Origin of the sequence: Micromonospora sp. WMMD734, from assembly GCF_049178975.1 — a bacterium.
Classification (GTDB): Bacteria; Actinomycetota; Actinomycetes; order Mycobacteriales; family Micromonosporaceae; genus Micromonospora; species Micromonospora wenchangensis.
On sequence record NZ_JBMHMK010000001.1, the window covers coordinates 6,042,501 to 6,157,843 of the forward strand.

General features: G+C 71.9%; 92 protein-coding genes, 3 tRNA genes, 2 rRNA genes, 1 other RNA gene and 3 pseudogenes (1 of these 101 only partly in view). 53 read left to right on the forward strand and 48 right to left on the reverse strand.

From position 1 onward, the window contains the following. The first annotated feature begins 157 nt into the window (after positions 1-157). The 3 genes from ACN267_RS26205 (at position 158) to ACN267_RS26215 (ending at position 4,492) form a co-directional block, all read left to right on the forward strand. Positions 158-3,268 (forward strand): 23S ribosomal RNA (locus ACN267_RS26205). A 104-nt stretch (positions 3,269-3,372) separates the two neighbouring features. Continuing rightward, positions 3,373-3,489: ribosomal RNA gene (rrf, locus tag ACN267_RS26210) — 5S ribosomal RNA — on the forward strand. A 376-nt stretch (positions 3,490-3,865) separates the two neighbouring features. Beyond that, complete coding sequence (locus ACN267_RS26215; protein ID WP_204957356.1) at positions 3,866-4,492, forward strand: NADPH-dependent F420 reductase; 627 nt, start codon at positions 3,866-3,868, stop codon at positions 4,490-4,492. A gap of 229 nt (positions 4,493-4,721) precedes the next feature. On the opposite strand, the gene ACN267_RS26220 is transcribed toward ACN267_RS26215, so the two are convergent. From ACN267_RS26220 to ACN267_RS26230, 3 genes are all read right to left on the reverse strand, one after another. Beyond that, positions 4,722-6,542: a VanW family protein gene (locus ACN267_RS26220; RefSeq protein ID WP_421489879.1), complete on the reverse strand. Its 1,821-nt coding sequence runs from the start codon at positions 6,540-6,542 to the stop codon at positions 4,722-4,724. 277 nt (positions 6,543-6,819) lie between these two features. After that, complete coding sequence (locus ACN267_RS26225; RefSeq protein ID WP_421489880.1) at positions 6,820-9,336, reverse strand: fibronectin type III domain-containing protein; 2,517 nt, start codon at positions 9,334-9,336, stop codon at positions 6,820-6,822. A gap of 12 nt (positions 9,337-9,348) precedes the next feature. Next, positions 9,349-10,647, reverse strand: a complete 1,299-nt coding sequence (locus ACN267_RS26230) for a polysaccharide biosynthesis protein (RefSeq protein ID WP_421489881.1) — start codon at positions 10,645-10,647, stop codon at positions 9,349-9,351. 199 nt (positions 10,648-10,846) lie between these two features. Here ACN267_RS26230 and ACN267_RS26235 point away from each other — a divergent pair, with 199 nt between their 5' ends. Both ACN267_RS26235 and ACN267_RS26240 read left to right on the forward strand, forming a co-directional pair. After that, complete coding sequence (locus ACN267_RS26235; protein ID WP_421489882.1) at positions 10,847-12,349, forward strand: hypothetical protein; 1,503 nt, start codon at positions 10,847-10,849, stop codon at positions 12,347-12,349. Positions 12,350-12,476: 127 nt separating this feature from the next. Continuing rightward, the gene (locus ACN267_RS26240) at positions 12,477-12,671 is read left to right on the forward strand and encodes a hypothetical protein (protein WP_204957361.1); all 195 of its coding nucleotides are present in this window, start codon (positions 12,477-12,479) and stop codon (positions 12,669-12,671) included. Between the two features lie 131 nt (positions 12,672-12,802). Here the strand turns inward: ACN267_RS26240 and ACN267_RS26245 are convergent. Then, positions 12,803-13,948: pseudogene (locus tag ACN267_RS26245) on the reverse strand (glycosyltransferase family 4 protein); the annotation flags it as partial. Between the two features lie 184 nt (positions 13,949-14,132). Between ACN267_RS26245 and ACN267_RS26250 the strand changes: the two are divergent. Further along, positions 14,133-18,353 carry an alpha-(1->3)-arabinofuranosyltransferase domain-containing protein gene (locus ACN267_RS26250; protein ID WP_421489883.1) on the forward strand — a complete coding sequence of 1,407 codons (4,221 nt, stop codon included), beginning with the start codon at positions 14,133-14,135 and terminating at the stop codon, positions 18,351-18,353. Here ACN267_RS26250 and ACN267_RS26255 read toward each other — a convergent pair. Beyond that, entirely contained in the window at positions 18,248-19,465 is a 1,218-nt protein-coding gene (locus ACN267_RS26255) for an acyltransferase family protein (RefSeq protein ID WP_281902161.1), read from the reverse strand. The two genes, ACN267_RS26250 and ACN267_RS26255, sit on opposite strands and share 106 nt — an antisense overlap. Positions 19,466-19,578: 113 nt before the next feature. Here ACN267_RS26255 and ACN267_RS26260 point away from each other — a divergent pair, with 113 nt between their 5' ends. From ACN267_RS26260 to ACN267_RS26270, 3 genes are all read left to right on the forward strand, one after another. Beyond that, the gene (locus ACN267_RS26260; RefSeq protein WP_421489884.1) at positions 19,579-20,760 is read left to right on the forward strand and encodes a DUF3068 domain-containing protein; all 1,182 of its coding nucleotides are present in this window, start codon (positions 19,579-19,581) and stop codon (positions 20,758-20,760) included. Between the two features lie 362 nt (positions 20,761-21,122). Then, complete coding sequence (locus ACN267_RS26265; protein WP_421489885.1) at positions 21,123-21,737, forward strand: DUF6230 family protein; 615 nt, start codon at positions 21,123-21,125, stop codon at positions 21,735-21,737. A gap of 101 nt (positions 21,738-21,838) precedes the next feature. Next, positions 21,839-23,338 (forward strand): DUF6114 domain-containing protein, encoded by a 1,500-nt coding sequence (locus ACN267_RS26270; RefSeq protein WP_421489886.1) that lies wholly within the window; start codon positions 21,839-21,841, stop codon positions 23,336-23,338. Positions 23,339-23,424: 86 nt separating this feature from the next. Here ACN267_RS26270 and ACN267_RS26275 read toward each other — a convergent pair whose 3' ends face one another. The 4 genes from ACN267_RS26275 to ACN267_RS26290 form a co-directional block, all read right to left on the reverse strand. Next, a complete protein-coding gene (locus ACN267_RS26275) occupies positions 23,425-25,095 on the reverse strand; it encodes a DUF885 domain-containing protein (RefSeq protein WP_204957368.1) in 1,671 nt (556 codons plus the stop codon). 107 nt (positions 25,096-25,202) lie between these two features. Next, positions 25,203-26,279, reverse strand: a complete 1,077-nt coding sequence (locus ACN267_RS26280; RefSeq protein WP_281902170.1) for a PHP domain-containing protein — start codon at positions 26,277-26,279, stop codon at positions 25,203-25,205. Between the two features lie 76 nt (positions 26,280-26,355). After that, on the reverse strand, positions 26,356-29,301 hold the full coding sequence (locus tag ACN267_RS26285) for a glycosyl hydrolase (RefSeq protein ID WP_421489887.1): 2,946 nt from the start codon (positions 29,299-29,301) through the stop codon (positions 26,356-26,358). Between the two features lie 162 nt (positions 29,302-29,463). Then, entirely contained in the window at positions 29,464-30,234 is a 771-nt protein-coding gene (locus ACN267_RS26290; protein ID WP_421489888.1) for a M23 family metallopeptidase, read from the reverse strand. 144 nt (positions 30,235-30,378) lie between these two features. On the opposite strand from ACN267_RS26290, the gene ACN267_RS26295 reads away from it, so the two are divergent. The 4 genes from ACN267_RS26295 to ACN267_RS26310 all read left to right on the forward strand — a co-directional run bounded on the left by ACN267_RS26295 (position 30,379) and on the right by ACN267_RS26310 (position 32,361). Continuing rightward, a complete protein-coding gene (locus ACN267_RS26295; protein WP_281902177.1) occupies positions 30,379-30,741 on the forward strand; it encodes a hypothetical protein in 363 nt (120 codons plus the stop codon). Positions 30,742-30,814: 73 nt separating this feature from the next. After that, positions 30,815-30,982, forward strand: coding sequence for a hypothetical protein (locus tag ACN267_RS26300; RefSeq protein ID WP_204926980.1), 168 nt, complete (start codon positions 30,815-30,817; stop codon positions 30,980-30,982). 112 nt (positions 30,983-31,094) lie between these two features. Further along, positions 31,095-31,628, forward strand: coding sequence for a tRNA adenosine deaminase-associated protein (locus ACN267_RS26305; protein WP_204957373.1), 534 nt, complete (start codon positions 31,095-31,097; stop codon positions 31,626-31,628). 220 nt (positions 31,629-31,848) lie between these two features. Next, on the forward strand, positions 31,849-32,361 hold the full coding sequence (locus tag ACN267_RS26310) for a nucleoside deaminase (RefSeq protein WP_204958137.1): 513 nt from the start codon (positions 31,849-31,851) through the stop codon (positions 32,359-32,361). 108 nt (positions 32,362-32,469) lie between these two features. On the opposite strand, the gene deoD is transcribed toward ACN267_RS26310, so the two are convergent. After that, positions 32,470-33,180 carry a purine-nucleoside phosphorylase gene (deoD, locus tag ACN267_RS26315; RefSeq protein WP_421489889.1) on the reverse strand — a complete coding sequence of 237 codons (711 nt, stop codon included), beginning with the start codon at positions 33,178-33,180 and terminating at the stop codon, positions 32,470-32,472. Positions 33,181-33,255: 75 nt separating this feature from the next. On the opposite strand from deoD, the gene ACN267_RS26320 reads away from it, so the two are divergent. Continuing rightward, positions 33,256-33,342 (forward strand) — tRNA-Ser (locus ACN267_RS26320). A gap of 98 nt (positions 33,343-33,440) precedes the next feature. On the opposite strand, the gene ACN267_RS26325 is transcribed toward ACN267_RS26320, so the two are convergent. The 7 genes and pseudogenes from ACN267_RS26325 to ACN267_RS26355 all read right to left on the reverse strand — a co-directional run. Further along, positions 33,441-36,017: a hypothetical protein gene (locus ACN267_RS26325; protein WP_421489890.1), complete on the reverse strand. Its 2,577-nt coding sequence runs from the start codon at positions 36,015-36,017 to the stop codon at positions 33,441-33,443. A 90-nt stretch (positions 36,018-36,107) separates the two neighbouring features. Further along, positions 36,108-36,602, reverse strand: coding sequence for a hypothetical protein (locus ACN267_RS26330; RefSeq protein ID WP_372445959.1), 495 nt, complete (start codon positions 36,600-36,602; stop codon positions 36,108-36,110). Between the two features lie 32 nt (positions 36,603-36,634). After that, entirely contained in the window at positions 36,635-37,249 is a 615-nt protein-coding gene (locus ACN267_RS26335; RefSeq protein ID WP_421489891.1) for a hypothetical protein, read from the reverse strand. Positions 37,250-37,388: 139 nt separating this feature from the next. Further along, a complete protein-coding gene (locus ACN267_RS26340; RefSeq protein WP_088646531.1) occupies positions 37,389-37,595 on the reverse strand; it encodes a helix-turn-helix transcriptional regulator in 207 nt (68 codons plus the stop codon). A gap of 59 nt (positions 37,596-37,654) precedes the next feature. Continuing rightward, positions 37,655-38,350: an alpha/beta hydrolase gene (locus ACN267_RS26345; RefSeq protein ID WP_421489892.1), complete on the reverse strand. Its 696-nt coding sequence runs from the start codon at positions 38,348-38,350 to the stop codon at positions 37,655-37,657. A 171-nt stretch (positions 38,351-38,521) separates the two neighbouring features. Next, entirely contained in the window at positions 38,522-39,757 is a 1,236-nt protein-coding gene (locus ACN267_RS26350; RefSeq protein ID WP_421490504.1) for an ATP-dependent nuclease, read from the reverse strand. Between the two features lie 114 nt (positions 39,758-39,871). Next, positions 39,872-40,072, reverse strand: a pseudogene (locus tag ACN267_RS26355) (AAA family ATPase); the annotation flags it as partial. A gap of 687 nt (positions 40,073-40,759) precedes the next feature. On the opposite strand from ACN267_RS26355, the pseudogene ACN267_RS26360 reads away from it, so the two are divergent. Beyond that, positions 40,760-41,134: pseudogene (locus tag ACN267_RS26360) on the forward strand (tyrosine-type recombinase/integrase); the annotation flags it as partial. Between the two features lie 77 nt (positions 41,135-41,211). Here ACN267_RS26360 and ACN267_RS26365 read toward each other — a convergent pair. Further along, positions 41,212-41,296, reverse strand: a tRNA-Ser gene (locus ACN267_RS26365). 82 nt (positions 41,297-41,378) lie between these two features. On the opposite strand from ACN267_RS26365, the gene ffs reads away from it, so the two are divergent. From ffs to recR, 4 genes are all read left to right on the forward strand, one after another. Continuing rightward, an RNA gene (ffs, locus tag ACN267_RS26370) (signal recognition particle sRNA small type) lies at positions 41,379-41,468 on the forward strand. 107 nt (positions 41,469-41,575) lie between these two features. Then, entirely contained in the window at positions 41,576-44,377 is a 2,802-nt protein-coding gene (locus tag ACN267_RS26375; protein ID WP_421489893.1) for a DNA polymerase III subunit gamma and tau, read from the forward strand. Positions 44,378-44,487: 110 nt separating this feature from the next. Continuing rightward, on the forward strand, positions 44,488-44,796 hold the full coding sequence (locus tag ACN267_RS26380) for a YbaB/EbfC family nucleoid-associated protein (RefSeq protein ID WP_239484943.1): 309 nt from the start codon (positions 44,488-44,490) through the stop codon (positions 44,794-44,796). 7 nt (positions 44,797-44,803) lie between these two features. Continuing rightward, a complete protein-coding gene (gene recR, locus ACN267_RS26385) occupies positions 44,804-45,397 on the forward strand; it encodes a recombination mediator RecR (RefSeq protein ID WP_088647762.1) in 594 nt (197 codons plus the stop codon). 67 nt (positions 45,398-45,464) lie between these two features. Here recR and ACN267_RS26390 read toward each other — a convergent pair whose 3' ends face one another. Continuing rightward, the gene (locus ACN267_RS26390; protein ID WP_421489894.1) at positions 45,465-46,049 is read right to left on the reverse strand and encodes a hypothetical protein; all 585 of its coding nucleotides are present in this window, start codon (positions 46,047-46,049) and stop codon (positions 45,465-45,467) included. A gap of 770 nt (positions 46,050-46,819) precedes the next feature. Between ACN267_RS26390 and ACN267_RS26395 the strand changes: the two genes are divergently transcribed. From ACN267_RS26395 to ACN267_RS26415, 5 genes are all read left to right on the forward strand, one after another. Continuing rightward, positions 46,820-48,499, forward strand: a complete 1,680-nt coding sequence (locus tag ACN267_RS26395; RefSeq protein ID WP_204957383.1) for an ABC transporter substrate-binding protein — start codon at positions 46,820-46,822, stop codon at positions 48,497-48,499. Between the two features lie 99 nt (positions 48,500-48,598). Next, complete coding sequence (locus tag ACN267_RS26400) at positions 48,599-49,606, forward strand: ABC transporter permease (RefSeq protein ID WP_088643793.1); 1,008 nt, start codon at positions 48,599-48,601, stop codon at positions 49,604-49,606. Continuing rightward, a complete protein-coding gene (locus tag ACN267_RS26405; protein WP_281902199.1) occupies positions 49,603-50,685 on the forward strand; it encodes an ABC transporter permease in 1,083 nt (360 codons plus the stop codon). Before ACN267_RS26400 ends, ACN267_RS26405 begins: the two co-directional genes overlap by 4 nt. Positions 50,686-50,794: 109 nt before the next feature. After that, complete coding sequence (locus ACN267_RS26410; RefSeq protein WP_204957384.1) at positions 50,795-51,781, forward strand: ABC transporter ATP-binding protein; 987 nt, start codon at positions 50,795-50,797, stop codon at positions 51,779-51,781. Between the two features lie 92 nt (positions 51,782-51,873). After that, positions 51,874-52,950: an ABC transporter ATP-binding protein gene (locus ACN267_RS26415; protein WP_421490505.1), complete on the forward strand. Its 1,077-nt coding sequence runs from the start codon at positions 51,874-51,876 to the stop codon at positions 52,948-52,950. Between the two features lie 55 nt (positions 52,951-53,005). On the opposite strand, the gene ACN267_RS26420 is transcribed toward ACN267_RS26415, so the two are convergent. Together ACN267_RS26420 and ACN267_RS26425 are read right to left on the reverse strand one after the other, a co-directional pair. Next, entirely contained in the window at positions 53,006-53,443 is a 438-nt protein-coding gene (locus ACN267_RS26420) for a hypothetical protein (RefSeq protein WP_421489895.1), read from the reverse strand. Then, a complete protein-coding gene (locus ACN267_RS26425; RefSeq protein WP_204957386.1) occupies positions 53,425-54,084 on the reverse strand; it encodes an HNH endonuclease family protein in 660 nt (219 codons plus the stop codon). The genes ACN267_RS26420 and ACN267_RS26425 overlap by 19 nt, the downstream gene beginning before the upstream one ends. 108 nt (positions 54,085-54,192) lie before the next feature. Here ACN267_RS26425 and ACN267_RS26430 point away from each other — a divergent pair, with 108 nt between their 5' ends. Then, positions 54,193-55,656: an MFS transporter gene (locus ACN267_RS26430; RefSeq protein WP_421489896.1), complete on the forward strand. Its 1,464-nt coding sequence runs from the start codon at positions 54,193-54,195 to the stop codon at positions 55,654-55,656. Positions 55,657-55,846: 190 nt separating this feature from the next. On the opposite strand, the gene leuA is transcribed toward ACN267_RS26430, so the two are convergent. The 3 genes from leuA to ACN267_RS26445 all read right to left on the reverse strand — a co-directional run bounded on the left by leuA (position 55,847) and on the right by ACN267_RS26445 (position 59,263). Further along, positions 55,847-57,601 (reverse strand): 2-isopropylmalate synthase, encoded by a 1,755-nt coding sequence (gene leuA / locus ACN267_RS26435; RefSeq protein ID WP_421489897.1) that lies wholly within the window; start codon positions 57,599-57,601, stop codon positions 55,847-55,849. A 309-nt stretch (positions 57,602-57,910) separates the two neighbouring features. Next, positions 57,911-58,441, reverse strand: coding sequence for a nitroreductase family protein (locus ACN267_RS26440; RefSeq protein ID WP_204957391.1), 531 nt, complete (start codon positions 58,439-58,441; stop codon positions 57,911-57,913). Between the two features lie 84 nt (positions 58,442-58,525). Further along, positions 58,526-59,263: a hypothetical protein gene (locus tag ACN267_RS26445; protein WP_421489898.1), complete on the reverse strand. Its 738-nt coding sequence runs from the start codon at positions 59,261-59,263 to the stop codon at positions 58,526-58,528. A 422-nt stretch (positions 59,264-59,685) separates the two neighbouring features. Here ACN267_RS26445 and ACN267_RS26450 point away from each other — a divergent pair, with 422 nt between their 5' ends. Together ACN267_RS26450 and ACN267_RS26455 are read left to right on the forward strand one after the other, a co-directional pair. After that, positions 59,686-60,951, forward strand: coding sequence for an aspartate kinase (locus ACN267_RS26450; protein ID WP_204957392.1), 1,266 nt, complete (start codon positions 59,686-59,688; stop codon positions 60,949-60,951). 5 nt (positions 60,952-60,956) lie between these two features. Further along, positions 60,957-62,015 (forward strand): aspartate-semialdehyde dehydrogenase, encoded by a 1,059-nt coding sequence (locus ACN267_RS26455; protein ID WP_204957393.1) that lies wholly within the window; start codon positions 60,957-60,959, stop codon positions 62,013-62,015. A 209-nt stretch (positions 62,016-62,224) separates the two neighbouring features. On the opposite strand, the gene ACN267_RS26460 is transcribed toward ACN267_RS26455, so the two are convergent. Next, positions 62,225-63,646, reverse strand: a complete 1,422-nt coding sequence (locus tag ACN267_RS26460; RefSeq protein WP_421489899.1) for a diguanylate cyclase — start codon at positions 63,644-63,646, stop codon at positions 62,225-62,227. Between the two features lie 174 nt (positions 63,647-63,820). Here ACN267_RS26460 and ACN267_RS26465 point away from each other — a divergent pair, with 174 nt between their 5' ends. The 3 genes from ACN267_RS26465 (at position 63,821) to ACN267_RS26475 (ending at position 65,780) form a co-directional block, all read left to right on the forward strand. After that, positions 63,821-64,504 (forward strand): histone deacetylase, encoded by a 684-nt coding sequence (locus ACN267_RS26465; protein WP_281902217.1) that lies wholly within the window; start codon positions 63,821-63,823, stop codon positions 64,502-64,504. A 142-nt stretch (positions 64,505-64,646) separates the two neighbouring features. After that, positions 64,647-65,105, forward strand: coding sequence for a lamin tail domain-containing protein (locus ACN267_RS26470; protein ID WP_281902219.1), 459 nt, complete (start codon positions 64,647-64,649; stop codon positions 65,103-65,105). Positions 65,106-65,303: 198 nt separating this feature from the next. Next, positions 65,304-65,780, forward strand: a complete 477-nt coding sequence (locus ACN267_RS26475; RefSeq protein WP_421489900.1) for a hypothetical protein — start codon at positions 65,304-65,306, stop codon at positions 65,778-65,780. A 76-nt stretch (positions 65,781-65,856) separates the two neighbouring features. Here ACN267_RS26475 and ACN267_RS26480 read toward each other — a convergent pair whose 3' ends face one another. The 3 genes from ACN267_RS26480 to ACN267_RS26490 form a co-directional block, all read right to left on the reverse strand. After that, a complete protein-coding gene (locus ACN267_RS26480) occupies positions 65,857-67,761 on the reverse strand; it encodes a hypothetical protein (protein WP_421489901.1) in 1,905 nt (634 codons plus the stop codon). Positions 67,762-67,874: 113 nt separating this feature from the next. After that, positions 67,875-68,981, reverse strand: a complete 1,107-nt coding sequence (locus ACN267_RS26485) for a calcium:proton antiporter (protein ID WP_421489902.1) — start codon at positions 68,979-68,981, stop codon at positions 67,875-67,877. 60 nt (positions 68,982-69,041) lie between these two features. Beyond that, complete coding sequence (locus ACN267_RS26490; protein WP_421489903.1) at positions 69,042-69,722, reverse strand: M23 family metallopeptidase; 681 nt, start codon at positions 69,720-69,722, stop codon at positions 69,042-69,044. A gap of 293 nt (positions 69,723-70,015) precedes the next feature. Between ACN267_RS26490 and ACN267_RS26495 the strand changes: the two genes are divergently transcribed. After that, positions 70,016-71,203 (forward strand): hypothetical protein, encoded by a 1,188-nt coding sequence (locus ACN267_RS26495; protein ID WP_421489904.1) that lies wholly within the window; start codon positions 70,016-70,018, stop codon positions 71,201-71,203. 100 nt (positions 71,204-71,303) lie between these two features. On the opposite strand, the gene ACN267_RS26500 is transcribed toward ACN267_RS26495, so the two are convergent. Further along, on the reverse strand, positions 71,304-72,035 hold the full coding sequence (locus ACN267_RS26500) for an SDR family NAD(P)-dependent oxidoreductase (protein ID WP_421489905.1): 732 nt from the start codon (positions 72,033-72,035) through the stop codon (positions 71,304-71,306). A gap of 69 nt (positions 72,036-72,104) precedes the next feature. Between ACN267_RS26500 and ACN267_RS26505 the strand changes: the two genes are divergently transcribed. Then, entirely contained in the window at positions 72,105-72,932 is an 828-nt protein-coding gene (locus ACN267_RS26505; RefSeq protein WP_421489906.1) for a LysR family transcriptional regulator, read from the forward strand. 215 nt (positions 72,933-73,147) lie between these two features. Here ACN267_RS26505 and ACN267_RS26510 read toward each other — a convergent pair whose 3' ends face one another. The 3 genes from ACN267_RS26510 to ACN267_RS26520 are packed head-to-tail and all read right to left on the reverse strand — an operon-like array spanning position 73,148 to position 74,744. Continuing rightward, positions 73,148-73,387, reverse strand: coding sequence for a hypothetical protein (locus tag ACN267_RS26510; protein ID WP_421489907.1), 240 nt, complete (start codon positions 73,385-73,387; stop codon positions 73,148-73,150). 3 nt (positions 73,388-73,390) lie between these two features. After that, complete coding sequence (locus ACN267_RS26515; RefSeq protein WP_421489908.1) at positions 73,391-74,593, reverse strand: helix-turn-helix domain-containing protein; 1,203 nt, start codon at positions 74,591-74,593, stop codon at positions 73,391-73,393. After that, positions 74,580-74,744: a hypothetical protein gene (locus ACN267_RS26520; protein WP_421489909.1), complete on the reverse strand. Its 165-nt coding sequence runs from the start codon at positions 74,742-74,744 to the stop codon at positions 74,580-74,582. The genes ACN267_RS26515 and ACN267_RS26520 overlap by 14 nt, the downstream gene beginning before the upstream one ends. A gap of 194 nt (positions 74,745-74,938) precedes the next feature. Here ACN267_RS26520 and ACN267_RS26525 point away from each other — a divergent pair, with 194 nt between their 5' ends. The 3 genes from ACN267_RS26525 to ACN267_RS26535 all read left to right on the forward strand — a co-directional run bounded on the left by ACN267_RS26525 (position 74,939) and on the right by ACN267_RS26535 (position 78,103). Then, positions 74,939-76,018 (forward strand): helix-turn-helix domain-containing protein, encoded by a 1,080-nt coding sequence (locus ACN267_RS26525; RefSeq protein ID WP_421489910.1) that lies wholly within the window; start codon positions 74,939-74,941, stop codon positions 76,016-76,018. A 225-nt stretch (positions 76,019-76,243) separates the two neighbouring features. Beyond that, positions 76,244-76,981, forward strand: coding sequence for a hypothetical protein (locus tag ACN267_RS26530; protein ID WP_421489911.1), 738 nt, complete (start codon positions 76,244-76,246; stop codon positions 76,979-76,981). A 750-nt stretch (positions 76,982-77,731) separates the two neighbouring features. After that, complete coding sequence (locus ACN267_RS26535) at positions 77,732-78,103, forward strand: hypothetical protein (RefSeq protein ID WP_421489912.1); 372 nt, start codon at positions 77,732-77,734, stop codon at positions 78,101-78,103. Between the two features lie 776 nt (positions 78,104-78,879). Here the strand turns inward: ACN267_RS26535 and ACN267_RS26540 are convergent. Further along, positions 78,880-79,182 carry a DUF7677 family protein gene (locus ACN267_RS26540; RefSeq protein ID WP_421489913.1) on the reverse strand — a complete coding sequence of 101 codons (303 nt, stop codon included), beginning with the start codon at positions 79,180-79,182 and terminating at the stop codon, positions 78,880-78,882. Between the two features lie 622 nt (positions 79,183-79,804). On the opposite strand from ACN267_RS26540, the gene ACN267_RS26545 reads away from it, so the two are divergent. The 4 genes from ACN267_RS26545 to ACN267_RS26560 all read left to right on the forward strand — a co-directional run bounded on the left by ACN267_RS26545 (position 79,805) and on the right by ACN267_RS26560 (position 83,747). Then, entirely contained in the window at positions 79,805-80,191 is a 387-nt protein-coding gene (locus ACN267_RS26545; protein ID WP_421489914.1) for a hypothetical protein, read from the forward strand. A gap of 585 nt (positions 80,192-80,776) precedes the next feature. Then, positions 80,777-82,336, forward strand: a complete 1,560-nt coding sequence (locus tag ACN267_RS26550; RefSeq protein WP_421489915.1) for a replication initiator — start codon at positions 80,777-80,779, stop codon at positions 82,334-82,336. Continuing rightward, entirely contained in the window at positions 82,333-82,530 is a 198-nt protein-coding gene (locus tag ACN267_RS26555) for an excisionase family DNA-binding protein (RefSeq protein ID WP_189048713.1), read from the forward strand. Before ACN267_RS26550 ends, ACN267_RS26555 begins: the two co-directional genes overlap by 4 nt. Beyond that, positions 82,530-83,747, forward strand: a complete 1,218-nt coding sequence (locus ACN267_RS26560) for a tyrosine-type recombinase/integrase (protein WP_421489916.1) — start codon at positions 82,530-82,532, stop codon at positions 83,745-83,747. Before ACN267_RS26555 ends, ACN267_RS26560 begins: the two co-directional genes overlap by 1 nt. 78 nt (positions 83,748-83,825) lie before the next feature. Here the strand turns inward: ACN267_RS26560 and ACN267_RS26565 are convergent. After that, positions 83,826-83,899: transfer RNA gene (locus tag ACN267_RS26565), tRNA-Pro, on the reverse strand. 259 nt (positions 83,900-84,158) lie between these two features. Next, positions 84,159-85,052 carry a metallophosphoesterase gene (locus tag ACN267_RS26570; protein WP_421489917.1) on the reverse strand — a complete coding sequence of 298 codons (894 nt, stop codon included), beginning with the start codon at positions 85,050-85,052 and terminating at the stop codon, positions 84,159-84,161. A 25-nt stretch (positions 85,053-85,077) separates the two neighbouring features. Between ACN267_RS26570 and ACN267_RS26575 the strand changes: the two genes are divergently transcribed. Both ACN267_RS26575 and ACN267_RS26580 read left to right on the forward strand, forming a co-directional pair. Continuing rightward, positions 85,078-85,533, forward strand: a complete 456-nt coding sequence (locus ACN267_RS26575; protein WP_088643824.1) for a GatB/YqeY domain-containing protein — start codon at positions 85,078-85,080, stop codon at positions 85,531-85,533. A gap of 196 nt (positions 85,534-85,729) precedes the next feature. Beyond that, on the forward strand, positions 85,730-86,173 hold the full coding sequence (locus ACN267_RS26580; protein ID WP_421490506.1) for a peptidoglycan-binding domain-containing protein: 444 nt from the start codon (positions 85,730-85,732) through the stop codon (positions 86,171-86,173). A 79-nt stretch (positions 86,174-86,252) separates the two neighbouring features. Here the strand turns inward: ACN267_RS26580 and ACN267_RS26585 are convergent, their stop codons facing one another. Beyond that, positions 86,253-88,697: a penicillin-binding protein gene (locus tag ACN267_RS26585; protein ID WP_421489918.1), complete on the reverse strand. Its 2,445-nt coding sequence runs from the start codon at positions 88,695-88,697 to the stop codon at positions 86,253-86,255. A 402-nt stretch (positions 88,698-89,099) separates the two neighbouring features. On the opposite strand from ACN267_RS26585, the gene ACN267_RS26590 reads away from it, so the two are divergent. Beyond that, positions 89,100-89,420, forward strand: a complete 321-nt coding sequence (locus ACN267_RS26590) for a WhiB family transcriptional regulator (RefSeq protein ID WP_145922143.1) — start codon at positions 89,100-89,102, stop codon at positions 89,418-89,420. Between the two features lie 70 nt (positions 89,421-89,490). Here the strand turns inward: ACN267_RS26590 and ACN267_RS26595 are convergent, their stop codons facing one another. Genes ACN267_RS26595 through ACN267_RS26605 form a run of 3 tightly spaced genes read right to left on the reverse strand, consistent with a single transcriptional unit; the run spans position 89,491 to position 92,303 of the window. Then, a complete protein-coding gene (locus ACN267_RS26595) occupies positions 89,491-90,639 on the reverse strand; it encodes an ArsA family ATPase (RefSeq protein WP_421489919.1) in 1,149 nt (382 codons plus the stop codon). Between the two features lie 54 nt (positions 90,640-90,693). Then, complete coding sequence (locus ACN267_RS26600; protein WP_204957415.1) at positions 90,694-91,671, reverse strand: ArsA family ATPase; 978 nt, start codon at positions 91,669-91,671, stop codon at positions 90,694-90,696. 26 nt (positions 91,672-91,697) lie between these two features. Continuing rightward, positions 91,698-92,303: a hypothetical protein gene (locus tag ACN267_RS26605; RefSeq protein ID WP_204957416.1), complete on the reverse strand. Its 606-nt coding sequence runs from the start codon at positions 92,301-92,303 to the stop codon at positions 91,698-91,700. Positions 92,304-92,630: 327 nt separating this feature from the next. Between ACN267_RS26605 and ACN267_RS26610 the strand changes: the two genes are divergently transcribed. The 7 genes from ACN267_RS26610 to ACN267_RS26640 all read left to right on the forward strand — a co-directional run bounded on the left by ACN267_RS26610 (position 92,631) and on the right by ACN267_RS26640 (position 100,565). Next, positions 92,631-93,116, forward strand: coding sequence for a hypothetical protein (locus tag ACN267_RS26610; protein WP_204957417.1), 486 nt, complete (start codon positions 92,631-92,633; stop codon positions 93,114-93,116). A gap of 45 nt (positions 93,117-93,161) precedes the next feature. After that, positions 93,162-93,317, forward strand: a complete 156-nt coding sequence (locus tag ACN267_RS26615; protein WP_088643831.1) for a DUF4177 domain-containing protein — start codon at positions 93,162-93,164, stop codon at positions 93,315-93,317. A gap of 10 nt (positions 93,318-93,327) precedes the next feature. Further along, a complete protein-coding gene (locus tag ACN267_RS26620; RefSeq protein WP_204957418.1) occupies positions 93,328-93,789 on the forward strand; it encodes a RidA family protein in 462 nt (153 codons plus the stop codon). A gap of 123 nt (positions 93,790-93,912) precedes the next feature. Next, a complete protein-coding gene (locus ACN267_RS26625; protein ID WP_421489920.1) occupies positions 93,913-94,713 on the forward strand; it encodes an MBL fold metallo-hydrolase in 801 nt (266 codons plus the stop codon). Then, complete coding sequence (locus tag ACN267_RS26630) at positions 94,710-98,285, forward strand: adenylate/guanylate cyclase domain-containing protein (RefSeq protein ID WP_204957420.1); 3,576 nt, start codon at positions 94,710-94,712, stop codon at positions 98,283-98,285. The genes ACN267_RS26625 and ACN267_RS26630 overlap by 4 nt, the downstream gene beginning before the upstream one ends. 174 nt (positions 98,286-98,459) lie before the next feature. Continuing rightward, a complete protein-coding gene (locus ACN267_RS26635) occupies positions 98,460-98,978 on the forward strand; it encodes a hypothetical protein (RefSeq protein WP_204957421.1) in 519 nt (172 codons plus the stop codon). A 30-nt stretch (positions 98,979-99,008) separates the two neighbouring features. Beyond that, positions 99,009-100,565, forward strand: a complete 1,557-nt coding sequence (locus tag ACN267_RS26640) for a serine/threonine-protein kinase (protein ID WP_421489921.1) — start codon at positions 99,009-99,011, stop codon at positions 100,563-100,565. On the opposite strand, the gene ACN267_RS26645 is transcribed toward ACN267_RS26640, so the two are convergent. Further along, a complete protein-coding gene (locus tag ACN267_RS26645) occupies positions 100,552-100,878 on the reverse strand; it encodes a hypothetical protein (protein ID WP_204957423.1) in 327 nt (108 codons plus the stop codon). The genes ACN267_RS26640 and ACN267_RS26645 overlap by 14 nt on opposite strands. A 185-nt stretch (positions 100,879-101,063) precedes the next feature. Between ACN267_RS26645 and ACN267_RS26650 the strand changes: the two genes are divergently transcribed. Together ACN267_RS26650 and ACN267_RS26655 are read left to right on the forward strand one after the other, a co-directional pair. Further along, positions 101,064-102,005, forward strand: coding sequence for a transporter substrate-binding domain-containing protein (locus ACN267_RS26650; RefSeq protein ID WP_204957424.1), 942 nt, complete (start codon positions 101,064-101,066; stop codon positions 102,003-102,005). After that, positions 102,002-103,042 (forward strand): hypothetical protein, encoded by a 1,041-nt coding sequence (locus tag ACN267_RS26655; RefSeq protein WP_204957425.1) that lies wholly within the window; start codon positions 102,002-102,004, stop codon positions 103,040-103,042. The genes ACN267_RS26650 and ACN267_RS26655 overlap by 4 nt, the downstream gene beginning before the upstream one ends. A gap of 8 nt (positions 103,043-103,050) precedes the next feature. Here the strand turns inward: ACN267_RS26655 and ACN267_RS26660 are convergent, their stop codons facing one another. The 8 genes from ACN267_RS26660 to ACN267_RS26695 all read right to left on the reverse strand — a co-directional run bounded on the left by ACN267_RS26660 (position 103,051) and on the right by ACN267_RS26695 (position 113,468). Beyond that, positions 103,051-104,214, reverse strand: coding sequence for an acyl-CoA dehydrogenase family protein (locus ACN267_RS26660; RefSeq protein WP_421489922.1), 1,164 nt, complete (start codon positions 104,212-104,214; stop codon positions 103,051-103,053). Beyond that, the gene (locus tag ACN267_RS26665) at positions 104,211-106,190 is read right to left on the reverse strand and encodes a biotin carboxylase N-terminal domain-containing protein (protein ID WP_421489923.1); all 1,980 of its coding nucleotides are present in this window, start codon (positions 106,188-106,190) and stop codon (positions 104,211-104,213) included. Before ACN267_RS26665 ends, ACN267_RS26660 begins: the two co-directional genes overlap by 4 nt. 23 nt (positions 106,191-106,213) lie before the next feature. Further along, positions 106,214-107,815 (reverse strand): acyl-CoA carboxylase subunit beta, encoded by a 1,602-nt coding sequence (locus ACN267_RS26670; RefSeq protein ID WP_421489924.1) that lies wholly within the window; start codon positions 107,813-107,815, stop codon positions 106,214-106,216. A 118-nt stretch (positions 107,816-107,933) separates the two neighbouring features. Then, positions 107,934-109,130 carry an acyl-CoA dehydrogenase family protein gene (locus ACN267_RS26675; RefSeq protein ID WP_421489925.1) on the reverse strand — a complete coding sequence of 399 codons (1,197 nt, stop codon included), beginning with the start codon at positions 109,128-109,130 and terminating at the stop codon, positions 107,934-107,936. Further along, the gene (locus tag ACN267_RS26680) at positions 109,127-110,764 is read right to left on the reverse strand and encodes an acyclic terpene utilization AtuA family protein (RefSeq protein WP_421490507.1); all 1,638 of its coding nucleotides are present in this window, start codon (positions 110,762-110,764) and stop codon (positions 109,127-109,129) included. Before ACN267_RS26680 ends, ACN267_RS26675 begins: the two co-directional genes overlap by 4 nt. A 372-nt stretch (positions 110,765-111,136) precedes the next feature. Continuing rightward, positions 111,137-111,769 (reverse strand): TetR/AcrR family transcriptional regulator, encoded by a 633-nt coding sequence (locus ACN267_RS26685; RefSeq protein WP_204957430.1) that lies wholly within the window; start codon positions 111,767-111,769, stop codon positions 111,137-111,139. Positions 111,770-111,887: 118 nt separating this feature from the next. Then, positions 111,888-112,631: a metallophosphoesterase family protein gene (locus tag ACN267_RS26690; RefSeq protein ID WP_421489926.1), complete on the reverse strand. Its 744-nt coding sequence runs from the start codon at positions 112,629-112,631 to the stop codon at positions 111,888-111,890. Positions 112,632-112,790: 159 nt separating this feature from the next. Beyond that, complete coding sequence (locus tag ACN267_RS26695; RefSeq protein WP_067306583.1) at positions 112,791-113,468, reverse strand: Crp/Fnr family transcriptional regulator; 678 nt, start codon at positions 113,466-113,468, stop codon at positions 112,791-112,793. 220 nt (positions 113,469-113,688) lie between these two features. Here ACN267_RS26695 and ACN267_RS26700 point away from each other — a divergent pair, with 220 nt between their 5' ends. Then, positions 113,689-114,354 (forward strand): adenosylcobinamide amidohydrolase, encoded by a 666-nt coding sequence (locus ACN267_RS26700; RefSeq protein WP_421489927.1) that lies wholly within the window; start codon positions 113,689-113,691, stop codon positions 114,352-114,354. 57 nt (positions 114,355-114,411) lie between these two features. After that, positions 114,412-115,343 carry the 5' portion of a CapA family protein gene (locus ACN267_RS26705; protein ID WP_421489928.1) on the forward strand. The gene runs 238 nt beyond the window's last position, so only the first 932 of its 1,170 coding nucleotides appear in the window; it begins with the start codon at positions 114,412-114,414; its stop codon lies beyond the right edge, outside the window.

Genomic DNA, 115,343 nt, shown 5'->3' on the forward strand with positions numbered 1-115,343 from the left:
TTTTTTCGGAGCCTTTGGATGAGCGAAAAGCTTGTTGAAGGTGCCAGGCACGGCCTGGTTTCTCATACCGCCGGTGTTGGCCGGGTTTGGTGGGAAGCTGTGGGGTTGTGGGTTGGTTGTTTGTTGAGAATTGCACAGTGGACGCGAGCATCTTTGTGGTCAAGTTGTCAAGGGCGAACGGTGGATGCCTTGGCACCAGGAGCCGATGAAGGACGTGGGAGGCCGCGATAGGCCTGGGGGAGCTGTCAACCGAGCTGTGATCCCAGGGTGTCCGAATGGGGAAACCTGGCACCAGTCATGTGGTGTCACCCACATCTGAACACATAGGGTGTGTGGGGGGAACGCGGGGAAGTGAAACATCTCAGTACCCGTAGGAAGAGAAAACAAATAGTGATTCCGTGAGTAGTGGCGAGCGAAAGCGGATTGAGGCTAAACCGGTTGCGTGTGATACCTGTCAGGGGTTGCGTGGTCGGGGTTGTGGGACCCTGCTGAACAGGCTGACACTTGTTCGAGGAGTTATAAAGTCAGTGGCTAGCCGAATGGTGTGGAAAAGCCAACCGTAGTCGGTGAGAGTCCGGTAGGTGAAAGTTGCTGATCTTCTGTGGGTGTTCCCGAGTAGCGGCGGACTCCTGAAATCTGCCGTGAATCTGCCAGGACCACCTGGTAAGCCTAAATACTTCCTGGTGACCGATAGCGGACGAGTACCGTGAGGGAATGGTGAAAAGTACCCCGGGAGGGGAGTGAAATAGTACCTGAAACCGTTCGCCTACAATCCGTCGGAGCCTTGCGGGGTGACGGCGTGCCTTTTGAAGAATGAGCCTGCGAGTTAGTGGCATGTGGCGAGGTTAACCCGTGTGGGGGAGCCGTAGCGAAAGCGAGTCTGAAGAGGGCGTTGTAGTCGCATGTTCTAGACCCGAAGCGGAGTGATCTAGCCATGGGCAGGCTGAAGCGCGGGTAAGACCGTGTGGAGGGCCGAACCCACCAACGTTGAAAAGTTGGGGGATGACCTGTGGTTAGGGGTGAAAGGCCAATCAAACTCCGTGATAGCTGGTTCTCCCCGAAATGCATTTAGGTGCAGCGTCGTGTGTTTCTTGCCGGAGGTAGAGCACTGGATGGTCTAGGGGGCCTACAAGCTTACCGAAATCAGCCAAACTCCGAATGCCGGTAAGTGAGAGCGCGGCAGTGAGACTGCGGGGGATAAGCTTCGTAGTCGAGAGGGAAACAGCCCAGATCACCAGCTAAGGCCCCTAAGCGTGTGCTAAGTGGAAAAGGATGTGGGGTCGCATAGACAACCAGGAGGTTGGCTTAGAAGCAGCCACCCTTTAAAGAGTGCGTAATAGCTCACTGGTCAAGTGGTTCCGCGCCGACAATGTAGCGGGGCTCAAGCACACCGCCGAAGCTGTGGCATTCACATGATACTTCGCATCTCCTTGATGGGGTGTGCAGGTGTGTGGATGGGTAGGGGAGCGTCGTGCCGGGGGTGAAGCAGCGGGGTGACCTAGTTGTGGACGCGGCACGAGTGAGAATGCAGGCATGAGTAGCGAAAGAAGGGTGAGAAACCCTTCCGCCGGATGACCAAGGGTTCCAGGGCCAGGCTAATCCGCCCTGGGTGAGTCGGGACCTAAGGCGAGGCCGAGAGGCGTAGTCGATGGACAACGGGTTGATATTCCCGTACCCGCGAAGGAGCGCCCGTGATGAACCTCGTTGTGCTAACCACCCGAGCTCTGGGAGGTCTTCGGACCGAACGGAGGGAGCGTGGGAACCTGGCGGGTAGTAGTCAAGCGATGGGGTGACGCAGGAAGGTAGCTGAGCCCGGCCGGTGGTTGTGCCGGGGTAAGCGTGTAGGCCGTGCCGTAGGCAAATCCGCGGTGCATTGAGGCTGAGACGTGATGCCGAGCCGATTCAGGTGAAGTCAGTGATCCTATGCTGCCGAGAAAAGCCTCTAGCGAGTTCTGAGCGGCCCGTACCCCAAACCGACACAGGTGGTCAGGTAGAGAATACCGAGGCGATCGGGCGAACTGTGGTTAAGGAACTCGGCAAATTGCCCCCGTAACTTAGGGAGAAGGGGGGCCGGAGACGTGAAGCCCCGTGCGGGTGGAGCGTTGTATGGCCGCAGAGAGCAGGGGGAAGCGACTGTTTACTAAAAACACAGGTCCATGCGAAGAAGTAATTCGATGTATATGGACTGACGCCTGCCCGGTGCTGGAACGTTAAGGGGACCTGTTAGCTCTTTCGGGGGCGAAGCGGAGAACTTAAGCGCCAGTAAACGGCGGTGGTAACTATAACCATCCTAAGGTAGCGAAATTCCTTGTCGGGTAAGTTCCGACCTGCACGAATGGCGTAACGACTTCCCCACTGTCTCAACCACAGGCCCGGCGAAATTGCAGTACGAGTAAAGATGCTCGTTACGCGCGGCAGGACGGAAAGACCCCGGGACCTTTACTATAGCTTGACATTGGTATCTGAATGGGCTTGTGTAGGATAGGTGGGAGCCGGTGAAACCTGTACGCCAGTATGGGTGGAGGCAATCTTGAAATACCACTCTGGTTGATTCGGGTATCTAACTTCGGACCGTTATCCGGTTCAGGGACAGTGTCTGGTGGGTAGTTTAACTGGGGCGGTTGCCTCCTAAAGGGTAACGGAGGCGCCCAAAGGTTCCCTCAGCCTGGTTGGCAATCAGGTGTTGAGTGCAAGTGCACAAGGGGGCTTGACTGTGAGACTGACAGGTCGAGCAGGGACGAAAGTCGGGACTAGTGATCCGGCACTTGCGTGTGGAAGCGGTGTCGCTCAACGGATAAAAGGTACCCCGGGGATAACAGGCTGATCTTCCCCAAGAGTCCATATCGACGGGATGGTTTGGCACCTCGATGTCGGCTCGTCGCATCCTGGGGCTGTAGCAGGTCCCAAGGGTTGGGCTGTTCGCCCATTAAAGCGGTACGCGAGCTGGGTTTAGAACGTCGTGAGACAGTTCGGTCCCTATCCGCCGTGCGCGTAGGATACTTGAGAAGGGCTGTCCCTAGTACGAGAGGACCGGGACGGACGAACCTCTGGTGTGCCAGTTGTCCCGCCAGGGGCACGGCTGGTTAGCTACGTTCGGAAGGGATAACCGCTGAAAGCATCTAAGCGGGAAGCCTGCTTCAAGATGAGGTATCCCACCCCACTTTGTGGGGGTAAGGCCCCCAGCTAGACGACTGGGTTGATAGGCCGGAAATGTAAGCTCGGTAACGGGTTGAGTTGACCGGTACTAATAGGCCGAGGACTTGATAACAAGGCTGCTACGCGTCCACTGTGCAACTCTGAACAAACACCGAACAACCCCCCACGGGTGAAGGTTTTCGTGGGTGTGTGTGTTGTTTGATATGTTCATAGTGTTACGGCGGTCATGGCGGAGGGGAAACGCCCGGTTACATTCCGAACCCGGAAGCTAAGCCCTCCAGCGCCGATGGTACTGCACTCGGGAGGGTGTGGGAGAGTAGGACACCGCCGGACAATCTTTCGGTCGAGGCCGGCCCCGTGAACGGGGCCGGCCTCGACTGCTGCCTGCACCCATTCGCCCGCGACCTGCCCGGGGGAACAGTCCCCTGGGGCTGCGTCCAGGCCCTGAGCTGCGGTGTCCGCCAGGCGTAGGACCGACGCCAGGGGCGGGGCGGGTACCGGCAGGGGCTGCCGACGTTCGGTGAATCGGCCCGGATGACGCCCGTGACCTCGTACCGTCGATTCGGGACCTGGCTCCCGGGCCCGCGCCCGGGTCCGCGACGACGTGACGTGGTGCACGCCCCGACCGCAATCGGAGCGGACCTGTCGGGGTACCTGCTGACCGTAGGACCGGAACTGACCGTCGGGACCGGCGGAGGCAGGAGTGGTCATGAAGATCGGAATCATTGGTTCGGGGCACATCGGTGGCACCCTCACCCGGCGGCTGAGCGCCCTGGGGCACGACGTGACGGTTGCCAACTCGCGTGGCCCGGAGAGTCTCACCGAACTGGCCCGGGAGAGCGGCGCGACGGCCGGCACCGTGGAGCAGGCCGTCCAGGACGCCGAGCTGGTCGTGGTGGCGATCCCGCTGTTCGCGGTGCCCACGCTGCCGGTGCAGCCGTTCGACGGCAAGATCGTGGTCGACGCCAACAACTACTACCCGCAGCGTGACGGCGACATCGCCGAACTGCTCGACCGCAGCCTCAGCTCCAGCCGGTGGACGGCCGACCATCTCAAGGGCGCCCGGGTGGTGAAGACGTTCAACAACATCCAGGCGGCGCATCTGATGGACCACGGCAAGCCGGCCGACGCCGGTGACCGGATCGCGCTGCCGGTGGCCGGGGACGACAACGACGCCAAGCAGCTCGTGATGCAGCTCGTCGACGCGCTCGGCTTCGACCCGGTCGACGCGGGCACCCTCGACGAGAGCTGGCGACAGCAGCCCGACACCCCCGTGTACGGCACCGACCGGGACGCCGAGGGCGTCCGGCAGGGCCTCGCCGAAGCCCGCCCCTGACCTGCCACGTCGGCGGGTCACGGCCGGGTGGCACCGCCACCCACCACCGCAGCGACTCCCTCCGCCGGGAGGCACCGGATGCCGGGCCGGCCCGGATATCCGGCAGGCACCGCGTACCCGGGGACACACCGCGTACCCGGGAGACACCGAGCCCCGCCGGCTGATCAGCCGGCGGGGCTCGGTCGTGTCCGGGGTGGTACCCCCGGCCCGGAGCGGGTCGGGGCGCGGGTCAGGGTTTGGGACCGCAGACGAAGTTGGGTTCGGGGTCGTAGGTCCAGCTGAACTTCTCCCGCTTGACGACCTTGCCATCCTTCTTGATCACGCGGAAGGCGTCCTGGGTGAAGCCGGTGCTGCCGGCGGCGGCGATGCAACTCGGGCCGGGCTCCAGGTAGACCGTCCTCGGCGAGGTGATGTTGCGGCGCGGGCCGTACTCCGTCTTCACGCTGTCGTAGATCTTGGTGCTCCACATCGACACGGTGATCGTGTCCGAGGTGTACGCGGTGTCGATCAGGACCCCGTACGGCGTGTTGTTGCGGAACTTGAAGTCCAGGTCCGGCCAGAAGATCGTCGACTCGATCACCGCCGGGTAGCGGCTGAAGTAGAACGAGTGCGGCTTGTGCTCGACGTCCTCCAAGCCGGCGTAGTAACTGGCGTTGAAGAGCGTGGTGGTGAACTGGGAGACGCCGCCACCCACCCCGGGAACCAGCTTGCCGCCGAGGATCACCGGAGCGTCCTTGTAGCCCTGGTCGTAGCCCCGCTCGCCGGTGTGGCCGTTGAGCGAGAACGTCTCCCCGGGCTTGACGATGGTGCCGTCCACGTCCTTCGCCGCCTGGATGATGTTCTGGCTGCGCGGCGAGGAGAGCCCACCGGGGAACTTCGTGGAGAAGGTGGAGACCCGCTCCTTGATGCCCAGTTCGGCCAGCTTCGCCTCGGTCAGCTCCGGCTCGGCCTCCTTGAGCTGCCCGGTGACCGTCCGGCCGTCCGGCTTCGGCAGCACCGCCAGCAGGTCCTGGCTCAGCGCCGCCGCATCGAGCTGCTGGCCGGCCCGGCCCGACACCACCTTCGGCTTGCCGCCCGAGATGGTCAACCCGGCGTCCTTGGGCGTCGACTCGATCGCGGTCAGCTTGCTGCCCAGGGCCGACCGGAGCCGCTTCACGTCGACCTTCGGCGTCAGCTTTCCCTCGTCGTCGGCCGAGAAGCGCAACGACCGGGCGATCGCCGCCGGCGGCACGCTGACCGAGCCCTTGGCGGAGGTGATCGTCACCGGTGCGGCGACCGCCGGCTTCGCCAGCTCGGCGATCATCCGGTCCACCTCCTCCCGGGTGGTCACCGGGTTCTTCTCCACCACCGGCACCGTCACCGGCTGGCCGGCCAGCCAGCCCGCGCGGACCACCCGGGCGGACTGCTCCGGGTCCAGGGTCAGGCTCGGCTTGGGGTAGACCGGCTTCGGCGTGGTGCCGGTGAAGATGATCGCCGGCATGGTCATGTCCCGACCCTGCTCGCCGAGGACCTGCCGCAACGCCGCGTCCAGCTTGGTGGCGTCGACGGTCACCACCGGGTCGACCGAACGGGAACCGAACAGCCGGTCCACCGGGTGCGCCTGCGCGTCGGTGGCGGCGGCGACGGTGGCGTCCACGTCCACCGTCAGGCCGACGTCGGCGGGTTTGATCTCCGCCCGGTTCTCGCCCACCACCACGGTCAACGGCGCGTCGAGCGTCGCGGCCCGCTTCTGCAACTCGGCCCGCAGCTCCCGGGCCGCGTCGGCCCGGCTGCGGCCACCCAGCTCGGTGCCGAGCACGCTGGTGCCGCGTGGGACGTCCCCGGCGTACGCCCAGGCGCCCGCGCCGACCACCCCGGCCAGCACCGCGGCGGTCACCCCGGCGGCGAGCAGCACCCGGCCGCGCCGCCACCACGGCCCCGGTCCGGAACCGGGACCTGCGGGCACACCGGGCGGTGGGGGATCGTCCTCGGACGGCCAGCTCACCGCGGTGACCTGCACCGTGGGGCGGTCGTCGGAGACCGGTTTGTCGCCGTACAGGGTCACAGCCACCTCGATCGGACGTACCACGTGGGGGGTTGCGGGCCCCCAGGGACACCTACGGTAGCCAACCGCACGGCCAGCCGACAGCGTGCGTCCGGCCATCCTCACCGCCGCGTGTCGCGGCCGGTCACACGGTGTATGAGCGTTCGTGGCACGGTGTCCGGATGAGCGCCAGGTGGCCGCCGTACGGGGGCGGACGAATCGACCGTGGTGCGGTGTTCCGCCGGGACCCGCAGTGGTCGGCGGCACAGTCGCCCGCCACCCGGGTCGCGCCACCGGCCGGTGCTCAGCGGATGCGGACGCCGACGGCCGGGGTCGGTGGCCCGTCGTCCCGCCCGTCGGTCACGGCGACCCGGAACCGGTAGTCGTGCCCCCGGGTCAGCAGCACCGCCGTGTGCCGGGCTTCCCGCACCGGGTACGGGTCGGCCCGCCACGGCTCCCCGGCGGTGACGTCGCGCCACTGCACCCGGTAGGCCAACCCCGGCCCGGCAGGTTGCCAGGTCAGTCGGGCCTCACCGGCGTCGACGGCGGTCACGACGAGACCGGTGGGGGTGGGCAACCGCAGGGTGGCCCGTACCGGCACGCTGCGTGGGCCCGGGCCGGCCTGGTTCGTCGCGGCCACCGTGAACTCGTACTCGTGGCCGTTGCGCAGCCCCGCCACGACGGCCCGGGTGCCCCGGGTGGGGATCTCGTCGACGGTGAAGTCGCGTTCCCCGGCGGTGACGTCCCGCCGGTGGACCCGGTGCCAGCCGTCCGGCACCGGCGAGAGCCAGGTCAGCTCGACGCTGCCGACACCGGCCTTGGCGCGCAGCTGCCGGGGGGCGTCGGCGGGTGCGGTGAACCGGGCGCGGGCCCGCACCGGCGTGGACCGGGTCCCCTCGCCGCCGCCGTTCACCGCGCTGACCGTGAACTCGTACTCGTGGCCGTGTTCCAGGTGCCGGGCGAGGTGCCCGGCGGTGGTCTCCAGCGCGGGCGGGCCGTACTCCCGGGTGCCGGCGGTCAGGTCCCGCCGGTACACCCGGTAGGAGACGCCCGGCCCGAGGGTGCGCCAAGCCAGCCGGACGGTGCCGTCGGGCTGCCCGGCGGCGACCAGGCCCGACGGTGGCGCGGGTGGGGTGACCAGGGCGGTGACCCGGACCGGGGTCGAGGGTGGGCTGTCGCCGCCACCGCCGACCGCGACCACGGTGAACTCGTAGCGGTGCGCGTGCCGCAGGAACGCGACGGTGGCGGTGGTGCCGGTGAAGGTGCCGACCGCGTCGTGTTCCCCGGTGTCCAGGTCGTGCCGGTACACCCGGTAGAGCTGGACGAAGGGCACCGGTTGCCAGCTCAACGCGACGTCACCGGCCCGGCCCGGCACCGCCCGCAGGCCGCCCGGCGGTGGCGGGGGCGGCACCGTGGCGGTGACCCGGCCGGGCGGTGAGGGCGGGCCCTCGCCGCGCCGGCCCACGGCGCTCACCCGGAACTCGTAGTCGTGCCCGTTGACCAGGAAGTCGGCCGCGAAGCGGGGCTCGTCGACCGGTTCGCCGATCCGGACGAAGTGGGTCTGACCGGCGGTGACGTCCCGCCGGTGCACCTGGTAGCGCAGTTTGTCGTCGATGGGTACCGGCGGCCAGGCCAGCTCGGCGGTGCCGGCGCCGCCCGGACGGGCGGTCACCGCCGCCGGTGGCGGGGGCAGCTCGGCCAGGTCGGGGCGGCGGCGGGGCCACGGCACCTCGACGAAACGGGGCCGGTAGAGGCCCGCGTCAGCGTAGGTGACCGCGTCGTCGACGTCGTTGACGTTGTAGGAGAAGAGCAGCCGGCCGGGACGGGCCAGCTCCGGGTGCAGGTCGACGTCGTAGACCAGGTGGCCGGCCGCCGTCTCACCGGCCCGGTGCAGGTAGTCCGGGCCGGTGAACGGGCCGGTCGGTGCGTCGGCCGAGTAGGCCACCAGGTCGCCGCTGAACACCAGGTTGTTCTCCTGGGTGACCAGCACGTACCGGCCGTCGACCCGCTGCACCCCGTAGGCGGTGCCGACGCCGCTGAGCAGCCGGGTCGAGGCGCGGTCGTCGGCGGACCAGCCGTTGCCGGTCCAGAACTCCCACCGGCCGGTCAGGTCGTCGCCGGCCACCCGGGCCAGGTGGGCGAACTTCGCCCCGCCGGCCGCCTCGGTGCCGTACACGTAGGTGTGGTCGCCGTCGCGGAGCAGCTCGGAGCCCCAGGAGACCCGGGCGGCCAGGGGCAGCGGGCGGACCCCGGTGGGGGTGAGCGCGGGCAGCGCGAACGTGGCCAGGGCGGTGCCGAGCAGGGTGTGGTCCAGCGGGCTGACACCGGTACGCCGGTAGCGGTGGACCAGCACCTGGAGGGTGTCGCCGGAGACGGTGGCGTCGCCGATCCAGGAGAACTCGCCGGGTGCCGTCGCGGGGATCAGGTCGCGCGGGTCGTCGGCGGTGCCGCCGTGCAGGGTCGCGGTGAGCTGGTCGCCCTGCTGGACGACCGCCGAGTTGTGCACGAACGGCGCGGTGCGGGGGCGGGAGCCGTCGGGGTGCACCGGGCCGAGGAAGGTGTCGGAGAACAGCCAGAGCAGCCGGCCGTCGGGCAGCCGTACCGAGGCCGTCCGGTCGGCGCCGTTCCACCGGCCGGAGGTGTCGCCGTAGTCGTCGAAGGCGGCGGTGAGCAGGGCGGCGGCCGTCCCGTCGTCGGGCCGGGCCGGGTGCGGCGTCGCGGCGGGTACGGCGGCGAGCACCCCGACCAGCCAGACGGCGAGCAGCCAGCGGGTCGGCCGGCGGACACCGGCACCGCCCCGGCCCACGTCGACCACCGCCACCAGAACCCCCGTCTACCGGTCACCGACCCGTAGGGTGTCATGATCGACGGCGGGGGCGGTAGTCGTCGGCCGGGTGGACGTGGACGGTGCTGCCGGGGCGCGGTGGAGCGTCAGTACGCCGGTGACGGCGGCGGTGACCGCCGCGGTGGCCAGGGCGGCACCGGCGATCCCGGTGACGGTGTGCGGCACCACCGTGGCGGTCGCGGCCAGGAAACCCGCCGTGGAGATCCACAGTGGTGCCGAGGGCCACCGGGCCGCCGCGGCGACCCGGGCGTTGATCAGCACGAAGACCAGCGCGTACAGCGCCCCGGTGGCGGCGAACAGCGGTGCCAGACCGCCGTGGCGGGTGTACTCCGGGCCGCCGGCCAACCCGAAGGCCAGGCCACCGGCCAGGGTCGCGGCGAGCACCAGTGCCGCGCCGGCCGCCCCGACCAGCAGCAGCGCGGCCCGCAGGGTGCCCCGGTCGCCCCGGGCCAGCCGGGGCAGCGCGATCACCGTCACCACCTGGGGGGCCCACAACGCGCCCTTGGTGAGCACCGTGCCGACCGCGTACGTGCCGGAGGCGTCCGGGGGCAGGAACCGGCGGGCCAGCAGCAGGTCGGCGTACGACACGACGAGCATTGCCAGGGTGGCCCCGCTGGCGGTGAGCACCGTCCGGGTGGCCAGGGTCGGGGCGACCGGGTCCAGGCCCGCCCCCCGGTTGAGCCGGACCAGCAGTGCCAGCACCAGCACAGAGGTGACCGCCCCGGCCAGCAGCGCGCCGGTCAACCCGCCACCGGACGCCAGCCCGGCGATCATGCCGCCGTAGCGGCCGGCGGCGAGCAACGCCATCCCGCCGGCCAGCCGCAGGAAACGCTGGTCGCCCTGGAGTTCACCGAGCCACCGGCCGGCGGCCACCACCGCCACGGTCAGCACCCCGAGCAGCAGCACCGCCGGGCCGGTCAACCGCAGCCCGACGGCGGCGACCGGCAACGTCACGGCCAGCAGCGCGGTGGTCACCGCCACGGTCAGCAGGGTGGGGCGGGCGGTGCCGGCCCGACCGTGCCTGGCCCGGTGCACGGCCACCGCGATCTGCAGGCCGGTGCCGGCCACGCCGCCGATCGCGCCGAGCGCCAGCAGGGTGGCCAGCGCGCTCAGCTCGGCCGGTGCGAGGTGCCGGGCACCGAGGACCGGCACCACGTAGGCGAGCCCGTTGACGAAGACCCCGGCCAGGGTGACGGCCACCCCGGCGACGCCGATCCCGGCCGCCCGGCCCCCGGTGCCGTCGGTCGGCCCGCCCCCGGGTCGCCGGTGCTCCGCTGCTGTGCCCATCACCGCTCCGTGTCGCCGGCTCCGCCGGTGCTCCGCTGCCCCGCCCGTGATCGCCCGGGTCGGCGGCTCCGCCCGTCGCCAGCAGCGCAAGTACAGTGTCGCCACGCCGGCGTCGATCGCCGGGTCAGCCTAGTGAGGAGGTCAACCCCTGCGGGAGAGGCCGATCCTCGTCGTCACCGGGCTGGCCGTCACCGCACTGGTGCTGGCCCCGCTGGCCGCCCCCGGGTACGTGCTCGGCTACGACATGGTCTTCGTGCCCCGGCAGCCGTGGCGGGCCGAACTGGTCGCGCCGGTCGACTCGCTGCCCCGGGCGGTCCCGCTGGACGCGCTGGTCTCGCTGGCCAGCCAGGCGGTGCCGGGGTGGCTGCTGCAACGGCTGGTGCTGGCCGGGGTGCTGCTGCTCGCCGCGACCGGGGCCGGTCGGCTGGTGCCCGCCCGGCGGCCGGTGGTCCGGGTGGTCGCCGCGGTCGGCTACGCGTGGACGCCGTACCTGGCGGAGCGGCTGTTGATCGGGCACTGGGGGTTGCTGCTGGCGTACGGGGCGCTGCCCTGGCTGGTCGACGCCGCGATCCGGGTGCACCGGCCGGGCGGGTTGCGCCGGTTGGTGCTGGCCGCGTTGCCGGCCGTGGTCACCCCGACGGGTGGCCTGGTCGCCCTGGTCACGGTCGCCGTGCTGGTCGCCCGACGGGGTGCCGGCCGGACGACCGCGCTGGCCGTCGGCGCGCTGCTGCTGCTGAACCTGCCGTGGCTGGTGGTCGCCGGGTTCAGTGCGGCGGACGCCCGGTCCGACCCGGCCGGGGTGGCCGCGTTCGCGGCGCGGGCGGAGAACTGGAGCGGGGTGGTCGGTGCGCTGGCCGGCACCGGCGGGATCTGGAACGGGCAGACCGTCCCGGCGAGCCGCGCGTCGCCGTTGACGCCGGTGGCGACGGTGGTCCTGCTGGTGCTGGCGGGGTACGGCCTGCGGGAGTTGCGCCGGAGGTGGCCGGCCGGGGCGGCGGACCGGCTCGTCGGGTTGGCGGTGGCCGGTTTCCTGGCCGCCCTGGCCGGGGCGCTGCCGGGCGGGTCGGCCGGGCTGGGGTGGCTGGTGGCGACGGTGCCCGGGGCCGGGGTGCTGCGCGACGGGCAGAAGCTCCTGGTCCCGTACGCGCTGCTGCTGGCGCTGGCCGCCGCGCTGGGGGCGGAGCGGCTGGCCGATCGGGTCGCCGCCCGGGGTGCGCCGGGCGGTGCCGGTGCGGTGCTCGTCGCCGTGCTGCTGCTGCCCGTGGTGGTGCTGCCCGACCTGGCGTTCGGTGCGGCGGGCCGGCTGCGTCCGGTGGCGTACCCGGCGGACTGGGACGCGGTGGCCCGGCGGCTGGACGGCCGGTCGGGGGAGGTGCTGTCGCTGCCGTTCGGGGCCTACCGGGCGTACCCGTGGAACGACGGTCGGACGGTGCTGGACCCGCTGCCCCGCTACGTCGACGCCGACGTGCTGGTGGACGACACGCTGTGGGTGGGGTCGACGGCGGTGCGGGGGGAGAACCCGCGGGCCGCCGAGGTGGGCCGGGTGCTCGCCGCCGGTGGCCCGGTCGCCGCGACCGGGGTGCGGTGGGTGGTGGTGCAGCGGACCGTCGGTGGCCGGGTGGACCCGGCGACGCTGGCCGGGTTGCGCGAGGTGTACGCCGGGCCCGACCTGACCCTGTACGAGAATCCCGCCGGCCGGTGACCGGCCGGTCGCCGCCTGTTTCCCCTGCCTGCCGGGCCGGTGGTTGATCGTCCGCGCGGCCCTCCCGGCGTTGGCTACTTGGTGGTAACGTGCCGCGCACGCAGCTCACGAGGAGGAATACAGCACCATGCGCAGTGCTCTCTCGTTGGTTCTGGTCGCGGTGGCCGCGATCGCTCTGGGTGCCTTCGGCACGGTGGCGTTGGCCACCAGCCTGACCGGCACGTCGGCGGCCGAGGCGGCGAAGGCCGAGCAGGCCGCCCGCACCGAGTCCGGCGGCGGCAACGGTGGTGCCAACCGGCCGCTGGTCTACGGCACCAGGTAGGACCGTTCCACCTGCCCGGCCGGTGACCCCGCCGGCACCGTCGACCCTGACTGTTCTGTCTGCTCCGACCGTTGCGCCGGTGTGTCCGCCGGCCCCGACCGCTCGACCGGCGTGCCCGCCGGACCGTTCGCGGCTCTCGTCACGAGGGCCGCGAATTTTTCGCCCGAGACCGGCCAGGTGAACCGGGCGGCATGGGCGCGGGCCGCCGCGCCCATGGTGGCCCGGTGGTCGTCGTCGGTCAACAGCCGGCGCACCTTGGCCACGAAGTCGTCGACGTCCTCGGCGAGCAGGCCGGTCTCACCGTCCACCAGGGATTCCTCGACCCCACCGGCGCCCCGGAACGCGACCGTCGGGGTGCCGACCGCGCCGGCCTCGACGATGGTGAGCCCCCAGCCCTCCTTGAGCGACGGGGTCAGCGCCACCCAGGCCGAGGCGAGCAGCTGCCGCTTGTCGGCGTCGGAGACGAAGCCGGTGAACCGGACCCGGTCGGTGAGGCCCAGCTCGGCGGTGGTGTGCCGCAGCTGCGCCTCCCACCAGCCCTGCCCGGCCACGGTCAGGGTCAGGCCGGGCAGTTCGTCGCCGAGCGCGGCGAGGGTCCACAGCGCCACCTCGACCTGCTTGTGCGGGACCAGCCGGCCGAGCACCACCAGCGACGGCTCCGCCGAGCGGGGCACCGGGCCGACTCTCATGTCCGGGGTGCCGTTGTGCACGATGTCGACCCGGGCCGGGTCGATGCCGAGGGTGGCCAGTTCGTCGCGGGTGGCGGCGGAGACGGTGACGTACCGGCAGCGACGGTAGACCCGGGGGGCGAGCCAGGACTCCACCCACCAGCCGAACCGGGCCAGCCCGGGGCCGAGCACCACCGGCCACTGCTCGCGGTGCACGTGGTGCACCAGCGCGATGACCGGTCGGCGGGCGTAGAGGGCGGACAGGAACGGCAGCCCGTTGCCGACGTCGACGATCAGGTCGGGTCGGCCGCCCCGGCGGCGGCTCAGCGGGCCGAAGCCGAGCGCCCCGGCCAGGTACGCCAGCGCCGCCCGGAGGTAGACGGTGTGCCGGCCACCGCGCCGCAGCACGCGTACGCCGTCGGGGGTGGTCTCCTCGTCGGGACCGGCGGGGTGGGTGGCGCAGAACAGGGTGGCCCGGTGGCCGCGGCGGACCAGTTCGCCGGCGATCCGCTCGACGTAGACCTCCGATCCGCCGCCCTCCGGATTGCGGGTGTCCCGCCAGTTGAGGAACAGAATGTGCCTGGTGGTGGCGGCAGCGGGTGCGTCCAACACTCAACTCCTACTGCCGAGTAGTCTTCGCGGTCGCGTCACACTATGGGCTGCGTCACGCACGTCGCAATGCCCGATCGGAGGCGAGATGCAGCAGTCGCCGGGCCGTCCGGGGGCGGCCGAGGGGCCGGACGACACATCGAGCACGGTGTGGCGTGTGCGCTTGGTGGCGGTGTGTCTGGCTTTGTCGGCACTGGCGTTCCTCCAGGACCCCGGGCTGATCGCCATCGACACCAAGGTCGACCTGGCCATCGATCCGGCCGGATGGCTGACCCGGGCCCTGCACGTCTGGGACCCGGACGGCACCTTCGGGCAGTTGCAGAATCAGGCGTACGGCTACCTGTGGCCGATGGGACCGTTCTTCCTGCTCGGCAAGCTGCTCGCCGTACCGGCGTGGGTGGTGCAGCGGTTGTGGTGGGCGCTGTTGCTGACGGTGGCCTGCGTCGGCGTGGTCCGGCTCGCCGAGCGGCTGCACGTCGGCACCCCGTGGGCGCGGCTGCTCGCCGGTGCCGCCTTCGCGCTCTCCCCCCGGCTGCTCACCGAACTCGGCCCGATCTCGGTGGAAGCGTGGCCCAGCGCGCTCGCCCCGTGGGTGCTCGTCCCGCTGGTCGGCCTGGTCGACGGGGTGCCGCTGCGGCGGGCGGTCACCCGGTCGGCCCTGGTGGTGGCCTGTGCCGGTGGGGTCAACGCGACAGCCGTACTGGCCGTGGTGCCGCTGGCCGCGCTCTGGCTGCTCGGCCTGCACCCGTTCCGGCTGCGGGTGAAGGCGCTGGCCGCCTGGGGGCTCGCGGTGGGTGCGGCGACCGCCTGGTGGCTGGTGCCGCTGCTGCTGCTCGGCCGGTACAGCCCGCCGTTCCTCGACTACATCGAGACCGCGCCGGTGACCACCACCCCCACCGACACCACCACCGTGCTGCGCGGCGCCTCGCACTGGCACGCCTACCTCACCGGCGCGTACGGGCCGCCGTGGACGGCGGGTTGGCGGCTCGCCACCGAACGTCCCCTGGTGGTCGCCACCCTGGTGGTCGCCGGGCTGGGCATCGCCGGGCTGGCCCGCCGGGGCATGCCGTACCGGCGGTTCCTGGTCACCGGGCTGCTGGTCGGGCTGGCCCTGGTCGGGCTCGGGCACCTCGGCCAGCTCGACGGGTTCGGCGCGCAGACCCAGCGCACCTTCCTCGACGCGGCCGGCGCGCCGCTGCGCAACGTGCACAAGTTCGACGTGGTGCTCCGGCTGCCGCTCATCCTAGGCCTGGCCCACCTGGTCGGGCTGGTGCTGCGGGCCGCCCGCACCGGCGACCGGCCCGAACTGGCCGCTCTGCTGCCCCGGGCGCTGCAACCGGTCCGGCTGCGTGCCGGCCTGGTCACCGGCACCGCCCTGGTCGCGGTCGCCGCGGTGGCCACGCCCGCGCTCGGCGGCGGGTTGGCCGCCCAGGGCAGCTTCGCCGGGGTACCCGGCTACTGGCGGGAGGCGTCGGACTGGCTGGACCGGGCCGTCGGCGACGACCGGGTGCTGGTGGTGCCCGCCGCCCGGTTCCCCCGCTACCTGTGGGGCAGCCCCAGCGACGAGATCACCCAGCCGTTGTCCGACCGGCCGTGGGCGGTGCGCAGCTCGGTGCCGCTCACCCCGCCCGGCACCATCCGGCTGCTGGACACCGTCGAGTCGGCGCTGGCCGACGGGGAGGGTTCCGCCGGCCTCGCCGACCTGCTCGCCCGTTCCGGGGTGAAGTACCTGCTGCTGCGCTCCGACCTCGACTACGGCCGCAGCGATGCCGTCCGGCCGGTGGTGGTCCGGCAGGCGCTGCTGCGCTCCGCCGGCATCGAGCCGGTGCGCGGGTTCGGCCCCGAGGTCGGCGGGGGCCGGCTGCCCGGCAACGTCGTCGACCGGGGACTGGACGTCGCGGTCCGGGCCCTGGAGGTGTACGAGGTCCGCCGCGACGTCGACCGGGTCGTCGCGTACGACGCCGCCGACCTGACCACGGTCGTCGGCGGCCCCGAGTCGCTGCTGCCGCTGGCCGCCGCCGGCCGGCTCTCCGCCGCGCCCACCGTGCTCGCCGGGGACCGCCCGGCCGGGCTGGACGCGTCGTCGGTGACGCTCACCGACGGGTTGCGCCGCCGGGAGGTGGCCTTCGGGCAGCAGCACGACAACGCCTCGGCCACCCTCACCGCCCGGGACCGCCCCCAGCTCGACGCCCCGGCCCGGGACTACCTGCCGGAGTGGGCCGACGGGGAGTCCACCGTGGTGCGTTACCTCGGCATCGGCGGGGTGACCGCGTCCAGTTCCTGGTCGCAGGCGCAGCCGCTGGGCGGGGGACGCCCCGAACACCAGCCGTACGCGGCAGTCGACGGCGACCTGAGCACGTCCTGGCGGTCCGCCCCGGGAACCAGCGCGCCGGGGCAGTGGTTCGAGGTGGAACTGGACCGGCCGCAGGTCGTGCGGCAGGTGCGGATCACCTTCGACACCGGGGCGGACTCGCTGCCCACCAGGATCACCGTGACCGCAGGTCGGCAGCAGAGCACCGTGCAGACCGCCGGACAGACCGTCGAGGTGCTCCTGCCCGACGGCTACCCCACCCGGTTCGTCCGGGTCACCGTCGAGCAGGTCTTCGACGTGCGGGCCGGCTTCGGCGGGGTGGGCATCGCCGAACTCGTCATCCCCGGTGTCGAGGCCGCCCGGACCCTGGTCGTGCCGGACCCGCCGGCCACCGACCGGCCGGCCACGATGGTGTTCGTCGCAGCCCCGGCCATCCCGGCGTGCGTCTTCGACGAGGGCCGGCCGATCTGCGCCGGGGCGATGGCCCGCGCCTCCGAGGACAGCGACCGGATCGACCGCACCGTACGGTTGCCGGTCGGCGCGGACCACCGGGTCGCGCTGTGGGCCCGGCCCCGGCCCGGCGGGGCGCTCAACGCGCTGCTCGATCCCGGTGGGGCGGCGGCGGTCACCACCGGGGTCACCCCGACCGTGGCCGCCTCGACCGTCGGCGTGTCCCACCCGAGCGCCCGCCCCGGCGCGGTGGTCGACGGGAACCCCGCGACCATCTGGTACGCCGCCGACGCCGACCGGCAACCGTGGCTGCGGTTGACCTGGCCGAAGGCGCGTACGGTCAGCGGGTTGCGGATCACCCTGCCGCCCGGTGCGGCGGCGGCCCGCCCCTGGCGGGTCACCGTGCTCGGCGACGAGGGGATGCGCGGCGGGGTGCTCGACGAGGGCGGCACGCTGCTGTTCGACAGGCCGATGCGCAGCGACGACCTGACCGTGCTGATCGCCGACGTGGTGCCGACGGCGTCGTACGACCCGTACCGGCGGGTGACGCAGGACCTGCCGGTGGGGGTGGGTGAGCTGACCGTGCTACCGGACGGCCCGGCCACCACGGTGGACCCCGCGAAGCGGGTGACCCTGCCCTGCGGCACCGGCCCGACGGTGACCGTGGCCGGTGGGCAGCGCCGGACCGCGCTGGTGGCCAGCCGACGGGACCTGCTGGAACTACGCGAGGTGCCGGCGGTGCTCTGCGGTCCGGCCGCGAGGACGCCGCTGCGGCTGGCCGCCGGGGAGAACCGGGTGGTGGCGGCGGGGACCCGGCTGACCGTACCGACCCGGCTCGCCCTCACCCCGACGGGCGGGGCCCCGACCCCGGCGGTGCCGGCCGGTGGCACCGCGGCCGGCACCGGTACGAGCGACGCGACCGGCGGACCCCGACCACCCGGGGCGACCCGGACGGTGCTGCGGGTCGACGAGTGGACGGCCTCCCGTCGGGTGCTGCGCCTGGAGAGCTATCCCGGCCAGCGGGTGCTGGCGTTGCGGGAGAACGCCAACGCCGGTTGGGTCGCCACCGCAGGCGGCCGGACGCTCACCCCGTTCGTGGTGGACGGCTGGCAGCAGGGCTGGCTCGTCCCGGCCGACGTGGCCGGTACGGTGACGCTCCGGTTCGCCCCCGACCGGGGGTACGTGCTGGCGCTCGGGGCCGGGGCGGTGCTGCTGGCCGGGGTCGCCCTGCTGGCGGTGCTGCCGTCACGGCGTACCCCGGGGGCGGTGGTGCTGCGGCGGCGGCGCGGGCGGGTGCTCGCCGCGCTCGTCGGCGGCGGGGCGTTGCTGTCGTTCGGCGGGCCGGCGGCGGTCGGGGTGGCGCTGACGGTGGTGGCCGTGGTGCTGGCCGGGCGGGCGTTGGAACCGCACCTGCACCCGCCGGACCGGCGCGGTATGCACCGGCTGCGCCGGGCCATCGTGCGCTGGCTGCCGGTGGCGTGTTTCGCGGTGGCCGGCTGGTGGGCGGCGACCCGGGGCGGGCACACCGCCTGGCTGCCTCAGTTGGCCGCGGTCGCCACCGCCACCCTGCTCTGGCTGTCGCTGGTGCTGCGCCGACGTGGCCACCGGCCACCCCAGCGCTGGAAGGGGCGCTCCACCGCGTAGTAGCTGACCGCCGCGAGGACCAGCCCACCGGCCACGGTGAGGGCGAACGTGCCGAGCGGGTCACCGGTGAACTCCGGCCGGCCGTCGAGCAGGTAGATCCCCTCCAGCACGAACGGGTGCCAGAGGAACAGCCCGTAGGACACCCGGCCCAGCCACCGGCCGACGATGCTGTCGAAGACGCCCTTGGTGCGGGTCTGCGGCCCGAACGCCACCGGCACGATCAGCAGCACCGCGACCACCAGGTAGAGCACGAGCTTGGTGGCGAACTGGCCGGCGGTCGGCTCGGCCAGGTCCCGGGGGCCGGTGACCGGGGTGGTGGCGACGGCCAGCGCGCCCAGGGCGATCGTCCAGCAGGCCAGCGGGGCCCGCCCCAGGTCGTCCAGGAAGCGCCAGCGCCCGCCCCGGCCGGTGCGCAGCGCGACCTGCGCGCCGGCCAGGGCCATCCCGGCACCGAACCAGCCGGCGTACGAGGGCAGCCACATGGTGTGCAGGCCGAGGCTGAGCAGGCCCGACCCCATCAACGCCACCCAGCCGCCGGTGACCACCGTCGCGGCCACCGCGATCCGCAGCACCCCGTCCGGGTGGGCCGACGTCGGTGTGCCCGGTGTCCGTCGCCGGCCGAGCAGGAGGACCGCCAGCACCGGCAGCAGCAGGTAGAACGTGACCTCGGTGGCCAGGCTCCAGGTCTGGCTGAGCCCGTGCCGCAGCTGCCCGTGCTGGTAGATCTGGGTCAGCGTGAGGTGCCGCAGCCAGTCACCTGTCGACGCCTGCCGGTTCTGTGGCAGCGCCAGCAGGCAGACCACCACCGCCACCCAGTAGGCGGGCAGGATGCGGGTGGCCCGTCGCCACAGGTAGCGGCCGGTGCCCGGGGGCCGCTGGCCGGTTGCCCGCGCGTGCGCGTACGGCCGGAACAGCAGGAACCCGGAGAGGACGAAGAAGACCGCGACGCCCACGTCCAGTCGGGACAGCCAGGCCCCGACGGTGGTGTCGCCGGTGTTACGCCCGGTGGCGAAGCCGACATGGTGCCCCACCACGGCGAGTGCCCCGATCACCCGGACGGCGTCGAGGGCGGGCAGCCGTCGCAGGACCTGATCGGGAAGCGGGGCAGACATCAACCGTCCAGAGGGTCGCGGGGCTATGTGACTCGGGAGTAACCTGCGGCCAAGTTTTACATCCTCGATCTTCCGCCGGTAACCGGCTGACCGTCTTTGTTAGGGGAGGACCAGTGAAGACTCGCCTGGGTGCCGCGTTGTTCGGCATCGGCGTGCTGTCGCTCGCGGTCGCCGCGGGAACGGCGTACTACGTGGCGCCGTCGGTGACGAAGCTGCCGTACGACCTGACGTTCTGCGACGCGGACGGCAAGCCGGACGGGTGCCTGCGGGCGAGCGTCGCGATCGCCGACGACGCCACCTACATGCAGGTGCTCGACGGGAAGCCGACGATCCAGACCGGGCAGCTCAAGGCCACCACCGAGGTGGTGCCGCAGGCGGCGACGACCGAGAAGGAGATGACCGGCGACCTGCGGGGCGAGGCGGTCGTCTGGGACGTCTACGGCACCGTCGTGCGGACCGACAACGGCTCCGACGTCAGCAAGTACGCGGCCGAGTTCGCCCTGGACCGGGTCAGTGCCGCCGCCCGGGACTGGGACAAGCAATACCTGGACACCGACGGTCCGGGTGGCACCGACGACTCGGTGACCTTCGCCGGGCAGACCTACAAGTTCCCGTTCCGCGCCGAACGCCGGGACCACACCTTCTTCGACCGGGACCTGCGCCGGGGGCTGCCGATCGCGTTCGACGGCACCGAGCAGATCAACGGCACCGAGGCGTACCGGTACGTGCAGCGGATTCCGGAGACCGACCTGGTCACCCCGGAGGGTTCGCTGACCGCGTTGGCCGGTGCGCTGGCCCCGGGGGCGACCACCGGCAAGGTCACCTACAGCAACACCCGGACGATCTGGATCGAGCCGGTCAGCGGCAACTTCGTCAAGGTACGCGAGCAGCAGCGGAAGAACTTCGTGCCGAACCAGGGCAGCCCGGTGACCCTGCTCGACGCGGACTTCGTCTATGACGAGGCGACCATCGCCAACAGCGTGAAGTCGGCGGGCGTCACCCGGGACAAGCTCCAGCTGATCGGCCGTACCCTGCCGATCGGGCTGGCCGTCTTCGGTGGCCTGGTGCTGCTGCTGGGGCTCTGGTTGGTCGTCGCCGGGCGGCGTGCGACGACGGCCGGCGGCCCGGATTCGGCAGGCGTCGCCCCGGCGGCCGACGTGCCGACCCGCGGCGGGAAGGCCGAGCCGGCCACGGTCGGTGGGCCGGCCGCCGGGCGGCCGGGCGGTCCGCTGACCGACGAGATCCCACCCGCGTCGACCAACTGGCGGACCGGCGACGGTTCCGGTACGCGCTGACTCCACAGCGGTGTGCGGAGGGCGGGTCGGGTTTCCCGGCCCGCCCTCCGCGTCTGTCCGGTAACCGTCCGCATCCGTTGCACAATCGTAACCTGTCGATGGTTTGTCAGCTCAGCGTGAGGATCGACGCCGGATTTGGCGGTATCTATCCGGTCGGCGACGGGGAGTGGGTTGCACCCAGCGTGAACATGGCGACCGGTCCCGGCGATCGACGGTTACCGGTCGGTAGGTGGGGTCTTGTGAGCCACGCCTCAGCGGGTGCACCATCAGGCGCACATTCGTTACCCGTCGGTAACAGATCTTCCGGCCCGGTCGGCGGCCCGACCGGCTTCCACGACCGGCACCAGCCTGAGGAGGAATCCGTGCAGAATCGGACCGACGAGCCGGGGCGTACCCGGTGGCGGCGCTTCGCCGCGATGATGGTGCCCGCGACGGCCGCCGTGGGCGCCATCCTGTTCGGCATGCAGAGCGGGGCCATCGCCTCCGACATCACCGTCTCCGGGCAGACCTTCAAGATCGGCGCCGAACGCCTGGAGGGCGACGGCTTCACCCAGTACGGCGGCATCGTCAAGGAGAAGAGCGGCAAGGTCCACCCGGTCGCCCTCTCCGAGATCAGCAGCGCGCAGCTCTACAAGCTCTGCCAGTCCGTCCGCGCCGACCTGCCCGGCCTGCCGGTGGTGCTGACCATCAACGCCGGTGACGACAAGCCGGCCACCGCCAAGAACATGATGATCGCGATGGACAGCCTGGGCGGCAACGCCACCTTCACCAACATCCGCATCGGCCGGGACGCCACCGACCTCAACGCGTCGGCGCAGGCCGGCTCGTTCGGCCAGGACGCCCAGCACGTCACCATCACCGACCTGCGGCAGGTGTCCCGCTACACCACGGCGGCCACGTTCAACCTGACCGGCCTGCGGCTCAAGGTGAACGTCGGCGACGCCGCCAAGGGCAAGGAGTGCTTCGCGGACGAGTGAGCCGCGCCCGACGACGCCGGGCCGGACCCCTCTCGTCACCCCCGCCGGACGGCAGGGGCCCGGCCCACCCGACCCCGAACCCATCCGCCCAGGAGGAGCACGTGACAAGCGCGCAACCGCCGTACGCCCCGGCCGGCCCCGGTCGCGGGTGGCGGAGCTTCCGCCGGTGGCGACGCAGCCGGCCGTTCTGGGGTGGCCTGCTCACCGTGCTCGCCGGGGTGGAGATGTTCGCCTCCACCAGGATGACCCTCAACGGGCTGAGCTTCTCCTCCGGCGCGACCGGGCTCTACTCGCTGCTCATCCCGATCATCCTGGTCACCTGTGGGCTGCTGCTCTGGTTCAGCCCCGGCCAGCGGCTGTTCTACTCGATCGTCGCGGCGGTCACCACGGTCTACTCCCTGATGGGCCTCAACCTCGGCGGGTTCTTCCTCGGTCTGCTGCTCGGCCTCGTCGGCAGTGCCCTCGGCTTCGCCTGGACCCCGGTCCGCCCCGCCCCACCGCCCGCCACCGACCCCGCCGCGCCGACCACCGCCGCACCCCACCCGGACGCCGACCCCGAGGCGGACGCCGCCCCCGGCGTCGACGGCGGGTTCGACGCCGACGGCCGGCTCGGCTTCTTCGGCGGCTCCGGAACTGACGCCACCACAGCACGCGATCCGGCACAGGACCCCGCAGGCGGGCGGGACCCGCGCCACCTCGGGGTCGCGCTGCTGGTCCTCGGCCTCGCCGCCGGTGCCCTGGTGGCCGCCGCCCCGGGGCCGGTACGGGCCGCCGCGCCGCAGTCGGCACCGACCACCTGCGCACGGCCGATCCCCACCGGGACCGCCGCCCCGCGTCCCACGGCGAGCCGGACCGCGACCCCGACGGCCACCCCCGGCGCGGCCAGCCCGTCCCCGTCCCCGTCCTCGTCCCCGTCCCCGGACGGCAACCTGCTCACCGACCTGCTGCACGGCATCGGTGACCTGTTCACCGGCGGTGGGAGGACCGATCCGACCGCCACCCCGTCGGCCGGCCGCACCCCGCCGCCTGGGGCCGGGACGACCCCGAAGGCCACCCCCACCACCCGACCGAAGCCCAGCGCGACCCGCCCCCCGACCCGCTGCACCCCCGGGAAACCCGGCGGCCCCGGCACCGTACGGCCGGGACGGCCGCTGCCGAGGATCGCCCCCGAGCCGGGGCAGCCGAGGGTGGCCCGGCAGCCGTCCAAGCTGACCGGCACCCGGGTCACCATGACCGGGCTGCGGTTCGAGGGCATCGTCGAGCTGCCCACCGCCGACGGCACGCTGACGGCGTTGAAGTTCAGCATGAGCCGGGCGGTCACCGCCGACTTCAGCCTGGTCGCGGACGGCCCGGCGGGCCGCCACCAGCGGTACGTCACCGACGAGCTGACGGTGCGGGGCGACGTCGCGTTCTACGCCACCCGGTTCGTCGGCAAGCTGCTCGGCATCACCATCACGCTGACCCCCGACCTGCCGTTCCCCGACGGCATCCCGGTCACCTCGCCGATCCCGATCACCTTCACCGACCCGGCGATCGACCTGGCGTTCGTCGACTCCGACACGCTGACCGCCCGACCGGCACTGGCGTTGAGCCTCTCCTGACCCTGCTCCCACCCCCACGGTGTGTCGGGGGCGGGCATCCGCCCGCCCCCGACACACCCGTAACGCCCGCCGACCGGCGGTGCGGTTCAGAGCCGGGCCAGGGCCCGGCGCAGCGGGTCGAGCCCGAGCGCACCCAGGTCGAGCGCCTGCCGGTGGAACTCCTTCAGGTCGAAGTCGGCACCCTTGCGGGCCATCGCCTCCTCCCGGGCCTGGAGCCAGATCCGCTCGCCCACCTTGTACGACGGCGCCTGCCCCGGCCAGCCCAGGTAGCGGTTCAGTTCGAAGCGCAGGTTCTCCTCCGGCACCCGGCAGTGCGCCCGCATGAACTCCCAGCCCAGCTCCGGCGTCCACCGCTCACCCGGGTGGAAGCCGAACGGGTTGTCCCGGGGGATCTCCAGCTCCAGGTGCATGCCGATGTCGACGATCACCCGGGCCGCCCGGAACGCCTGCCCGTCGAGCATGCCGAGCTTGTCGCCCGGGTCCTCCAGGTAGCCCAGCTCGTCCATCAGCCGTTCGGAGTAGAGCGCCCAGCCCTCGCCGTGGCCGGAGACCCAGCACAGCAGCCGCTGCCAGCGGTTGAGCAGCTCCGCCCGGACGGCGGTCTGCGCGACCTGGAGGTGGTGGCCGGGAACGCCCTCGTGGTAGACCGTGGTCACCTCGCGCCAGGTGGAGAAGTCGGTGACCCCCTGCGGCACCGCCCACCACATCCGCCCCGGCCGGGAGAAGTCCTCACTCGGCCCGGTGTAGTAGATCGCCCCGTCGCTGGTCGGGGCGAGACAGCACTCGATCCGCCGGACCTGCTCGGGGATGTCGAAGTGGGTGCCGTGCAGTTCGCTGATCGCCTTGTCGGCAAGCGCCTGCATCCAGTCCCGGAACGCCTCCTTGCCCTGGATGGTGCGGGCCGGGTCGGCGTCCAGCACGGCCACCGCCTCGTCGATGGTGGCACCCGGGCCGGCGATCCGGCCGGACACGATCCGCATCTCGGCCTCCAACCGGGCCAGTTCCGCGAACCCCCAGGCGTACGTCTCGTCGAGGTCGATCTTCGCGCCGAGGAAGTACTGCGAGGCCAGCTCGTACCGTTCCCGGCCGGCGGCCTGCTTGTCCCGCCCCAGCGGAACCAGCTCGGTACGCAGGAACTGGCCGAACTCGGCGGTCGCCGCGGTCGCCGCCGCCGCACCCCGGCGCAGCTCGGCACCGAGCGTGCCGTCGGCGTCCAGCCGCTGCACCAGCCCGTGGAAGAAGTTGTCGCCGTGCGGGTCCGTCCAGGTGTCGCACTGCTTGGCCACCTCGGTGAGCTGCACCTTGGAGCTGACCCGACCGGCGGCGGCGGCCTCACGCAGCGTGGTCTTGTAGCCCTCCAGGGTGGCGGCGAACCGGTTGAGCCGGGCGGCGACGGCGGCCCGGCCCTGTTCCCCCTCGGTGGGCATCAGGTCGAAGACCATCCGGATCTCGTGCAGGCCGCTGGCGATGACGTTCACCTCGCTGGTGATCTCGCCCGCGTCGTGCCGGGCCAGTTCCAGCCCCAGGCGCTCCTGCATCGCCTCCTTGGCCGTCCGCTCCGCCTCGGACTCCGGCTCGGTCACGTCCAGGTCGGCGAGGGCGCGCCGGGTCAGTTCGGCCCGTGCCTCGTAACCGGCGGGCGAGAGGTCGTCGAGCTGGTCGTCGTAGCCGGCGATGCCGACGTAGGTGGCGCCGGTCGGGCTCAGCTGCGCCCAGTCGGCCACGTACCGGTTCGCGAGGTCATCGATTCGTCCCACGCTGCGACCCTACGTGACCGTCGCGAACGGCGTGATCGGCACATCGGAGCCGTCGTTGCGGCATCCCCTGCGCTTCCGGTACCGCAACATCGCCCCAAAGGAGTGGATCATCCCGAGGCGCGGGTGTGGGTCCAGTCGAGGAGCCGGTCGGCCGGCCAGGTGTTGACCACCCGGTCGGCGGGCACGCCGCACAGGGCTGCCCGGACGCAGCCGAACCGCTGCCAGTCGAGCTGCCCGGGGGCGTGCGCGTCGGTGTCGATGGCGAACCGGCAGCCGGCCTCCAGGGCGCGGCGGATCAGCCGCTTCGGCGGGTCCTGCCGCTCCGGCCGGGAGTTGATCTCCACGGCCACGTCGTGCTCGGCGCAGGCAGCGAAGACCGCGTCCGCGTCGAAGTCGCTCTCGGCCCGGGTCCGCGCCCGGTGCCCCTTGTCACCCGGGCCGGTCACCCCGGCGGGCCGGGACGACACCATCCGCCCGGTGCAGTGGCCGAGGATGTCCAGGTGCGGGTTGGCGATCGCGGTGAGCATCCGGCGGGTCATCCGGGCCCGCTCGTCACGCAGCCCGCTGTGTACCGAGCCGACCACCACGTCGAGCCGGGCCAGCAACTCCTCGTCCTGGTCGAGGGTGCCGTCGGCGAGGATGTCCACCTCGATCCCGGTGAGGATGCGGAACCCCTCGGGCAGCGCCGCGTTGACCGCCGCCACGTGGTCGAGCTGCCGGCGCAGCCGGTCGGCGGTGAGGCCCCGGGCCACCGTCAGCCGGGGCGAGTGGTCGGTCAGCACCACGTACTCGTGGCCGAGTTCGACCGCGGCGAGCGCCATCTCCTCGATCGGAGACCCGCCGTCGGACCAGTCCGAGTGGGTGTGGCAGTCGCCGCGCAGCGCGGCCCGCAGCGCGCCGGCCGCCTCGTCGAGGTCGACGCCCTCGGTGGCGACCAGCCGGCGCAGGTAGACCGGTTCCTCGCCGGCCAACGACTCGGTGACGCAGCGGGCGGTGACGTCGCCGACCCCGGGCAGGTCGGTGAGCGTGCCGGCCCGCGCCCGCTCGGCCAGCTCCGCCGCCGGCAACGCGGCCAGGGCGGTCGCCGCCGAGCGGAACGCGCGTACCCGGTAGGTGGCCTCGTTGGCCCGCTCCAGCAGGAACGCGATCCGGCGCAGGTCGGCGACGGGGTCTCTGGCGCTCATGGATGGCAACCTACGCGCCCGCGCCGCCGGTCGGGGGACGACCGGCGGCGCGGGGTGTGGACAACGGGGAGGCGGATCAGGAGTACGGCAGCTTCACCACCGACTGGTTGCCGGTGCCGAGGGTGGACGGGTTGACGCCGATCGCCGACCAGACCTCCACCCTGACCGTGCCGCCGGACAGGTTGCCCAGCGTGCCGGTGGCCGAGTGCAGGCCGGCGTTCTGCGTGTAGTGCTCGTAGCCGGGCACCGGGTCGGTGGCGAAGTACCGGTAGGTCTCCACCCGGTCGAAGGTGCCGTCCCCGGTCAGGTCGTAGGAGACCCGGGCCTGCACCCCGTTGCCCACCGACTGGCCGGCGTCGAGGAACAGGTCGAACCCGGTCTGGCCCCCGGTGTAGGCGAGATTGAGCCGGGTCGCGGTGAACACCACCGGGTTGCTGGGGGTGCCGTCGTGGTTCGCGCCTCCGCTGCCGGGGACGGTGGTCGTCGTCGCGCTGCCGGCGGAACCGAGCCCGCCACCGGGCAGCAGGAACCGGGTGGGCGAGCCGGCCGGCGGGGTGGTCGGCGGCGGGGTCGGGCTGGTCGGGGTCGGCGACGGCCCGGTCGGGGTGGGCGTCGGGCTGGGCGACGTCGTCGGGGAGGTGGTCGGCGTCGGGCTCGGGTTGGTGCCGCCGGCCGCGTTGCCACCACTCCAGGTGTACGCCCCGGTCGTGGCGGTCTTCCCGGCGGCCACGGTGAGACTGGTGCCGTCGGAGAAGCGAACGGTCAGCGGCGCGGCGGTGATGTTGCTGGCCACGTAGGTGCGTGCGCCGTTGCGGCTGAACACGGCGGCCAGCGGGTGGCTGGCGGTGACCGTGGTGTCGACCTGGCCGAGCGCGGCGAGGTTGCGGACCCAGTGGAAGGTGTGCGCCCGGCTCTCGCCCTCCTCCGGGGTGTAGCCGGGGTTGGCGCGCAGCTTGGCCAGCGCCGCGTCCGGGTCACCGAGGGCGAGGAACTGCCAGAGGATGTCCTGCCACACGGTGGGTTCGCCGCCGTTGTTGCGGACCAGTTCGGCGTAGTTGGCCTTGTTGTACGCCGGCCGGTAGCCGAGGTAGAGGTGCCCACCGGTGACCGGGAGCATGTTGATGCCCTGGATCATCTCCGGCTCGGCGCTGAACCAGGTCGCGTACGCCCCACCGTCGCCCCAGACCATGCCGACGGTGGAGTGCCCGAACGCCGCCGGGTAGTTCTCGTCGTCGACGTCGAACCAGTATTCCTGGATCGCGGCGGCCTGGGTGGTGTAGATGAACACGCCCGCGTCCCGTACGGCGGTGTCGCCGGTGGCCTGACCCCACTGGATCAGCGCGTTGGCGAAGTTCATCCCCTCGGACGAGGACTCCTGGTTGTTGCCGGCGTTGAACGAGCCGTGCCCGGAGGCCCAGTCGTGCCCGGCGTAGATGTCGTAGTCCCGCAGGTAGGGGAAGCGGGTGTCGGAGCGCTGGTAGTTGTTGGCGTCCCGGATGAGCAGGTCGACCATGCCGCCGTACTGGCTCTGCGCGGCCCACGCCGGGTCGAACTTGGCGAGCGTCGCCGCCGCCGCGATGAAGTAGCCGTAGTGGAAGTGGTGGTCGTTGAGTTCCTGGTCGGACCCGTACGACGCGGGGTAGCCGATCAGGGTGCCCCAGTTGCGGTCGTAGTAGAAGATCTTCGCGGTCTTGCCCGGGGCGGCGGTGAACCAGTCGGTCAGGGTGCTGCGGATAGCGTTCAGCGCCGCGTTGCGGGTCTCGGTGTCGCCGACCTGGTCGGCGATCTCGGCGATCCGGGCGGCCCGGCCGAGGCCCTTGCCGGTCCAGTAGGTGTCGGTGCCGCGCTGGTCCATCGGGTTGCCCCGGACGGCGGCGAGCTGCTCCTTCAGTTGGGCCAGGTCGGTGCCGGAGCCGGTGGCCACGGCGGGCACCTCGGGCAGCACCCCGTGGAACTTCATCGCGGTGCGGAAGGAGGCCACCCCGGTCAGCACCTTCATCCGGCCGCGCGCCGACGGGTAGGTCTGGGTGAGCGGGGTGCTGCCGGTGAGCGCCTTCCACTGGTGCGGATAGAGGCTCACCACGGTCTGGGTGGTGGTGCCCTCCCGGGCCGTGGTGGTGAACGAGTACGTGGTGGTCACGGTGCTGGTCGCCGGGTCGTAGGTGTAGCCGACCCGGGTGCCGGTGACGTGCGCGTGTGCGTACCGGCCGTAGCTCGTGGCGAGTGCGGCGCGGGCGGTGGCGTCGGCGGTGGGCGGCAGCAGGGCGATCGAGAAGTAACCCTTGCCGGCCAGGCCGGAGGTGATCCGTCCGTTGGTGACGGACCAGGTCGCGCCGGTCGGGGCGTACCCGACGTAGTCGTGGCCCCGGACGGTGAAGCCGATGGTGCTCCCGCTGTTGGACCAGACGGTGGCGGTGCCGCCGGTCGGGTTGATCTGGGCGTCGCCGCCGCTGGCCTGGAAGTAGGCGAACGGCAGCCCGTGGCCGATGGTGGCGCGTAGGGTCCGTGACCCGTCACTCCAGTACGGGGTGACCGTCCAGTCCGTCCAGTCGTCGACCTTGACCACCGGTGCGCCGAGCGCGGCCACGCCGACCCGGATGTCCTCGGTGTAGGTGTACTTGAACTCGCCCACCCCGGTCGCGGTGCCGCTGACGGTGGCGGCCGACGGTGCCGAGAAGCCGAGCCCGTCGCTGAACGGCTGGTAGGACACCGGGTGGGCGTGCAGCGGTTCGCTGTAGGAGCAGTTCGTCTTCTTCCACAGCAGCGACGACCACCAGTCGTTGGTGGGCACCGGCCCGGCGGGGGCGTTGGCGGTGGCGTACTGGCGGGGGTTGGTGGACAGGGCGCCGCAGCCGGCGGGGAGCGGGCCGACCGGGTCGGTGGTGTAGCTGCCGGCGCCGACGGTGGCCGCCTCGGCGGGGGTGCCGGCGGTGGTGAGGGTGAGACCGCCAACGAGGACGGTCAGGGCGGTGGTGGCGGCCAGCACCCAGGGGGTGCGGCGGCGGGGGACGGGAGGTGTCATCGTGCCTCCTCCGCGCGCGGGGCGGGTCGGCCGGCAGCGCGAGGTTCGTCGGAATTCGGGGGCTTGGTCGGTCGAGAGAGCGCTCTCTCTAGCGGGACGTTAACCGACGGGTAACACCCACGTCAATGCGTACGGTCGAGGTGCGCCGCCGCCGACCCCCGGTCAGCCTGCGCCGGAGGAGCCGCGCGGCGCGCGCGGGCAGCCGTGCTCACGCTCCCAGGCGGTCACCGCCGACACCGGCGACCGGTTGCCCTTCTTCCGCCAGGAGTCCAGGTACTTCGCCGGCCACACCACACCCCGGCGGATCCACCAGTCGTCGTGCCCGGTGCACTTCGGCGACAACCCGAAGTGCAGGTGACAGACGTTGTTCGCGTTCCCCGTCCGGCCCACCTCGCCGAGCTGCTGCCCGGAACGCACCCGGACCCCGGCCTCGATCCCCGGGGCGACCGCACTCAGGTGCGACCCGTAGTACCGCACCCCGTCGTCGCCCAGCAACGACACCGACAGACCACCGTTGTACGGCCCCAACGGCCCGTTCTTGCGGAAGCGGTCCACCCGGCTCACCTCCAGCACCGTCCCGTCGGTCACCGCCACCACCGGCTCACCGCAGTCGGCGAAGATGTCGGTGCCCGGGTAACCCGAGTGCGTCGGGTGGTAGGCGACGTTGCCCGCCCGTACCGGGAAGACCCGGCGCAGGGCCGCCGCATCCGGTGTGGCCGACGGCGTCCCGCTCGGAGCCGGGGTGCCCGACGGGCTGCCCGCCGGGGCCGTCGGGGTCGCCGGCTGGTCGCCCGTCGCCACCGTCGACGGGCCGTCCCAGACCGGGCCCGCGACCGGCTCGTCCGTCCCGCAGCCGGCCAGCACCGCCACCACGAGCAGCAGGACGGGGTACGCCGGACGGGTACGCCGTAGGTCGGGCCGCAACAGGGACATTCGGACATCCTGACAGACGGCTACCGTGGAGGTCGCACCGACAGCGGCACCCGGCCGACGACGGCTCCCGCGACGACCCGTCGACCCGTCACCGGCCGGCGGCGGCGTGCCGGGTTCCGTCCGGCCGGAGGGGGAACAGTGACCATGACCGACCACCAGCCCGGACGCGTCCCGTACGCCGCCTCGGGGCTCTTCCCCGCCGGTCCGCCCCGCCGGCCGACCTGGCGGGAACCACACCCCGTCACCGGCGCGGCGGTGGCCGCGGGTGGCACCCTCGCCGCCGCCTGGCTGGTGCTCTTCGGCCTGCTCGGCCGCGACGTCGCAAGTTACGCCTGGTGGACGGTGATCGCCGGAGCGCTCGCCTGGCTCGCCGCGTTCGCCCTGGTCCGCTTCGGCGACCGGGGGGTCGGCACAGGTGTGGCCATCGTCACCGCCGGTGGCTGGAGCATCGCGTTCGCGGTGGTCGTGGTGCGGTGGGCGGTCAGCGCGGACTGGCCGATGTGGTGACCCTGTGTCATCGCGCGGCTTCGTTTGCCGCACCATCTTGACGTACCCGCTGTGACTGAGGACGCTCTTCGGTATGGCCTGGAACACCCCGCGGCTCGACTCCGAGCGGAGCCGCCGCCGCCTCCAGATTCTCGCCGAGCTGGCGGGCGCCCGCTCCGTACGCCAGCGGGAACGGCCGCAGCGGGAACGCACCGAACGGCTGCGCCAGCTCATCGCGACCCGTCGCCGCGTCGCCGGCTGACGAACTTTCCCCGGATTGCCGGCCCTTCGGGGCGTTGAGCGGTCGGCTGCCGACCCGACCGGTTAACGTGCACGCGTAACGAGTCGGCTGTGCCGAGGTCTTTGGGGGAACCATGTCGTACTTCGCTGCCGCCGTGGTGCGCGACGGGGGCGGCTGGAACGCCGCCGAGGTGAACCTGCGCGGGGCCACCGACATCGACGAGGTCGCCGACCGGCTGCGCGACGTCGAACCCGACGCCGACGTGTCGTTGCTCTTCGTCGAGGCCGACGACGCCTACCTGGTGGTGCTGCGCCTCGACGAGGGGGAGGACCTGCGGGTCTTCGGCTCCGACTCGGGCTACGCCGAGGAGTCCCGGCTCGGTGCGCTGCTCGTCGGCGACCTCAAGACGTCGGTCACCGGCCTCGACGACGTCGACGAACCGCCGTCGGCCACCGCCGGTGGCGGCGACGAGGACAGCGAACAGCCGGCCGTCGACCCGGAAGCCGACCCGGTGGGCGATGCCGACATCCTCGCCGACCTGGGCATCTCCGCCCAACGCCTGCTCAAGCTCTGCGCCCACGAGGGCATGCTCCCCGCCGACGTGACCGCCGAGGTGTGCCAGGTGCTCGGCTGCGCCGACGAGGTCGAGGAGCTGCGTGAGGTCTGACCCTCCCCACCCCGACGACGCCACCGCAGGGTCGGCCGGGGCCGGAGGTGGCCCGGCGTGGCCGGGTGCGGCCGGGCCGGTCGGCGCGACCGATCCCGCCCCGGATGCCGTACGGCCGGGGCAGCCGACGCCCGGCGCGGGCGGACGGGCCGGTCCCGGGGCGACCGAGCGGCCGGCCGGGCCGGAATCCGTCGGCCGCCGGCAGCGGCACGAACGGTGGATGCGCCGAGCGCTGGAGATCGCCGTCACCGGCCCCGACCTGCCCGCCGACACCTCCGCCGGACCCGGGCAACCCGACGGGCCGGGTGGAGCGGGCGGGCCCGGTGGGATGGTCGAGGGTGCCGGGGTGCTGGGGGACGTGCCGGTGGGGGCGGTGGTCTACGGCCCGGACGGCACCGAACTGGCCGTCGGCCGCAACGAACGGGAGCTGACCGGGGACCCGACCGCACACGCCGAGGTGCTGGCGCTGCGCCGGGCCGCCGCGCGGTTGGGCCGGTGGCGGCTCGACGACTGCACGCTGGTGGTCACCCTGGAACCGTGCACGATGTGCGCGGGCGCGCTGGTGCTGTCCCGGATCTCGACGGTCGTCTTCGGTGCCTGGGAACCCAAGACCGGCGCCGCCGGCTCACTGTGGGACGTCCTGCGCGACCGCCGGCTCAACCACCGCCCCGAGGTCTACCCAGGCGTCCTGGAGGCCGAGAACGCGGCGGTCCTGCGCGCCTTCTTCCGCTGACCCGGGCCGGGCCGACGGGCCGGGTCGGGGGCGACGGGGTCGATGTTGCGGTGACCCGGGGCGTGGAGACCGCAACATCGGCCCCCTTGCGAGCCGTCGGGGCGGCGGTCAGGAGGCGGCGACGGTGTCCAGGGCGATCTCGACCATCTGGCCGAAGGTCTGCTCACGCTCCTGCGCGGTGGTCTTCGCGCCGGTCTTGATGTGGTCGCTGACCGTCAGCAGGGTCAGCGCGCGGGCCCTGAACCGGGCGGCGATCGTGTAGAGCGCGGCCGACTCCATCTCCACCGCCAGTACGCCGTAGTCGGCCAGCGTGTCGTACAGGTCCGGCCGGTCGGTGTAGAAGGCGTCGGCGGCGAGGATCGGCCCGACGTGCATGGTGATGCCGCGCCGCTCGGCCACCTCGACCGAGGTACGCAGCAGCCCGAAGTCGGCCACCGGGGCGTAGTCGATCAACCCGTCGAAGCGCATCCGGTTCATGTTCGAGTCGGTCGACGACCCGATCGCCGCGATCACGTCCCGCAACTGGAGGTCCTCGGTGAGCGCGCCGCAGGAACCGACCCGGATCAGGGTCTTCACGCCGTACTCGTTGATCAGCTCGTGGGCGTAGATGGACGCGGACGGCATGCCCATCCCGGAGCCCTGGACAGAGACGTCCACGCCGTTCCACCGCCCGGTGAAACCCAGCATCCCCCGCACCGTCGAGTAGCAGGTGGCGTCCTCGAGGTAGGTCTCCGCGATCCACTTGGCCCGCAGCGGGTCGCCCGGCATCAGGACCCGCTCGGCGATCTCGCCCGGCTTCGCGCCGATGTGCGTACTCATGGCGAAGATCCTGCCAGGCCGGCCGGAGCGATACCGGTGCGGCATCCGAACCGGTGTTCCTGTACCCTCGTCGGCGGTGGCGTGTCCGAGTGGCCTAAGGAGCACGCCTCGAAAGCGTGTGAGGGTTTACGCCCTCCGCGGGTTCAAATCCCGCCGCCACCGCTCGTGAACAGCGAGAACGCCCGGTCGATCCGTGAGGATCGACCGGGCGTTCCGCGTTTGCCGGGCCGGCCCCTGGTCGGAGCCGGCCCGCGACGGGGTCAGGAGGTGCCGGCGTTCCGGTGACCCAGCCGGTAGGTGGCGGTGTTGCCGTCGGCATCCAGCAGCACGGTGACCGGGCCGGGAGGCAGCGCGCAGGTGACGGTGCCCTGGACGGCACGGTCCGTCCCGCACGGCGACCGTCCCGCCCCGTCGAAGACGGTCAGCCGGGCCCGGCCGGTGCCGGCGGTGCGCGCCCAGGTGAGGGTCTGCCGGGCGGCGTGCTGGTCGGCCGGGACGGTGAAGCAGGCCGCGAGGCGGTCCGGGCCGGTGGTCACGGTGGTGTCCGTGGTGTCCCGGGGCAGCGTCGGGCAGGCCGGCGCGTCGGTCCTGGCGAAGCCCACCGTGTACGCCAGCTGCGTCACCCAGGTCTGCCCGGTGAGCAGCGCCGAGTGCGGTGCCGGGCCGTCCAGTTCGCAGCCGTGCCAGGTGTACCACCAGAGGCTGCACTCCGACTCGCCGTCCGCGTCCACGATGTCGACGTTCAGCTCGGCGTCGACAGGCAGCAGCGTGGCGATCGACGCCCCGGACGGGGTGGGCAGGACCAGGCAGTCGATCTGGCCGGAGGTGTCGATCCGGCCCCGGTGCGGCGCGTCGGCCCAGCCGGCGTCGGAGACGGGTGTGCACCCGGTCGGCCGCAGCGGCAGCAGGGACACCGCGAACTCGGTGGTGCTGGTGGCGTCCACGCTGGCCAGCAGGGTGTGCCGGCCGGCGGGCAGCGGGCAGCGGACCTGGGCGCAGACCGTCCGGCCGGCGGTGTCGAGGACCCGGGCGAACGTGGTCACGTTGTCGCCGTGCAGGGCGGTCACCCGGTAGACCCCGGCGGCCGGGACGTCCAGGATCCGGCACGCGACCGGGGCCGGGGCACCGGTGGGCGCGGCACCGTAGCTGCCGGGCCGGACCGTGGGGCAGCCCACCGGGTCGGAGATCCGCCGGATACCCAACGGGTACGTCTCGACGCTGTTCCCGCTCCACTCCCGGTACGAGATCACCCGGTAGTCGCCGTCGGCCGGGAGCACGCAGCCGACCTGGTCGGAAGGTTCAGTGCAGATCCGTTCGCCACCGCTGTCCATTGTCCAGCGTGCGCCGGACACGATGACCCGTTCACCGGCCCGGCCGGTGAACGGCTGGCAGTTGGTCTGTACCCGGGCGACCTGGCTCACCTGGAGGGCCGGTTGGTCCCAGGGGGTGTAGCCGGTGGCCGGTGCGCACCCGTCGGCCCGGTCGAGCGGGTTCAGTGCCACCTCGTACCGGTGGGTCCGGTCGGCGTAGCGGGGGCTGCTGACCAGCAGGGTGTACCGGCCGGCGGCCGGCACGGCACAGACCGGGATGCCCTCCCGGGCGCAGACCTCAGCGCCCGTCGCGTCCAGCACCTGCCAGTCGAAGCTGGTGGCGTCGAGGCTGACGGCGCGGACGAGCAGCGGCCGGGCCGCGTCGGTGCTGAAGATGTGACAGGTCGTCTCGCCGGCCGGGGTCGCACCGCTGTTCACGGCGCTGCCCGGGTCGCCGTACGGGGCGAGCGGCAGGCTCTGGCAGCCTGCCGGGTCGGACAGTCGCCGCGCCTTGACCAGGTGGGTGCCCTCCTTGCCGTACTGTTCCCAGCTCAGCAGCCGGTAGGGGCCCGGCCGGTCGAGCCGGCAGTCACCGCCGCCGTAGCTCAACTCGCAGAGCGTTCCGTGCTGCCCGTCGAGGATCAGCCCACGGATGTCGCGCGGGCCGCCCGGGTCGGCGAACCGCAGCAGCGCGCCGCGCGGCTGGTCGAACAGGTGACACCGGGCCGCCGCCCCGGCCGGCAGTGTCACCGTGCTCCCCGGTGACCCGAAGTCGAACAGATCCGCCGGCAACTGCCCGCAGCTCGACGGGGTGTGCGTCGACTCGGCCGCGATCGTGTAGTTCCCCCGCCCGGTCGAGTACGGCAACCGCAGGGTGATCCGGTAGGTCCCGGCGGCACCGACCCGACAGCGGTTCGCGTCCACGCCGAGCCGGCACAACTCGCGACCTGCGGCATCGGCGACCCGGCCGCCGACGGAGTCCGGCCCGGAGCCCCGCCCGAGCTGGATCAGCAGCAGGTCGTCGGCGGCGGTGGTGGTGACGGTCCAGACGTCCTGCGCCTGGTCGACGATCGCGGTGCAGGTGAAGACCCTGCCGAGGGCCAGAACGCCGCCGCAGCGGGAGCGGGGTGGCTTGGGCTGCCGGACGATGGTGGTGGACCGGGTACGTGGCTGTCCGGTGCTCAGCCCGGCGGCCTGCGTACCGGGGGCCGGGGTCGTCGCCAGTTGTGGTGCGGTCCGCTCGGCTGCGGGAACCGGCACGTCCCGGTCCGGTGTGTTCCGGCCGGATCCGGTGGCCGGCGTCTTCCGGGCGGTGGCGGCCGGCGACCCCGGGTCCCATGTGGCGGGTGCCGGCGGGTGGGTCGCCGCGCTGTCTGACGTACCGACCGCCGCAGCCGGGGTCGGTGCCCCGTCACCTGCGGCGATCGGGCCGACGGCCAGGGCCGGGACGAGCAGGGCGGCCAGCGCGAGGCGTGGCAGTGACTTCCCGGCCCGGATCACCGGGCGGGACAGGACGGTACGTGACATCGATCCCCCGTGTGCTGCCGACGCCGACCGCGTGGCCAGGAGATGTTCTCATCGGGGCCGGTCGCGGACAATCCACGTCGCGGTTGCAGTTCAGCAGGGGCTGTGACCCTCGTCGAAGAGGCGGCGGGCCCAGTCGGCGTACCCGGCGATGATCTCCCGGACGGCCGTGCCGTCGTGCAGGAAGAGGTAGCCCCGGTCGCCGTCGCGGGCCAGCAGCCCGTCGAACCGGTACGTCCGTGGTGGCGCGTGCAGCCGGACGGATGACGGGTAGCGGCTCAGCACCTCGGCGACGGGGGTGCCGACCGTGATCCCCTCCGGGGTGCTCATCGGGTCGTCGAGCCAGAGCAGCACCAGCCGGTCGTCGACGAAGATCGGGCTGGCCGTGCCGTGCCCGGCCAGCGTCATGCCGCAGGCGTCGGCGTCGGCGCGCAGCACCCCGCGTCGGGCCAGCTCGGTCTCGCTGGCACCGAACTCGGCCCCGGCGAGGCCGTGCAGTCCGACCACCTGGCTGGCCCCGATCGGCCGCGCCGGGACCTCGGGCCCCGACGGATGGGTGCCGCTGCCCGACGCCGAGGCAGCCACCAGTAACGCCGCAAGAACGGCAAATTGTCGCAATTTCATGGAATCCCCCAGTCCCCAACGGGACCGGAGCGTTCAGGTTGCTGGTCAGCCGGGAATTGCTGCTCTTCCCATTCCTCGGCCAGCTCGTCCCAGTAGTCGGCAGTCAGCCCGCGCCGGCCGTGTGCCAGCCAGCCGGCGGTGTGCCGTTCCAGGTGCAGGCCCAGCTCGGCGAACGGGTCCAGCCACCGGCCGGGCTCCACGCCGAGCCGGGCCAGTGCCGCGTTGATCGGCCACTCCCCGCGCGGCAGCGTGAAGGCCGAGTCGAAGCGGGGGCCCCAGCTCAACCGGCCGCCTAACCACACCGCCGACGCCTGGTGGCCGAGCCCGCCGGCGAACTCCGCCTCCAGGTACGCCACCGGCCCCCGCCGCGACCAGCGGTCCAGCAGCCCACCCAGCGCCGGCGAGATCACCAGCTCGAACGGCTGCTCGGGGGTCGGTTCCTCGGGGTGGTAGTCCGGCAGCGCGCCGGTCAGCTCCTCGACCAACTGCGGCGTCACCGGCAGCAGCGCGAAATCCTGTCGCAGCGCCGCCAGCACCGCGTGATCCAGGTCGGCGGTCTGCTCCCGCAGCAGCTCGACGTCCGCGACGACCGCGCTGAGCTCGTAACTCATCCGATCCCCCCGCCATCCACACCCTGTGGATAGCACATGTGTACGACGGTGTCCGGGCCGCCGCGAGTGCCCGCACCGTACCGGGGTTCGCGGTGGGAGGCATGCCGGTGTTGCTGTGCCCTGCCGACGGGCCGGGCGGCTACTCGTCGTCTTCCGCAGGCGGGCGGGGTGGGCGGTGGTGGCGTGCCCACTCGTCCACCTCGTCCGCGTCCCAGACCGTGGTGCCGATCAGGCGGGCGAGTGGTTCGGGGAAGCCGGGTCGGCGGGTGATCTGTAGGACCCGTTGCCGCGACACGTTGAACAGGGCAGCCAGTTCGCCCGGTCCGTACAAGCGCGGTCGCTTCACCGTTCGACCGTAAGGGACACGCACCGCTCAGACCCCTCTGGCGTCCCGCGCATATGTTCTCAGTCGTGTTCGGCGGCGACCTTCCGCAGCAGACTGGCGAGCAGTTCCGGGTGGGAGAGCATCGGATGGTGCCCGGTGGCCAGCTCCACCGTCCGCCCCGCCCGTGCCGCCTGGGCGCGCTGCACCTCCGGCGGGGTGGCGCGGTCCCCGGCACAGACCACCCCCGTCGACGGGGTCGACCGCCAGCCGGCGTACCGGACCGGGGTGGTGAGCACGGCGGCGTCCTGCCGGACCAGCCGGGCCAGCGCACCGTCCACCGCCGCCGGGTCACAGTCGTGCATGAACAGCGGCGGAACCAGCTCGGGCCGGGCTGCGAACGTGCCGTCGGGGAAGAACTCCAGGTGGGGCGCGGGTCCGGCGGGGCCGAGATCGGCCAGCGACTCACCCACGTCGGGCAGGAACGAGCTGACGTATACGAGATGCCGGACGTCCCCGGCGTCGGCCGCCGCACTGGCGACCACCCCGCCGTAGGAATGGGCGACGAGGATCGTCGGCCCGCCGTCGCGCAGGACCCGACGGGTCTCCTCCACGTCGTCGTCCAGCCCTGCCGGCCGACGGGCGTCCGGCAGCTCACCGCAGCTCGGTAGCCGTACCGCGACGCTCGCCGTCCCGCCGGCCGCGAGCAGCGCGCCGACCCGGGACCACCACCACGCCCCGTCGCGTACGCACGCCCCGTGCACGAAGACGATCCGCATCGCTGCCTCCCCACCGGGCGGCACCGGGGTGCTGTTGCGGAAAACCTTAGGTCCGGCGCGGGGGCCGGAGTGCCCGTTCTGCCATGGGCATAGCGCGGGCGACCAGGGTCGAGACGGACCGAAGTTGCGCGGTTGCTTGTTGCCACAGGCTGCGTTGGGCCTCAGTCTCTATTAGGGGATGGATAAGGCTGCGGGGTGCGAAGAGATTCGACCAAGGGAGACGACGGCTTCTTCGATCCCTCGCAGTGTTTGGACAACCTCATCGGCAGATTCGTTGAATGCTCTCTTTGCCCGATCTTCGTCTTCGCTGATCCAGGCTAAGAGCTTGTGTAGTAATATGCGTTTCGCTTCTCTGCGTTGCTGCTTGTCTGCTGTCGACAGGGCTTGCTCGGCCTCAGCCTTGAATGGCTCCGGATAGTAGCGCTCGAAATCGGATTGTTTGAGGTTGATGAATCGATCGCCGCGCCATGTCGGAAACTTTGCTCTAAGGTCCCGAATTGCTCGTACGCCAGACTCGTCTCCGTCCGCGATAACCCATGCGCGACCACGGTACATAGGTTCCAGGTGTGCAAATAGAAACATTTCAAAAAAATCTTGCACGATTGGCTGGAGGCGGGATGTGCCAGTTGCGGCCAAGGTTCTTAAGCGGACTAGTCGAGGCGCGAACCACGGAATGAGGAACTCGCGCGCCAAACGCTCGGCGCTCGACTCCTCAAATATTAGCCATCCCTCACCGAGTTCGAGGTCGGCTAGCTCGTATCCGAGGTCCTGCATTATCGAAATCCTGCCTGATGGAGAGTCGATGACCTCGAAGGAAGTGGTTGGTGGAGTCCTGCCGTCGCTTGTCGTGTGAACAACGGCAGAGTCAGACGCCGAGCCGAGCCTAGATAGAACGACGCTGCTGTGGGTTGTGATAATGAATTGATTATCGTTCGAGGCCTTGAGTATAATGTCCAGCAATGCCTTCAGTGCTTGCGGATGCAAGTCGTTTTCCGGCTCTTCAATCAGGAATAGCTTTTTTCGGCTCGTGCTTAGACTGAGAAGCAAGTTGAGCGCGCTTGTAATTCCTGCCCCCATGGCACTTAGCGGTATGTCGGTGAACCTGTCGATCTGGATGCCCACGCTTTGCTGGCCATGCTCAGTGGTAAAGACATTAAGCCTGACACCGAGAACGTCATTGCACGCTTGGCGAAAAGTTAGCGCTTCAGGAATATCCGAAGTAGCAAGTGCCATGACTCGGGAGACCAGATTTGAGTCGGTCGGGACCACGGTTATTGCCGCTTCCCGCCTGACCTGCTCTTCGTAGTGCTGTTGGCGGCGGGTGGCAAGGACCGGGTAGATCGCATTGAGCGGCTCAGTGTTCGGTGCGCGATTTACTGTGAATTTTGCGTTATTTCTGTAAATCATTCCATGGACAATTTCGCCGCCTTTCAATGTCAGTACATCGCCGACCGGAGCCCGGCTAGTTCCGCGAGTCTTGGACCCCTGCTCAATGAACGTGTGCCAAGAACCTAATTCTAGTTCAACGTCGAATGAATGTGATCCGATTCGTACGTCGCGGGTGCTCGTCGGTGCACCATCCTGTGCGAGATAGATGGCACGTACTAAAGCTGATTTTCCTGCGTTATTGCGACCAACGATTAACGTGATCGGGCCAAGTGGAATGCGTCCAGAATCAGCTATTGATCGGAAGTTCCGGACGGATACTGATGTGAATATCATAACCCAACCCCTTTTGGTCGCTCGAACGAAGGTCTCCGTTCCGGGTTTCTATCCAACCCTCACTGGCGATCTTTCGCTAGTGCCGACGCTGCACTGCGTCTTCCGTCTCGATGCTTCTACGGAGGTCAAGGGGTCAGGGCGGCTAAGCCCGCGCCGAGGGCGGTGTAGACGTCCCAGACGATCCAGAACGGCGGCGCTGAGCTCGGCCCGCTTCCCGGAGCGCTTCCGGGGAGCGGCGACCGGCCTCCGAATCTGGTTGTTCGGGTGATGTGTGCCTTGACCGCGCACTGGCAGGCGACCGTCGGGGCGAACCGGACCGATACGGGGTCTTCGGGACGCTCGCGGAGGTGGCCCTGGCTGCGGCGATGGCGTCGATTGGGTCGGACTTGCCCTTGATCCGCCGGTCAGGACGGTTCATTTCCACAACGGTGATGTTCTTGCCGGTCAGGTGGCGGCCGGCCCAGCATCGTAGCTACCGGTTCCCTTCAATGCCTACCGCGACGCAGCGGCTGAAGGAGCGCGTCCAGGGGCGCAGATTCGAGCAGCCACTGCTGGTCACGGGAACTCTGCGCCAGCCAGAAGCCCGCACAAATGCTGTCGATGACCGCACCGCAGCGGGTATCGACACCACAACCACTGGTCCCTTTTTTGCTGCCACGCTGGTGAGATCCACCCTTCGTGGTCGGCCAGCTCTGGCGCGATGAGGGCTGGGTGTTCGCCTCGCCAACCGGTCAGGCGATCCATCAGGCGACGGACTACGACGAGTGGAAACGGCTGCTCAAGCTCGCCGGAGTGCGGGACGGCCGGCTACACGACGCCCGGCACACCGCCGCCACCGCGCTCCTGGTGCTCGGCGTCTCCGGCCGCGCCGTGATGGGCATCATGGGCTGGTCGAACTCGGCCATGGCCGTCCGCTACCAGCACATGACCGACCAGGTACGCCGGGACATCGCGCAGCAGCTCGGCGGACTGCTCTGGGGCGACCCGCCGGCCGGGCCGGGGGAGAGGGTCACCAAGCCGCCGCCCGACCAGCCGGAACAGGGCAACCGAGACGACAACTGAGACGAGAGCGACGGTCGAGACGATTCAGGGCCGGTCCCCGTGGGGGCCGGCCCTGTCGTTTTTCCTGCTCAGGCGAGCGGAGGATACGAGATTCGAACTCGTGAGGGTTTTATCCCAACACGCTTTCCAAGCGTGCGCCCTAGGCCTCTAGGCGAATCCTCCGCGAGCCAGGATACAGGTCCCCGACGGCCGGGCCACCCCACCACCCCCCGAAGATCCACCGGCTGTCGGGTAGGGTGGGGCCTACCTCCCGTGCGGCGGTATCTCGTGAACCTCCCCAGGGCCGGAAGGCAGCAAGGATAAGCGAGCTCTGCCGGGTGCACGGGAGGCCTTTTTGTCTCCGGCCACCGGTACCGTACCTGCGGGCCGGGTCCCGGGGTGGTGGGTGGTCACCCGCGCCCGACCGGCGCAGAATGGCTCGGTCGAGAGGAGGCGGGGCGAGTGACGCTGGCGCTCTACCGCAAGTACCGGCCGCGCACCTTCGCCGAGGTCATCGGCCAGGAGCACGTCACCGAGCCGTTGTCGCAGGCGCTGCGCAGCGGGCGGCTCAACCACGCCTACCTGTTCTCCGGCCCCCGGGGCTGCGGCAAGACCTCCAGCGCCCGGATCCTGGCCCGTTCGCTCAACTGTGAGCAGGGCCCCACCCCGGAGCCGTGCGGGCAGTGCGACTCCTGCCGGTCGCTGGCCGTCGACGGCTCCGGCTCGATCGACGTCATCGAGATCGACGCGGCCAGCCACGGTGGCGTCGACGATGCCCGTGAGCTGCGCGAGAAGGCGTTCTTCGCGCCGGCCCAGAGCCGCTTCAAGATCTATGTCATCGACGAGGCGCACATGGTCTCGTCGGCCGGCTTCAACGCGCTGCTCAAGCTGGTCGAGGAGCCCCCGGAGTACGTCAAGTTCATCTTCGCCACGACCGAGCCGGAGAAGGTCCTCGGCACGATCAGGTCACGGACGCACCACTACCCGTTCCGGCTGATCCCGCCGAAGGTGCTCCGGCCGTACCTGGAGCAGCTCACCCAGGCCGAGGGGGTGACCGTCGATCCGGCGGTCTTCCCGCTGGTGGTGCGCGCCGGTGGCGGCAGCGCCCGGGACAGCCTCTCCGTGCTCGACCAGCTCATCGCGGGTGCCGGCCCGGAGGGGGTCAGCTATCCCCGGGCCGCCGCGCTGCTCGGCGTCACCGATGCCGCGTTGATCGACGAGATGTGCGACGCGCTGGCCGCCGGGGACGGCGCGGCGGCGTACGCGACCGTCGACCGGGTGGCCGAGGCCGGGCACGACCCGCGCCGGTTCGCCTCCGACCTGCTGGAACGGCTGCGCGACCTGATCGTGCTCCAGCAGGTGCCGGACGCCGCCGACAAGGGCCTGATCGACGGCCCGGCCGACCAGATCGAGCGGATGGCCGCCCAGGCCCAGCGGCTCGGCCCGGCGACGCTGTCCCGCTGCGCCGACATCGTGCACAACGGTCTGGTCGACATGCGCGGCACCACCGCTCCCCGGCTGCTGCTGGAGCTGATCTGCGCCCGGATGCTGCTGCCCGGCGTCGACGACTCCTCAGGTGGCCTGCTGCAACGCCTGGAACGGATGGAGCGCCGGCTCACCCTGGGTGCCGTCGACCTGCCGCCGGCCGCCGCCGGCTCCGCGCCTGCCCCCAACCCGACCGAGGTACGCCCCCAGCCCGCCCCGGCCGTCGCCGACACCCCGGCGGAGCCCGCAGGCCCCACCGGGGCGGCTGCCGCGCGGGCCGCCGTGGCCGGAGCCCGATCCGCACCATCCTCGGCGGCACCCGCCGCGCCGACGTCGGGTGGCCCACCGGTCGTCGACGCCGCTCCCGTACGCCGTCCGGTGCCGCCGTCGGCGGTGCTGCCCGATCCGGCGACGCCCGAGCCGCCCCGTCCGGGCGGCGACCCGGTGGGCGCGCTCGACGCGGTGGCCGTCCGGCGGGCGTGGCCGGAGGTGGTCGGCAAGGTCAACCGGACGAACAAGCGGATCGCCGCCCTGATGCGGGACGCCGTGGTCCGGGACCTCGACGGTGACACGCTGGTGGTGACCGTGAAGTCGGTGGTGCTGGCCAAGATGATGGCCGACCACGCCCGGGTGCTCACCGACGCGCTCTACGAGGAGCTGGGCGGTCGCTGGCAGATCCGCTGCGAGGTGGCCGGCGAGCGGGGTGGGGCGACCCTGGGTGGTCCGTCGCGTCCGGCCCGCCCGGCCACGCCTGTCGCCGACTCCCCGCCCGGCCCGCCCGATGGTGCTGCCACCCCCCACCCGTCCCGCCCGTCAGCCAGCCCGGATGCCGGTCCCGGCCCGTCCAGCGTGGCCCGTCCGGCCGGCGGGCCGGCGGCCCGGTCCGATGCTGCCCCGACCGGCGCGCACCCCGGGCTCGGCGTGAACGGCGTGGCGGGCGGGGCCGGCCCCGGTGGCCCGCACGGGGTGCCGGGTGTTGCCGGTGCCGGTCGCGTGAACGGTGCCGGTGCGGTGGACGGTTCCGGCGCGGGCGGGGCGACCGCCGTCGCGGTGCGGGGCGACGACCCGCAGGCGCAGGGCGGCGGGACCAACGCGGCCGACGACGACTGGCCCGAGCCGGCCCGTCCCGGTGGCGAGGACGGATGGCCGGAGGCTGCCCGCCCCGGCGGGGTCGGCGGCGCGGGCGACGCCGGCGACTGGCCCGAGGCGGCCCGTCCGGGCGGCGCGGTGGCCACGGCGACGACGCCCGACGGTACGGCGGGCCGATCTGCGGGCGCGCAGGCCGGACCGGGCACGGCCGGGGGGTCGGGAGCACGGCCGGTGGCACCGGCGGCCGGGGCGGCGACCGCGCGTGCCGGCGGGGCGGCGACTGCCGTACCCAGGCCGGCGGGACCGGCGACGGCCCCGGCGCAGACCGGTGCGACCGCCCCCGGTGCAGCCCCGGTGAGCAGCGCGATCGCGGCGGCGCGGGCGGCCGCGGCGGCGGCAGCGGCCGGCACCGCCAAGGTGCCCCGGACCGCCCAGCCGGCACGCCGGACGGCGGACGCCGACTGGGCCGGTGAGCCACCGTACGACCCGGACTACGACGGGCCGGGGCGTGCCGGTGGACGTTCGCAGCCGACGACCGCCCCGGCCTACGAGGGCTTCGATCCGGGTGACGAACCGCTGGACGAGGTGATCGACGAGCGGACCGCCCGGCAGTCCAGCGAGGAGCAGGCGGTGCAGTTGCTCCGGGAGGCGTTCGGGGCCGAGAAGATCGACGAGGTGGACGCGCGCTGACCCGCCGTCGCCCGGACCGGAGACCACCGGTCGTGCCCGACTAGGCTGGGCGCGGCCGAGCAGACGAGTGCGAGAAGGAGCCATCCGTGCGCCCAGGTGGACAGCCGAACATGCAGCAGATGCTGAAGCAGGCGCAGAAGATGCAGCAGCAGATCGCCAAGGCGCAGGCCGAACTGGCCGAGGCCGAGCTGACCGGCACCGCCGGCGGCGGCCTGGTCACCGCTACCGTGTCCGGCTCCGGCGAGGTCAAGAGCATCAGGATCGACCCGAAGGCGGTCGACCCGGAGGACGTCGAGACCCTGGAGGACCTGGTCGTCGCGGCCCTGCACAACGCCGCCGAGGCGGCCAAGGAGCTGACCGACCGGAAGATGGGCCCGGTGGCCGGCGGCATGGGCGGCCTCGGCCTGCCCGGATTCTGACCCGCAGATGTACGAGGGTGCCATCCAGGACCTGATCGACGAGTTGGGGCGGCTGCCGGGCGTCGGCCCGAAGAGCGCCCAGCGGATCGCCTTCCACGTCCTGTCGGCGGACCCGGCCGACGTCACCCGGCTCGCCGGTGCGCTGCGCAAGGTCAAGGACCTGGTCCGGTTCTGCACCACCTGCTTCAACGTCGCCGAGTCGGAGCAGTGCCGGATCTGCCGCGACCCGCGCCGCACCGACGAGGTGATCTGCGTGGTCGAGGAACCGAAGGACGTGGTGGCGATCGAGCGGACCGGTGAGTTCCGGGGCCGCTACCACGTGCTCGGCGGGGCGATCAATCCGTTGGAGGGGATCGGCCCGGACAACCTGCGCATCCGCGAGTTGATGAGCCGGCTCAGCGCGGGGACGATCCGCGAGTTGATCCTGGCCACCGACCCGAACACCGAGGGCGAGGCGACCGCGACGTACCTGGCGTTGATGGTCAAGCCGATGGGCATCGCGGTCACCCGCCTGGCCAGCGGCCTACCGGTCGGCGGCGACCTGGAGTACGCCGACGAGATCACCCTGGGTCGGGCCTTCGAGGGCCGCCGCGCGGTCTGACTTCCCGCCACGTACGCCGATGGCCGGCACCCCGGGCGGGGTGCCGGCCATCGTGTCGTACGCAGGGTCAGCTGTTCCAGTGCTCGGCGACGAGGTCGGCGGCCTGCTGTTCCCACTGGGCGTAGTGGTCGGGGTAGGCGGAGACCTGGACGGTCTGGGCGGCCTTGGTCAGGGGCATGTCCTGCCAGCCGTCGACCTGCTTGAGGCCCTTGAGGAAGGCCAGGGTGGCGTATTCGGGGTCGGTGATCTGCTCCACGGTGCCCCAACCACTCGACGGGCGCTGCTGGAACAGGCCCTGCGAGTCGTGGTCGTTGCGGTCGCCGAGGTGGCCGAGGTTCTCCAGCTTCGACTCCTGCAGGGCGGTGGCGATCGACACCACCGCGGCCCGCTCGTCCATGCCGGCCTTCTTCGTCGCCGCGATGATCGCCTTGGCGTTGCCGGTCTGCTCGTCGTTGAGGTCGATGCGGGACTGGTCGCCCTGCACACCGTGCGGGATCAGCGTGTCGACGGCCGGCTTGTCGGCCTGGACGGCGGCGACGGGGCGGGTGTCGATGGTGGGGGTGTCGTGGTTGAGCGGGCCGGCGGCCAGGCCACCGGCGACGGCGAGACCGGCGATACCGAGAACACTCTTGCGCAGGATGGTGGTGTTCATGGGGGAAGCTCCTTCGGGGGTAGACGCCCCGTCCGGCCGGTGGAGGGCCGGGTGTGCCCGTGGGGGACGGGCGGTGTTGGGGCGTGGGCACCACGTCGGGGGCCGCTCGTGCGGGGGAAGGGAGGTTCAGGGGTTCCCGGCCGGGGCGGTTGCCGCTCGTGCCGGGGTCAGTGGTAACGACCGGGGTTCCGGGGTCATTCCCGCAGCTGGTGCGGGGTGGGCCGGGGTGCTGCTGCGGTCGTACCGGGGTGTAACGACCGTGGGTGCCGGGTCATTCCGCCGGCGGCCGGGGCGTCGGGCGGCCCGGGGGTGCTGTTGCGGTCGTACGGATGGTGTAACGCCGGGGGCCCGGTCGGGATTCCGGCCGGCGGGTGCCGCCGGTCACCGGACGTCGACCCCACCCGGCGCATACGACCCGGGTCCGGACGCGGGCCGTGCCCAGGACCGGACACCGGTGCCGGCGGCGCCCGGCACCCCGTCCGGACGGCGTCCGTCGGCCCGGTCGGCGCGGGGCGGCGGGCTGGATCGTGACGGCGGGTGACGACGGCGTTCCTGGCCCGGACAATCGGGTGATTTCCCGACATAACTCCGAGGTTCCGCTGTGACAGTCCCGTTTGTCGGGAGATCCGGCGGTGTCAGACGGAGCGCTTGGTGTCGGCTTGGTAGCGATTGCCTAACGGACGTTCCGCTTCGGTGTGTCGTGTCATAGCCTCCCGCTCACGGACCGAGCCATGGACCGGCGTTGTTCAGGCGGATGACAGAGGTGAGAGATGCAGGCGAGAAGGCTAAGGACGGCCGTGAGCCTCGTGGCCGTTGCAGCCCTGGCGGTCGGCGCGGCCGGCTGTGCGGAGAGTGACCGCGGCGATGACAGCAGTGGCGAGGCCAAGACGGGCGGCACCTTCATCTTCGCCGGTGCCGGTGACCCGAAGAACTTCGACCCGATCTTCAACGACGACGGTGAGTCGTTCCGGCCGGTCCGGCAGATGTACGACACGCTGGTCCAGCACAAGCCCGGCACGGCCGACCTGGTCGGTGGCCTCGCCGAGAGCTGGGAGCACGACCCCGAGGGCAAGGTCTGGACCTTCAAGCTGCGCCAGGGCGTGAAGTTCCACGACGGCACCCCCTTCAACGCCGCCGCGGTCTGCTTCAACTTCGACCGCTGGTACAACATGAAGGGCGCCGCCGCCCAGTCGCAGATGATCTACTACCAGGACGTCTTCGGCGGGTTCGCCAAGAACGAGGCCGAGGGTGCCGGCGAGGCGCTCTACAACAAGTGTGAGGCCAAGGACGACGGCACCGCCGTGGTCACCCTCAACAGGTACAAGGGTGCGTTCCCCGGCGCGTTCGCGCTGACCGCGCTCTCGATCGCCAGCCCGGAGGCCCTCAAGAAGGGTGACGCCGACACGGTCAAGCAGAACGGCGACTCCTTCGAGTACAGCTCGTTCGCGACCACCACCCCGGTCGGCACCGGCCCGTTCACCTTCGGCGGCTGGGACAAGGCCAAGAACGAGATCACCCTGAACCGCAACCCCGACTACTGGGGTGAGAAGGCCAAGGTCGACAAGGTCATCATCAAGGTGATCAAGGACGAGAACACCCGTAAGCAGGAGCTGCGCGCGGGCACCGTCCAGGGCATCGACTTCCCGGCGCCGGCCGACCGCAAGGCGCTGGCCGGTGAGGGCTTCCAGGTCCTCGACCGCCCGGCGTTCAACATCCTCTACCTGGGCATCAACCAGAAGAACCCGAAGCTGAAGGACCTGCGGGTGCGCCAGGCGATCGCCTACGCCCTCAACCGTCAGCAGCTCGTCCAGACCAAGGGCCCGGGTGGCACCAAGGTCGCCGACGAGTTCATGCCGGACACCGTGCTCGGCTACGCCCCGGACGTGCAGAAGTACGAGTACAACCCGGACAAGGCCAAGCAGCTGCTCAAGGAGGCCGGTGCCGAGGGGCTGACCCTCAACTTCTACTACCCGCCGGACGTCTCCCGGCCGTACATGCCGAACCCGCAGGAGATCTTCACCGTCCTGGCCAACGACCTGCAGGCCGTCGGCATCAAGGTCAACGGCACGCCGCGTCCGTGGAACGGTGGCTTCAAGGACGACGTGCAGCAGTTCGGCAAGCAGGACCTGCACATCCTCGGCTGGACCGGTGACTACAACGACCCGGGCAACTTCGTCGGCACCTTCTTCGGCCGGGGCAAGGTCGAGTTCGGCGACCAGGCCATGACCGAGATGTTCGACGCGATCGCCAAGGCCGACGGCACCGTCGACGAGGCGGGCAAGAAGGCGGCCTGGGAGCAGGTCAACCGCGACATCGCCGCGAAGTGGCTGCCGGCCGTGCCGGTCTGGCACGCCCCGCCGGCCATCGTCGTCACCAAGGACGTGCAGGGGATGGTCGCCAGCCCGTTGACCGACGAGCGGTTCAACACGGTCAGCGTCAGCAGCAAGTGACGTCCGTCGGCTGACGCCGTAGGCGTGCATCGGCCCGGGTCGGGAGCAAGTGCCGGCCCGGGCCGATGCCGCGAACATCGAGAGTCTGGTGTGTGAGAGATGTTGCGAGTCATAGTCCGCCGCCTGCTCCAACTGGTGGTGACGCTGATAGCGCTGTCCGCGCTGATCTTCGTCTGGTTGCGGAACCTGCCCGGCGGGCCGGTCGAGGCGCTGCTCGGCGAGCGGGCCACCCCGGAACGACGGGCGCTGCTGATCAAGGCGCTCGGTTACGACCAGCCGATCCTCGTGCAGTACGGCAAGTTCATGCAGCGGGTCCTCACCGGGGACCTGGGCAACTCGATCCGGACCGGTGACCCCGTCACCGACGTCATCGCCCGCGCCTTCCCGGCCACCATCGAACTGGCCATCGCCGCCATGATCATCGCGGTGGGGCTGGGGGTGCCACTGGGCTATCTCGCCGCCCGCTACCGGGGCCGACTCCTCGACAACCTGACCATCGCCGGCACCCTGCTCGGCATCTCGATCCCCATCTTCTTCCTGGGCTACCTGCTCAAGGACGTGCTCACCCAGGACATCCACTGGTTCCCGCCGTCCGGGCGGATCAGCACCGGGATGGACAACACCTCGGTGACCGGGTTCTACGTCCTGGACGGCCTGCTCACCCGAGAGTTCGACGCCAGCGCCGACGCGCTCTGGCACCTGATCCTGCCGGCGGTCACGCTGGCCACGATCCCGCTGGCGGTGATCGTCCGGATCACCCGGGCCAGCGTGCTCGACGTGCTCAACGAGGACTACGTACGGACCGCCGAGGCGAAGGGCCTGCGGCACCGCACCATCCGGGGCCGGCACATCCTGCGCAACGCCCTGCTGCCGGTGGTCACCACCATCGGCCTGCAGACGGGTGCGCTGCTCTCCGGCGCGGTGCTCACCGAGAAGGTCTACAACTGGGGCGGGCTCGGCACCCTGATCACCGACTCGATCAGCGGCGGCCGGGACTACCCGGTGCTCCAGGCGATCATCCTGCTCGCCGCGCTGGTCTTCGTGCTGGTCAATCTGCTGGTCGACCTCTCCTACGCCTTCATCGACCCGAGGGTGCGTGTGCGATGACCGACCCGACCACCCGCCCCGGCGTGGGCAAGCCCCGCACCGGCGACACCCCCACCGACCAGCCCGCCGGGAACCCGACCGAGGACCGCCCCGCCGGGCCGGCCGGCGAGACCCCGGAGCAGCGGCGGGAGCGCAGCATCGGTCGGCTCGGCGACCGCAAGCGGGCCCGGCTCGACGAGTTGGCGCGGGCCACCGCCGACCCGGGCGGGGTCAGCCTCTACCGGGACGCGCTGCGCCGGCTGCGCCGCAACCCGGTGGCCATCGTCGGGGCCGTCATCGTCGGGTTGTTCGTGCTGGTGGCGCTCTTCGCCCCGCTGATCGCCCCGCACGACCCGGTGCAGCGCTTCGACGAGCTGACCCGGGACCTGACCGTGGACAGCATCCCCGGGGCCACCGCCGGGCACCCGTTCGGCTCGGACCCGCTCGGCCGGGACTTCCTCTCCCGGATGATCCACGGCAGTCGGCAGACCCTCTTCGTGGGCGTGCTGGCCACCCTGATCGGCCTCACCCTGGGCGTGCTGCTCGGCGCGATCGCCGGTGCCTTCGGCGGTTGGGTCGACGTGGTGCTGATGCGCCTCACCGACGTGATGCTGGCGCTGCCCAGCCTGCTGCTGGCGATCACCCTGGTCGCGATGGCCAGCCGGTCGAGCCAGTGGACGGTGATCTTCGCGGTGGCGATCGTCAGCGTGCCGATCTTCGCCCGGCTGCTGCGCGGCTCGATGCTGGCCCAGCGGGAGAGCGACCACGTCCTCGCCGCGCGGGCGTTGGGCGTCAAGGAACGCAACATCGTCCTGCGGCACATGCTGCCCAACTCGCTGACCGCGGTGATCGTGCAGGCCACGCTGACCTTCGCGGTGTCGATCCTGGACGCGGCGGCGCTGTCCTTCCTCGGTCTCGGCGACCCGGACATCAACCGGGCGGAGTGGGGGCTGATGCTCGGCGTCGACGGCCAGCGCTACTTCGAGGTCCGCCCCGAGCTGGCCTACTATCCGGCGCTCGCGATCATCGTGGTCGCGCTCGGCTTCACCCTGCTCGGTGAGGCGATGCGCGAGGCGATCGACCCGAAGAACCGGCGGTGACGGCGGTGCGGCGGTGCGGTGTGGCAGGCGGCCCCGGGCCGGACGGGAGCCGGGTGGACCGGCGACCGCAGCCGGAGGCGAACGACCAGCACAGTGAGGATGTGACCCGATGAGCCTGCTCGACGTACGCGATCTGAGCGTGGTGTTCCAACGCCGGGGCGAGCGGCCGTTCACGGCGGTCGACCAGGTCAGCTTCACGGTGGAGCCGGGGCAGACGGTCGGCCTGGTCGGCGAGTCCGGCTGCGGCAAGAGCGTGACCAGCCTGGCGGTCATGGGGCTGCTGCCGAAGCGCGGCAACCGGGTCACCGGCGAGGTGCTGTTCGAGGGCACCGACCTGCTCAAGCTGCGCCCGGACGACCTGCGGGACCGCCGCGGCCGGGACATCGGCATGATCTTCCAGGACCCGCTGTCCTCGCTGAACCCGGTCGTCCCGATCGGGGTGCAGGTCGCCGAGGTGCTGGAGCGGCACCGGGGGATGGACCGCCGCAAGGCGCTGCGGGAGGCCCGGGAACTGCTCGACGCGGTGGGCATCCCCGACCCGGACCGTCGGCTGACGGAGTTCCCGCACCAGATCTCCGGCGGTATGCGCCAGCGTGCCCTGATCGCCATCGCGCTGGCCTGCAAGCCCCGGCTGCTCATCGCCGACGAGCCGACCACCGCGCTGGACGTCACCATCCAGGCGCAGATCCTCACCCTGCTCAAGCAGCTGGTCGACGAGACCGGCACCGCGCTCATCATGATCACTCACGATCTCGGGGTGGTGGCCGGCCTCTGCGACACGGTCAACGTGCTCTACGGCGGCAAGGTGGTGGAGCGGGCCGCCCGGCACGAGCTGTTCGCCCGGCCCCGGCACCCGTACACGCACGGGTTGCTCAACTCGGTGCCCCGGCTCGACTCGGTGCGGGGCGAACGGCTGCACGCGATCCGTGGCTCGGTGGCCGACAACATCCCGTGGGTCGAGGGCTGCGCCTTCGCGCCCCGCTGCGACAACGTGGTGGACGCCTGCCTGGACGGCCCGCCACCGTTGGAGCCCACCGCCACCGGCGGCGACCTGCGGTGCAACAACCCCGTATCGGAGGAGGTGGCGGTGCCGTGACCGAACGGACCGGAAACACGGATGGTGCCGCGACGGACGACGCCGCGACCGGGCAGGCCGGGGCGGGGGGTGCGGCGGAACAGGAGCGGCCGCTGATCGAGCTGCGCGACGTCAAGGTGCACTTCCCGATCAAGAGCGGGCTGCTCTTCGACCGTACCGTCGGCTACGTCTACGCGGTCGACGGTGTCTCCCTGTCGATCAACGCGGGTGAGACGTACGGGCTGGTGGGCGAGTCGGGGTGTGGCAAGTCGACGCTCGGCCGGGGCCTGCTGCGGCTGGTCGAACCGACCGACGGCGAGATCGTCTTCGACGGCACCGACGTACGCGCGCTCAAGGGCGAGTCGATGCGCAGGGCCCGCCGCCGGATGCAGATGATCTTCCAGGACCCGCTCTCCAGCCTGGACCCCCGGCAGTCGGTGGAGTCGCTGCTGGTGGAGGGGCTCAAGGCGCACGGCCTCGCCGACGACAAGGAGGCGACGAACCGGCGGCTGCGGGACACCCTGCAGGCGGTCGGCCTGCCCGCCTCGGCGTTGAGCAGGTACCCGCACGAGTTCTCCGGCGGGCAGCGGCAGCGCATCGGCATCGCCCGCGCGCTGATGCTCGACCCGGACCTGATCGTCGCCGACGAGCCGGTCTCCGCCCTGGACGTGTCGATCCAGGCCCAGGTGCTCAACCTGCTGGAGGACCTCCAGAACGAGCGCGGGCTGACGTACCTGATCATCGCGCACGACCTGGCGGTGGTCCGGCACATCGCCGACACCGTCGGGGTGATGTACCTGGGCGGGCTGGTGGAGGAGGCGGCCAGCGACGACCTCTACCGGGAGCCGATGCACCCGTACACGAAGGCGTTGATGTCGGCGGTGCCGGTGCCGGACCCGCTGGTCGAGGACCGGCGGGAGCGGATCCTGCTCGCCGGTGACCTGCCGTCGCCCACCAACCCGCCGGCCGGCTGCCGGTTCCACACCCGGTGCCCGTGGGCGCAGCCGACCCGCTGCGCCGACGAGCGGCCGGCGCTGCGCGAGGTCGTCGGCGGCCACCGGGTCGCCTGCCACTTCGCCGAGGACATCGCCGCCGGACGGCTGCGCCCGCACGAGGTGGAACCCGAACTGGTCCGGCCGGACGAGGGCGGGACGCCGGGCGACCCCGGTGAGCTGATCCCCACCCCGTGAGCAGGTGACAGGGCCCCCTTCCCGGCGTCGGGAAGGGGGCCCTGCCGTGGGTGCGTCAGCCCTCGGGGCGGTGCAGCAGGGCGAGCGCGACGGTGTGCACGGCGTCGAGGTCGGCCGGGTCGACGAGCTTGGCCGTCCCGCCGGTCACCGCGTACCACTCGTCGGCGTCCTTGTACTGCACGGCGAGGGTGGCCTGGCCGTCGGCGTACCGCGTCTTGAGGGTCAGCTCGCCGGTCACCACGCCCACCTCGTCGGTCATCACCCCGCCGGGGCCGGCAACCAGGTCGGCGGTCAGCTCGCGGGGCCCGCCGGTGCCGCCCGCGTCGGCGGTCATCCCCGCTCCGGGCACCCCGGCCGGGGCGGCAGGCTGCCCGTCGGCGGTCATCCCGGCGGTGGCCGCCCCCGCAGCCTCCGGCGTCGCGTCGGCTCCCGTCGCCGGGGTCCCGGCCGGGTCGGCCCCGGCGTCGGCCGGTGTCAGCGCTTGCTCGCCCATGTGCAGCCCCCCAACATGTCGGTGATGGCGGCCTTCTCGGCGCTGGTCACCGTCAACTTCCAGTGGTGCTTGACCTCTACCCAGTGTTCCGCGTACGTGCACCAGTAGGCGCGGTTCGGCGGCTTCCACTGCGACGGGTCCTGGTCACCCTTGGACCGGTTGGAACTGGCGGAGACCGCGAAGAGCTGCGGCCGGGTCAGGTCGTTGGCGAAGTCGCCGCGCTTGGCGTCGTCCCACTCGTCGGCCCCGGAACGCCACGCGTTGGCCAGCGGCACCATGTGGTCGATGTCCACGTCGGAGGGGTCGGTGAAGGTCCGCCCGTCGTAGACGCTCTCCCACCGCCCGCCGACCACGTTGCAGCCGGAGAGCCGGATGTCCTTGCCGTCGCGCTGGAGCACACTGTCCCGCACGTCGCAGTTCTTGCCGGTGTCCCGCCAGTGTGGGAAGCGGTTCCGGCTGTAACCCTTCATCGAGCCGGCCTCGGCGACGGTCAGCTCCGCGAGCTGCTCACCGACGTTGCCGGAGTTGCCGGGTGGCGCCTCCGGTTCCGCCACCGAGACGTCACAACCACCCGCGCCGAGGGCGAGCAGCGCGGCAAGGGCCGCCGCCACCGCCGCGCGGCCTCCTGATCTGGTACGCACAGACGACACCTTTCCAGCTTGCGGGCTTCCGGCGATCCCGCACAGTACCCAAGGCACGGTTTCCGCGTTTCGTGGCGTCTCCGGTCGAGGGCGTGCAGATTGGTACCCATGACGGCACCCGCTCACGCGCTCCGTATCCGTACCACGGCCGGACGGGGGACGCTGCTCGCCGCGATCCTCGCCTCGGGCATGGTGTTCCTGGACAGCACCGTGGTCAACGTGGCGTTGCCCCGGCTGGGCGCCGACCTCGACGCGACCGTCGCCGGTCTGCAATGGACGGTCAACGGGTACGCGCTGATGCTGGCCGCGTTCGTCCTGCTCGGTGGGTCGCTGGGGGACCGGTTCGGCAGGCGGCGGATCTTCCTGATCGGGGTGGTCTGGTTCGCGGTCGCCTCCGTTCTGTGCGGCCTCGCCCAGGACACCAACCAGCTGATCGCCGCCCGGTTCCTCCAGGGCGCGGGCGGGGCGCTGCTCACCCCCGGGTCGCTGTCGGTGCTCCAGGCGAGCTTCCACCCGGACGACCGGGGCCGCGCCATCGGCACCTGGTCCGGCCTGTCCGGGGTGTCCACCGCGCTCGGACCGTTCGTCGGCGGGTGGCTGATCGACACGCTCTCCTGGCGGTGGATCTTCTTCATCAACCTGCCGCTCGCGGCCGGGGTGCTGCTGGCGGGGGTGCGCTGGGTGCCGGAGAGCCGGGACGAGAACGCCTCCCGCACCGCCGGCCGACGGTTCGACATCGCCGGTGCGCTGCTCGGCGCGCTGGCCCTGGGTGGGCTCACCTACGCCCTGATCGACGCCCCGGTACGGGGGGCCGGCTCCTGGCCGGTGCTGCTCGCCGCCGGCGTCGGGGTCCTCGCCGCGGTCTGCTTCGTGCTGCTGGAACGGCACCGGGGCGAGGGGGCGATGCTACCCACCACGATCTTCGGCAGCCGGCTCTTCTCGGTGCTGAACGTGTTCACCGTGCTGGTCTACGCCGCGCTGAGCGGGTTCACCTTCTTCCTCTCCGTCTACCTACAGAACGTTGTCGGCTGGTCGGCGCTGCGCACCGGGCTGGCCACCGTGCCGATGACGGTGCTGTTGCTGCTCGGCTCGGCGCGGGCCGGGGCGCTGTCGGCGCGGATCGGCCCCCGGCCGCTGCTGACCGCCGGCCCGGTCGCCGCCGCTGCCGGTCTGCTGCTGCTGCGCCGGGTCGGGCCGGGTGCGTCGTACTGGTGGGACGTGCTGCCCGGGGTGCTGCTGTTCGGGGTCGGGCTGACCCTGGTGGTGGCGCCGCTGACCGCGTCGGTGCTGGCCGCCGTGGCGGACCGCTTCGCCGGGGTGGCCAGCGGCTTCAACAACGCCGCGTCGCGCACCGGCGGCCTGCTCGCGGTGGCCGCGCTGCCGCTGCTGGTCGGTCTGTCCGGCACCGGCTACGAGCAGGGCACCGCCCTGACCGATGCGTTCCGGGGGGCGATGACGTGGTGCGCCGGTCTGCTGCTCGGCGGCGCGCTGCTGGCCGCCCTGCTGGTCCACCGCCGGCCGTCCCCGGACCGTGCCCCCGGTCGGGCCGCGCCGTCGACCCGGGGCACGTAGCGGGGACGGGCGGATCGGGGTGGCCGGCCCTGGCGGGATGGGCGCGTCGGGGTGGCCGAGCGCGCCGGGGTGGCCGGCCGGTGGCGGGGTGGGCTCGGCCGGCTGTGCCGCCCCGGGCCGGCAGCCGGCCCGGGGCTGGTGGTCGTGATCCGGGATCGTCCGCTGACGACCACCAGCCCGGACGGTGCGATCAGCGCCGGGTGCGGTTGACGGCGCTGGTGACGGCCTTGATGGAGGCGGTGACGATGTTGGGGTCGGTGCCGACGCCCCACACGGTCTGACCGTTGATGTCGCACTCCACGTAGGCGGCGGCCTGGGCGTCGCCACCCGAGGAGAGGGCGTGCTCGTGGTAGTCCAGCACGCGTACCGCCACACCCACCGACTGGAGCGCATTGACGTACGCGTCGATGGGGCCGTTGCCGACGGCGGTGAGGGTGCGCGCCGCGCCGTCGACGACCACCTGGGCCTCGATCTCGACCTTGCCGTCGACGGTGCCGATCGTGTAGCCGGTCAGGTTGACGGACGGGTCGACCTGGTGGTCGAGCAGGTAGTTGCGGGCGAAGATCTGCCACATGGTGCCCGGGTCGACCTCGCCACCGTCGTGGTCGGTGACCTGCTGCACGACGCCCGAGAACTCGATCTGGAGCCGGCGCGGCAGGTCCAGCTGGTGCTCGGTCTTCATGATGTACGCGACGCCGCCCTTGCCGGACTGCGAGTTGACCCGGATGACCGCCTCGTAGGTGCGGCCCAGGTCCTTGGGGTCGATCGGCAGGTAGGGCACCGCCCAGGTGAACTCGTCGATCGGCACCCCGGCCGCCTCGGCGTCGCGGTGCAGGGCGTCGAAGCCCTTCTTGATGGCGTCCTGGTGGGAGCCGGAGAAGGCGGTGTAGACCAGGTCGCCGGCGTACGGGTGCCGCTCGTGCACGGGGAGCTGGTTGCAGTACTCGACGGCCCGCTTGACCTCGTCGATGTTCGAGAAGTCGATCATCGGGTCGATGCCCTGGGAGAACAGGTTCAGCCCCAGCGTCACCAGGTCGACGTTGCCGGTGCGCTCGCCGTTGCCGAACAGGCAGCCCTCGATCCGGTCCGCGCCGGCCAGCAGGCCCAGCTCGGCGGCGGCGACCCCGGTGCCCCGGTCGTTGTGCGGGTGCAGGCTGAGCACCAGGCTGTCCCGGCGGGGCAGGTGCCGGTGCATCCACTCGATCGAGTCGGCGTACACGTTGGGGGTGGCCATCTCGACGGTGGCCGGCAGGTTGATGATCAGCTTGCGGTCCGGGGTGGGGTCGATCACCTCGATGACCTTGCCGCACACCTCCACCGCGTACTCCAGCTCCGTGCCGGTGTACGACTCGGGCGAGTACTCGTAGTAGATGTCGGTGTCCGGGGTGTGGATCTCGGCATATTTGCGGCACAGCCGTGCGCCCTGGGTGGCGATGTCGGTGATGCCGTCGCGGTCCAGGCCGAAGACCACCCGACGCTGGAGCGTCGAGGTGGAGTTGTAGAAGTGCACGATGGCCCGGTGCGCGCCGCGCAGCGACTCGAAGGTTCGCTCGATCAGGTGCTCCCGGCACTGGGTGAGCACCTGGATGGTGACGTCGTCGGGGATCAGGTCCTGCTCGATGAGCTGCCTGACGAAGTCGAAGTCGGTCTGGCTGGCTGACGGGAAGCCGACCTCGATCTCCTTGTAGCCCATCTGCACCAGCAGCTGGAACATCCGCCGCTTGCGTTCCGGCGACATCGGGTCGATCAGGGCCTGGTTGCCGTCGCGCAGGTCGACCGCGCACCAGCGGGGGGCGGCCTCGACGTGCCGGGTCGGCCAGGTGCGGTCCGGCAGGTCGATCCGGAACTGCTGGTGGTACGGCTGGTAGCGCTGGTACGGCATCCGGCTGGGACGTTGCCGGGCGATCTGATCGGCGTCGGCGTCGGTGGTGACAGGTTGAGCCATGACGGAGTGCTCCCGTGGGTCAGGTGGCGTCAGCATTGCGAAGGTGTCGGCGGGTCGGGCGGCGATGCCCGGACGGTTGCCGAGATGGAGTTCGGATCTGCTGGACGGCGCGGTTCGACTCCGCGACGGGGTGCCGGCCGGTCAGGCCCCGTCGCGGCGACCAAGGAGAAGGTACGCCCGCCACATGACAGAGTGACCCTACGTGATGAGCCGGGGGGTGCAAAGGTGGGTCCGGACTCTGAGATCCGAATCGCACCCGCCACGGGCCGCCGGCCGAGGTCCCGCCACCACCGTCGAGGGGCGGTGGCGTCAGCCGAGCAGCAGGGCGTGGACCGGGTGCCGGCGGCGCAGCGCGGTCTCCCGGCGCAACAGGTCCACGGGCAGCGTGGACGGGTCACCGAGCGGGCCGACGGCGGTCACCACCAGGGGGCGTACCCCGGTGGGCAGGTCCAGGTCGGCGGCGAGCGCGGCCCGGTCGAAGTCGCGGATCTGGCGTACGTGCAGACCGAGGGCGGTGGCCTGGACGCTCAGGTGGGCGATCGACTGGCCCAGGTCGTACGCGCACCGCTCCGGATCGCCCGCGACGTGCGCGCCCACCAGCAGCGCGGCGGCGTGCCGCGCCCAGCGCTGGTCGGCCCCGGTGAGGCTGACCAGGATGCGTTTCCAGGTCTCGTCGTCGCGGCGGCCGAGGGCGAACCGCCACGGCTGGGCGTTGCCGGCCGACGGGGCCCAGCGGGCCGCCTCCAGCAGGGAGGCCGCCTCGTCGCCGGTCAGTTCGGCGGTCGGGTGGAACGCCCGGGGGCTCCAGCGGAAGGCGAGCAGCGGCGTGAGGTGAACCATGCGAAGAGAATCCCGTATGGGGTTTTTGGTGGATTAGCCCGCTATGGCAAATGTGGTCAAGGCCACCCGTAACGCCCGAACGGGTCAGGACGTTTCCGGGCTCGGTTCGGCCGATGCCCCCGACTCCCGCCCGAGCGGCTCACCGGGCACCACCGGCCCGGCCAGCGGCACCGTGTCGGGCGCCGGGCCGGGCGGACCGACCAGGGTCAACGTGCCCAGCGCCGCCCGGACGAAGGTGGGCGTCCCGTCCGGCTGGTAGCAGTAGATGCCCACGTCCAGCGGCGGATTCAGCGAGGCGGACGTGCTCTCCACCGCGTAGCAGGTCCCCGGCACCCCGGGCGGCGTGGTCGCGGTGGAGACCGACAACGCGGTACGCCTGTCGGTGAGCACCTCCAGCCAGTCGGTGAACGGGTGCTGCACCCGGGGGTCCAGCCGGTGCGGCACCGCGTCGTCCCGGTCACCCAGCCGTACGCAGCTCGCCGGCTCGGGGCGGCCGGCCGAGGGCAGGCCGCACTGGAACAACCCGTCCCGGGTGGCGGTGAGCGCGACGTCGGCCGCCCCGTCGAGGGCGCCCCCCGGCACGTCCACCCGCCAACTACCGTCGTTCGCGCTGGTCACGGTGATCTCGCGGGCCGGCCCGCCGGTGCCGGTGAGGGTGTAGCGGGCGGTCAGGTGCCGGTCCCGGGCGGCGGCGGCCAGCGCGGCCAGCTCGTCGCGGGCGCTGTCGACCGTGACGGGTGCCGGAGCGGACGGCGGGGCGGTCGGCGGGACGTCCGGCCCGTCGGAGCCGCAACCGGCCAGCAGTACCAGCACCGACACCACCGGCAGCACCGCCCGCCCCGGCCGCCCCGGCCCCGATCGGTCCGGCGGCCCCGATCGGTCCGGCGGCCGCGGCCCGGTGGGACCGGCCAGGTGGGTCGGCGGCATCCGACGCGCGGGACGGGCCGGTCGGGCCGGCCGCGCCGGGGGAAGGAGGAGCGGGCGGGGGTGGGCATGCACCGGGTCATTCTGCGCCCGGCGACCGCCCCGGACGACCCCGCGCGGACCGGCGACGGGCCGGGCGTGTCGGGTCCCGTCCCCCGCCCGGACCGCGCCGTGCGGCGGTGGCCTGCGCCGGATGGTGGGATCACCCGACCCGCACTCGCGTACCGCCCGATACCCTGGGGTGGTCTGACACGCGCCGCCGGACTTCAGCCGGCGGCGTCGGCACGCTCAGGGTCATCGCTGGGAGGGAGTGCGCCGTCGTGGCACTCGTGGTGCAGAAGTACGGCGGATCCTCCGTCGCCAACGCCGAGCGGATCAAGCGGGTGGCCGAGCGCATCGTCGCCGCCCGCAAGGCCGGCGACGACGTGGTGGTGGTGGTCTCCGCGATGGGCGACACCACCGACGAGCTGCTCGACCTGGCCAACCAGGTCAGCCCCCTACCGCCGGGCCGTGAGCTGGACATGCTGCTCACCGCCGGGGAGCGGATCTCGATGGCGCTGCTGGCCATGGCCATCCACAATCTGGGGTACGAGGCACGCTCGTTCACCGGCTCGCAGGCCGGTGTGATCACCACCTCGGCGCACGGCCGGGCGCGGATCATCGACGTCACCCCCGGGCGGCTCAAGGGCGCGCTCGACGAGGGCTCGGTGGTGATCGTGGCCGGCTTCCAGGGCGTCTCGCAGGACACCAAGGACGTCACCACGCTGGGCCGGGGCGGCTCGGACACCACCGCCGTGGCGCTCGCCGCCGCGTTGCACGCCGACGTCTGCGAGATCTACACCGACGTGGACGGCGTCTTCACCGCCGATCCCCGGATCGTGCCCAACGCCCGGCACATCAGGCACATCACCTACGAGGAGATGCTGGAGCTGGCCGCCTGCGGCGCCAAGGTGCTGCACCTGCGCAGCGTGGAGTACGCGCGTCGGGCAGGCTTGCCGATCCACGTCCGTTCGTCATACTCGACCAACACCGGCACCATGGTCACCGGATCGATGGAGGACCTTCCCGTGGAACAGGCACTGATCACCGGGGTTGCCCACGACCGCAGCGAGGCGAAGATCACGATCGTGGGGGTGCCCGACGAGCCGGGTGCCGCCGCCAGCATCTTCGACACCGTGGCCGGTGCCGAGATCAACATCGACATGATCGTGCAGAACGTCTCCACCGAGGGCACCGGGCGTACCGACATCTCGTTCACCCTGCCCAAGGCCGACGGGCCGACCGCGATGGCCGCGCTCAGCAAGATCCAGGAGCCGGTCAAGTTCAAGGGCCTGCTCTACGACGACCACGTCGGCAAGGTGTCCCTGATCGGCGCCGGCATGCGCTCGCACCCCGGTGTCGCGGCCGGTTTCTTCGCCGCCCTCGGCGCGGCCGGCGTCAACATCGAGATGATCTCCACCTCCGAGATCCGGGTCTCCGTGGTCTGCCGCGACACCGACCTCGACCGGGCGGTACGCGCCATTCACGACCAGTTCGAGCTGGGCGGCGACTCCGAAGCCGTGGTGTACGCGGGAACCGGGCGGTAGCCCCGATGGGACCGCAGCCCACCCTGGCCGTGGTCGGGGCGACGGGGGCTGTCGGCACCGTGCTGTGTGACCTGCTCTCCTCCCGGCGCAACGTCTGGGGGGAGATCAGGCTGCTCGCCTCGGCCCGCTCGGTCGGCCGGCAGGTGCGCTGCCGGGGCGAGGAACTGACCGTCGGCGCGCTCACCCCCGAGGCGTTCGACGGGGTCGACGTGGCGGTCTTCGACGTGCCCGACGAGGTGTCGGCGTACTGGGCGCCGATCGCCGTCGAGCGGGGCGCGGTGGTCGTCGACAACTCGGCCGCGTTCCGGATGGACCGCGACGTGCCGCTGGTGGTGCCCGAGATCAACCCCGAACAGGTGCACCACCGGCCCCGGGGGATCATCGCCAACGCCAACTGCACCACCCTGACCATGATCGTGGCGATCGCCCCGCTGCACCGCGAGTACGGCCTGCGGGAGCTGGTGCTCGCGTCGTACCAGGCGGTGTCGGGGGCGGGGCAGGCCGGGGTGGACGCGCTGCACAGGCAACTCGGCAAGATCGCCGGAGACCGGGTGCTCGGCTCCCGCCCCGGCGACGTCAGGCAGGCGGTCGGCGACGAGCTGGGCCCGTTCCCCGCGCCGCTGGCGTTGAACGTGGTGCCGTGGGCGGGGTCACCGGCCGAGCAGGGCTGGTCGTCCGAGGAGATGAAGGTCCGCAACGAGTCCCGCAAGATCCTCGGCCTGCCCGATCTCAAGGTCTCCGCCACCTGCGTACGGGTGCCTGTGGTGACCGGCCACTCGGTCGCCGTACATGCCGTCTTCGCCACCGAGGTCGACGCCGAGGGTGCCCGGGAGGCGCTGCGCAACGCACCCGGCGTGATCCTGGTCGACGACCCGGAAGCCGGGGAGTTTCCGATGCCCATCGACGCGGTCGGCACCGACCCCTCCTGGGTGGGCCGGATTCGCCGGGCGATCGACGACCCACGCGCCCTGGACTTCTTCGTCACCGGCGACAACCTGCGCAAGGGCGCCGCCCTCAACACCGCCCAGATCGCAGAACTACTAGTCAAACCCCCCCGCCCCTAACCCCACCCCCACCTCCCGGGCCCACCCCCCGCCCCCGCCCCCGCGCCCCCACTCCCTGTCGATCAAGGAGTTGTGGTGCTCACAAAAGGGTCGGAACCGGAGCAAAACGCCCACCACGAGTCCATGATCGACTGGGGCGGGGCGGGGCGGGGCGGGGCGGGGCGGGGCGGGCGGGGAGCGGGGGAGGGGGAGCGGGGGTGGGGTGGGGGTTAGGGGGTGGAGAGGTGGACTCGGTTTCGGCCCTGGTGTTTGGCGGTGTAGAGGGCCTGGTCGGCGCGGTGCAGGGTGCGGTCGGCGGGTTCGCCGGGGAGCGGTAGCGCCACGCCGACGCTGATCGTGCGGCCGGTGCGGCGGGCTGCCTCGGTGAGCCGTTCGGCGATCCGGACCGCCTCGTCGGGGTGGGCCACCTCGATCACCGCGACGAACTCGTCGCCGCCGGTGCGGTACAACTCGTCGCCGTGCCGCAGCGCCGCCTCCAGGGCGCGGGCCAGCCCCACCAGCAGCCGGTCCCCGGCCTGGTGGCCGTACGTGTCGTTGACGCTCTTGAAGCCGTCCACGTCGATGGCGAGCAGCGCGGTGCGCCCGGGGGTGGCCGCCGCGATCCGCCGCCCGAACGTGCCGGTGTGCCGCAGCCCGGTGAGCGGGTCGAGGCTGGCCTGTTCGCGCAGCTGCGCCAGGGTGCGCAGCCGCTCCAGGGCGGCCCACGCCTGCCCGGCGAGCAGTTCCATCAGGTTGACCGTGGTCGGGTCGGGGTGCAGCAGCCGTTCGTCGGCGACCAGCAGCACCCCGCCGTCATCGGGTGGGCCGACCGGCACCGACACCAGGGTGCGTACCCCGGCACGGGCCAGCGCGAGGTGTTCCTCCGTGGGCGGGCAGCCCGCCTCACCCAGGGTGTACGCCGCGCCGTACCGGTGGGCCCGCGCGACGAGCCGGTCGAGTTGCGTGGTCGGGGCGTCGGCCAGCGCGGCCCGGACCCGCGCCTCCCACTCGGTGGGCACCGTGGCGGGTGCGCCGACGCGGGAGCCGTGCCGACCGGCGAGCACCAGCACGGCGGTGGAGAGGGTGGAGACCTCCCGGGCGGCGGTGAGTGCGGCGGTCAGCAGGTCCCAGTCGGTGGGGGCGGCGGTCATCGCGGTGGCGTGCCTGAGCAGTTTCTCGCTGCGGCTCTCGGCGGGCGGCCCGCCCAGCGCCGCGATCCGGGCACCGAGCCGCTCGGCGAGCCGGTCGGCGGTCTCCCGCCACGGCGTGAGGTCCACCGGCCCGCTCCACTGGAGGTCGAGCACGCCGATCGGCCGGCCCTGCGGGTCCCGCACCGGTACGCAGATCTCGGCCGTGACGTCGGGGCGCAGCGGCAGGTAGTCCGGGTCGGCGGTGACGTCGACGACGGTGGTCCCCACGCCGGAGGCGTACACCCGGCCGACGATGCCCGACTTCGGCGGGACGGCGGAGAAGACCTGCCAGGCCCCGGTGGCGGCGATGCAGCGCAGCCGGTCGTGCACCTGGAGCAGGACGGAGATCGTGGCGGGGGCGTACCGGGCGAGCGCGGTCACCGTCCACCGGCACGCCTCGGCGGCGGTCGACGCCATCGACAGGCGGACCGTGACGTCCCGGACGACTCGCTCGTGATCCACGTTCTTCCAGGTGAGGTGGGCCCGGCGGGTGCCGGGGCTGCGATCAAGCGTACTCAGCGCCGACTGGTCGGTCCCACCATGATCATTTCGTTCGTACACATGTTTCATCCACAGGGTGTGGACAGGGCCTGTGGGCGATAGCGTGGGGACCCCGGCGCGTGGGAGGGGGGTGGAATGGAACTGCTCTGGTACGTCGCCTACGGGTCGAACCTGCACGCCGCCCGGCTCGGCTGGTACCTCTCCGGCGGCCGGCCGCCCGGCGGGCTGCGGACGTACCCCGGCTGCCGGGACTGCCGACCGCCGCGCCTGACGCTGCCGGTGCTGATCCCCGGCGGCATCTACTTCGCCGGCGAGTCCCGGGCCTGGACGGGCGGGATGGCCTTCTACGACCCGACGCTGCCGGGCGTCGCGGCGGCCCGCGGCTACCTGCTCACCCGGGCCCAGTTCGCCGACCTCGCCGCCCAGGAGATGTACCGGCCCCCCGGCGACGACCTGCCCGCGCTCGACGCGGCGGTGGCCGACGGTCGGGCCACCCTCGGCCCGGGGCGCTACGAGACGCTGCTGCGGGTCGGCACCCGCGACGGCCTGCCGATGCTCACCTTCACCGCGCCGTGGCGGGCCGCCGACGTGGCGTGGACCCCGCCCGCCCCGGTCTACCTGCGGATGATCGCCGAAGGGCTGCGGGAGGCGCACGGCTGGTCGCCGGCCGAGACGGTCGACTACCTGGCCGACCGGCCCGGGGTGGCCGGACACTGGAACCGGCCCCGACTGGTTGGCCTGATCCGCCCGCCGGACGAGTGCGGATCGGTGGAAGGGCCGCCGTCGCCTGACGATCGCGTCGTCCATGATCACCATTAGGGTCCCGCTGCCGGGACTGGCGGACCGGATTGGCGACGCGGCGCATTTCCGGTCCACAGTCGCCGGTCCGCGTCGATAACCTCGGCTCACTTTCCGTGACCGGTCCCCGTGGACGCCGGTCCGTGAACCTGTGGGGGTACGCGTGAAGCACACCAGGCTCGTCGGATTCGCCGTGGCGCTCGTCGTCGCCGTCGGCGGTTCGCTCGCCGTCGCCGGGCCGGCCCAGGCCGCCACCCCGGCCGTCGAGATCACCAAGGTCTACTACGACTCCCCGGGCAGCGACACCCGCTCCAACACCAGCCTCAACGCCGAGTACGTCAAGCTGACCAACAGGCGCAGCTCGACGCTCAACCTGAAGTCCTGGACGCTGCGTGACAAGTCCAAGCACGTCTACACGTTCTCCGGCGACGTCCGCCTCGCCAAGGGTGCCAGCGTCTACATCCACACCGGCAAGGGCAAGAACACCTCCACCCACCGGTACTGGGGTTCCGGGAACTACATCTGGAACAACACCGGGGACACCGCCTACCTGCGCAACTCCGCCGGTACCGGGATCGACTCCTGCACGTGGGGAAGCAAGGGCAGCTACACGAACTGCTGACCACCGCTCGGACCCGCGGTGACCGGAGCGTTGAGGGGCGTTCTCCGGCCATCGTTCGACCGTCCCGGGAAGGACGGCCGGCGACTTCTCGCACCGGGAGTCGCGGCCGGTCCCGGGGCGGTCGACCCGTTTCCGCCCTTGCCGGCACCACCGGCGTCCGGCCGGGTCGGTGTCGGTCGGCTCTGCCATGCTGGGCCGGTGACGGTGACCTGGCGACACCTGCCCGCCCCGGCCCGCGAGATCGCGGTGGCCGCCACCGCGGCGGTCGAGGCCGCCCAGGCCCACGACGACGCGGCGTACGACGACGCGGTGCCCCGGCTCGCCGGTGCCGACCGCGCCGGGCTGGTCCTCGGCGGCGTGGTCCGGCTCCTGCTCGAACAGGCCCACCCCGACGGGCTCGACAGCGACGACGTGCGGCAGGTGCTGGAACGCTGCGTCCGGGCCGCCGCCACCTGGCGACCCGACGTCGACCCGCACGTGGTGCTGGTGCTGCTGGCCGGCGCGCTCGGCGTCTACGACCCGGGCGACGACGACACCCCGCCCGACCCGGCCGCCGTCGCCGCCCACGCGCCGCTGCTGGTGGCCGACCTGCTCGCGGTGACCGGCGTCCCGCTCGCCGGCTGCCTGGAAGCGGCGTTCGCCGAGGTCGCCCGCACCGAACGCCACGACGACTGACGACGCCCCCACCCGCGACGACGGCGGGGAGGACACCTGTCACCAGGTGGCCTCCCCGCCGTCGCGGCCCCGCCGGTCAGGAGGCGGCGGCCACCTGGAACGAGTACCAGTTCGGGTAGTCGTGGACCGTGCTGTCGGCGCGGACCGCGTACACGGTCAGGGTGACCCAGCCGGCGGTCTCCGGCGTCCAGGTCACCGTCGCCCGGCCGGCGGAGTCGGCGGCCACCTCGGTCAGCTCACCGTCGCCGCCGAACGAGTACCGGTAGGCGGCGGTGTCGGTCCCGCCGGGCGGCGGGGAGAAGGTGAAGGTGCCGGTGACCCCGACACCGCCTGACGGTTCGCCGCTGTCGGGGTAGACGTCGGACCGCACCCCCGGCCACGGCAGGAAGTACGCCTGCCAGGTCGCCTCGGGTGAGACGAACCCGTTCCCGCTGTGGCTGCGCACCCGCACGGTGTGCCCGTCGGGGTTGTTCGCGACGAAGCTGAAGTACGCGGTGCCGTCCGCCTCCGCCTGCCGGGTTTCCGGCTGGGCGTTGTCGAGCACGATCTCGTACTCCTGCACGTCGGTGACCCCGGTGGCGGGGAGGAACTTCAACAGCACCTCCTGGCCCCACTGCGGCGTCCCGCTCTCCACCCGGATCTGCGGGGTGGACGACGGCACGAAGGTGCGGTAGACGGTCTCGGCGGAGACGTTCCCGGCCGCGTCGACGGAGCGGACGGTCAGCCGCTGCGGCCCGGAACCGGTCGGGTTGAGGGTTACCGTCGCCGATCCGCCGGGCGTGGCCGCCCGGACGGTGCCCGGCTTGCTGAACGGGTCCTTGCAGACCAGTTGCCCGTACTCGCCGCTGTATTCGCAGACGCCGGCCGCGCCGAGGCCGCTCCAGGAGTACTGGAAGCCGGCCACGTCCTTGTCGCCCATGCCGGAGAAGGTGAAGACCGCCGGTTCGCCGGCCGGAGCCTGCTGCCCGGTGTCGTCGGCCGGGTAGTTCGACGAGCTGACCGCCGGGGCGGTCGGGCCGGTACCGTCGTAGGTGAAGAAGCACTTCTTCGACCAGGCGGAGGTGTCCGCGCCGTCACCGACGCGGGCCTGCCAGCCGTACGACTTCCCGTCGACCAGGACGCCGGCGGGCACCGTGCCGCTGGCGACCCGCCCGAACGTGCCACGGTCCGAGCTGAACTCGGTGCGCTGCTCCGGTTGGCCGGTCGGCCAGATCGCGAAATCCGTCCGGGGGGAGTCCCACTCGTCGGCGTCGGTGCCGCGGGCCTGGAGCAGGCCGGCGAACCCACCGATCCGGGGGTACGGCTTCAGCTGGGTGCAGAGGAAACCGCCGTTGTAGAGGTGTTCGCTGTCGACCTTCGGCAGCGAGTTGTAGCTGACGCTGAGCTCTACGTTCTTGTACCAGTACAGCTCCCGGCCGTACGACGGGTCGGCCTCGTACTGCTCCGGCACCCGGATCTCGAAGGTGACCCGGCGCTGCTTGTGGGCCACCGCGTCCTGCACCGCCGCGCCGACGTCGAAGGCGAGGGACCGGGGGCAGTACGTCGAGCTCCCCTCCTCGTCCAGCTTGACCAGGGGTTCGGGCTGCTTGTTCCAGGTCGGCGTGGCACCCACCGGCTTGGTACGCCAGATCTCGACGGCCCGTTTGGTGCAGTCGGCGGCACTGTGCTCCTGGACGAAGACCTTGCCCTCGTAGATCTTCTTCCCCTCGTACCGGGACAGGTCGAAGGTGGCGTAGACGCGGGCGGTGTGGGTCTTGCCGGCGTCGTCGACCCGGGTGCCGAGCGGCAGGTTGGTGTCCCCGTCGGCCTGGTAGGCCGTCTTCGGGGTGGCCGAGTCGACCCAGCCGACCTGGACGGCCGGCGGGCTGTCGAAGTGCGGTGCCGCCGACGCGACACCGGTGGTGGCGACGGCGAGCCCGGTGACGCCGAGCGTCAACGCGAGCGCGCCGATGAGACCACGACGTGGCCTGGATGTGAGCACAGTGGATCGTCCTCCCCGTGTAGCCGTCCGGGCCCCCGCCCGGACAGTTACCGGCATCAAACCCTGAGTATGTGCCCCCGACAACCACCTTTCGGTCGGTGCCTGTTGCGGGGTCAGGGGCTGGCGGCGAGGAAGACGAACGCGGCGAGCAGCACCAGGTGCACCCCGCCCTGCAGGACGGTGGCCCGGCCCGGCACCACGGTCAGCACCCCGGTGACGACGGTCAACGCCAGCAGGGTCAACTGGGTGCCGGCGAGGCCGAGCAGCAGCGGCCCGTCCAGCCAGATCGAGGCGAGGGCGATCGCCGGAATGGTCAGGCCGATGCTCGCCATCGCGGAGCCGAGCGCCAGGTTGAGGCTGATCTGCACCCGGTCCCGGCGGGCCGCGCGGGCGGCGGCCAGGGTCTCCGGCAGCAGCACGAGCAGCGCGATGACCACCCCGACGAAGGACTGCGGCAGGTTCGCCGCCGCGACCCCGGCCTCGATGGTCGGCGAGACGGTCTTCGCGTCACCGACCACGGCGACCAGGGCGACGACGAGCAGCACCAGACTCGTCACCGCGGTCCGCGTCGACGGCGGGTCGGCGTGCCCGTCGCCGTCGGCGTCGGGCACGCTGCCGTCGTTGGTCACCGGCAGGAAGTAGTCCCGGTGCCGGCCGGTCTGCACCATCACGAACAGCCCGTACAGGGCCAGTGAGGCCACGGCGGCGAAGGCGAGCTGGGCGGGGGAGAACTCGGGGCCGGTCTTGCTGGTGGTGAACGTCGGCACCACCAGGCTCAGGGTGGCGAGGGTCGCCACGGTGGCCAGCGCCCCACCGGTGCCCTCCGGGTTGAACACCGCCACCCGCCGTCGGAGCGCGCCGAGCAGCAGCGAGAGCCCGAGGATGCCGTTACAGGTGATCATCACGGCGGCGAAGACGGTGTCCCGGGCCAACGCCTGGGTCTTGTCCCCGCCGCTGATCATCAGGGTGACGATCAGGGCGACCTCGATGACGGTGACCGCCACCGCGAGCACCAGCGAACCGTACGGCTCACCGACCTTGTGGGCGACCACCTCGGCGTGGTGCACGGCCGCCAGCACCGCCCCGGCCAGCAGCAGGGCGACCACCGCCACCAGCAGACCCGGCAGCTCGCGGTTCCAGGTGACGAGCAGCAGCAGCACCGCGAGTACGGGTACCACGATCGTCCAGTCGGACATCCGGGGGCGGCGCAGCGCGGGCATGCCGTACACCTTGCCAGGAAAACCGGGTCGTCGCGCCGCGCCGGGCGGCGGACGGCGCGGTCACCGCCGTGGCTCCACCACCGCCGCCTCGCCCGGGACGCCCCGGTCGACCTCGACCGGCGGGTCACCCGGTCGCCGCCACGACCGGTAGTGCCGGAAGGCCATCGGCAAGCCCCGGGCGGCGTACGGGTCAGCGGCGTCCATCACCTGTAGGTGCAGGTGCGGCTGGGTGGAGTTCCCCGAGTTGCCGCAGTCGCCCAGCTCCTGCCCGACGTCGACCGGGTCGCCCACCGCCACCCGGACCGACCCGGCGCGCAGGTGGGCGAGCAGGACGTACCCCTGACGCCCGGCCAGCTCGACGATCACGTGGTTGCCGGCGACGGCGCCCGCGCCCCGGCGGACCCGGGCCGCCTGGGTCAGCGCGTAGGCCAGCAGCGTCGTCGGCGACCGGCGGGCCTCGTGGTCGACCTCCCCGTCGTGCACCGCGACCACCCGGCCGGCGGCGGGGGCGAGGACCGGCCGCCCGAAGGCGAGGAACCGCTGCGGCGGCTCGGTCGCCAGCAGCGTCCGCCAGTCCCGGACGGTCGCCGTCCGTCGCCCCCGCACCGCCACGAAATCCATCGCGTACGTGGTGGCGAAGAGGTCGGTGCCGTGGCTGGGCACCCGCCGGGCGGGGCTGTTCTGCACCAGCCAGGTGCCCCGGAACGGCAGGGCGAGCACGACCGGATCGGGGATCGACATCGGGCTCCTCCACGGGTGGGACGCCCACGGTACGACGCCACGGCCACCGGCATCCCGGGGGCGAATCCGGCCCGTTCGTGACGTTCCACATCGGCCGGACAATTCCTTCGGCGAAAACAGTACGCGCGTTCCGAATGGTCGGGCCGGTGCGGTGGCGTTCAGTCCATCACCCGACAGGCGGACGTATTGCCTGACGTAAATCAATAGATGATGCTCTCGATGGCGGGCAATCGCCATTTATCGAGAGGGTGCAGATGAACAATTCGCTCCGAAGAATCATTGCCCTGGTGGGCGTGGGTGTCGTACTGCCGTTCATGGCCGTGCCGGCCAACGCGGCAGCACCGGGACCGCTGAGCGTCGCGGCGGTAGCGGCCATGACGCCGGAACGACAGGCCACGGTGCTCGAACCGCTGCGGCTGGCGGCCGACGCCGTGGCCCAGGTCGGGCAGGGCACCCGGGCGGACATCTACACGCAGGTCGAGATGGCCGCCGACTACCGGTCGATCAACGTCTACCTGACCGACGTGCGGCAGGGACGCGCCTTCATCGCCGCGGTCCGCCGGGTCAACCCCAGGGTGGACACCCGACTGATCAACGTGGTGCAGAGCAGGAAGTCCCGGCAGCAGCTCCGGCAGGAGATCACCGCCCTCACCGAGCGCACCGACCTGCCCTTCACCGTCGGCCTCGCGGGCAGCTCGGTCGACGGCAGCGTCATCGAACTCGCCGTGGACGACACCGAGGCCGCGCACGCCTACCTCGCCTCGCCGGCCGTCACGCAGCGGCGCGCCGCCGCCGACGCCACCGAGATCCGCGTCCGGCAGGCACCCCCGTCGAAGCCGCTGAGCCGCTGGAACGACACCTCCCCGTTCTACGCGGGAGCAGCCCTCGGGCCGGCCTACGGAAGCGAGTCCTACTGCACCAGCGGCATCCCCGCCGTCAGCACCTGGGACGGCCGGCAATGGCTGGTCACCGCCGGCCACTGCTACAACGTCGGTGACAACGTGTCGGCGGCCGGCGGCAATTACATCGGCCAGGTCAAGTACAAGCGGGCCGATCTCGACTCGCTATTCATCGAGGCGCCGACGAACCGGTACACCTGGGACGGCCTCGACGCGACCGGCTACTCCCGCTATCTCAACGGCGTACGCAATGTGGCGGTCGGCGATTTCCTCTGCCAGCTCGGATACAACTCGAAGGTCGTCTGCAACATCAGGACGGTGTACGCGGGCAATGCCAGCTGGGTCGTGAACGGCACCACCGTCTGGGGCAGCTACGGCGTACCGAACGCCGGCGGCATCGTCGGTCGCGGTGGCGACAGCGGCGGGCCGGTCATCTACCTCAACGACCCCAACTCCCGCCAGCTCAACGGCATCGTCAGCTACGGCTACGGCTGCAACGCGTCCGGGTGCACCACCGGGCTGGCCTGGGTCGACGTGTGGTCGATCTTCAATGGCTTCGCCATCAAACTGAACCCGTCCTGACCTGACCGACGGGGTCCGGCGGGCACGGGTGACCGTGCCGCCGTCGTCCCCAACCGGGCCAGGGGCCACTCCCTGTTGCCGGGAGTGGCCCCTGACCGTCTCACCACGGCACCTTCCCGTCGTCGTCGAAGAACCCGCCGCTGGGGCACTCCCGCCCCAGCGTGGCCAACCGCACCACCACCGCCGCGCCCTCGGCCGGCGTCCGGGACAGCTGAAAGGGCAGCCCCTTGGCAAAATCGGTGTCGCACGCGCCCGGCGCGATCGCGTTCACCAGGATCCCGTCCCCGGCCAGCGCCTTCGCATACTGCACGGTCAGCATGTTCAACGCCGCCTTGGACACCGGATAACCCAGCGACGCCGGCATCCGGCTCAGATAGTGGGTCGCGTCGGTCATCCATGCCATCGACGACGTGCCACTGGACACGTTCACGATCCGCGCCCCGGCCGAGCGGCGCAGCAGCGTCAGCATCGCCTCGGTCACCGTCACCACCCCGAACAGGTTCGTCTCGAACACCTCCCGGATGCCGTCCAGCCGGGCCGCCCCCGGTGCCTGCGCCGTCAGGTCACCGCCGATCCCCGCGTTGTTGACCAGGATGTCCAGCCGGCCGAACCGGGCCCCGATCTCCTCCGCGGCAGCGGCGACCCCGGCCGGATCGGTCACGTCCAGCCGGACCGCCGACGCGCCCCCGATCGTCGCCGCCGCCTCCGCTCCCCGCTCCGGGTCCCGGGCACCGACCAGCACCGTGATCCCCAACTCGGCGAGGCCCTCGGCGACGGCCCGCCCGATCCCCTTGTTCGCCCCGGTCACCAGCGCGATGCGTGCTCCACTCATGCACCCAGCCCAGCACCGGCAGCGCCTGCGGACCAGGACCGAAGCGGTCCGTGGCGATACCTTGGCGGTATGGATGACGTCGAGACGCGCGAACTGCGTTACTTCGTCGCGGTCGCCGAGGAACTGCACTTCGGCCGCGCCGCACAGCGCCTCGGCATCGCCCAGCCACCCCTGTCCCGGGCGATCCGCCTGCTCGAACGCCGGATGGGTGTCACGCTGCTGGAACGCACCAGCCGCGCGGTCCACCTCACCCCGCCCGGCGAGGTGCTGCTCACCGAGGCCCGCGGCGCGCTCGACGCGGTCGAGGCGGCGATCCGGCGTACCCGAAAAGCCGCCCGAACCACCCCGCGCCTGACCCTGGCCCTCAAACCCGGCGGCGACGCCGGACTGCTGCGCACCATCCTCGACCGCTACGCGGCATCTCCCGACGCCATCCCGGTCGACCTCGACTTCCGGGTCGGCGGACGCGCCGCCATGGTCCGCGACGGCCGCGCCGACCTCGCCCTGCTGCACCGGCCGCAGAACGACCTGACCGGCCTGGACAGCGACGACCTGCACACGGAGGACCAGGTCGTGCTGCTGCCCGAGGGCCACCGGCTCGCCGAACGCGCCACCGTGTCGATGGCCGACCTGCACGGCGAGCCGATGCCCCGCTGGCCCGAAGCCCGCCCCGGCGTCACCGGCCACCCGGTCGCCGACGGCAACCAACTGCTGCACCTGATCCAGCTCGGCCGCCTGATCGCGGTCGTCCCGGAATCGGTAGGCGAGTACCTGCCCCCGGGCCTGGTCAGCCGGCCCGTCCTGGACGCCGACCCGGCCACCCTGGTCCTCGCCTGGTCGCAGACCAGCACGTCGCGCGAGGTCGCCGCCTTCGTCCGCGCGGCGGTTGCAGCCTGACACCGGCTCACCGCCGCAGCAACGCGCAGCACCTGCCCGCCGGCCGCGTCCAGCACCACGGACCCGCTTTTACGTCACTGCTGTACAGAAGCACTAGAGGGCACATCCATGGATCGGATGTGCCCTCTGACCTCTGTCGGGGTGGCCGGATTCGAACCGACGACCTCTTCGTCCCGAACTGCCGGCACGCCGGTCGGATCGGGTGTCATCCGAGGTCATCCGGCCTGCTGGGGTTCGTCCGGGTCGGGTGTGGTCGGCTCGGTTGCTGTACTTCGCTGCTGTACTTCTTCCGCCGAGCGCAGGACGTTGCGGGCGGCGGTCGCCACCGGGCAGCCTGCGGTCCGGCAGACCGGACAGCGGCCGTCGGGTCCGGGCTGGTGATCGCGGAGGACGGCACGGGCGGTGAGGATCAGCCGGTTGCGGATCTGCGCCAGGGACAGGTGAGGACCGGTCACCGTTCAACCCGTTCCGAGCATGTCGACGAGTTGGGTGACCGTTGCCGGGGCGTCGGGGTCGCGGGCGACCTGGGCGAGGATGTCCCGGCCGGCTGGTCGGTGGCGAATCTCGGCCGGTGCGGTCCGGTGGGCCTCCATCAGGACCCGGCCGGCATTGACCGGGTCGTCGACCTGGAGGTAGGCGCGGGCAACGTCGATCAGGTACGCGGCACGGTGTTCGGCGGGCAGCCACCGCCAGCCATCCCGCACGGTCACCTTCTCGTGCCAGGCCACGGCCGCCTCCGCGTCGCCCAACTCCACGGCTGCGGTGATCCGGGCCAGCTCCACCGCCGTTGGCCCGAACCCGGTCCGGTGATGGTCGTGACCGTCTCCTACCTGCGCCGCCATCTCCGCAGCCTCGTCGACCAGCTCGACGGCGGTGCCGTCGTCCCCGGCGCAGGCAGCGGCCAAGGCGGCCTGTACCAGCAGGGTCCCGCACAGAGACAGCTCGGCCGGGGGGCCGCACTCGATCACGGGTGGGGCGATCCGGTACGCGGCGGTCAGCATCACCGACTTCGCCACCCGCGCCCGTCCCGAGCCGCGCAACACCTGACCGAGCTGCACCGCAGCGGCCGCCACCAACACCCGGTCACCGGTGGCGACGGTCATCGCCCGGTCGACCGCCAACCACGCCACGTCGAAGACACCGAGCTTCACCAGCAGCGACGCCGTCACCCGGTACGCCTCCACCAGCGGCAGCCGCCCCGCACGGGGAGCGTGGGCGTGGGTGCGCTGCGCGTCGGCCACCAGCTCCGGTACCAGGTCGATCACCTGTGGGTAGCGGGCGTGCTGGAAGGCCGTCCACACGTGCGCGGTCTCCCGCGTCAGCCTCTCGGCTGTCAGTACAGGTCGGCGGACGTTCGGGCGCGCCAAAGCGATCTCGTACGTCGTCAGGGCCGCGCGGATCCGTTCCACACCCTCGGCGCGTTCGGTCACCCCGGCCGGCTCTGCGTGCCGGCCGAGCAACACCCCCGGTTCGATCCGCAGGACGGCGGCGATGTCCTGGAGCGTCGACACCTTGTCCAGCGACCGGACACCCCGCTCGACCTTGTCCACCCAACTCTTCGACTTACCCAGCCGATCGGCCAACACCTGCTGGGAGAGCTTCCGCCGTCCCCGCCAGTACGCCACCCGACGACCGACCGGCAACAGGTCAACGCTGTCCACGACGCCACCGGCGATCCGGCAATGCCCGATCCGTCTCCTCGGCCGGTATCCGGTCCGCCTCGGCCTGCGCGAGGATCCGCTGCCGAGCCGCTTCCCGTTCCGCCTGCTGGATCTGCTCGCCCCTGGACTGGTCCGGAACGTCGCCGCTCATTCCCGCCTCCACCGTTAGAGGGGGCGCGGCGACACTGCTCTCGGGGGGACCGACGCCGCCGCGCCCGGCTAGCGACGTGACCAAGCCCGGTCGTCGCACCGGCCGCGCTGACCACGTCTGGTGTCTACTCTTGTGATCCCACGACTACGCTCGGAAGTGGCTCGATGCTTTCAGGACCTTTCACGGGGGCTCCGATGGATGACCTCGGCGCACAACTGAGGCAGGCTCGTACTGAGGCAGGCGTGACGCTGGCCTCCATCGCGGCCCGTACCAGCTATTCGGCTTCGCACCTGAGCAACGTCGAGTCGGGACGCCGGACCGCGACGCCGGACATCGTGCTCGCCTACGCGCGGGCGTTGGGAGACCCGGACGTGAGACGCAGGCACCTTCTCCAAGCCGCCACCATCGGCCCGATCGCCGCCAACGAGCTGATCCGATCCGGCTTCACCGCAGCCCTCGCCGGCCGACGGGACAGTGAAGACCGCTGGCGCGACCGGGTCGAGCAGTACGGTCGCGACTACATGGAGATCGGCGCGGACAGCCTTCAGAACAGGCTTGCCAGTGACCTCGTCGTCCTGCAACAGCAGCTCGACTCCCCGACGATGTGGGCGACCACCGCCCGCGCACTCACCACCTACGGCAAGACCACCAAGGACCCGACCGAGGCGATCGGCTGGTACGACACCGCCCGGATCGCCGCCGATCGCTCCGGCGACCTCGCCGTCCGGGTCTGGGTACGTGGCAGGGCCGCCATCGCCCTGGCCTACGAAGGCGCGGCCCTACCCGTCGCCAAGCGGTACGCCGACGAGGCCATCGCCCTGTCCGACCGTCCGTCGCTGGGACGCCTCCAGGCGCTGATGGCCCGCGCACACGTCGCCGCCGGACGAGGCGACATCGGCGGAGCCATCACGGCCGACGAGGACGCACGACGGATCTTCGACCAGACCGCCTCTCCAGACGGGGAGATCTCCGACGCCGCCGTGCCCGCCTGGCGCATGGCCACCTTCCGGTCGATGCTCTACGCCCGACTCGGCATGGTCGGTCCCGGCGAGCAGGCCCAGACCGACGCCGACCGGCTCCGGCCGCCAGCGTTGACCCGGTTCGCCACCCACATCGAGCTGCACCGAGCCCTCATGATGGCCAAGTCCGGGGACCGTTCCGGGGGACTTGCGTATGCCCGACGAGCCTGGGCGACGCTGCCAGCAGACCGCCGCTCGCAAACCCTCGGACTGGTGCTGCAAGAAGTGGAGAGAGCGGCACGCAAGCCAGTCTGACCCCCGCTGGGGCGGGCCGGACACAGCTCGTCAGCTTGTGCCGAAGGTCGCCAACCAGTGCGGTCGAGCAACTGACGCTAGGCGTTCTCTGCTGGCCCGTACCCGTCCAGATCAGGAGATTATGCTGCCTGATCGCTGCCTTTAGGCTCGCCGTGGTCGTCGGTGTCCTGGTGGCTGGTCGGTTGTTCGCGGGGCGCGTTGCTGACCACGGCTAGGGTCGGCGGCATGGACGCCGTCCGGCGCTATCTGAAAACTCCCGCCAGTTCCGCCATCGGCATGCTTGCCGCCGCCGTCGCGTTCGGCGGGGCGACGGTCGGCCTCTTTGTGCTTGCCGAGCACGTTCGTTACCACGGGTATCTCGGCCGACTGGTGGCCGTGATCGGATTCTATTTCGCGGGTGGCGGTGCGCTGATCGTCACGCTGCTTCTGCTAGTGGCCGGGCTGGGGCCGAACCTGACCGCGAAGCTGTTCTTCGTACCCAACAGAATGCTCACCCCCGAAGCGGTCCGCGACCTGAAGGTGAAGGAGGCAGCGCCCGGCACGGTCCCGATTACACCAAGGCAGGGCGTGCTACGAGTCATTCCGGTAAAGCCCGAGTGGTGGCTCGACGAAGACGCCTCTACCCACGACGCCGCGCCGGTCGTCGCCGTCGAGGGCATCGAGTATCGGTTGCCTGGGTGGGATCCGTACGATGTCGCGGTCCCGGCCGGCGCCGTCGATGTCGTGGCCTGGGTGCCGCGTCGTAACGGAAGTCCGGGGCGACGAGTCCGTAATTCCATCCCAGTGCCCGAAGGGCGTGTCGGTGCCCTGGTATTCCGACCGTCATCGCTACCGGAACTCCCCGGCACGGTGGAGCCGCTGAACAGCGAGTTGAGGGGAACTCTTTCGCTGTTCCGGCTCGCGCTGGCAGCTGCGGCGCTCATCGCGTTCGTCTATACGGCATGGCGGCTGACCAGCGGCTAAACCACAGCACTCTCGGTGTCGGAGCCCTCGGCCGGGATCGAGCCGGCGACATCTCGCTTACAAGTTCTGGGCGCTACGTCCGGTAACGTCCGCGCACGTCTCTGACGTCGGGCTCTGATCCGCAGCCCTCCGCCACTGGCCCCCGTCGTCCGGCTCTGTTGCTGTCGACAGCAACAGAGCTTGATCTGTTCGTTGATAGCTCGGGTGACCACCAGCTATGGGAGCGGCCAACGAACCTTGATCAAGCCACGCCAGCCGCAGTTGCCCCGGATGGTCGTCATGTCCGGGTCGGTGGCCCACCACCCTGCCGCGAAGTCGGGTACCGATCGCCGGCAACGGGCGGCCATGTGGCCACGTTGCAATGTCGAATAAGGCCATGGCATCCGGCACCTCATCGAGTTCGACGAAAACCCCGAACACAGCCTCGGCGACCACCACACCGTTTGCCACGGTACCCAAAGGATGTCTCCCCATGACCTCAGGCAATGCGGAACAGGCGGCCGCTTTCCTGGCCTCGTACCAGCCCGCTGGATTGATCAATGCCACACGAGCATCCTGCCCGCTATCTCCGTCCTACCACTTGCCCCCCCCAGGCAACATTGAGGCGGCGTTGACCTGCCGAATGTCGTGCTCTAAGTTGGCCCGTCGGTCCGCCGCCGTCCACCGATGTCCGGTCTGGTGCACGTCAGTTAGTCCCTCACAGCCGAAGGCTGCGAACGGTGCGCGGTGGGATCTGCGAGACTTAAAGCTGTGCGGGACACAGAACCAACGGCCGATGAGAGCACCTTCTTCGGGGAACTCGCCAGGCACATACCGGATGTCCAGGACTGGTACCACCAGGACGATGGCGGCACCTTGTGGATGACCGCGTCGTACGACTTTGTCCAGGGCAACCAGATCTACCAGACCCTACGGCTTGACTACGACGGCAAGTGCCTGCGTGGAGGCTGGAGCCCTTCCTGTCTCAACTGGGACGACGGCGTGCGAGCCGACGAGGCCATGGTCGACACTGCGGGTCCCGACGGGCTGCGGCTCGGTTCTGTTGACCCAATAACCGATGCCGCTGCGGCGGTAGCGTGGTTCCGGCGGCATCTCGATCACTGGCAGGCGCAACCACGCTGAGACGCCACGCGCGGCACCATCAGCTTGGGAATCGTGTTGATCTGCACAATGGGTGACTGCGTCACCAGGGATACCGCTACCGAGCGTCGGGCAGCGGTCAGCTCAGGTGCCGGCGCTGCCCTGTATTGACCCCTGCATCGGGCCCGGATCGGGCACGTTCCGACGGGTAGCGCTGGCAAATTGACTCATGCATCATCACCGTCATGACGGAGCACGATCTTGCCGCAACCTGGCGTCGCATCATCCGAGGGGACAGCAAGTCATGGGTAGCATTTGCCCACGGCACGTGTGTCGTGCTACCGGACCCCGGACCCACTGCGGAACTCGCCGCCCAGGCCGTGAACATCCTTCGCGAGTTTGGGCCCGTCTACGCAGGCTCACCTGCCGGCGACTTCAGTACGGTGATCCTGGATCCCGGTCCAGGATGGTTGGTCTACGGCCACCACCCGGATGTGCTGACCTACGTAGGCGCGGACGAGGTCTCAGACAGTAGCGGTGTGGCCGTCGGCTTGTACGGGCGCCGCAAGCGGGACACTGACGGCCACGAACTACACGTCGTTCACGTTGAGGACAAGCGACATCGGTAGTAAGGGCTCGTACGCTCCACCCGTCAGGCTGGCCGCCCCCTTCCGTGTGAAGGAATGATCACCGTCGCCTGACCTGCTGTTTGATGAGCCTACGAGCTGCGCGAACGACCCCCGACCATCCGTGGTTGTCCCTCAGCCTTCACCTCGGTAGTCACCTGGTTAGACACACCCTGATACTTGCGTTTCCTTCTACACCAGTTCGGTTTCCCAATCTTCGAATGGCGGATCGATGATGTAGTTCGGGTCGCAGTACCGGCGCACATATTGAGCTGCCCGGTACATGGCTTCTCCTGCGTTGGTAACGCTGCCGTCAGGCTGCACGTCGAGCACGTTTGTGAAGATCGCGAAAGCTTGCTCGAGTGGCGACCCGAACTGCACGAGGGCTGACCTGTAGTCGATACCGTCGAGAAGCTCGACATCGAGGGTGCCGTTGGCGATATAGAACGCGAAGTACCGACAGGCCGACCGCACGTCCTCGGGGAGTTGGCTCACGCTGGGCATCTTGGCAGACCCGCTGACGCCCCGATACGCCTTCACCACCGCGACCATCCCGTCTGCCGTCGACCCGCACTCCTGTGGGAGCGGGCCGCCGCCCGGCCCGCCATGTCAAGACGGCCTTGACGGCTCGTCCGGACGCTGGCGGGTCGGGCGGTGGTCTGCTCGGCTCGCCCGGGTCGACGGCAGACGGAATGGCTCCCCACCGCCACCACTCACGGACCGCAAGCCGCCGACGGACCCCCGGCCATCCCGGAGCCGGAGCGCCCCCGCCGGAGGCGCAGTAACCGCAACCCCGCCACCGACCCGGCAGCCGCCGACGGACCCGGCGTGCGCTCCCCTACGCCGCGCGGTGCTCGCCGCGCGGCCCGGCCGGCTGCCGGCCCCACAACCCCACCGGAAACGGCCTGTCGTCATCCGGCGGCCCACCGGGCTACCCGCCCTCCGAGCCAGCCCGCCGGGCGTGTTGCGTGGCCGGAGTCGGAGCGCCAGCGGAGCGACGGACGCGCGCCCAGGCGGCGGCGCGTGCGGCCCGTCAAGGGCCGCCTTGATAGATGTACAGAAAGTCCTCCCACGCGGGCTGGCAGCCCTGGCAGCCCTGCTGTCGTAGCCTCCCGGGGTGAACATCTACGAGGATCCGCCGCTGGTGTCACACGGTCTGGCGGATGAGGTGCTTACTGCTGCTCTTGATGGCAGGGACCAAGCGGTTTCGCCGAATTCGGTGTTGGTGGGGTTGGCGCTCCACGACGACGACCGCCTGTTCGTCGAGCGATGGTGCTACCGGATCGCGCAGGATTGCGCTGACCTATGGCTCGTCGCCACGGCGTCGCTTTGCCTGGGTCACCTCGCCCGACGCTTCGGGTATTTGGAGCCCGCGTCAGTCGTGCTCGTCCGCGAGCTTGCCGAGCGGACGGACCTCGACGGCCGGGTCTTCTCCGCTCTGGAAGACGTGACGTTCTTCCTTGAGGAGTTGCCCAACCGGAGGAAGGCGGAACAGGGCAACTAGGCCGAACGTCAAGCATGTCCTGGGACCGAACCGTCAAGCATGGGGTGGGACCAGACAGGGCGGCATCCGGTTCGAGCGCCTTCGACGCGGGATTCACGGCGGGTTGACGTGTCGGTACCCGGTGCTACTCTGGCCCTCGTCGAGCACGTTAGCGCGGCCTTCCCGCCGGATCGCTGAACTCGACTTCGGAGTTGCCGAGCGGCCTTCCTGCCGCTGACGCGGGTCACGTCCCGCCGGCCCTCGATCGCCCCGGCCACTGCGCCGACCCGAAATCCGCTGAGCGGTCCAGCACGGCCTTTCCTGCCGTCCACGATGGCCCTCGGATTCGCGCACCTCGACGGGTGGGGATTGCCTGCGGCAACCCGCCGGACGCCGACGACCAGGCACCCCACCCGTCCCGGCATCACCCAAGATCCAGAAACCCAGCTCAACGGCGGTCCGAGGCCGATGGCCAACCCCGCCCTCCGGCGTGAGCCGCCCTCTCCGGCGGTGCCAGGAGACACCACGAACACCACCGACGGACACCGCTCCGGCGTCCGGTGGCAGTTCGTCGCCCGTCCCCTGCCACCCCTTGAGGAGAGAACCGTGTCCACCCTCACCGTCGGCCGTGACGCCCAGGCCCTGCACCGCGCCGCCGCCCCGGACTACTTCGGCTGGCTGGAGCACACCCGCGCCGCCGGAGGCTGCACCCGCCCGATCCGCCTGGCCGGCACCCTCACCGCCGTCGAACCCGCAACCGGCCGGGTCCTGGCCGAGCGGCACACCGACGAGCTGCCCGACCGGACGCTGTACAAGGCGTGCGGCAACCGCCGTGCCGCCCAGTGCCCCGACTGCGCCTGGGTCTACGCCGGTGACGCCTTCCAGGTGGTCCGCTGCGGCCTGACCGGCGGCAAGACCATCCCCGCCACCGTCAGCGCGCACCCGGTCGTCTTCGCCACCTTCACCGCGCCGTCCTTCGGCCCGGTGCACCACCGGCACATCCCCCGGCACACCTGCGCCAGCCGGCGGCGCTGTGACTGCCGCCCGGCACCCTGCCGCGCCCGGAGCACCGCCGGCACCTGCCCACACGGGCGGCCCGCGGTCTGCTTCGCCCGCCACGACGCCGACGATCCGCAGCTCGGTCGACCGCTCTGCCTGGACTGCTACGACCACGACCACCAGGCCGTCTGGAACTACTTCTCGGGCGAGCTGTGGCGGCGCACGAAACAGGCCATCGAACGGCATCTCACCGCAGTGTGCCGCCGACGCGGCATCTCCCACGTCCAGGTCGTCACCGAGTCCGGCCGAATCCGGCGGGTGCCTCCGGTGCGGGTGTCCCACGGGAAGGTCGCCGAGATGCAGCGCCGGGGCGCGGTGCACTTCCATGTCCTGCTGCGTCTCGACGGCGTCGACCCGCACGACCGGCAGGCCCTGGTGCCGCCGCCGGCCGGCGTCACCGTCGACGATCTCGACGCCGCCGTCCACGCCGCCACCCGACAGATCACCGTCACCACCCCGCCGCACCCCGACCGCCCGCAGGGCTGGCCGGTCGCCTGGGGTGAGCAGGTCGACGTACGCCGCATCGGCACCAGCGACGGCGACGTGACCGACGCCAAGGTGGCCGCCTACCTCGCCAAGTACGCCACGAAGTCCACCGAGGTCACCGGCCACTGCTCCACCCGACTCACTCCGGACACGGTCGATGCCTACGCCGACCCGGAAGGCGACCACCTTGCCCGCCTCATCGACGCCTGCTGGCGACTCGGCCGCCCCACCCGACACCACACCACCCGGACAGCCGGGAAGACGAAAGACCGTCAAGGCGACCTTGACCCCACACCCAACGTTTACGCCGGGCTGCGCCGCTGGGCGCACGTGCTCGGCTACGGCGGCCACTTCCTCACCAAGGCCCGCCGCTACTCGGTCACCTTCGGCCTGCTCCGCGACACCCGCGCCGCCTACCGCCGTACCGAGCACACCGGCACCGCCGACAGCGACGACACCGTCGGCACGGTCACCGTCGGCACGCTGGCCTTCGTCGGCTCCGGCTGGTTGACCGACGGGGATGCCCTGCTCGCCAACACCGCCGCCGCCCAACGCCGCGAACGCCAACGCATCGGCCGGGAGGAACTCGCCCACGAGGCGTGGTCGGGGGTGGCGGCGTGACCCGGCACCTCACCCCGCGCTGGTACTCGCCCGCCGAGGTGGCCGTGCTGCTCGGCTTCGGCCTGTCCAAGGTCAAGATGAAGATCGCCACCGGTGAGCTGCGCTCCATCAAGGACGGCAAGTACCGGCGCGTCCTGCCCGAGTGGGTCGACGAGTACGTCCGCGAGCAGGTCGAGCGGCAGGAGGCCGCCTGATGCCCGCCCGCACCCGCGCCAACGGCGAAGGCTCGATCTTCCCGTACCGCAACGGCTTCGCCGCGTACGTCTGGGTCACCAAGCCCGAAGGGAAGCGGACCCGCAAGTATGTCTACGGCCCGACCCGGGAGGTCGTCCACGACAAGTGGATCAAGCTGCACCAGCAGGCCAAGGCCGGGCCGGTCGCCACCCGGGTGCCGACCCTCGGTGACTACCTGACCTACTGGCACCGGGAGGTCGTGCGCCCCAACCTCGCGCCGCTGACCTGCGCCACCTACGAGACGATCCTCCGGCTGTACGTGATCCCCGGCCTCGGCGGAAAGCGGCTCGACCGGCTCCAGGTGCGCGACGTGCAGACCTGGATCAACGAGGTGGCCCGCGCCTGCCAGTGCTGCGCCCAGGGCAAGGACGCCCGCCGCCCGGAACTCAGGCGGCGATGCTGCGCGCTCGGCCGGTGCTGCGGCGACGTGCCGTCCGCCCGCACCGTCAAGGACGTCCGGGGCGTGCTGCGCTCCGCACTCAACCACGCGGCCACCGAGGAGCTGGTCACCCGCAACGCCGCCGCCCTGGTCAAGCTCCCACCGGTCCGCCGCCGCCGGGGCCGGGCGTGGACCAGCGACGAGGCGCGTCGCTTCCTGGAGTCCGCGCGGGCCGACCGCGATCCGTTGTACGCCGCGTACGTGCTGATCCTGGTGCTCGGCCTGCGCAAGGGTGAGGTGCTCGGCCTCACCGGGGACGCCGTGGACCTGGCGGCGGGGGAGCTGTCGATCGGCTGGCAGTTGCAGCGGGTCGGCGGCCAACTGCTGCACCGGGAGACCAAGACGCAGACCTCGGACGCCACCCTCCCGCTCCCGGACATCTGCGCGGCGGCACTCGACCTCCGCCAGCAGGCGAGGAAGGCCGACCGCGACGAGGCGGGGATCGCCTGGCAGGGCTCCCGGCTGCTGTTCACCACCCGCTACGGAACGCCCATCGAGCCGCGCAACTTCAACCGCTCCTGGGACGCCCGCTGCGCCCGCGCCGGAGTTCGGAAGATCACCGTGCACGACGCCCGGCGTACCTGCGCGACCCTGCTCGTCGACCTGGACGTGCACCCGCGCGTCATCATGCAGGTGCTCCGGCACGCCGAGGTGTCCGTCACGATGGAGATCTATTCGCAGGCGTCGTCGGACGCCACCCGCGACGCCCTCAAGCGCCTGGGCGAGAGCCTGCGGTGATTACCGCTGCTGTACTCCACTGCTGTACAGAAGCACTAGAGGGCACATCCATGGATCGGATGTGCCCTCTGACCTCTGTCGGGGTGGCCGGATTCGAACCGACGACCTCTTCGTCCCGAACGAAGCGCGCTACCAAGCTGCGCCACACCCCGAGGCGTGCGGTGAAATAGTAGCCCACCCGCCCCGCCGATCAAACTCGGTACCCCCCGGCCCCGGCCTCCCGGTGGCGGGGAGACCCCGATGGCCCTCGGGCTGCCCGGCTCCACCCCGCCGTCAACCGGCTCGCCCCGCCCGCCTCCATGATCAGATTGCGATCTGGTGCAGGGTTGACGGCGTGTCGTCTCCATTTCTGCAATCTGATCATGGAGCGGGGTGGGCAGGGCGAGGGCATCAGAGCGGGGTGGGGGTGGGTCAGCGGGGGGTGAGGGTGAGGATGCTGGCCTCGGGTGGGCAGGCGAAGCGGACCGGGGCGGTGGGGTGGGTGCCGAGGCCCGCCGAGACGTGCAGCCAGGAGTCGGAGCCGGGCCAGCGGTGCAGGCCCTTCGCCATCGACCGGGGCAGGCCGCAGTTGGTCACCAGCGCGCCGTAACCGGGTACGCAGACCTGACCGCCGTGGGTGTGCCCGGCCAGCAGCAGGCCGAAGCCGTCGGCGGCCATCTGGTCGAGCAGGGACGGTTCCGGGGCGTGGGCGAGCGCGATGGACAGGTCGGCGGCGGGGGTGACCGGGCCGGCGACGGCCGGATAGTCGTCCTGCCCGATGTGCGGGTCGTCCACGCCGACCAGCTCGATCAGGCGGCCACCGGCCTTGAGTGAGGTACGCGCGTTGTTGAGGTCCGCCCAGCCGGCCCCGGTGAGGACGTCACGCAGTTCCTCGTACGGCAGGGCGGCGCCCTCGGTGTACTCCCGGCCCGGCAGGAAGTAGGTGAACGGGTTCTTCCAGACCGGCCCGGTGTAGTCGTTGGAGCCGAAGACGAACGCGCCCGGGTAGTCGAGCAGCGGTTGCAGGGCGCGCAGCACCCCGGGCACCGCGTCGGGGTGGGCCATGTTGTCCCCGGTGACCACCACCAGGTCCGGGTCGAGGGCGGCGAGCGACGCCACCCACTGCTGCTTGCGCCGCTGGTCGGGCATCATGTGCAGGTCCGACAGGTGCAGCACGCGCAGTGGCTCGGCGTCGGCCGGCAGCACCGGCACGTCGTACCGGCGCAGGGTGAACATGTTGCGTTCGACGAGGGACGCGTACGCCAGCGTGGCCGCCCCGGCGGCGACGGTCCCGGCGGCGAGGCCGAATAGTGTGCGCTTTCGCATGCCGACCAGGGTAGTTTGAGCGTCCATGAGCACGCTGAAGGACCGCCTGACCGCAGACATGCGCGCCGCCCTCAAGGCGCGCGACGAGCTGACCACCTCCACGTTGCGGATGGCGCTGGCCGCCGTCGGCAACGCCGAGGTCGCCGGCAAGGCCAAGCGCGAGCTCTCCGACGACGAGGTGCTCGCGGTGCTGACCAAGGAGGCGAAGAAGCGCCGGGAGGCGGCTGCCGCGTTCGCCGACGCCGGCCGCGCCGAGCAGGCCGACAAGGAGACCGCCGAGGGCGCGGTGCTCGACCGTTACCTGCCGAAGCAGCTCTCGGAGCAGGAGCTGACGGAGCTGGTGTCGGGGGCGCTGGCCGCGGGCGGCTTCACCGAGAAGTCCCAGATGGGCCCGGCGATGAAGGCGGCCCAGGCCGCGGTGGCCGGCCGGGCCGAGGGTGGTCGCGTCGCCGCCGAGGTACGCCGACAGCTCGGCCTCTGACCTCACCCCCGACAACACCTACATGGCTGTTTGTTTCATCAATACGACATTGGTTGCCGAGAGTGTTCGCCACCTCCTGTTGCGGTGACGATTGAATCGTGGAAGGCTTACTCGGGCCGGCTTGAAATCGTAACGGGGGCGTGATCGATACCGGTTGAAAGCGCGACCCTCGTTGCCTCAACTATCTGAGGTGGCCATGAAGCGGTTGGCTGTTACTTCCCTGTTCATTTCGACGTCCATAGGCGCCGTTGTCATCGCGCCCACGGTGGCGTCCGCTGACATCTCTATCCAGGCTACCTGCTCTCGCACGGTCAATGTGGCGAGCAGCGCGTACAGCACCGTCGATCCCATCGCCATGCCGTCGACCGGAAGTACCGCGTCGAGCACGAGCTGTGGAATGGCGCAAGGTGCCAACAGTAGCGCCGTTGGCGCCCTGCAGAGGGCCTTGAAGTACTGCTACGGCGCCAGCATTACGGTGGACAACGATTTCGGTCCGGCAACCAAGTCTGCCTTGGTGTCGGCTCAGAATCGTGAGGGCATCACCGCCGATGGGATCTATGGGCCGCAGACCCGGTCGAGCCTTACCTGGCGTACGGTGGGTGGTCGGTGCGACGAGGCTGCAAACCCCATCTACACCTGATTTTTGAGTTCTTTTTACCGCGGATGCGGAACGGGCGGGTACCCCGTGTGGGGTGCCCGCCCGTCGTCGTCGGTAGGGGTCAGTTGCCGTTCGGTGGCCGGCCCCCGGGTCCTCCCGGTCCTCCCGGCCCGCCGGGCGTGTTGCCGCCCTGGTTCGGGGTGCTGCCGCCGCCGCTGCTCACCTCGATGGTGACCACGCCGCCCTTGATGGTGCGGCCGTTGGGGCTGGTGCCGGCGACGGTGCCGGCCGGGCACTCCGAGGCGATCTTGTTGTCGGAGACGACGACGGAGAAGCCGGCCTCCTTGAGCTTGCCCCGGGCGCCGTCCACCGACTGGCACTTCACGTTCGGGATGGAACGCTGGTCACCGTTGATGATCTTGCCGTTGGGTGGGGTGAACTCGATGCCGGGCTTGCCCTTCATGGCGTCCCGCAGCGTCTGGTAGACCGCCGGGTTGATGCCGGTCGGCGTCTCGTCGTGACCCATCCTCTGGTTGGTCTGGGGCCAGTCCGGGTCGGCCATGATGCCGGCCACCGCGAACTGCTTGGTCATCACCACCAGGGCCGAGGTCTTGTCACCGTCGGTGGTGCCGGACTTGCCGGCCACCGGCTTGCCGACGATGCCCCGGACGTTGCGGGCGGTCGCCCCGGAGCACTTGGAGACCGACGACCGGTCACCGACCGGGCAACGGGCGGCGTCCACGGCGGCCCGGGCCACCTCGGTGCTGATCCGCTGCTCGCAGCGCGGGTTGGCGACGTCGAGCTTGTTGCCCTCCGGGTCCTTGATCTGCTGCACCGGGATCGGCTCGCAGTACTTCCCGTCGGCCGCCAGGGTGGCGTAGGCGTTGGCCAACTCCAGCGGGGTGGTCTGGGAGACACCCAGGGTGAACGCGCCCCACTGGTTGGCGCCGCCCTCCTTGGTGGCCCGGCGGGCGTCGTCGCTGCTGCGGAAGGTGATGCCGAGCTTCTGCGCCGCCTTGATCACGTTCTCCGCGCCGACCTGCTGCTCCAGCGGGACGAAGTAGGTGTTGACCGAGCTGCCGAAGGCGGTCCACATGTTGTGCACGCCGGCCATGCTCGCCGAGGCGTTCTTGGGGCAGTAGAAGTGCGTCCCCGGGCAGGCGGCGGGCGAGTTCTGCTCGACGATGTACTCCGACTTGAAGACCGGCGGCGAGTTGATCTGGTAGGCGAGCGGGATGCCCTTCTCCAGCGCGGCCACCATGGTGAACATCTTGAACGTCGAGCCGGCCTGGTAGCCGGTGATGCCCTGGCCGCCGCTGAGCAGCGGGTTCACCGTGTTGGGGTAGTTGCCCCGGATCTTCTTCTTGGCCTTCTTGGGGTCGCTGGAGAGCTTGTTCTGCGGCTTCTTCGGATCATCGATCTTGAAGTTCCGGTTGACCGACAGCGCGCGTACCCGACCGGTGCCCGGCTCGATCGCGGCGACCATCCGGGCGGCCTTGCTGTTCACCCCGAGGTTGCGGCGGACGGCCCGGTCGGCACCGTTCTGCGCCTGCACGTCGAGCGTGGTGGTGATGGTGTAGCCACCGCTCTTGAGCCGCCGCTCCCGGTCGTACGTGGTGGAGCCGAAGGTCTCCTGCGAAAGCCACCAGCGGTAGAAGTAGTCGCAGAAGAAGCCCCAGTCCTTCTGGTTGGTGGCGACGCAGCCGTTCGGGGTGCGCTTGTCCTTCACCACCAGCTTGGTCGCCTTGGCGGCGTCGGCCTCCTGCTGGGTGATGGCCTTCGTCTTGACCATGTTGTCGATGACGTAGTTACGCCGGTCGAGCGCGAGCGGGTAGCCGCTGCGGGTGGTCGGATCGTTGGTAGTCGGCGCCTTGACCATGCCGGCCAGCAGCGCCGCCTCCTCGATCTTGAGGTTCTTGGGGGACTTGCCGAAGTACACCTGGCTGGCGGCGAAGATGCCGTACGCGCCGTTGCCGAAGGAGGCGAGGTTCAGGTAGCGGGTGAGGATCTCGTCCTTCGAGAACTCCTTGTCGACCTGGAGGGCCAGCCGCATCTCGCGGATCTTGCGGGCGCTGGTGTCCTCGGTCGCGGCGACCACGTCGGCCGGGTGGGTGGCCGAGTAGGCGATGGCCAGCCGGACGTACTGCATGGTCAGGGTGGACGCACCCTGCTGCGAGTTGGTGCCGGACTGGTTGTTGACGAACGCCCGGGCCACGCCGTTGACGTCCACGCCGTTGTGCTTGTAGAAGTCGTGGTCCTCGGCGGCGATGATCGCCTTCTGCATGTACGGGGAGATGTCCGCGAGCTTGACGTCGCGCCGGTTCTCGTCGTACATGGTCGCCAGCGGGGTCTTGCCGTCGTTGGCGAGCAGGTAGCTGATCTGTGGCGCGCGGGCCACCGTCAGCTCCTTGGGCAGCGCGCCGAAGGTCTCGGCGCCGGCCTTGGCCGCCAGGCCGGACATCGCCACCGCGGGGAAGGCCGCCGCCGCCACCACCACACCGGCCAGCAGGCCGCAGATCAGTAGCGATGCGGCGTTGGTGAAGACATTGTGGTCACGTTTCCGCATCCAGGTCACCTCGACAGGGTACGCGAGTAGGGAACGAGGGGCGCCGGGGCGTTCTTTCCCCATTTCCTGCGCGCGCCGACCTCGTTGTGCTAAACGCACGACCCCCGGTGTGAGGTTGCGGGTGACCGCGCCGAGTCTCCACCGATCGGTGGAGCCCGCGCAGCGTTTTCACGTACTCCGACGGGGTAAGCGGCGATCGAAGGCCCGGGAAGCCGGGACTGTCCGGAATGTTGGATTTCGCCGACAACGTTGCGTAATCATGCGACTACAGAGCATGATGGTGGCGGCGACCCGAGCCACACGTCGTCCGTGCCTCCTTGGGGAAGGAACGGGCCGGACGACCGGGGGGAACGACGGCTGGTCGCACGAGTCGGTTGGTACTGCAAGGGGGGACGTGTACAGATGGGGATGATCACTGACTGGCCGTCGCTGGCGGCGTGTCAGAACGGAGACCCGGACGCGTTGTTCGTACAGGGCGCCGAGCAGAACGTCGCGAAGCGGATCTGCCGCAGCTGCCCGGTGCGGTACGAGTGCCTGGCCGACGCGCTCGACAACCGCATCGAGTTCGGCGTGTGGGGTGGCATGACCGAACGGGAACGCCGCGCCCTGCTGCGCCGGCACCCGCAGGTGGCGAGCTGGCGCAAGATGTTCGAGGCGGCGATGAAGAAGAACGCCAAGGACCGCAGCGGCAAGGACAAGATCCTGGTCACCACCGCCGGCTGAGACCCGACCGTGGTCCGACCGGACCACGGTCCGCCCGGCGCGGGCCCGGCCAGGTGGACCGGCCCGCAGGTCAGGGGTGGCTGATCGCCGCGCCGATCGTCCGCAGCCCGTCGACGTCGTGCACGTCGGCGGGCTGTGCCGTCACCGACACCGCCGGCACCGCCGGGAACGCCTCGGTGAACCGCCGGGCCACCTGCTGTTCGCGGGCCGCCTGCTGCGCCAGCGCGGCGTGCGCCCGCAACACGTCGACCGTGGCCTCGTGCCCGCCCAGGTCGGCCAGCCGGTCGGCCGCCGCCCGGCTGGCCGCCGCGTCCAGGGCCACCGCCGGCCGGTGCACCCGGTTGAGCACCAGCCCGGCCAGCGGCATCCGCTCCGCGCCCAACCGGCCGGCGAAGTAGGCCGCCTCCCGGACCGCGTCCGGCTCCGGCGTCGCCACCAGCAGGAACGCCGTCTCGCGGGCCTGCAGGATCCGGTACGTCTGCTCGGACCGCTGCCGGAAGCCGCCGAACATCGAGTCCAGCGCGGCGACGAAACCGGAGAGGTCGGTCAGCAACTGCGCCCCGAGCACCTTCTGCACCACCCGGGAGAACATCCCGAAGCTGGCGGTGACGAAACTGAACATGCTCCGCCCTCCGCTGCGGGCCGGGGCGAGCAGCAGCCGCAGCATCCGGCCGTCCAGGAAACGGGAGAGCCGGGCCGGGGCGTCGAGGAAGTCCAGCGCCGAACGGGACGGCGGGGTGTCCACCACGATCAGGTCCCACTCGCCCCGGGCATGCAACTGGCCGAGCTTCTCCATCGCCATGTACTCCTGGGTGCCGGCGAAGGTGGAGCTCATGGCCTGGTAGAACGGGTTGGCGAAGATCTCCGCCGCCTTCGCCGGGTCGGTGTGCTGGAGCACCACGTCGTCGAAGGTGCGCTTCATGTCCAGCATCATGGCGTGCAGCTCGCCGCCGCCGGCCTCCACGTCGATCCCCTTGACCCGGCGGGGGGTGTTGTCCAGCTCGGTCAGGCCGAGCGACTGGGCCAGCCGGCGGGCCGGGTCGATGGTGAGCACCACCGTGCGTCGGCCGTGCCGCTCGGCCGCCCGCAGCGCCAGCGCCGCCGCCGTGGTCGTCTTGCCCACTCCGCCGGCGCCACAGCAGACCACGATGCGCACGCCGGGGTCGGCGAGGATCTGGTCGACATCCAGCACGGGCGCCGCGTCTTCGGAAGGCACCAATCGAGCGTATCGGGCCGGTGGGGTCCGTGCGCCAGGGCCGACGTGAGGTGCGCGTCAATCCGCCCGACGGAGGATCTCGGCGAACGCCGCCAGCCCGGCCGAATCCACCCCGTCGGGCAGCAGTGGCAGCTCGGTCACCGGCCGCCCCAGCTCCACCAGGTCGGTCCGCAGCGAATCCTCCAGCTCCCGGCGTACCTGCTGGTCCCGTGCCTCGCCGGCCAGGCCGGCCACGGTCGCCGGGTCGGTCGGCAGGCCGGCGGCGGCCAACCCCCGCTTCAGCTCCGCCCGGGTCACCTCCCGGCCGGTGGTCGACGGCGGGCGGGCCGCGTTGACGATCACCCGGCCCACCGGGAAACCGAGCTGGGTCAGCTCGGCGATCGCGTCCACCGTCTCCTGGACCGGCATCTCCTCCAGCAGCGTCACCACGTGCACCGCGGTCATCGGGGAGCGCAGCAACGCCGACACCCCGTCGCTCTGGGTCTTGATCGGGCCGACCTTCGCCAGCCGGGCGGTCTCGGCGGTGACGTTGAGGAACCGCCCGATCCGGCCGGTCGGCGGGGCGTCCAGCACCACCGCGTCGTACACCCGGCGTTGGCCGGCGGTGCGGGTGGTGGCCTCCTTGACCTTGCCGGTGAGCAGCACGTCCCGCAGACCCGGGGCGATGGTGGTGGCGAAGTCGATCGCGCCGAGCTTGCGCAGCGCCCGGCCGGCCGCGCCGAGCTTGTAGAACATGTCGAGGTACTCCAGCAACGCCTCCTCGGCGTCCACCGCGAGGGCGCGCACCTCGCCGCCGCCGGGGGCGTCGACGAGGTGCCGCTCGGCGTACGGCAGGGGATCGACCCCGAAGAGCTGGGCGATCCCCTGCCGGCCCTCCACCTCGACCAGCAGGGTGCGGCGGCCACCGGCGGCCAGGGCGAGCGCCAGCGCCGCCGCCACGCTCGTCTTTCCCGTGCCGCCCTTGCCGGTCACCACGTGCAGGCGGGACGGCCACCCGGTACCGGCCGGGTCGGCCGGCCGCTCTGCTGCTCGCACCGGTCGAGCCTATCCACCCCGCGCGGTCAGCCGACCTCGCAGACCCACCAACCCGTCTTCCGTACGACGGTGAACCGCAACGGCTGCTCGGCGATCTTCTCGTCGGCGGTGGTCATGGTCAGCGTGGTGGAGACGGTGGCCCGGTCGCCGTTCTGGCTGTCGACGGTCGGGCTGGACCAGCGGAACCGCGGGTTGATGTAGGTGGTGGCGTACTTCTGCACCTCGGCCACCTTGGCGTTGATCTTCTGCGGGTCGCGGGACTCCGCGCAGACGAAGTTGGCCGCCCTGCCGGCGTCGCGTTCCTGGTAGACGGCGGTGAGGAAGCCGTCCACCGCCACCGTCGGCTCCTTGGCCCCCTCACCGCCCTCGGCGTCGCGAAGGGTCAGGAAGGCGAGCGTCCCGCCGCCGCCGCAGAGCACCACGGCCGCCGCCAGCGCGAGCCAGGCGGCCAGCGGGCCGCGTCGCCGCGCCGGGGTCGCCGCCCGGTACCCGGGGTGACTGGTCGACGGCGGCGCGCCGACACCTGACGGGGAGAGGCCGGGAGCGGTCGTCCCGCCCGGGTCTGGTGGGTCGTGCCGTGGCGGTGGTCCGCCTGGCGATCCGCTCGCGCCACCGAACGGTGGATGGGTCATGTGGTCCCCCGGGGGATGGGGCGCCGTCGCCGCCCCTGGCGACGACGCGGGTACGGGCGCGGCGGGCGACCCCTGATCGCCCGTCCGAGGCGCAAGGGTAACGGTCGATGGGCGGCGCGTGGCGGACCGCTCACGACCTGCTGTGGATCGCGATCGTTTTCCGGACCAAGCGAGTGTCGCATATGTGACTTTGCGTAATCAACCGTGCGCGTCCCGTTGTCCCCGTGTCGGGCGGGGTCCTACGTTCGTCCGGGTGTGGGGGAGCGGATCGGGTCGGCACCCGGTCCGGACGGCGGTCATTCACGGTACGAGGCCGGAGGAAGGTACATGCGCGACGCGGAGAATATCGCCCGAGCCCACTTCTCAGCACCAGGAGACCGGGGGAGGCGGGGAGGTTCGGCCGGTGACGCGGACGCCCCCGGCACGGGGCTGCCGATGAACGAGCGCTCCTACCGGCGCTGCGCCGAACCGACCGAGGTGCTGCGGATGCTCGGCCGCCCCGGTGACCGTGGCCGGGACGACGAGGAGCCCGGCTACGTCATCCACCTGCCGATCCGGGTGGCCGACCTGGCGGCGGCGACCGCGCTGGCCGGCACCGTGGCCACCTCGCTGGGTTTCCTCGTCGAACTCGACGCCGGCGAGACCACCGTCTCCACCGCCGACGACCAGAACAACAGGCACCGGGTCTTCTGCGACCTGCTGCTGCCCGACCGGTCCCGCTGCCCCCAGCCGTACGACCACACCGGGCAGTGCGGCGAGCTGCCCACCGCCCCCGAGCAGCGTCCCGCGCCCCGGCCGTCACCCGGACCGTAGGCTGTCGACGACACAGTCCACGCCAGGCAAGGGAGCCTTCCACCGATGCAGAAGTGGGAATACGCCACGGTCCCGCTGCTGGTCCACGCGACCAAGCAGATCCTCGACAACTGGGGCGAGGACGGCTGGGAACTCGTCGCCGTGATCCCCGGCCCGAACCCGGACCAGCTGGTCGCGTACCTCAAGCGGCCCAAGGGCTGAGGGTCCGACGATGAGCAACGGACCCCACGCCAAGCTGGCCGAGCTGGGCCTGGCCCTGCCCGAGGTGGTGCCGCCGGTGGCCAGCTACGTCCCGGCCGTGCAGTCCGGTCAGCACGTCTACGTCTCCGGTCAACTGCCCGTCGCCGAGGGGAAGCTGCTCGCCACCGGGCAGGTCGGCGCGGGTGTCTCGCCCGAGCAGGCCAAGGACCTCGCCGAGCGGTGCGCGCTGAACGCCCTCGCCGCCGTCGACTCGCTGGTCGGCCTGGAGAACATCGTCAAGATCGTGAAGCTGACCGGCTTCGTGGCCTCGGCACCGGGCTTCCACGGCCAGCCGACCGTGATCAACGGGGCCTCCGACCTGCTCGGCGCGGTCTTCGGGGAGGCCGGCCGGCACGCCCGTTCGGCCGTCGGGGTGGCCGAGCTGCCGCTGGACGCCCCGGTCGAGATCGAGCTGATCGTCGAGGTGGCCTGACCCCACCGCCACTCCCCGCGAGGTGACCCGCCCGGTGGGTCGAAAGCCGTGAAGGGCCACAAACCTGTGGGCCGGTTCGGCAAGATCGCGGGGAGTGGCGCACAGGGTCGTACGATCGCAGCCATGACCGGGCATGTGACGGCACCGCCGGCCGCGCTGGCCGACCGGCTGCCGCAGTGGGTGACGTTGCTGCGCGCCCCCAACCCGGGGCCGATGACCCTGGAGGGCACCAACACCTGGCTGCTGCGCGCCCCCGACGCGCAACGGGCGATCGTCGTCGACCCCGGCCCGGCCGACGAGGGACACCTCGCCGCCGTGGCCGCGTCCGGGCCGGTCGGGCTCGTGCTGATCACCCACGGGCACCCCGACCACACCGAGGGTGCCCCCCGGCTGAGCGACCTGCTCGGTGGGGTCCCCGTGCTCGCCGTCGACCCGGCACACACCGTCGGCGGCAACCCGCTGACCGGGGCGGCCGGGCAGCTCGACGGGCACGGGTTGGGCATCGATCTGATCGCCACCCCCGGGCACACCGCCGACTCGGTCTGCCTGCAGGTGTCGTACGGCACCGAGCGGGTGGTGCTGACCGGGGACACCATCCTCGGCCGGGGCACCACCGTCGTCGCCCACCCCGACGGCCACCTCGGCGACTACCTGGCCAGCCTGGAGCGGCTGTCGGCGTACCGGGGCATCCCGGCGCTGCCCGGCCACGGCCCGGCGCTCGCTGACTGCGGCGCGGCGGCCGACTTCTACCTCGCCCACCGCCGGGCCCGGCTCGACCAGGTCCGGGCCGCCGTCGACGCGGGCGCGCGCACCGCATCCGAGGTGGTCGCGACCGTCTACGCCGACGTGGACCGGTCGCTGTGGTGGGCCGCCGAATGGTCGGTCCGCGCCCAGCTGGAGTACCTGGGAGTGGAGCAGCCGTGACCTGCCCGGTGTGCGGCACGCTCGCCGTCCCGGGCGCGCGGTTCTGCCACAACTGCGGGGCGGCGCTGCCGGCCGCCGCCGGCCTGCCGACCGCCGAACGCCGGGTCGTCACCGTGCTCTTCGGCGACCTGTCCGAGTTCACCTCGTGGTCGGAGGACCTCGACCCGGAGCGGGTCGGCGCGGTCACCGACCGGGTGCTCGCCGCGCTCGCCGGCGCGGTCAAGACGTTCGGCGGGCACGTCGACAAGCTCACCGGCGACGGCATCATGGCGGTCTTCGGCGCGCCCGTGGCCCACGAGGACGACGCCGAACGGGCCGTCCGGGCCGCCCTGTCGATGCAGCGGGCGGTGCGTCGGGTGCTCGACGACGAACGCGGCGGCGGCGCACCGCTCGGCCTACGGGTCGGGCTGAACACCGGCGACGTGATCGCCGGCATCCAGGCCGCCATCGAGTACACGGTCATCGGGGACACGGTGAACACCGCCGCCCGGCTGGCCGACGCCGCCGCCGTCGGCGCGATCTACGCCGGGGCCCGCACCTCGTCGGCCACCCGGCACGTCGCCTCCTGGCGGGTGCTGCGTCCGCTGCGGCTCAAGGGCAAGCGCGAGCCGGTCGAGGCGTACGAGCTGCTGGGCCTGCTCGACGCCCCCGGCACCCGGTCCGGGCTCGGTGACGAGGCGCCCTTCGTGGGGCGGGAGACCGAGATCGGCCGGGTCGCCGGCCGGCTCGCCGAGGTGATCGACCGGGGCGAACCCCGGGTGCTGCTGATGACCGCCGAGGCGGGGATCGGCAAGTCCCGGTTCGCCGCCGAGGTGGAACGCCTCGCCGCCGGCTACGACGTCGGCGCGGGCCGGTACGCCGCGCACAGCGGCGCCCGGGTGCTCTCGGTACGCTGCGCCGCCTTCGGTGAGCGACGTCGGCTGGCCCCGCTGGCCGACCTGGTCCGGGCCGCCGTCGGCCTGCCCAGTGACACCTCCACCGCGCTCACCCGGCCGGCCGTGGAGGAACGGCTGCGCCGGCTCGCCCAGCGGCTCGGCCGGCTGCGCCCCGACCCGCCACCGCTCGCCGGTGACCAGCTCCTGGCCCTGCTCGGGTACGCCGAACTGCCCGCCGGCAGCCCCGGCGACCAGGGCGGGTGGGGGGCCACCCCGCCGACCGCCGACGCCGAGGCGGTGCCGGTCGCGGTGGCCGGGCTGCTCAACGCCCTGGCCGCCGAGGCGCCGCTGGTGATCGTGGTCGACGACCTGCACGACGCCACCGGCGAGACGATCGCCGCCCTCGGCGCGACCCTGTCCCGACTCACCGGCCCGGTCCTGGTGATGCTGCTGGGCCGCCCGGAGCTGGTCCGGACCGCCGGGGCGTTGACCTGGATCGCCGACGCCGAGGTGCAGCCGTTGCCGCCACTGCGCGGCGCGGACGCCTCCCGCCTGCTCACCAGCTATCTCAACGGCGGCAGGCTGCCCCAGGCCGACGCCGACCGGCTGCTCGCCACCGCCCAGGGCAACGCCTTCTACCTGGCCGAACTGGTCACCCTGCTGCGCGAACGGGGGGCGTTGACCGCCGGCCCCGACGGCGGCTGGCGGCTGGTGCCTGGGTCGCTGGGCAGCCGGCTGCTCTCCCGGGACCTCGCCGCCGTGCTCGCCGCCCGCATCGACGCGCTCCCGCCGGAGGCCCGGTCGGTGCTGCGGGACGCCGCCGTGGTCGGCGACGTGGTGCCCACCGGTGCGCTGGAGGCGCTGCGTGAGCAGCGGACCGGTCCGGCCGGCCGGCCGGGCGCGGTGGCCGCCGTCGAGCTGGAACGGGCCGTGGAGGAGTTGCTGCAACGCCGGATGCTGCACCGCACCCGCAGCGGCTTCGCGTTCGCCACCCCGCTGATGCGGGAGGCCGCCTACGCCGGGGTGAGCAAGGCCGAACTCGCCGAACGGCACGCCGCGCTGGCCCGCTGGGCGACCGGGGTCCCCGGCGCGACGGTCGCCCCGCCTGGCGGGTTCACCGACGCGGCCCGGGACGACTTCGTGGCCGAGCAGGTCGAGCGGGCCGCCGTCCTCGCCGACGCGGTGAAGCTCCGCCCGGACTCGCCGGCCCGGACGGTCGCCGGGCTCGGGGTGGCCGCGCTGGGCCGGGCCGCCCGCCGGGCGTTGCAGGACGGCGAGCCGGCGCTGGCCGTCGAGCACGCCGAACGCGCCGCCGAGCTGGCCCGCGAGGGGATGCCCCCGGCCGACCGGTTGGTGCACGCGCGGGCGTTGCTCCAGGTCGGCCGGGTCGGTGACGCGCTCGCCTTCGCCGAGAAGATCGCTGCCAACGCCGGTGACGACGCCGGCACCCGGGCCAGCGCCCTGCTGCTCGCCGGCCAGGCCCAGCAGACCCAGGGCGACCAGGCCCGCGCGACGGCCTGCTGGCAGGAGGCGTTGCAGGTGGCCACCGACGGGAAGGTGACCAACCTGCGGGCCTCGGCGATGCGCCGGCTCGGGATGGCCGACTTCGTCGCCGGCCGGCTCGGGCAGGCGAGCAGCCGGCTCGCCGCCTCCTACCAGATCAGCCTCGCCGCGAAGGACCTGCGCGGGCAGGCGTGGGCGTTGCAGAACCTGGCCTGGGTCACCACCACCCGGGGGGACTTCGCCGGCACCGACGCGGTGCTCGGCCGGGCCGCCCGGCTCTTCGCCGAGCTGAAGGACCCGTACGGGCGGGCCTGGTTGCGCGGCACCACCGCCTTCGCCCGGCTGCTGGCCGGCCGGCTGGGGGAGGCCTGCCGGCTGGCCGGGGTCTTCCTGCCGTTCGGGGAACGCGTCGGCGAGGCGTGGGCGGTGGGCACGCTGCGCGCGGTCGAGGCGTTCGCCGGGGCGGAGATGGGTGAGGTGGCCGAGGCCGACCGGTCGGCCCGCCGGGCGTACCGGGACTTCGCCGCCGTCTCCGACGACTGGGGGCGCGGGTTCGCCCTGGTGGTCCGGGGGGTGGTGGCGCGCGGGCTGGGCGAGCCGGAGCACGCGGCCGACCTGTTCACCGACGCCCTCGCGTACGCCGGGCGGACCTCGCATCCGCTGCTGACCGGGATGGCCGGCACGTTGCGCGGCTTCGTGGCGCTGGACATGGGCGACTGCGAGACCGCCGAGCGGGACGCCCGGGCGGTGCTGACCGCCGTGGAACCGCACAACCCGCAGGCCCCGGCGCAGGCCGCCCCCCGGGTGCTGCTGGCCACCGCCCGGCTCGCCGCCGGTGACCCGGCCACCGCGGTCGGGTTGCTCGCCCCGGTGGCGACGACCGCCGCGAAGACGCCGACGCTGCTGTTCTCCCGCCGGCAGACCCTCGCCCGGTACGCTTCCGCGCTGCTCGCCCACGGCCAGCCGGAGCAGGCGTTGGACTGGGCCCGGCGGGCGGTCGCCGCCCCGGCGGAGGACGTCCGCAGCCAGGTGATCGGCGCCGGGGTGCTGGCCGAGGCGCTGGCGGCCTGCGGTCATCCGGCCGAGGCGTCGGCCAGCGCGCAGGAGGCGGTGCGGCTGGCGTACGCCACCGAGCAGCGCAGCGAACGGGCCAGCGCCGACGCCCTGGCGGCCCGGCTCGCCGACGGGGTCTGACCGGTCGGTCGGCGGGTGCCGGCGGGTCCAGCCGGGTGGTCCGGCGGGTCCTGATCGTCGGTGGACGGTAGGTCTGTCGGTTCCGGGGATGTGCGCCTGTCGGCCGGGACGGTTAGCGTGTCACTTCACGCGACCGCCACTCGGTGCCGGTCGCGCCGTCGGGTGGAGGGCAGGATGAGGTTGCCGCGTTCGGGCGCCGGTTGGACGATCGCGGTCTTCGGGGTGCTGGCGGTGCTGCTCGGCGCGCTCGGGCTGGTGTGGCCGGAGGCGCAGCTGCGGATGCTCGGCTTCGAGGTGCCGGCGACCCGGGCACCCGGCGACTACACCGGCACGTTCCTCACCGCGTCCTCGATGGCCTCGTTCAACATGGGCGTCTACTACCTGTTGGCGGTGGCGACCGAGTGGCGGGCGTTCTACCGGTTCACGGTGGTCTTCCGGTTGGTCACCTTCACCGTCTTCACGCTGACCGTGCTGGCCGACGTGGCACCTGACCGGTTCATCGGGGTGGCGCTGTGGGAGGGGGTCGGCGCGGTGGCCACGGCGCTCGGCCTGCGCTGGGATGCCCGTCGATCCGCAGGTGGGGGCGGTAGCGCTCCCATCTCGACACCGTCCCAGGTCAGCGGCGTTTCCGGAGGTGTGACGAGCCGGTCGGCTGCTGCCGGTCCGGCCACAGCCGCCGGTACGGACCGCTGAGCGCCCCGGCGGAACGGGTATTTTCGAGCCGTGACCGAGACCCCGCCCGGCGCCCTCCGGCTGCCCAATGTGCCCGGTCTGACCGACTTGCAGGTCTTTGCCCGGGGCGGCTACGCCACCGTCTACCGGGCCACCCAGATCTCCGTCGGTCGGGAGGTCGCCGTCAAGGTGGAGAACCGCACCCTGGACAACGAACGTGACCAGGCCCGGTTCCTGCGGGAGGCGCGGGCGGCCGGGCGGATGTCCTCGCACCCGCACGTGGTGGACCTGTTCGACGTCGGGGTGACAGTCGACCAGCACCCCTACCTGATCATGGAGTTGTGCGACGGGTCGTACGCCGAACGGATGCGGACCTCGCCGCTCGACGCGTCCGAGACCCGTGACCTCGGCATCAAGATCGCCGATGCGCTGGCCCACTCGCACGCGGCCGGAGTGCTGCACCGCGACGTCAAGCCCGCCAACATCCTGCACTCGCACTTCAACTCGGCGGTGCTCGCCGACTTCGGGCTGGCCGTACTGGCCGAGGCGCGGGACGCCTCGGTCACCCTGGAGGTGCTCACCCCGGCCTACGCCCCGCCGGAGATGTTCAACCACAGCCCGCCGTCCCCGGCCGTCGACGTGTACGCCCTCTGCGCCACCCTCTACGCGGTGATGACCGGACGCCCCCCGCGCTGGCAGTCCGAGCGCAACCCGAGCCTGGTCACCGTCCTGGAACTGTTCCACCAGCCGATCCCCGACCTGCCCGGGGTGCCCACCGAACTGGTCGACGTGCTGCGCGCCGGGATGTCCAACGACCCCGACGCCCGCCCCTCCGCCCTCGAACTGCGCGACCTGCTCACCGCGCTGCCCCTCGACCCGGCCCCCGCCCCGGTCAGCGGCGCCCCGGTCTCCGGCGGGCCGTCCGGTGGCACCGGCGGCGGTGGGCCGTACACCCTCGGGTGGACCACCAGCCAACCCGGACGGACCACCGGGCGGCCCGCTCCCCGTCCCCCGTCCCAGGACGACCACCCGACCGTGCCGCACGGCACACGTCGGCGGCGGCGCTGGTTCTTCGGCGGGGCCGGGGTGCTCGCCCTGGCCGCCTCGGCAAGCGCCGGGGCGTGGGTCGCCGGTGGCGCTCCGCCGCTGGCCGGGCCGACCGCCGCCCCGTCGACGGTCGGGTCGTCCAGCCCGGCCGCCCGCTGGGGCACCCTGCCCGGCTGCGCCGCCGACGGCACCGCCGTGGTCCTGCCGCCCGGTGCCCGGTGCGCCCCGGTGCTGGAGTGCTTCGGCCCCGTCCGGCTGCGTGCCGACCGGGCCGAGGCCGAGCAGGTCTCGTGCGAGGGGCGGCACACCTGGGAGACGTACGTGGAGGGGCAGTTGCCGGCCGCGCTGGCCACCGCCGGGCACGCCGCGATCAGCGCCGACCCGACCGTCCGGTCGGTGTGCAACGCGCGGACGTTCCGGCTGACCAGCGGGATCGACTACACCAACGGCTGGCGGCTCGAAGTGCTGCCGCCAGCCGAGAAGGACCTCGACCGCACCTACCGCTGCCTCGCCGGGCGGGGCGTGAACGCCCTGGTCGCCCCCACCCTCACTGGTCGCTGACCTCGCGCGTCCGGTGCAGCCGGCTCAACACCGCCGCACTGTCCAGCGCGTCGAGGGTGTCGGCGTCGAGGAACGAGCCGGCCTCCGGCAGGCGTGGAGCGGCTGTTCCGACAGGTTGCTCCCGGTCGTCGCGTTCGCGCAGCGCGGCCAGCGCGGTGCCGGTCACCGTCGCGAAGAGGACACCGAGCAGCGCCAACCCCACGGTCAGGATGCCGGCGGGGTGCCGGAAGACCAGCGCCACCACCACCGCACCGGTCGCCAGCGCCGCGACCACCGCCACGGTCCGCGCGTCCGGCCTCAGGAATCGCCTCACCCGACAAGCATGGCCTGAACGGGCGTGCTGTCAAACCATACGGCTCGCTGTGGTTGTCCGTTCTGCCTAGAGTGACGAAACGACGGTGTCGGCCCGGCCCGTCCGGTGGGCCGGGCGATGCGACGGAGATGGACCGGAGCCGCTACCCTCGGTGTCCCCAGGCTGTCCGTCAGCGAGGTGCGCCGATGAATCACATCTTCACCCGCCACCGGGTCCGATCGGTCACCACCACCCTGGCGGTGGCCCTGACCCTCACCCTGGCCGCCGCCGCCGGTTGCGAGAACCGCCGTGAGCCGTCGCTGCCCTCGGTCCGCGACAAGTTGCGCGAGTCGCACATCGACGGTCAGCCGAAGATCAAGATCGGGGTGGCCACCACCGAGCCGCTGATGGGCGAGCTGCGCAACGGCGTGCACTCCGGCTTCGACGTGGAGATCGCCCGCTACGTCGCCTCCTACCTCGGCTACGAGGGTGACCAGCGCATCGAGTGGGTCTCGGTGACCACCGAGGACCGTATCCCCGCCCTCCAGGGCGGCGTGGTCGACCTGGTGGTGTCCAGCTTCTCCATCACCGAGGAGCGGGAGAAGCTGGTCAGCTTCGCCGGGCCGTACTTCGTCACCACCCAGGAGGTGATGGTGCCGACCCGGCTCAGAGACAAGATCCGCACCATCGAGGACCTCCGCGAACCGGCCTACAAGGTGTGCACCAGCGGCGGCTCCACCACCGAGGCCGAGCTGGCCAAGCACGACGTCAAGGCGCTGGTGGTCAAGGAGGTCGGCGACTGCGTCAAGGGCATCCGGGAGGGCCGCTACGACGCGGTCAGCTCCGACGAGACGATCCTCGCCGGGTTCCTCTCCCTCTACCCGACCGAGTTCGAGATCGTCGACATGCCCTTCGGCACCAGTGAACTGCTCGGCGTCGGGGTGCCGATCGGCGACCCCGCCCTGCGCGACCTGGTCGCTTTCGCCCTCCAGAAGAGCTACCTGGCCGGGCGCAACGGGATCAGCAGCCCGTGGCTCACCGCCTACAACAAGACCCTCGGGCCCTGGTTGAAGGCGGACAAGGCACAGCCCCAGCCGTTGAACGTGCCGGAGCTGGTCGACTTCGACGACAAGGCGCCGACGCGGTGACCGCCCCGGCCGTACCGCAGGATCTGGGCGCCACCACCGTCCCGGTGCGCGACGGCTGGGACCCGGCGGTGGAGCGGCGGGCGCGGGCCAGCCAGTCGTTCTGGACGGCCGTGGTGGGGGTGCCCGCCATCTTCTCCGTGCTGCGTCTCGGTGTGGAGGCGGGCGGCGAGCTCCAGACCACGCTGCTGCTGGTGGCGAACGTCGGGCCGGTGAACCTGCTCGCCGGCTTCCTCACCACCGCCGCCCGGCTGCTCTCCACCGGCCTGGTCGCGGTCTTCGCCCTCGGCGCGGTGCTGCGGGTCAGCGTCGAACGGATGCCGCCCACCGTCCGTCGTCCACTCTTCGTCCGCTGGGCGGACCTCACCCCCGCCTGGTTCGTGCTCGCCAGCTTCCTCACCGCCCTGGTCACCTGGCAACTGCTCTACCTGCCGCTGCTGCTGCCCGCGTTCGTGGCCGCCTTCCAGCTCACCCCGGCCCGTCTGCACGAGCACGTCGTGCCCCGGACGCTGGTCCTGGTGGCGCTGCTCGCCGGGTACGGCTGGCTGCTCGCCCCCACCCTGGTCGACGCGTGGCAGCAACGGGAACTGCTCGTCCTGGCGCTGCTGGTCGCCCCGCCGCTGCTCGCCCTGGCGGTCACCGGCCCGCTGCCCGGGGCGGTGATCCGGCCGCTCGCCTCGGTCACCGAGGCGGCGGTGCTGGCCATGCTGGTCTGGGCGGCGCTGCCGGTGATCACCACGCCGGTACTGCCGCTCACCGTGACCACCGTGGAGTCGAGCCCCGGCGTCACCGAGGACGTCCGGGGGCACGTGGTCACCGTGGACGACGTCAACATGGTGCTGCTCCAGGAGCGCGGCGGCGTCCGGTACGTGCCGGTGGACGACGTCCGCGGCCAGGTGCTCTGCCCCAGCGAGGAGGAACTGCCCCGGCACCGGCTGCGCATCCGCGACTACCACGTCGAGGACTCGCTGTTGGAGGGGCTGGGCCGGCGGGTGCGCCCGGTGCACCGTACCGACGCGGCCTGCCGCGCCGTGCGCTGACCGACGGATCAGTAGGACTTCTCCTGGCCCAGCACGTGCTGGGCGACGAAGTTGAGGATCATCTCCCGGCTGACCGGGGCGATCCGACCGGCCCGCACCGCGCCCAGCAGCGTCGCCACGCCGTACTCGGTGGTCATGCCGGCCCCGCCGAGGGCCTGCACGGCGGTGTCCACGGCCAGCGCGGCGGCCTCCCCGGCCGCGTACTTGGCCATGTTGCCGCAGACGCCGGCCTCCAGGTCGCGGCCCGCGTCGTACAGGGTGGCCGCCTTGTGGATCATCAGTCGGGCGAGTTCCACCTGCACCGCCGCGTGCGCCAACGGGTGCGCCACGCCCTGGTGCGCGCCGATGCTCCGCCCACCCCAGACCTTGCGGGTGGCGGTGTAGTCGGTGGCCCGCTCGATGGCGTACCGGCCGGTGCCGACACCCATCGCGGCGACCGTGATCCGCTCCGGGTTCAGCCCGGCGAACAACGCCGGCAGGCCGGCGTCCAACGACCCGCCGACCAGCGCGTCGGCGGGTAGCCGGACGTCGTCCAGATAGAGCAGGAACTGGTTCTCCGGAGAGACGATCTCCATGTCCAGTTTGGACCGGGTCAACCCGGGCGCGTCGGTCGGCACCACGAACAGCGCGGGCTTGAGCTTTCCGGTCGTCGCGTCCTCCGTCCGGGCCACCACCAGCACGTACTGTGCCTCGTCCACCCCGGAGATGTAGCACTTGCGGCCGGAGAGCAGCCAGTCGTCGCCGTCGCGGCGGGCCACCGTGCCGAGCCGGTGGAAGTTCGACCCGGCGTCCGGCTCGGTGATCGCGAAGACCACCTTCAGCGAGCCGTCGGCGAACCCGGGCAGGAACCGCTTGCGCTGCTCCTCGGTGCCGTGCCGGTTGATCACCGTGGCGGCGATGGCCGGCGACACCACCAGCAGCAGCAACGGGCAGCCGGCGGCGGCCAACTCCTCGCAGACGATGGCCAGCTCGGTGAGGCCGCCACCGCCGCCGCCGTACTCGGTGGGGACGTTCACCCCCAGGTAGCCGAGCCGGCCGGCCTCCTCCCACAGCTCGGTGGTGTGCCCGCCGGATTTCGCCTTCTCGACGAAGTAGGAGTGGCCGTACCGGCGGCCCAGCGCGCGGACGGCGTCGCGGAGCTGGTCCTGCTCGGGGGTGAGGTCGAAGTTCATCGGGGTGCCTCCTCGGGGTTGACCACGGCCAGCACCGCACCCGTCTCAACCTGCCCGCCGGCGGGCACCGGCAGGTCGGCGACCACGCCGTCGGTCGGGGCGAGCACGGGATGTTCCAGTTTCATCGCCTCCAGGGTCAGCAGCAGGTCACCGGCGGCGACCCGCTGACCGGCCACCACGTGCACCCGGGTCACCGTGCCGGGCAGCGGCGCGAGCAGCGAACCGACCGCCAACGCCGCGCGGGGCAGCGGGAACCGGGGCAGCTCGGTCAGCTCCGCCGCCCCGTCCGGGCCGTCCACGAAGACCGTCGACCCCGCCCGGTGTACGCGCAACACCCGCCGTACCCCGGCCACGTCGAGCAGCACCCGCTCCGGTGCCGCCGCCACCAGCTCCACCATCGCCGGTGCGGCGGCGGTCGGGTCGGTGGACCAGTCGGCGAGCGCGCCGGACCGGTCCAGCCGGTAGCGCACCTCGATCTCGTCCCCGGTCGCCGTGGCGTACCGGACGGACTGGGGGACGGCCGGCACGTTGCGCCAGCCCGACGGGAGCCCGGCGAGGACCGGGGCGTCGGCCCGACGCGCGGCGGCCCCGGCCAGCGCGGCGGCCAGCGCGGCGACCGGCAGCCGGTCGGCCGGCAGCAGCGGCGCGAAGACCTCGGCGTGCGCGTCCAGGAACCCGGTGTCCACCTGCGCCGCGCCGAACTCCGCGCTGCGCAGCACCCGCACCAGCAGGTCCCGGTTGGTGGCCACCCCGTGCAGCTCGGCGCGGGCCAACGCCCCGGCCAGCGACCGGGCCGCCTCGGCCCGGGTCGGCGCCCAGGCGACCAGCTTGGCGAGCATCGAGTCGTAGTGCACGCCCACCGTCGACCCGGTGTCCACCCCCGAGTCGAGCCGCAGGCCCCGGGTCGGGGTGAACGCGCCGGCCACCCCGGGCACCGCGAACCGGTGCAGCGTGCCGGTCGCCGGCCGGAACCCCTGCGTCGGGTCCTCCGCGCACAGCCGTACCTCGATGGCGTGGCCGTCGGGCGGCGGGGTCGCCGGCACCGGCAGCGCACCGCCCTCGGCAACCAGCAGTTGCAGCCGCACCAGGTCCAGCCCGGTGACCGCCTCGGTGACCGGGTGCTCCACCTGGAGCCGGGTGTTCATCTCCAGGAAGAAGAACTCGCCGCCCGGGGCGAGCAGGAACTCCACCGTCCCCGCCCCGACGTAGTCGACCGCCCGCCCGGCGGCGACCGCCGCCGCGTGCAGCCGCTCCCGCACCCCGTCGGGCAGCACCGCCGGGGCCTCCTCGACGATCTTCTGGTGCCGCCGCTGGATCGAGCAGTCCCGCTCGCCGAGGGCCACGACCGTACCGTGGGTGTCGCCGATGACCTGCACCTCGACGTGCCGGCCGCGTTCGACGTACCGCTCGACGAAGACCGTGCCGTCGCCGAACGCGGCGGCGGCCTCGCGGCGCGCCGAGTCGACGGCCGCCGGCAGGTCGGCGGGGTCGCGGACGATGCGCATCCCCCGGCCGCCGCCCCCGGCGGACGCCTTGACCAGCACCGGGAAGTCGGTGACCGCGTCGCCGTCGGTCCAGGTGGGCAGCATCGGCACCCCCGCCCCGGCCAGCAGCTCCTTCGCGGCGATCTTGTCGCCCATCGCGGCGATCGCCCCGGCCGGCGGACCGACCCAGGTCAGGCCCGCGTCGGTCACCGCCGCCGCGAAGCCGGCGTGCTCGGCGAGGAACCCGTAACCCGGGTGGACGGCGTCCGCGCCGGTGCGCCGGGCCGCGTCCAGGATCAGGTCGATCCGCAGGTACGTCTCGACGGGCGTGTTCCCCGGCAGCCGGACCGCCTCGTCGGCCTCGGCCACGTACGGCGCGTCGGCGTCCGCGTCGGAGTGCACGGCGACCGTCGCCACGCCCAGCGCCCGGCAGGTGGCGAAGACCCGGCGGGCAATCTCCCCCCGGTTGGCCACCAGCAGTTTCCGAATCACGAACCCCTGCCTTTCGTTGGTGGCTACATCCGGAAGACGCCGAAGCCGTCGGCGCCCTTCACCGGTGCGTTGTGGATCGCCGACAGGCAGAGCCCGAGGACGGTACGGGTGTCCCGGGGGTCGATCACCCCGTCGTCGTAGAGCCGGCCGGACAGGAACAGCGCCCCCGACTGCGACTCGATCTGCTGCTCGACCATCATCCGCATCGCCGCGTCGGAGTCCTCGTCGTAGTCCCGGCCCCGGGCGGCGGCGGCCTGCCGGGCGACGATCGACAGCACCCCGGCCAACTGCGCCGGACCCATCACCGCCGACTTCGCGTTCGGCCAGGTGAACAGGAACCTCGGCTCGTACGCCCGGCCGCACATGCCGTAGTTGCCGGCACCGTACGAGGCACCCAGGTTGACCGTCAGGTGCGGCACCGTCGAGTTCGCCACCGCATTGATCATCAGGGCACCGTGCTTGATGATGCCACGCTGCTCGTACTCGGTGCCGACCATGTAGCCGGTGGTGTTCTGCAGGAAGACCAGCGGGGTGTCGGCGGCGTTGGCGAGCTGGATGAACTGGGCCGCCTTCTGCGCCTCCGCGCTGAACAGCACCCCCCGGGCGTTCGCCAGCACCCCCACCGGGTAGCCGTGCAGCTCGCCCCAGCCGGTGACCAGGGCGGTGCCGTACGCCGGCTTGAACTCGTCGAACTCGCTGCCGTCGAGGATCCGGGCCAGCACCGCACGCGGGTCGAACGGCACCTTCAGGTCGGCGCTGACGATGCCGAGCAGCTCCTCCGGGTCGTACCTCGGTGGGGTCGGCGTCGGGTTGCGCGGCGGCGGACCCTGCTTGCGCCAGTTGAACCGGCGGACGCAGCGCCGGGCCAGCCGGATGCCGTCCCGCTCGTCCTCGGCGAGCTGGTCGGCGAGGCCGGACGTGCCGGCGTGCATCGCCGCGCCACCCAGCGACTCGTCGTCGGTGACCTCGCCGGTGGCCATCTTCACCAGCGGCGGCCCGGCCAGGTAGACCTGCGACCGGTCCCGGATCATGATCACGTGGTCGGACATCCCCGGCACGTACGCGCCACCGGCGGTGGCGTTGCCGAAGACCACGCTGACCGTGGGGATGCCGGCGGCGGAGAGCCGGGTCAGGTCACGGAACACCCGGCCGCCCGGAATGAAGATCTCCGCCTGGGTGGGCAGGTCCGCCCCGGCGCTCTCCACCAGGTTCACCATCGGCAGCCGGTTCGCCAGGGCGATCTCGCCGGCCCGTCGGGTCTTCGCCAGCGACCACGGGTTCACCGCGCCACCGCGTACCGTCGGATCGTTGGCGACGACCAGGCACTCGACGCCCTCGACCACGCCGATGCCGGTGACCACGCTCGCCCCGACGGGGAAGTCGGTGCCGTACCCGGCGACCGGCGACAACTCCAGGAACGGGCTGTCCCGGTCCAGCAGCAACTCGATCCGCTCCCGGGGCAGCAGCTTGCCGCGCCCGTGGTGCCGGGCCACGTACTTCTCGCCGCCGCCGGCCCGCGCCTGGTCGAGCGCGGCGTCCAACTCGGCCAGCCGCTCCCGCAGTGCGTCCCGGTTGGCCACGAAGGCCGGCGCGGCCGGATCGACCGCACTCTCCAGCGTCGTCATAGATCTCCCCCGTTCGTTCGCGACTGCGGGGCTCGCAGACCCGGCTCACTCCTCGCGCTCACAGGTCCGTCTTTCGTTCGCGACTGCGGGGCTCGCAGACCCGGCTCACTCCTCGCGCTCACAGGCCCAGGCCCTTCGCGATGATCTCGTTCATGATCTCGGTGGTGCCGCCGCCGATGCCGAGGATGCGGGCGTCCCGGTAGTGCCGCTCCACCTCGGCGTCGCGCAGGTAGCCGAAGCCGCCGTGCAGTTGCAGCGCGGCGTCGACCACCTGGTCGCAGGCGGCCACCGCGACGTTCTTCGCCATCGCCACCTCGGTCACCACCGGCTCGCCGGCCGCCACCCGGGCGGCCACCTGGTGCACGTACGCGCGGGCCGCCTCGGCGCGGGTGTGAATCTCGGCCAGCCGGTGCCGGACCAGCTGCCGGCCGGCCAGCGGACGACCGAACGTGGACCGGTCCCGACACCAGCGGGTCGCAAGCTCCACGCAGCGCTGCGCGGTCGCGTACGCCTGGGTGGCCAGGGAGAGCCGCTCGGCGGCGAAGCCCTGCATGATCGCCAGGAAGCCGGTGTCCTCCTCGCCGATCCGGTTGCCCACCGGCACCCGCACGTCGACGAAGGACAGCTCGGCCGTGTCCGAGCAGTGCCAGCCGAGCTTGTCCAGCTTCCGGCCGACGGTGAACCCGGGGGTGCCCTTGTCGATCACCAGCAGGTGAAGCGATCCGCTGCCGGGGAAGTCGCCGCAGACCGCAGTGGTGACGAAGTCGGCGCGTACCCCGCTGGTGACGTACGTCTTCGTCCCGTTGACCAGGTAGTGGTCGCCGTCGCGGCGGGCGGTGGTGCGGATCGCGGCGACGTCGGAGCCGGCGTCCGGTTCGGTGATCGCCAGCGCGCCGATCAGCTCACCCGCCAGCGTCGGCCGGACGTACCGGTTGACCAGGGGATCGTCGGCAGCGGACGGGCGGGCGGCGAGCCGGCCACCGAGCGTGCCGCCGGTCCGCCCACCGGCCGCCGCGACGATGTGCGGCAGCGCGATGCCATGCGTGAACAGGGCCGCGACCAGCCCGGACGAGCCGCCGGAGCGGATGATCTCCTCGGTGACCACGATCGAGTCGAGCAGGTCGCCGCCGCTGCCGCCGACCGACTCGGGGAAGCCGACGCCGAGCAGGCCGAGCTTCGCGGCGGTGGCGTGCAGCGCGCGGGGGACCTCGCCGGCCCGCTCCCAGTCGGCCAGGTGCGGCAGCACCTCCCGGGTCACGAAGGCCCGGGTCAACTCCCGTAACTGCCGCCGCTCCGGGGTGTCCACGATGGTCACCGGTCCGCCTCCATGGCTGCCGGCGGTCCGGCGGCGAGGGCGGCGGGCAGGTCGACGATGCGGGAGCGGAGCAGTTCGCCGAGCGCCTTGGCCTGCGGGTCGAACCGGGTGGAGGCGGCCACCCCCGGCCCGAGCAGCCCCCGGAGCACGAAGTTGACCGCCCGCAGGTGCGGCAGTTCGTACCGTTCGACGGTCAACGCGGCCGTGTCCGGCAGCAGCCCGGTCAGCCGGTCGACGGTCAACCATCCGCGCAGCCACTCCCAGGTGGCGTCGGTACGCGCCCAGACGCCGAGGTTGGCGTCGCCACCCTTGTCACCCGACCGGGCCCCGACCAGCTCACCCAGCGGCCCCCGCCGGGTCGGCCCGGCCGCCGGGGTCGGGCCCGCGCTGTCGGGCGTCGGCGCGGCCACGGCCGGTGCCACCGTCTCGGGCGGGGGGATCGACAGCCGGGTGCCGTCCGGCAGGACTGCCACGTGCGGCACGTCGGCCTGCGGCACCGCGTCGGCGGTGAACACCCCGTACGGGGTGGCGTCGCCGGGCAGGGTGGTCAGCGTGCACCCCGGATAGGAGGCGAGGGCCAGTTCCACCGCCGCCGCCGAGAACGCCCGCCCGGCCCGCGCCCGGTCACCGTCGCGCAGGTGTACGTGCAGCAGCGCGCTCGCCGTCTCGGTGTCGACCGCGTCGACGTGGTCGGTACGGGCCAGCGTGAACTCCAGCCCGTCCGCGCCGACCGCCGCCTCGACCTGCCCCCGGACCAGGGCGGCCTTGGCCGGGATGTCCAACCCGCAGAGCACGAACGTCATCGTGTTGCGGAAACCGCCCAGGTTGTTGACCCCCACCTTGAGGGTGGCCGGCGGTGGGGTGCCCCGGACCCCGTGCACCCGGACCCGGTCCGGCCCGTCGGGGTGCAGCCGTACCGTGTCCAGCCGGGTCACCACGTCCGGGCCGAGGTAGTCGGGGCCGCCCACCTCGTACAACAGTTGGGCGGTGACCGTCTCGACGGTGACCGCGCCGCCGGTGCCGGGGTGCTTGGTGAGCACCGACGAGCCGTCCGGGTGGATCTCGGCGATCGGGAAGCCGGGCCGGTGCCCGCCGTCGGGCAGCTCGGTGAAGAAGCTGAAGTTGCCCCCGGTGACCTGCGCCCCGCACTCGATCAGGTGCCCGGCGACGGTCGCCCCGGCCAGCGCGTCCAGGTCGTCCCGCCGCCAGCCGAACCGGGCGATGGCCGGCCCGACCGCCAGCGAGGCGTCAGTGACCCGCCCGGTGACCACCACGTCCGCCCCGGCGTCGAGGCAGGCGGCGATGCCGAACGCGCCGAGGTAGGCGTTGGCGGTGAGCGCGTCCGGCCGGGCCAGGGTGTCGCCCTCGACGTGGGCGACCCGGACGGCGAGGCCGAGCCGGTCGGCGAGCGCGCCGATCGCAGCGGCCAGCCCGGCCGGGTTCAACCCGCCCGCGTTGGTGACGATCCGTACCCCCCGGTCGAGGGCGGTGCCGAGACACCCTTCGAGCTGGCGCAGGAAGGTCTTCGCATAGCCGAGGCCGGGATCGCGCAGTCGGTCCCGGCCGAGGATCAGCATGGTCAGCTCGGCCAGGTAGTCGCCGGTCAGCACGTCCAGCTCACCGCCGTCGAGCATCTCCCGCCAGGCGGTGGACCGGTCGCCGTAGAAGCCGGACGCGTTGCCGACCCGCAGCACCCCGGTCACCGGACGGCCGTCCCGGCTGCGCCCGCGCGGGGCGTGCGGCCGTCCCCCGGCGGGCCGGTGGGGGCCGACGTCATGTCGGGCCACGCGGCGGCGGTCGGGGGCGGCCCGGCGACGGGCGCGTCGGGTTGCCCTGACTCGTCAGTCAGGTCGGCGGGCGGTGCGGTCGGGTCGACCATGGTGCCTCCGGTCGGGTGGGCCGGTGCGTACGGGTCAGGTGCGGTCGTCGGGGTCGGGGTCCGGTGGTGGCGCGGGCGTCGGGTCGTGGGGTCCGGTGTCGGCGGCGGTTGCGCGGCGGTCGTCGGGTCAGGCCGGCCCGTCGTCGCCCGGTGCTGCGGGGGCGAGCAGGGTGGCGAGCTGGTGCTTCCAGGTGCGCAGCAGGGCGGTGCGCCGGACCGAGTCGTCGTTGAGCAGGTTGGCCACGCCGAGCCCACGGAGCAGGTCGAGGGTGGCCTGCACGGCCTCGCGGACGCCGGGGCGGCGCTCGTCCACGTCGAGCAGCGCCACGGTGAGCCGGTGCATCTCCCGGCCCACCCGTGCCTCCAGCGGCACCAGCGCATCGCGCAGCTCCGGGTCGGTACGGGCGGCCACCCACAGCTCCAGTGCGGCCACGAAGAGCGGCCCGGTGAAGGCGACCCCGAGCAGGTCGACCACCCGGTCGAGGCGTTGCGGCCCGACCGGCAGCGCCTCGGCCTCGGCGCGTAGCTCCTCGGCACGCCGCTCGGCGAGGTGGGCGACGGCAGCCGTGACCAGGGCCGCCTTGGTGGGGTAGTGGTGCAGTTGAGCGCCCCGGGAGACGCCGGCGTGGGCGGCGACCACGGTGGTGGTGGTGCCCGACCAGCCGTACCGAACAAGGCAGTCGACGGTCGCCTCCAGCAGCCGGGCCCGGGTGGCGCGGCTGCGTTCCTGCTGGGGGACGCGGGTCGACGGGGTGGACACGGGAACAGCGTGCCGCCGCTGAAACAAACAGTCAAGCCTGACTTTTTTCGGCTCCGGGGTGACCCCGGTCGGTGCCGCTGGTCCGGTGCCGGCGGCCCCGGTGCGGTCCGGGCACCGGTCAGCGGCTGTCGCGCGGGGCGAAGGCGGTGAGCGCGTCGAGGTCGCTGTGCCGGGAACGCAGGTACTCGTCCGCCCAGGCGGCGGCGTCCGGATAGGTCGATTCGGCGGCGACCCGGGCGCAGGCCGCATCGACGTCGAACGGCGTACGGCGCAGCTGCACCCCCGGGCCGAGCAGCGCCCAGTACGCCCCCGGCCCGCCGTACGGCATGCCCACGCTGCCCGGATTGACCACCAGGCGGCGGTCGACCAGCCGGGTGAACGGCATGTGGGTGTGCCCGCAGACCACGGTGCGCACCGACGCGGGCAGCCCGGCGAACACCTCGGCCCAGCGGGCGGGTCGGGAGTCGACCAGTACCACCTCCTCGTCGTCGCGGGGCGTGGCGTGGCAGAAGAGCACCGAGCCGAGGCCGGCGACCGGAAGGGTGAACGTCAGCGGCAGCGCGCCCAGCAGGGCCACCTGGTCGGCCCGGAGCTGGTCGGCCGCCCAGTTCGAGACGTCGTGCTCCGACGGCCGGCCGGCGCGGGCCTGCACCAGCTCCCGGTCGGCGTTGCCGCGCACCCAGCGGACCCGGTCACCCAGCCCGGTCAGCAGGTCCAACACCTCGACCGGCTGCGGGCCGGCCGCCACGTCACCGGTGACCACGACCAGGTCGGCGGCGGCCACCTCCGGCTCGGCCAGGACCGCCTCCAGCGCGGGCAACGCGCCGTGGACGTCGGAGAGCACCGCTACCCGTTCCAGCACCGGTCCAGGGTTGCGCCCGGCGGAGCGGGTTGTCGAGCGATTCTGCGCCGGGCAGAGCGGGCCGTCGCCGACCGGGGCGGGCGGAACCGGGCCGGCATGCCGACGAGCCAGGGCCGCCGGTGGGGGCGGCCCTGGCTCGGGGTGCGTACGCGGTGCCGGTCAGACCCGGGCGCGGCGGGCGAGACGCTCCGGGTCGAGGATGATGATGCTCTTGCCGTCCAGCCGCAGCCAGCCCCGCGAGGCGAAGTCGGCGAGCGCCTTGTTGACCGTCTCCCGGGAGGCGCCGACGAGCTGGGCGATCTCCTCCTGGGTCAGGTCGTGGGTCACCCGCAGCACGCCGCCGTCGCGGGTGCCGAACCGGCCGGCCATCTGGAGCAGGTTCTTGGCGACCCGGCCCGGCACGTCGGTGAAGATCAGGTCGGCCAGCGAGTCGTTCGTCCGGCGCAGCCTGCGGGCGAGCACCCGCAGCAGCTGCTCGGCGATCTCGGGCCGGTTGTTCAGCCAGGGCCGCAGCGCCTGCTTGCGCAGCCGGACCAGGCGGGTGTCGGTGACCGCGGTGGCGGTGGCCGTACGCGGGCCGGGGTCGAAGAGCGACAGCTCGCCGACCATGTCCGACGGGCCCATCACCGCGATCAGGTTCTGCCGGCCGTCGGCTGCCCGCCGCCCGACCTTGATCTTGCCTGACAGGAGGATGTAGAGACTGTCGCCGGGCTCGCCCTCGTTGAACACGATCTCGCCCTTACGGACGTCGATCGTCTCCATCTCCTTGGCGAGCGCCTCGGCAGCCTCCGGGTCGACACCCTGGAAGATCCCGCTGCGGGCCAGTACCTCGTCCATCGCGCACCTCCGGTTGCGCGTTGCCGTCCCTCGGCCGGGTCCGCCGTCCGCTGATCCCTCGCGCGCCGCCAAGTCTAGGCGCACGTGAGGACGAATCAGAGCTGCACCCCTGGAATCTTGATCGTTGGGCGTAACCTCACCGACCCGATCGGGCACTATGATCGTCCGCCCGAACCACCTGGTCACCGGCGTTCACCACCCCCGGTCGTAGGGTGTCCGGGTGCTGAGCGACCCGGTGCTGACCCACCGCCCCGAGGACGGGTGGGACATTCCGGTGCTCGTCTGGCGGGCCCGCGTCCCGCTACGGGCGGTCAGCTCCGGCCCGCTCGGTGGCGGCGTCGGCCCGCGCAACTGGGTGCTCAACGCGACCGTGCCGATGTCGTACCACCGGGACGACCCGGCGGCCCACCTGGCCGCGCTCGCCGCCCGGTTCGACCTCGACGGACCCGGGGTCGGCCTGCTCACCGGCGTCGACGTCGCCGAGGTGGTGACCCGGACCGACACCGGGGTCCGCGTCTGGGCCACCGTCGGCCTCGGCACCCCCCTGTGGGCCGCCGCCCCCGACCCCGCCCACGCCCCGGCGCAGCGGGTGGGCACGGTCAACATCGTGGTGTACGTGCCGGCGGCGCTCGGCGACGCGGCGCTGGTGAACGCGGTCGCCACCGCCACCGAGGCCAAGTGCCAGGCGATCGGGGAGTTGGGCCTGCCGGGCACCGGCACGCCCACCGACGCGGTCACCGTGCTCTGCCCGGCGGGCGACCCGGCCGAGCCCTACGGCGGCCCCCGGTCGACCTGGGGCGGGCCGCTCGCCCGCGCCGTCCACGCGGCCGTGCGGGACGGCGGCGCGGCGCCCTGCGTGCCGTGGTCGCAGCGGCGGACGGGCTGAACTTCCGTCCGATCGGCCCGTCGTCGGTCGATTCGCCACCCGGTAGCGTCGCGGGCGATGTACTCTGCCGCCTTCCTCCAGCCCCGTCCCCGTCCCCGTCCCCGTCGCCGCGCCGCGCTCGCCTGTGGCGCGCTGTTCGCCGTGCTCCTCGCCGGCTGCGGCCAGTCGTCCGACACCCCGGCCCCGGTCTGGCGACCGGGCGGCGGCGGTGGCGCCACCGGCTCCCCGGTGCCGACCACCGGGGCGGCCGACAAGGACGGGTCGGTCACCCTGTCGGCCACCGGGGACATCGTGATGGGGATGGCCCCGTCCCGGCTGCCCGCCAACGGCGGCAAGGGCTTCTTCGACGAGGTCAAGGGCGCGCTCAAGGCCGACCTGGTGATGGGCAACCTGGAGGAGCCGCTCACCACCGACACCGGCACCGGCAAGTGCGGCGCGAACGCCAGCAACTGCTACCAGTTCCGGGTCCCGCCGGAGTACGCCGGGCACCTCAAGGACGCCGGGTTCCAGCTGCTCAACCAGGCCAACAACCACGGCTACGACTTCGGCCCGCAGGGCTATGAGAACACCCAGCAGGCGTTGGAGCAGCACGGCCTCAAGCACACCGGCGCACCCGACCAGATCACCGTGGTCGAGGTCGGCGGGGTGAAGGTCGCGGTGGCCGGCTTCTCGTCGTACCCGTGGTCGAACAGCCTGGTCGACATCGACGCCGCCACGGAGGTGGTCGAGAAGGCCGCCACCATGGCCGACCTGGTCGTGGTGCAGGTGCACATGGGGGCCGAGGGGTCGGACAAGACCCGGGTCCGGCCCGGCACCGAGATGTTCCTCGGCGAGAACCGGGGGGACCCGGTGAAGTTCTCCCACGCCATGATCGACGCCGGGGCCGACCTGATCGTCGGGCACGGCCCGCACGTGCTGCGCGGGATGGAGTTCTACCAGGGCCGGCTGATCGCGTACAGCCTGGGCAACTTCGCCGGCGGCGCCCGGTC

What these genes read in the sequence shown, in the direction of transcription:
- ACN267_RS26215 (WP_204957356.1), top strand. Translation starts at nt 3,866, where the DNA reads ATGAAGATCGGAATCATTGGTTCGGGGCACATCGGTGGCACCCTCACC.
- ACN267_RS26230 (WP_421489881.1), bottom strand. Translation starts at nt 10,647, where the DNA reads ATGGGCACAGCAGCGGAGCACCGGCGACCCGGGGGCGGGCCGACCGAC.
- ACN267_RS26240 (WP_204957361.1), top strand. Translation starts at nt 12,477, where the DNA reads ATGCGCAGTGCTCTCTCGTTGGTTCTGGTCGCGGTGGCCGCGATCGCT.
- ACN267_RS26255 (WP_281902161.1), bottom strand. Translation starts at nt 19,465, where the DNA reads ATGTCTGCCCCGCTTCCCGATCAGGTCCTGCGACGGCTGCCCGCCCTC.
- ACN267_RS26280 (WP_281902170.1), bottom strand. Translation starts at nt 26,279, where the DNA reads ATGAGCGCCAGAGACCCCGTCGCCGACCTGCGCCGGATCGCGTTCCTG.
- ACN267_RS26285 (WP_421489887.1), bottom strand. Translation starts at nt 29,301, where the DNA reads ATGACACCTCCCGTCCCCCGCCGCCGCACCCCCTGGGTGCTGGCCGCC.
- ACN267_RS26290 (WP_421489888.1), bottom strand. Translation starts at nt 30,234, where the DNA reads ATGTCCCTGTTGCGGCCCGACCTACGGCGTACCCGTCCGGCGTACCCC.
- ACN267_RS26295 (WP_281902177.1), top strand. Translation starts at nt 30,379, where the DNA reads ATGACCGACCACCAGCCCGGACGCGTCCCGTACGCCGCCTCGGGGCTC.
- ACN267_RS26300 (WP_204926980.1), top strand. Translation starts at nt 30,815, where the DNA reads ATGGCCTGGAACACCCCGCGGCTCGACTCCGAGCGGAGCCGCCGCCGC.
- ACN267_RS26305 (WP_204957373.1), top strand. Translation starts at nt 31,095, where the DNA reads ATGTCGTACTTCGCTGCCGCCGTGGTGCGCGACGGGGGCGGCTGGAAC.
- ACN267_RS26310 (WP_204958137.1), top strand. Translation starts at nt 31,849, where the DNA reads ATGCGCCGAGCGCTGGAGATCGCCGTCACCGGCCCCGACCTGCCCGCC.
- deoD (WP_421489889.1), bottom strand. Translation starts at nt 33,180, where the DNA reads ATGAGTACGCACATCGGCGCGAAGCCGGGCGAGATCGCCGAGCGGGTC.
- ACN267_RS26325 (WP_421489890.1), bottom strand. Translation starts at nt 36,017, where the DNA reads ATGTCACGTACCGTCCTGTCCCGCCCGGTGATCCGGGCCGGGAAGTCA.
- ACN267_RS26335 (WP_421489891.1), bottom strand. Translation starts at nt 37,249, where the DNA reads ATGAGTTACGAGCTCAGCGCGGTCGTCGCGGACGTCGAGCTGCTGCGG.
- ACN267_RS26345 (WP_421489892.1), bottom strand. Translation starts at nt 38,350, where the DNA reads ATGCGGATCGTCTTCGTGCACGGGGCGTGCGTACGCGACGGGGCGTGG.
- ACN267_RS26350 (WP_421490504.1), bottom strand. Translation starts at nt 39,757, where the DNA reads ATGATTTACAGAAATAACGCAAAATTCACAGTAAATCGCGCACCGAAC.
- ACN267_RS26380 (WP_239484943.1), top strand. Translation starts at nt 44,488, where the DNA reads ATGCAGCAGATGCTGAAGCAGGCGCAGAAGATGCAGCAGCAGATCGCC.
- recR (WP_088647762.1), top strand. Translation starts at nt 44,804, where the DNA reads ATGTACGAGGGTGCCATCCAGGACCTGATCGACGAGTTGGGGCGGCTG.
- ACN267_RS26390 (WP_421489894.1), bottom strand. Translation starts at nt 46,049, where the DNA reads ATGAACACCACCATCCTGCGCAAGAGTGTTCTCGGTATCGCCGGTCTC.
- ACN267_RS26395 (WP_204957383.1), top strand. Translation starts at nt 46,820, where the DNA reads ATGCAGGCGAGAAGGCTAAGGACGGCCGTGAGCCTCGTGGCCGTTGCA.
- ACN267_RS26400 (WP_088643793.1), top strand. Translation starts at nt 48,599, where the DNA reads ATGTTGCGAGTCATAGTCCGCCGCCTGCTCCAACTGGTGGTGACGCTG.
- ACN267_RS26405 (WP_281902199.1), top strand. Translation starts at nt 49,603, where the DNA reads ATGACCGACCCGACCACCCGCCCCGGCGTGGGCAAGCCCCGCACCGGC.
- ACN267_RS26410 (WP_204957384.1), top strand. Translation starts at nt 50,795, where the DNA reads ATGAGCCTGCTCGACGTACGCGATCTGAGCGTGGTGTTCCAACGCCGG.
- ACN267_RS26420 (WP_421489895.1), bottom strand. Translation starts at nt 53,443, where the DNA reads ATGGGCGAGCAAGCGCTGACACCGGCCGACGCCGGGGCCGACCCGGCC.
- ACN267_RS26430 (WP_421489896.1), top strand. Translation starts at nt 54,193, where the DNA reads ATGACGGCACCCGCTCACGCGCTCCGTATCCGTACCACGGCCGGACGG.
- leuA (WP_421489897.1), bottom strand. Translation starts at nt 57,601, where the DNA reads ATGGCTCAACCTGTCACCACCGACGCCGACGCCGATCAGATCGCCCGG.
- ACN267_RS26440 (WP_204957391.1), bottom strand. Translation starts at nt 58,441, where the DNA reads ATGGTTCACCTCACGCCGCTGCTCGCCTTCCGCTGGAGCCCCCGGGCG.
- ACN267_RS26455 (WP_204957393.1), top strand. Translation starts at nt 60,957, where the DNA reads ATGGGACCGCAGCCCACCCTGGCCGTGGTCGGGGCGACGGGGGCTGTC.
- ACN267_RS26465 (WP_281902217.1), top strand. Translation starts at nt 63,821, where the DNA reads ATGGAACTGCTCTGGTACGTCGCCTACGGGTCGAACCTGCACGCCGCC.
- ACN267_RS26485 (WP_421489902.1), bottom strand. Translation starts at nt 68,981, where the DNA reads ATGCCCGCGCTGCGCCGCCCCCGGATGTCCGACTGGACGATCGTGGTA.
- ACN267_RS26490 (WP_421489903.1), bottom strand. Translation starts at nt 69,722, where the DNA reads ATGTCGATCCCCGATCCGGTCGTGCTCGCCCTGCCGTTCCGGGGCACC.
- ACN267_RS26500 (WP_421489905.1), bottom strand. Translation starts at nt 72,035, where the DNA reads ATGAGTGGAGCACGCATCGCGCTGGTGACCGGGGCGAACAAGGGGATC.
- ACN267_RS26505 (WP_421489906.1), top strand. Translation starts at nt 72,105, where the DNA reads ATGGATGACGTCGAGACGCGCGAACTGCGTTACTTCGTCGCGGTCGCC.
- ACN267_RS26520 (WP_421489909.1), bottom strand. Translation starts at nt 74,744, where the DNA reads ATGAGCGGCGACGTTCCGGACCAGTCCAGGGGCGAGCAGATCCAGCAG.
- ACN267_RS26525 (WP_421489910.1), top strand. Translation starts at nt 74,939, where the DNA reads ATGGATGACCTCGGCGCACAACTGAGGCAGGCTCGTACTGAGGCAGGC.
- ACN267_RS26530 (WP_421489911.1), top strand. Translation starts at nt 76,244, where the DNA reads ATGGACGCCGTCCGGCGCTATCTGAAAACTCCCGCCAGTTCCGCCATC.
- ACN267_RS26560 (WP_421489916.1), top strand. Translation starts at nt 82,530, where the DNA reads ATGCCCGCCCGCACCCGCGCCAACGGCGAAGGCTCGATCTTCCCGTAC.
- ACN267_RS26570 (WP_421489917.1), bottom strand. Translation starts at nt 85,052, where the DNA reads ATGCGAAAGCGCACACTATTCGGCCTCGCCGCCGGGACCGTCGCCGCC.
- ACN267_RS26575 (WP_088643824.1), top strand. Translation starts at nt 85,078, where the DNA reads ATGAGCACGCTGAAGGACCGCCTGACCGCAGACATGCGCGCCGCCCTC.
- ACN267_RS26580 (WP_421490506.1), top strand. Translation starts at nt 85,730, where the DNA reads ATGAAGCGGTTGGCTGTTACTTCCCTGTTCATTTCGACGTCCATAGGC.
- ACN267_RS26585 (WP_421489918.1), bottom strand. Translation starts at nt 88,697, where the DNA reads ATGCGGAAACGTGACCACAATGTCTTCACCAACGCCGCATCGCTACTG.
- ACN267_RS26590 (WP_145922143.1), top strand. Translation starts at nt 89,100, where the DNA reads ATGGGGATGATCACTGACTGGCCGTCGCTGGCGGCGTGTCAGAACGGA.
- ACN267_RS26605 (WP_204957416.1), bottom strand. Translation starts at nt 92,303, where the DNA reads ATGACCCATCCACCGTTCGGTGGCGCGAGCGGATCGCCAGGCGGACCA.
- ACN267_RS26610 (WP_204957417.1), top strand. Translation starts at nt 92,631, where the DNA reads ATGCGCGACGCGGAGAATATCGCCCGAGCCCACTTCTCAGCACCAGGA.
- ACN267_RS26615 (WP_088643831.1), top strand. Translation starts at nt 93,162, where the DNA reads ATGCAGAAGTGGGAATACGCCACGGTCCCGCTGCTGGTCCACGCGACC.
- ACN267_RS26620 (WP_204957418.1), top strand. Translation starts at nt 93,328, where the DNA reads ATGAGCAACGGACCCCACGCCAAGCTGGCCGAGCTGGGCCTGGCCCTG.
- ACN267_RS26625 (WP_421489920.1), top strand. Translation starts at nt 93,913, where the DNA reads ATGACCGGGCATGTGACGGCACCGCCGGCCGCGCTGGCCGACCGGCTG.
- ACN267_RS26635 (WP_204957421.1), top strand. Translation starts at nt 98,460, where the DNA reads ATGAGGTTGCCGCGTTCGGGCGCCGGTTGGACGATCGCGGTCTTCGGG.
- ACN267_RS26650 (WP_204957424.1), top strand. Translation starts at nt 101,064, where the DNA reads ATGAATCACATCTTCACCCGCCACCGGGTCCGATCGGTCACCACCACC.
- ACN267_RS26660 (WP_421489922.1), bottom strand. Translation starts at nt 104,214, where the DNA reads ATGAACTTCGACCTCACCCCCGAGCAGGACCAGCTCCGCGACGCCGTC.
- ACN267_RS26670 (WP_421489924.1), bottom strand. Translation starts at nt 107,815, where the DNA reads ATGACGACGCTGGAGAGTGCGGTCGATCCGGCCGCGCCGGCCTTCGTG.
- ACN267_RS26680 (WP_421490507.1), bottom strand. Translation starts at nt 110,764, where the DNA reads ATGCTCGACGGCGGTGAGCTGGACGTGCTGACCGGCGACTACCTGGCC.
- ACN267_RS26695 (WP_067306583.1), bottom strand. Translation starts at nt 113,468, where the DNA reads ATGGACGAGGTACTGGCCCGCAGCGGGATCTTCCAGGGTGTCGACCCG.